This window comes from Crenobacter sp. CS_VA4 (genome assembly GCF_055597485.1).
This window is the reverse complement of the sequence record NZ_JBVMAE010000005.1, coordinates 113,624-228,123: the sequence shown is the minus strand read 5'-3', so window position 1 is coordinate 228,123 and position 114,500 is coordinate 113,624. Positions and strand designations below refer to the sequence as shown.

97 protein-coding genes, 1 tRNA gene, 2 other RNA genes and 9 pseudogenes (2 of these 109 running past the window's edge) are annotated in these 114,500 nt (G+C 62.2%); 46 read left to right on the top strand and 63 right to left on the bottom strand.

From position 1 onward, the window contains the following. The 10 genes from ACZ2IA_RS07070 to ACZ2IA_RS07025 form a co-directional block, all read right to left on the bottom strand. Positions 1-1,095, bottom strand: partial view of an acyl-CoA dehydrogenase gene (locus ACZ2IA_RS07070; RefSeq protein WP_470291863.1) — the 5' end (the start) only. Its footprint begins 1,359 nt before the window's first position; the window shows 1,095 of its 2,454 coding nt (coding positions 1-1,095); its start codon is at positions 1,093-1,095; its stop codon lies beyond the left edge, outside the window. A gap of 31 nt (positions 1,096-1,126) precedes the next feature. Beyond that, a complete protein-coding gene (locus ACZ2IA_RS07065) occupies positions 1,127-1,768 on the bottom strand; it encodes a TetR/AcrR family transcriptional regulator (protein ID WP_470291862.1) in 642 nt (213 codons plus the stop codon). Positions 1,769-1,955: 187 nt separating this feature from the next. Continuing rightward, positions 1,956-3,149: an O-succinylhomoserine sulfhydrylase gene (locus ACZ2IA_RS07060; RefSeq protein ID WP_470291861.1), complete on the bottom strand. Its 1,194-nt coding sequence runs from the start codon at positions 3,147-3,149 to the stop codon at positions 1,956-1,958. A 155-nt stretch (positions 3,150-3,304) separates the two neighbouring features. Next, positions 3,305-4,837 (bottom strand): amidophosphoribosyltransferase, encoded by a 1,533-nt coding sequence (gene purF, locus ACZ2IA_RS07055; protein WP_470291860.1) that lies wholly within the window; start codon positions 4,835-4,837, stop codon positions 3,305-3,307. Between the two features lie 81 nt (positions 4,838-4,918). Continuing rightward, positions 4,919-5,410, bottom strand: coding sequence for a CvpA family protein (locus tag ACZ2IA_RS07050; RefSeq protein WP_470291859.1), 492 nt, complete (start codon positions 5,408-5,410; stop codon positions 4,919-4,921). 3 nt (positions 5,411-5,413) lie between these two features. Next, the gene (locus ACZ2IA_RS07045) at positions 5,414-6,229 is read right to left on the bottom strand and encodes an SPOR domain-containing protein (RefSeq protein ID WP_470291858.1); all 816 of its coding nucleotides are present in this window, start codon (positions 6,227-6,229) and stop codon (positions 5,414-5,416) included. A gap of 7 nt (positions 6,230-6,236) precedes the next feature. Further along, positions 6,237-7,505 carry a bifunctional tetrahydrofolate synthase/dihydrofolate synthase gene (gene folC / locus ACZ2IA_RS07040; protein ID WP_470291857.1) on the bottom strand — a complete coding sequence of 423 codons (1,269 nt, stop codon included), beginning with the start codon at positions 7,503-7,505 and terminating at the stop codon, positions 6,237-6,239. 91 nt (positions 7,506-7,596) lie between these two features. Then, positions 7,597-7,773 (bottom strand): hypothetical protein, encoded by a 177-nt coding sequence (locus tag ACZ2IA_RS07035; RefSeq protein WP_470291856.1) that lies wholly within the window; start codon positions 7,771-7,773, stop codon positions 7,597-7,599. 8 nt (positions 7,774-7,781) lie between these two features. Next, positions 7,782-8,252 carry a protein YgfX gene (locus ACZ2IA_RS07030; protein WP_470291855.1) on the bottom strand — a complete coding sequence of 157 codons (471 nt, stop codon included), beginning with the start codon at positions 8,250-8,252 and terminating at the stop codon, positions 7,782-7,784. A 9-nt stretch (positions 8,253-8,261) separates the two neighbouring features. Continuing rightward, positions 8,262-8,618 (bottom strand): hypothetical protein, encoded by a 357-nt coding sequence (locus ACZ2IA_RS07025; RefSeq protein ID WP_470291854.1) that lies wholly within the window; start codon positions 8,616-8,618, stop codon positions 8,262-8,264. 132 nt (positions 8,619-8,750) lie between these two features. Between ACZ2IA_RS07025 and ACZ2IA_RS07020 the strand changes: the two genes are divergently transcribed. The 3 genes from ACZ2IA_RS07020 (at position 8,751) to ACZ2IA_RS07010 (ending at position 11,746) form a co-directional block, all read left to right on the top strand. Then, complete coding sequence (locus ACZ2IA_RS07020) at positions 8,751-10,664, top strand: ATP-binding cassette domain-containing protein (RefSeq protein WP_470291853.1); 1,914 nt, start codon at positions 8,751-8,753, stop codon at positions 10,662-10,664. Next, on the top strand, positions 10,661-11,176 hold the full coding sequence (locus ACZ2IA_RS07015; protein ID WP_470291852.1) for a C40 family peptidase: 516 nt from the start codon (positions 10,661-10,663) through the stop codon (positions 11,174-11,176). Before ACZ2IA_RS07020 ends, ACZ2IA_RS07015 begins: the two co-directional genes overlap by 4 nt. A 339-nt stretch (positions 11,177-11,515) precedes the next feature. Continuing rightward, positions 11,516-11,746 carry a hypothetical protein gene (locus ACZ2IA_RS07010; protein ID WP_470291851.1) on the top strand — a complete coding sequence of 77 codons (231 nt, stop codon included), beginning with the start codon at positions 11,516-11,518 and terminating at the stop codon, positions 11,744-11,746. A 47-nt stretch (positions 11,747-11,793) separates the two neighbouring features. Here the strand turns inward: ACZ2IA_RS07010 and ACZ2IA_RS07005 are convergent, their stop codons facing one another. The 4 genes from ACZ2IA_RS07005 to argE form a co-directional block, all read right to left on the bottom strand. Further along, positions 11,794-13,926, bottom strand: coding sequence for a methyl-accepting chemotaxis protein (locus ACZ2IA_RS07005; RefSeq protein ID WP_470291850.1), 2,133 nt, complete (start codon positions 13,924-13,926; stop codon positions 11,794-11,796). A gap of 242 nt (positions 13,927-14,168) precedes the next feature. After that, positions 14,169-15,377: an amino acid aminotransferase gene (locus ACZ2IA_RS07000; RefSeq protein ID WP_470291849.1), complete on the bottom strand. Its 1,209-nt coding sequence runs from the start codon at positions 15,375-15,377 to the stop codon at positions 14,169-14,171. Between the two features lie 210 nt (positions 15,378-15,587). Next, positions 15,588-16,961 (bottom strand): sodium-dependent transporter, encoded by a 1,374-nt coding sequence (locus tag ACZ2IA_RS06995; RefSeq protein ID WP_470291848.1) that lies wholly within the window; start codon positions 16,959-16,961, stop codon positions 15,588-15,590. Positions 16,962-17,219: 258 nt separating this feature from the next. Continuing rightward, positions 17,220-18,386, bottom strand: coding sequence for an acetylornithine deacetylase (argE, locus tag ACZ2IA_RS06990; protein ID WP_470291847.1), 1,167 nt, complete (start codon positions 18,384-18,386; stop codon positions 17,220-17,222). Between the two features lie 155 nt (positions 18,387-18,541). Here argE and ffs point away from each other — a divergent pair. Next, positions 18,542-18,640, top strand: an RNA gene (gene ffs, locus ACZ2IA_RS06985) — signal recognition particle sRNA small type. A 284-nt stretch (positions 18,641-18,924) separates the two neighbouring features. Next, positions 18,925-19,254 (top strand): helix-turn-helix domain-containing protein, encoded by a 330-nt coding sequence (locus tag ACZ2IA_RS06980; protein WP_470291846.1) that lies wholly within the window; start codon positions 18,925-18,927, stop codon positions 19,252-19,254. Positions 19,255-19,436: 182 nt separating this feature from the next. Here the strand turns inward: ACZ2IA_RS06980 and ACZ2IA_RS06975 are convergent, their stop codons facing one another. Next, positions 19,437-19,889, bottom strand: a complete 453-nt coding sequence (locus ACZ2IA_RS06975; protein ID WP_470291845.1) for a universal stress protein — start codon at positions 19,887-19,889, stop codon at positions 19,437-19,439. Between the two features lie 124 nt (positions 19,890-20,013). On the opposite strand from ACZ2IA_RS06975, the gene ACZ2IA_RS06970 reads away from it, so the two are divergent. The 4 genes from ACZ2IA_RS06970 (at position 20,014) to xerC (ending at position 22,737) form a co-directional block, all read left to right on the top strand. Next, positions 20,014-20,460: an acyl-CoA thioesterase gene (locus tag ACZ2IA_RS06970; protein WP_470291844.1), complete on the top strand. Its 447-nt coding sequence runs from the start codon at positions 20,014-20,016 to the stop codon at positions 20,458-20,460. Continuing rightward, on the top strand, positions 20,457-20,876 hold the full coding sequence (locus tag ACZ2IA_RS06965; RefSeq protein WP_470291843.1) for a hypothetical protein: 420 nt from the start codon (positions 20,457-20,459) through the stop codon (positions 20,874-20,876). Before ACZ2IA_RS06970 ends, ACZ2IA_RS06965 begins: the two co-directional genes overlap by 4 nt. A gap of 92 nt (positions 20,877-20,968) precedes the next feature. Continuing rightward, positions 20,969-21,817, top strand: a complete 849-nt coding sequence (locus ACZ2IA_RS06960; protein WP_470291842.1) for an AAA family ATPase — start codon at positions 20,969-20,971, stop codon at positions 21,815-21,817. Further along, complete coding sequence (gene xerC / locus ACZ2IA_RS06955) at positions 21,817-22,737, top strand: tyrosine recombinase XerC (protein ID WP_470291841.1); 921 nt, start codon at positions 21,817-21,819, stop codon at positions 22,735-22,737. The genes ACZ2IA_RS06960 and xerC overlap by 1 nt, the downstream gene beginning before the upstream one ends. A 61-nt stretch (positions 22,738-22,798) precedes the next feature. Here xerC and ACZ2IA_RS06950 read toward each other — a convergent pair whose 3' ends face one another. The 4 genes from ACZ2IA_RS06950 to orn form a co-directional block, all read right to left on the bottom strand. Next, on the bottom strand, positions 22,799-23,290 hold the full coding sequence (locus ACZ2IA_RS06950) for a CinA family protein (RefSeq protein WP_470291840.1): 492 nt from the start codon (positions 23,288-23,290) through the stop codon (positions 22,799-22,801). Further along, positions 23,274-24,935, bottom strand: a complete 1,662-nt coding sequence (pgi, locus tag ACZ2IA_RS06945; protein ID WP_470291839.1) for a glucose-6-phosphate isomerase — start codon at positions 24,933-24,935, stop codon at positions 23,274-23,276. The genes ACZ2IA_RS06950 and pgi overlap by 17 nt, the downstream gene beginning before the upstream one ends. Positions 24,936-25,039: 104 nt before the next feature. After that, positions 25,040-25,115: non-coding RNA, sX9 sRNA (locus tag ACZ2IA_RS06940), on the bottom strand. A gap of 92 nt (positions 25,116-25,207) precedes the next feature. Further along, the gene (gene orn / locus ACZ2IA_RS06935) at positions 25,208-25,753 is read right to left on the bottom strand and encodes an oligoribonuclease (protein ID WP_470291838.1); all 546 of its coding nucleotides are present in this window, start codon (positions 25,751-25,753) and stop codon (positions 25,208-25,210) included. Positions 25,754-25,834: 81 nt separating this feature from the next. On the opposite strand from orn, the gene ACZ2IA_RS06930 reads away from it, so the two are divergent. The 7 genes from ACZ2IA_RS06930 to ACZ2IA_RS06900 all read left to right on the top strand — a co-directional run bounded on the left by ACZ2IA_RS06930 (position 25,835) and on the right by ACZ2IA_RS06900 (position 31,778). After that, positions 25,835-27,082 carry a M48 family metallopeptidase gene (locus tag ACZ2IA_RS06930; RefSeq protein WP_470291837.1) on the top strand — a complete coding sequence of 416 codons (1,248 nt, stop codon included), beginning with the start codon at positions 25,835-25,837 and terminating at the stop codon, positions 27,080-27,082. Further along, complete coding sequence (locus ACZ2IA_RS06925) at positions 27,079-27,411, top strand: 4a-hydroxytetrahydrobiopterin dehydratase (protein WP_470291836.1); 333 nt, start codon at positions 27,079-27,081, stop codon at positions 27,409-27,411. The genes ACZ2IA_RS06930 and ACZ2IA_RS06925 overlap by 4 nt, the downstream gene beginning before the upstream one ends. After that, positions 27,408-28,271: a ribosome small subunit-dependent GTPase A gene (gene rsgA, locus ACZ2IA_RS06920; RefSeq protein ID WP_470291835.1), complete on the top strand. Its 864-nt coding sequence runs from the start codon at positions 27,408-27,410 to the stop codon at positions 28,269-28,271. The genes ACZ2IA_RS06925 and rsgA overlap by 4 nt, the downstream gene beginning before the upstream one ends. A 189-nt stretch (positions 28,272-28,460) precedes the next feature. Beyond that, positions 28,461-29,198, top strand: a complete 738-nt coding sequence (locus ACZ2IA_RS06915; protein WP_470291834.1) for a beta-ketoacyl-ACP reductase — start codon at positions 28,461-28,463, stop codon at positions 29,196-29,198. 140 nt (positions 29,199-29,338) lie between these two features. Continuing rightward, a complete protein-coding gene (gene hisC, locus ACZ2IA_RS06910; protein ID WP_470291833.1) occupies positions 29,339-30,400 on the top strand; it encodes a histidinol-phosphate transaminase in 1,062 nt (353 codons plus the stop codon). A 213-nt stretch (positions 30,401-30,613) separates the two neighbouring features. Beyond that, complete coding sequence (locus tag ACZ2IA_RS06905; protein WP_470291832.1) at positions 30,614-31,081, top strand: BON domain-containing protein; 468 nt, start codon at positions 30,614-30,616, stop codon at positions 31,079-31,081. A 202-nt stretch (positions 31,082-31,283) separates the two neighbouring features. Beyond that, entirely contained in the window at positions 31,284-31,778 is a 495-nt protein-coding gene (locus ACZ2IA_RS06900) for a GAF domain-containing protein (protein ID WP_470291831.1), read from the top strand. Here the strand turns inward: ACZ2IA_RS06900 and ACZ2IA_RS06895 are convergent. Next, positions 31,750-32,835 carry a DNA-binding protein gene (locus ACZ2IA_RS06895; RefSeq protein WP_470291830.1) on the bottom strand — a complete coding sequence of 362 codons (1,086 nt, stop codon included), beginning with the start codon at positions 32,833-32,835 and terminating at the stop codon, positions 31,750-31,752. The genes ACZ2IA_RS06900 and ACZ2IA_RS06895 overlap by 29 nt on opposite strands. A gap of 137 nt (positions 32,836-32,972) precedes the next feature. Between ACZ2IA_RS06895 and ACZ2IA_RS06890 the strand changes: the two genes are divergently transcribed. Beyond that, positions 32,973-33,197, top strand: a complete 225-nt coding sequence (locus tag ACZ2IA_RS06890; RefSeq protein ID WP_470291883.1) for a hypothetical protein — start codon at positions 32,973-32,975, stop codon at positions 33,195-33,197. Next, positions 33,152-33,682 (top strand): integrase core domain-containing protein, encoded by a 531-nt coding sequence (locus ACZ2IA_RS06885; RefSeq protein ID WP_470291829.1) that lies wholly within the window; start codon positions 33,152-33,154, stop codon positions 33,680-33,682. Before ACZ2IA_RS06890 ends, ACZ2IA_RS06885 begins: the two co-directional genes overlap by 46 nt. A 148-nt stretch (positions 33,683-33,830) precedes the next feature. Here ACZ2IA_RS06885 and ACZ2IA_RS06880 read toward each other — a convergent pair whose 3' ends face one another. After that, on the bottom strand, positions 33,831-34,847 hold the full coding sequence (locus ACZ2IA_RS06880; protein ID WP_470291828.1) for an AraC family transcriptional regulator: 1,017 nt from the start codon (positions 34,845-34,847) through the stop codon (positions 33,831-33,833). A 131-nt stretch (positions 34,848-34,978) separates the two neighbouring features. Here ACZ2IA_RS06880 and ACZ2IA_RS06875 point away from each other — a divergent pair, with 131 nt between their 5' ends. From ACZ2IA_RS06875 to ACZ2IA_RS06845, 7 genes and pseudogenes are all read left to right on the top strand, one after another. Beyond that, on the top strand, positions 34,979-36,481 hold the full coding sequence (locus tag ACZ2IA_RS06875; RefSeq protein WP_470291827.1) for a flavin-containing monooxygenase: 1,503 nt from the start codon (positions 34,979-34,981) through the stop codon (positions 36,479-36,481). A 42-nt stretch (positions 36,482-36,523) separates the two neighbouring features. After that, positions 36,524-37,431 (top strand): annotated as a pseudogene (locus ACZ2IA_RS06870) (alpha/beta hydrolase). 25 nt (positions 37,432-37,456) lie between these two features. Beyond that, positions 37,457-39,088 (top strand): cholesterol oxidase, encoded by a 1,632-nt coding sequence (choxAB, locus tag ACZ2IA_RS06865; RefSeq protein WP_470291826.1) that lies wholly within the window; start codon positions 37,457-37,459, stop codon positions 39,086-39,088. Further along, entirely contained in the window at positions 39,085-39,522 is a 438-nt protein-coding gene (locus ACZ2IA_RS06860) for an aldehyde dehydrogenase family protein (protein ID WP_470291825.1), read from the top strand. Before choxAB ends, ACZ2IA_RS06860 begins: the two co-directional genes overlap by 4 nt. 476 nt (positions 39,523-39,998) lie before the next feature. After that, positions 39,999-40,799: pseudogene (tnpC, locus tag ACZ2IA_RS06855) on the top strand (IS66 family transposase). Further along, complete coding sequence (locus ACZ2IA_RS06850) at positions 40,690-41,058, top strand: transposase domain-containing protein (protein ID WP_470291824.1); 369 nt, start codon at positions 40,690-40,692, stop codon at positions 41,056-41,058. The pseudogene tnpC and the gene ACZ2IA_RS06850 overlap by 110 nt, the downstream one beginning before the upstream one ends. 789 nt (positions 41,059-41,847) lie before the next feature. Next, the gene (locus tag ACZ2IA_RS06845) at positions 41,848-42,036 is read left to right on the top strand and encodes a hypothetical protein (RefSeq protein ID WP_470291882.1); all 189 of its coding nucleotides are present in this window, start codon (positions 41,848-41,850) and stop codon (positions 42,034-42,036) included. 172 nt (positions 42,037-42,208) lie between these two features. On the opposite strand, the gene ACZ2IA_RS06840 is transcribed toward ACZ2IA_RS06845, so the two are convergent. Beyond that, the gene (locus tag ACZ2IA_RS06840; protein ID WP_470291823.1) at positions 42,209-43,333 is read right to left on the bottom strand and encodes a substrate-binding domain-containing protein; all 1,125 of its coding nucleotides are present in this window, start codon (positions 43,331-43,333) and stop codon (positions 42,209-42,211) included. Positions 43,334-43,576: 243 nt separating this feature from the next. Between ACZ2IA_RS06840 and ACZ2IA_RS06835 the strand changes: the two genes are divergently transcribed. The 8 genes and pseudogenes from ACZ2IA_RS06835 (at position 43,577) to ACZ2IA_RS06800 (ending at position 51,356) form a co-directional block, all read left to right on the top strand. After that, entirely contained in the window at positions 43,577-44,119 is a 543-nt protein-coding gene (locus tag ACZ2IA_RS06835; protein ID WP_470291822.1) for a formate dehydrogenase subunit gamma, read from the top strand. Continuing rightward, positions 44,116-45,669: a formate dehydrogenase beta subunit gene (locus tag ACZ2IA_RS06830; protein ID WP_470291821.1), complete on the top strand. Its 1,554-nt coding sequence runs from the start codon at positions 44,116-44,118 to the stop codon at positions 45,667-45,669. The genes ACZ2IA_RS06835 and ACZ2IA_RS06830 overlap by 4 nt, the downstream gene beginning before the upstream one ends. Before the next feature lie 95 nt (positions 45,670-45,764). After that, the gene (gene fdhF, locus ACZ2IA_RS06825; RefSeq protein WP_470291820.1) at positions 45,765-48,623 is read left to right on the top strand and encodes a formate dehydrogenase subunit alpha; all 2,859 of its coding nucleotides are present in this window, start codon (positions 45,765-45,767) and stop codon (positions 48,621-48,623) included. A gap of 3 nt (positions 48,624-48,626) precedes the next feature. Continuing rightward, positions 48,627-49,475 (top strand): formate dehydrogenase accessory sulfurtransferase FdhD, encoded by an 849-nt coding sequence (gene fdhD / locus ACZ2IA_RS06820; RefSeq protein WP_470291819.1) that lies wholly within the window; start codon positions 48,627-48,629, stop codon positions 49,473-49,475. Continuing rightward, positions 49,472-49,705 (top strand): formate dehydrogenase subunit delta, encoded by a 234-nt coding sequence (locus ACZ2IA_RS06815; protein WP_470291818.1) that lies wholly within the window; start codon positions 49,472-49,474, stop codon positions 49,703-49,705. The genes fdhD (ACZ2IA_RS06820) and ACZ2IA_RS06815 overlap by 4 nt, the downstream gene beginning before the upstream one ends. A 184-nt stretch (positions 49,706-49,889) precedes the next feature. After that, positions 49,890-50,231: pseudogene (locus tag ACZ2IA_RS06810) on the top strand (DUF4147 domain-containing protein); the annotation flags it as partial. A 409-nt stretch (positions 50,232-50,640) separates the two neighbouring features. Then, complete coding sequence (locus ACZ2IA_RS06805) at positions 50,641-50,856, top strand: MOFRL family protein (RefSeq protein WP_470291881.1); 216 nt, start codon at positions 50,641-50,643, stop codon at positions 50,854-50,856. Between the two features lie 14 nt (positions 50,857-50,870). Then, positions 50,871-51,356 carry a pyruvate kinase gene (locus ACZ2IA_RS06800; RefSeq protein ID WP_470291880.1) on the top strand — a complete coding sequence of 162 codons (486 nt, stop codon included), beginning with the start codon at positions 50,871-50,873 and terminating at the stop codon, positions 51,354-51,356. Positions 51,357-51,520: 164 nt separating this feature from the next. On the opposite strand, the gene ACZ2IA_RS06795 is transcribed toward ACZ2IA_RS06800, so the two are convergent. From ACZ2IA_RS06795 to ACZ2IA_RS06785, 3 genes are all read right to left on the bottom strand, one after another. Continuing rightward, a complete protein-coding gene (locus ACZ2IA_RS06795) occupies positions 51,521-51,727 on the bottom strand; it encodes a DUF6494 family protein (RefSeq protein ID WP_470291817.1) in 207 nt (68 codons plus the stop codon). Between the two features lie 291 nt (positions 51,728-52,018). Further along, complete coding sequence (locus ACZ2IA_RS06790; RefSeq protein WP_470291816.1) at positions 52,019-52,564, bottom strand: IS6 family transposase; 546 nt, start codon at positions 52,562-52,564, stop codon at positions 52,019-52,021. A 153-nt stretch (positions 52,565-52,717) separates the two neighbouring features. Further along, positions 52,718-54,151 carry an IS1182 family transposase gene (locus ACZ2IA_RS06785; RefSeq protein WP_470291815.1) on the bottom strand — a complete coding sequence of 478 codons (1,434 nt, stop codon included), beginning with the start codon at positions 54,149-54,151 and terminating at the stop codon, positions 52,718-52,720. Positions 54,152-54,313: 162 nt separating this feature from the next. Between ACZ2IA_RS06785 and ACZ2IA_RS06780 the strand changes: the two are divergent. Next, a pseudogene (locus ACZ2IA_RS06780) lies at positions 54,314-55,067 on the top strand (transposase); the annotation flags it as partial. Here ACZ2IA_RS06780 and ACZ2IA_RS06775 read toward each other — a convergent pair. The 17 genes from ACZ2IA_RS06775 to ACZ2IA_RS06695 form a co-directional block, all read right to left on the bottom strand. Then, positions 55,064-55,540 (bottom strand): pyruvate kinase, encoded by a 477-nt coding sequence (locus ACZ2IA_RS06775; protein ID WP_470291814.1) that lies wholly within the window; start codon positions 55,538-55,540, stop codon positions 55,064-55,066. The pseudogene ACZ2IA_RS06780 and the gene ACZ2IA_RS06775 sit on opposite strands and share 4 nt — an antisense overlap. 102 nt (positions 55,541-55,642) lie before the next feature. Further along, positions 55,643-56,377, bottom strand: coding sequence for a triose-phosphate isomerase (gene tpiA / locus ACZ2IA_RS06770; RefSeq protein WP_470291813.1), 735 nt, complete (start codon positions 56,375-56,377; stop codon positions 55,643-55,645). Next, positions 56,374-57,138, bottom strand: coding sequence for a 2,3-diphosphoglycerate-dependent phosphoglycerate mutase (gene gpmA / locus ACZ2IA_RS06765; protein ID WP_470291812.1), 765 nt, complete (start codon positions 57,136-57,138; stop codon positions 56,374-56,376). Before gpmA ends, tpiA begins: the two co-directional genes overlap by 4 nt. A 68-nt stretch (positions 57,139-57,206) precedes the next feature. Continuing rightward, positions 57,207-57,905 (bottom strand): DUF3305 domain-containing protein, encoded by a 699-nt coding sequence (locus ACZ2IA_RS06760; RefSeq protein WP_470291811.1) that lies wholly within the window; start codon positions 57,903-57,905, stop codon positions 57,207-57,209. A gap of 5 nt (positions 57,906-57,910) precedes the next feature. Next, the gene (gene apbC, locus ACZ2IA_RS06755; protein WP_470291810.1) at positions 57,911-58,999 is read right to left on the bottom strand and encodes an iron-sulfur cluster carrier protein ApbC; all 1,089 of its coding nucleotides are present in this window, start codon (positions 58,997-58,999) and stop codon (positions 57,911-57,913) included. A gap of 243 nt (positions 59,000-59,242) precedes the next feature. Then, the gene (gene fba / locus ACZ2IA_RS06750; protein ID WP_470291809.1) at positions 59,243-60,280 is read right to left on the bottom strand and encodes a class II fructose-bisphosphate aldolase; all 1,038 of its coding nucleotides are present in this window, start codon (positions 60,278-60,280) and stop codon (positions 59,243-59,245) included. 41 nt (positions 60,281-60,321) lie between these two features. Continuing rightward, the gene (locus ACZ2IA_RS06745) at positions 60,322-61,557 is read right to left on the bottom strand and encodes a phosphoglycerate kinase (protein ID WP_470291808.1); all 1,236 of its coding nucleotides are present in this window, start codon (positions 61,555-61,557) and stop codon (positions 60,322-60,324) included. 9 nt (positions 61,558-61,566) lie between these two features. After that, on the bottom strand, positions 61,567-62,577 hold the full coding sequence (gap, locus tag ACZ2IA_RS06740) for a type I glyceraldehyde-3-phosphate dehydrogenase (protein ID WP_470291807.1): 1,011 nt from the start codon (positions 62,575-62,577) through the stop codon (positions 61,567-61,569). Between the two features lie 73 nt (positions 62,578-62,650). Continuing rightward, positions 62,651-63,346 carry a phosphoglycolate phosphatase gene (gph, locus tag ACZ2IA_RS06735; RefSeq protein ID WP_470291806.1) on the bottom strand — a complete coding sequence of 232 codons (696 nt, stop codon included), beginning with the start codon at positions 63,344-63,346 and terminating at the stop codon, positions 62,651-62,653. Further along, positions 63,346-65,358 (bottom strand): transketolase, encoded by a 2,013-nt coding sequence (gene tkt / locus ACZ2IA_RS06730; RefSeq protein WP_470291805.1) that lies wholly within the window; start codon positions 65,356-65,358, stop codon positions 63,346-63,348. The genes gph and tkt overlap by 1 nt, the downstream gene beginning before the upstream one ends. A gap of 41 nt (positions 65,359-65,399) precedes the next feature. Further along, positions 65,400-66,278, bottom strand: a complete 879-nt coding sequence (locus tag ACZ2IA_RS06725; RefSeq protein WP_470291804.1) for a phosphoribulokinase — start codon at positions 66,276-66,278, stop codon at positions 65,400-65,402. 11 nt (positions 66,279-66,289) lie between these two features. After that, positions 66,290-67,393, bottom strand: coding sequence for a class 1 fructose-bisphosphatase (locus tag ACZ2IA_RS06720; RefSeq protein WP_470291803.1), 1,104 nt, complete (start codon positions 67,391-67,393; stop codon positions 66,290-66,292). A gap of 267 nt (positions 67,394-67,660) precedes the next feature. Continuing rightward, the gene (rpe, locus tag ACZ2IA_RS06715; protein WP_470291802.1) at positions 67,661-68,383 is read right to left on the bottom strand and encodes a ribulose-phosphate 3-epimerase; all 723 of its coding nucleotides are present in this window, start codon (positions 68,381-68,383) and stop codon (positions 67,661-67,663) included. Between the two features lies 1 nt (position 68,384). Continuing rightward, entirely contained in the window at positions 68,385-69,149 is a 765-nt protein-coding gene (locus ACZ2IA_RS06710) for an HAD family hydrolase (protein ID WP_470291801.1), read from the bottom strand. A gap of 3 nt (positions 69,150-69,152) precedes the next feature. Further along, positions 69,153-70,073, bottom strand: coding sequence for a CbbX protein (gene cbbX, locus ACZ2IA_RS06705; protein ID WP_470291800.1), 921 nt, complete (start codon positions 70,071-70,073; stop codon positions 69,153-69,155). Between the two features lie 147 nt (positions 70,074-70,220). Further along, on the bottom strand, positions 70,221-70,652 hold the full coding sequence (locus tag ACZ2IA_RS06700; RefSeq protein WP_470291799.1) for a ribulose bisphosphate carboxylase small subunit: 432 nt from the start codon (positions 70,650-70,652) through the stop codon (positions 70,221-70,223). Between the two features lie 42 nt (positions 70,653-70,694). Beyond that, entirely contained in the window at positions 70,695-72,155 is a 1,461-nt protein-coding gene (locus ACZ2IA_RS06695) for a form I ribulose bisphosphate carboxylase large subunit (protein ID WP_470291798.1), read from the bottom strand. 151 nt (positions 72,156-72,306) lie between these two features. On the opposite strand from ACZ2IA_RS06695, the gene ACZ2IA_RS06690 reads away from it, so the two are divergent. Continuing rightward, positions 72,307-73,257, top strand: coding sequence for a LysR family transcriptional regulator (locus ACZ2IA_RS06690; RefSeq protein WP_470291797.1), 951 nt, complete (start codon positions 72,307-72,309; stop codon positions 73,255-73,257). 14 nt (positions 73,258-73,271) lie between these two features. Here ACZ2IA_RS06690 and ACZ2IA_RS06685 read toward each other — a convergent pair. The 9 genes from ACZ2IA_RS06685 to ACZ2IA_RS06645 all read right to left on the bottom strand — a co-directional run bounded on the left by ACZ2IA_RS06685 (position 73,272) and on the right by ACZ2IA_RS06645 (position 86,225). Beyond that, positions 73,272-73,367, bottom strand: a tRNA-Sec gene (locus tag ACZ2IA_RS06685). 27 nt (positions 73,368-73,394) lie between these two features. Continuing rightward, the gene (gene selB / locus ACZ2IA_RS06680) at positions 73,395-75,305 is read right to left on the bottom strand and encodes a selenocysteine-specific translation elongation factor (protein ID WP_470291796.1); all 1,911 of its coding nucleotides are present in this window, start codon (positions 75,303-75,305) and stop codon (positions 73,395-73,397) included. Next, positions 75,302-76,738 carry an L-seryl-tRNA(Sec) selenium transferase gene (selA, locus tag ACZ2IA_RS06675; protein ID WP_470291795.1) on the bottom strand — a complete coding sequence of 479 codons (1,437 nt, stop codon included), beginning with the start codon at positions 76,736-76,738 and terminating at the stop codon, positions 75,302-75,304. The genes selB and selA overlap by 4 nt, the downstream gene beginning before the upstream one ends. A gap of 13 nt (positions 76,739-76,751) precedes the next feature. Next, positions 76,752-77,813, bottom strand: a complete 1,062-nt coding sequence (gene fdhE, locus ACZ2IA_RS06670) for a formate dehydrogenase accessory protein FdhE (protein WP_470291794.1) — start codon at positions 77,811-77,813, stop codon at positions 76,752-76,754. Between the two features lie 23 nt (positions 77,814-77,836). Beyond that, positions 77,837-78,484, bottom strand: a complete 648-nt coding sequence (locus tag ACZ2IA_RS06665; protein WP_470291793.1) for a formate dehydrogenase subunit gamma — start codon at positions 78,482-78,484, stop codon at positions 77,837-77,839. Continuing rightward, positions 78,471-79,403: a formate dehydrogenase subunit beta gene (fdxH, locus tag ACZ2IA_RS06660; protein WP_470291792.1), complete on the bottom strand. Its 933-nt coding sequence runs from the start codon at positions 79,401-79,403 to the stop codon at positions 78,471-78,473. Before fdxH ends, ACZ2IA_RS06665 begins: the two co-directional genes overlap by 14 nt. A 9-nt stretch (positions 79,404-79,412) precedes the next feature. After that, positions 79,413-82,487, bottom strand: a complete 3,075-nt coding sequence (gene fdnG, locus ACZ2IA_RS06655) for a formate dehydrogenase-N subunit alpha (protein ID WP_470291791.1) — start codon at positions 82,485-82,487, stop codon at positions 79,413-79,415. Between the two features lie 298 nt (positions 82,488-82,785). Then, a complete protein-coding gene (locus tag ACZ2IA_RS06650) occupies positions 82,786-84,813 on the bottom strand; it encodes a sensor histidine kinase (RefSeq protein ID WP_470291790.1) in 2,028 nt (675 codons plus the stop codon). Positions 84,814-84,821: 8 nt separating this feature from the next. Continuing rightward, positions 84,822-86,225, bottom strand: coding sequence for a sigma-54-dependent transcriptional regulator (locus ACZ2IA_RS06645; RefSeq protein WP_470291789.1), 1,404 nt, complete (start codon positions 86,223-86,225; stop codon positions 84,822-84,824). A 495-nt stretch (positions 86,226-86,720) separates the two neighbouring features. On the opposite strand from ACZ2IA_RS06645, the gene ACZ2IA_RS06640 reads away from it, so the two are divergent. From ACZ2IA_RS06640 to cydB (ACZ2IA_RS06620), 5 genes and pseudogenes are all read left to right on the top strand, one after another. Further along, complete coding sequence (locus ACZ2IA_RS06640) at positions 86,721-88,022, top strand: L-lactate MFS transporter (protein WP_470291879.1); 1,302 nt, start codon at positions 86,721-86,723, stop codon at positions 88,020-88,022. A gap of 81 nt (positions 88,023-88,103) precedes the next feature. Then, positions 88,104-88,226, top strand: a complete 123-nt coding sequence (locus ACZ2IA_RS06635; RefSeq protein WP_470291788.1) for an MFS transporter small subunit — start codon at positions 88,104-88,106, stop codon at positions 88,224-88,226. A 273-nt stretch (positions 88,227-88,499) separates the two neighbouring features. Continuing rightward, on the top strand, positions 88,500-88,688 hold the full coding sequence (locus ACZ2IA_RS06630) for a cytochrome ubiquinol oxidase subunit I (protein WP_470291787.1): 189 nt from the start codon (positions 88,500-88,502) through the stop codon (positions 88,686-88,688). A gap of 61 nt (positions 88,689-88,749) precedes the next feature. Next, positions 88,750-89,927, top strand: a pseudogene (locus tag ACZ2IA_RS06625) (cytochrome ubiquinol oxidase subunit I). A gap of 13 nt (positions 89,928-89,940) precedes the next feature. Further along, on the top strand, positions 89,941-90,645 hold the full coding sequence (gene cydB, locus ACZ2IA_RS06620; protein WP_470291786.1) for a cytochrome d ubiquinol oxidase subunit II: 705 nt from the start codon (positions 89,941-89,943) through the stop codon (positions 90,643-90,645). 24 nt (positions 90,646-90,669) lie between these two features. On the opposite strand, the gene ACZ2IA_RS06615 is transcribed toward cydB (ACZ2IA_RS06620), so the two are convergent. Further along, the gene (locus ACZ2IA_RS06615; RefSeq protein ID WP_470291878.1) at positions 90,670-90,849 is read right to left on the bottom strand and encodes a helix-turn-helix domain-containing protein; all 180 of its coding nucleotides are present in this window, start codon (positions 90,847-90,849) and stop codon (positions 90,670-90,672) included. A gap of 90 nt (positions 90,850-90,939) precedes the next feature. Between ACZ2IA_RS06615 and ACZ2IA_RS06610 the strand changes: the two genes are divergently transcribed. The 3 genes from ACZ2IA_RS06610 (at position 90,940) to ACZ2IA_RS06600 (ending at position 96,603) form a co-directional block, all read left to right on the top strand. After that, the gene (locus ACZ2IA_RS06610; RefSeq protein WP_470291877.1) at positions 90,940-91,287 is read left to right on the top strand and encodes a family 1 encapsulin nanocompartment shell protein; all 348 of its coding nucleotides are present in this window, start codon (positions 90,940-90,942) and stop codon (positions 91,285-91,287) included. 137 nt (positions 91,288-91,424) lie between these two features. Then, positions 91,425-94,184, top strand: a complete 2,760-nt coding sequence (locus ACZ2IA_RS06605; protein ID WP_470291785.1) for an ATP-dependent Clp protease ATP-binding subunit — start codon at positions 91,425-91,427, stop codon at positions 94,182-94,184. 118 nt (positions 94,185-94,302) lie between these two features. After that, a complete protein-coding gene (locus ACZ2IA_RS06600; RefSeq protein ID WP_470291784.1) occupies positions 94,303-96,603 on the top strand; it encodes an FdhF/YdeP family oxidoreductase in 2,301 nt (766 codons plus the stop codon). A 120-nt stretch (positions 96,604-96,723) separates the two neighbouring features. Here ACZ2IA_RS06600 and ACZ2IA_RS06595 read toward each other — a convergent pair. From ACZ2IA_RS06595 to ACZ2IA_RS06580, 4 genes and pseudogenes are all read right to left on the bottom strand, one after another. Next, positions 96,724-97,870: pseudogene (locus ACZ2IA_RS06595) on the bottom strand (IS3 family transposase); the annotation flags it as partial. Positions 97,871-97,986: 116 nt separating this feature from the next. After that, positions 97,987-98,907, bottom strand: a complete 921-nt coding sequence (locus ACZ2IA_RS06590; RefSeq protein WP_470291783.1) for a bestrophin family protein — start codon at positions 98,905-98,907, stop codon at positions 97,987-97,989. Positions 98,908-98,982: 75 nt separating this feature from the next. Continuing rightward, a complete protein-coding gene (cydB, locus tag ACZ2IA_RS06585) occupies positions 98,983-99,993 on the bottom strand; it encodes a cytochrome d ubiquinol oxidase subunit II (RefSeq protein WP_470291782.1) in 1,011 nt (336 codons plus the stop codon). 4 nt (positions 99,994-99,997) lie between these two features. Further along, entirely contained in the window at positions 99,998-101,386 is a 1,389-nt protein-coding gene (locus tag ACZ2IA_RS06580; protein ID WP_470291781.1) for a cytochrome ubiquinol oxidase subunit I, read from the bottom strand. Positions 101,387-101,993: 607 nt separating this feature from the next. Between ACZ2IA_RS06580 and ACZ2IA_RS06575 the strand changes: the two are divergent. Together ACZ2IA_RS06575 and fdhD (ACZ2IA_RS06570) are read left to right on the top strand one after the other, a co-directional pair. Beyond that, positions 101,994-102,712 (top strand): annotated as a pseudogene (locus ACZ2IA_RS06575) (IS5 family transposase). A 403-nt stretch (positions 102,713-103,115) separates the two neighbouring features. After that, positions 103,116-103,982, top strand: coding sequence for a formate dehydrogenase accessory sulfurtransferase FdhD (gene fdhD / locus ACZ2IA_RS06570; RefSeq protein ID WP_470291780.1), 867 nt, complete (start codon positions 103,116-103,118; stop codon positions 103,980-103,982). A 122-nt stretch (positions 103,983-104,104) separates the two neighbouring features. Here fdhD (ACZ2IA_RS06570) and fdhD (ACZ2IA_RS06565) read toward each other — a convergent pair whose 3' ends face one another. After that, positions 104,105-104,917 carry a formate dehydrogenase accessory sulfurtransferase FdhD gene (gene fdhD, locus ACZ2IA_RS06565; protein ID WP_470291779.1) on the bottom strand — a complete coding sequence of 271 codons (813 nt, stop codon included), beginning with the start codon at positions 104,915-104,917 and terminating at the stop codon, positions 104,105-104,107. A 389-nt stretch (positions 104,918-105,306) separates the two neighbouring features. Between fdhD (ACZ2IA_RS06565) and ACZ2IA_RS06560 the strand changes: the two are divergent. Then, positions 105,307-106,239, top strand: a pseudogene (locus ACZ2IA_RS06560) (IS5 family transposase). A gap of 81 nt (positions 106,240-106,320) precedes the next feature. Here the strand turns inward: ACZ2IA_RS06560 and moaA are convergent. The 6 genes and pseudogenes from moaA to ACZ2IA_RS06530 all read right to left on the bottom strand — a co-directional run. Next, on the bottom strand, positions 106,321-107,394 hold the full coding sequence (gene moaA / locus ACZ2IA_RS06555; RefSeq protein ID WP_470291778.1) for a GTP 3',8-cyclase MoaA: 1,074 nt from the start codon (positions 107,392-107,394) through the stop codon (positions 106,321-106,323). 1,502 nt (positions 107,395-108,896) lie between these two features. Next, positions 108,897-110,046, bottom strand: a pseudogene (locus ACZ2IA_RS06550) (IS3 family transposase). Between the two features lie 301 nt (positions 110,047-110,347). Continuing rightward, positions 110,348-111,268, bottom strand: a complete 921-nt coding sequence (locus tag ACZ2IA_RS06545; RefSeq protein ID WP_470291777.1) for a bestrophin family protein — start codon at positions 111,266-111,268, stop codon at positions 110,348-110,350. Between the two features lie 28 nt (positions 111,269-111,296). Further along, positions 111,297-112,283 carry a cytochrome d ubiquinol oxidase subunit II gene (locus tag ACZ2IA_RS06540; protein WP_470291776.1) on the bottom strand — a complete coding sequence of 329 codons (987 nt, stop codon included), beginning with the start codon at positions 112,281-112,283 and terminating at the stop codon, positions 111,297-111,299. A 46-nt stretch (positions 112,284-112,329) separates the two neighbouring features. After that, positions 112,330-113,724: a cytochrome ubiquinol oxidase subunit I gene (locus ACZ2IA_RS06535; protein ID WP_470291775.1), complete on the bottom strand. Its 1,395-nt coding sequence runs from the start codon at positions 113,722-113,724 to the stop codon at positions 112,330-112,332. A gap of 69 nt (positions 113,725-113,793) precedes the next feature. Beyond that, positions 113,794-114,500, bottom strand: partial view of an FdhF/YdeP family oxidoreductase gene (locus ACZ2IA_RS06530; protein WP_470291774.1) — the 3' end only. 1,621 nt of this gene lie beyond the right edge of the window; the window shows 707 of its 2,328 coding nt (coding positions 1,622-2,328); its start codon lies off the right edge, out of view — the gene reads right to left on this strand; its stop codon occupies positions 113,794-113,796.

Sequence of the window (114,500 nt, the reverse complement as noted above, 5' to 3'; positions counted from 1 at the left end):
GTAGTCCTTGCCGCCGATGATCCACTCGAGCGGAATGAACACGTCCTTGCCCCAGGTCGGGCCGTTCATGAACGCGGCACCGCCCGGGAAGTGGCGGCGACCGATCTGCACGCCTTCGTGCTCGGTCGGCACCAGCGCGCAGGTGATACCGATGTCTTCCTTGTCGCCCAACAGGTGATCCGGGTCGTACATCTTGAACGCGAGGCCGAGGATGGTCGCGACCGGCGCCAGCGTGATCCAGCGCTTCTCCCAGCTGATGCGCACGCCGAGCACGTTCTCATGCCGCTCGCCGCTACGCGGGTCGGTGTACGAGCCGCGGCAGACGTAGCCGAAGTCCGGGATCGCACCGGCGTCGGAGCCGGCGTACGGGCTGGTCAGCGCAAAGCACGGGACTTCCAGGCCGCGGGCCAAGCGCGGCAGGTAGTAGTCTTTCTGCGCGTCGGTGCCGTAGTGCTGCAGCAGCTCGCCCGGGCCGAGCGAGTTCGGCACCATCACCGTCACGGCGGCCGAACCACCGCGGGTAGCGATCTTGGTCACCACCTTGGCGTGCGCGTAGTTGGAGAACTCCACGCCGCCGTACTGCTTCTTGATGATCATCCCCAGGAAGCCGTTGCCCTTGATGAAGTTCCAGACTTCTTCGGGCAGGTCCATCGTCTCGTGGGTGATCTTCCAATCGTCGATCAGCTTGCAAAGCTCTTCGGTCGGGCCGTCGAGGAAAGCCTGTTCTTCCGGCGTCAGCTTCGGGTCCGGGAAGGACAAGAGCTTGTTCCAGTCAGGTTTGCCCGAGAACAGGTCGCGGTCCCACCAGACGGTACCGGCGTTGATCGCCTCCTGCTCGGTCTGCGACATCGCCGGGGTGATTTTCTTGAACACGCCGAACACCGGGCCGGTGAACACCGCGCGGCGCAGCGGCGGCAGGTTCAGCACCACGGCGATCACGGCGAACACGCCCCAGACGATAGGCGAGACGCTGCCGCCGGCGCCGAACTGCAGCGCGGCCAGCCACGCGGCGATGCCGATGGTCCAGACCAGCACCGGTGCACGCCAGTAGGCGAGCGCGCCGATCAGGACGATGAGAAGGATGGCAAATAGCATTGTTGTAGTTCCTCGTGTTGACCCTTTGCTGCTACTCCTGGCTGGGCGAGGTCAGACCGGCAATGACGAAAGGCACCAGGTGCTTGACGATCATTTCCGGGTCGCGCGCGGTGACGATCTGGCTGCGCATGAAGATCTTCAGCACGTCGTTCCCCGCGAAGGCGTTGAACATCACGCTGAAGGCAAGATGCATGCGCCAGGACAGGGTCTCCAGCGACAGTTCCGGCAAGGCTTGGCGGAACGCCACGCTGTAGCGCTGCGCGAACTCGCTGTACTGCTGCGACAGCGATTCACGCAGCAGCCGGTGGTTTTCCACCAGCGTGCGCGACAGCAGCCGCACGAACAGCGCGCCACCGCGGGCCGGGTCCTTGGACAGCGACAGGCAGGGTCGGATAAAGGTCATCACCAGCCCCTCAGCGGTGGGCCCATCCTTTTCCCCTTCCAGCACGTCCAGCTCGGCCAGACAGGCCTCGATCAGCGGCCCGAGCCGACGGGTGAACACCGCCTCGAACAACGCATCCTTCGAACCGAAGTGATAGTTGACCGCGGCGAGGTTGACCTCGGCCTGCTGGGTGATCATGCGAAGCGAGGTCGCCTCGAAACCATGCTCGACGAAGAGTCGCTCGGAAACATCCAAAATGCGAGTGACTGTATCGGGACGGTTCGCTTCCATTGCTCCTGTACCTTTGATATTGCTGCCGGCGCTTCTGACCTGCCGACCGGAATCGAACAGGTGTTTGAAACTTACGTTTTAATTTGACTTATGTCAAGAAGGCGGCAGCGGGGTTACACACGAAATGAATAAATAAAAACGGCAGCCCTGATTCTAGACTGCCGTTCGAATGAAACGCACGTTCAACTTAGCGTAGCAAGCCGTTTTCCAGGTCGCGGATCAGATCGTCGACGTGTTCGAGGCCGACCGACACCCGCAGCAAGCCCTCGACGATGCCGGCGCGCTCGCGCGCCTCGGCCGTCACCCGCGCGTGCGTGGTCGAGGCCGGATGGGTGACGGTGCTCTTCACGTCGCCCAGGTTGGCGGTCTTCGAGATCACCTCGACGCCGTCGACCACTTTCCACGCCGCCTCGCGGCCGCCCTTCACCACGAAGGACAACACCGCGCCGCCGGCCTTCTGCTGACGCTGTGCGAGCTCGTATTGTGGATGGCTCGCCAACCCCGGAAAGTACACCCGTTCGACCTTCGGATGCTTTTCCAGCCATTCGGCCAACTTCAACGCGCTCTGGCACTGCTTTTCCATCCGGATGAACAGCGTCTCCAGACCGGACAGCAGCACCCAGGCGTTGAACGGCGATAGCGTCGGACCAGCGGTGCGCACGTGCAGGTAGACCTGCTCGACCAGCTCGTTCGAACCGACCACCGCGCCGCCGAGCACCCGGCCGTGGCCGTCGAGCGACTTGGTCGCCGAATGCACCACCAGGTCGGCCCCCAGCTTGAGCGGCTGCTGCAGCGCCGGCGAGCAGAAGCAGTTGTCGACCACCAGCAGCGCGCCGTGCGCATGCGCGATCTCGGCCAGGGCCGCGATGTCGGCCAGCTCGGTCAGCGGATTGGATGGGGTTTCGACGAACAGCAGCCGGGTTTCCGGACGGATCGCCGCCTGCCAGGCCGCCAGATCGGACGGCGCCACATAGGTGGTCTCGACACCGAACTTGGCCAACACGGTGTTGAACAGGCTGATCGTCGAACCGAACAGGCTTTGCGACGCGACGATATGGTCGCCGGCCTTCAACAGCGTCAGCATCGTCGCCTGGATCGCCGCCATGCCGCTGGCGGTGGCGATGCAGCGCTCGCCGCCCTCCAGTGCCGCGAGACGCTGCTGGAACGCGTTGACGGTCGGGTTGGTGAAGCGCGAATAGGTATAGCCCTCCTGCTGACCGAGGAACAGCGCGGCGGCTTCTTCGGCGGTCGAGTAGGTAAAGCTGGAAGTCAGGAACAGGCTCTGGCTGTGTTCGCCAAACTGGCTGGTTTCGCGGCCGGCACGAATCGCCAGCGTTTCCGGATGCAGCCCGAGGCTGCCTTCATGATTGTCGTTGCTCATTGTTTGCCTCTAATGTCCTGGTCGCCGCCAGCCATGCGAACGAGCGCTGCAAAACCGTTCGGCCAAGCTAGATCCGAGACGAGCGGCTTTGCCAGCGGCCGTTCGAGCCGGCCACAGCCAAAAAAAATGCGCCCCGCGGGGCGCATTCATTGTGCTCACATCAGATTCTGTTCGGCAACATTCAAGTTGAGATCGATCATCTGCGAGTCGCCGCCCTCGTCCTTGCCGCCGGGCTTGCCGCGGCGCTGCTCGACCTGCTGCAGATAGGCCTCGTCGATGTCACCGGTCAGGTAGACGCCGTTGAAACACGAGGTATCGAAACGCTCGAGCTGGCTGTTGGCACCCTGCACCGCCTCGATCAGCGCGTCGAGATCCTGATAGATCACCGCGTCGGCGCCGATCTCGGCCGCGATCTGCTGCTCGTCACGACCGGTTGCCAACAGTTCGGCCCGGGTCGGCATGTCGATGCCGTACACGTTCGGGAAGCGCACCGCCGGGGCGGCCGAGGCGAAATACACCTTGTTCGCACCGGCGTCGCGCGCCATCTGCACGATTTCTTTCGAAGTGGTGCCACGCACGATCGAGTCGTCGACCAACAGCACATTCTTGCCCTTGAACTCGCAGGCGACCGGGTTGAGCTTCTGGCGCACCGACTTCTTGCGCACTCCCTGCCCCGGCATGATGAAGGTGCGGCCGATGTAGCGGTTCTTGATGAAGCCCTCGCGGTACGGCAGGCCGAGGTGGTTGGCCAACTGCAAGGCGCTGGCGCGGCTGGTGTCCGGAATCGGCATCACCACGTCGATGTCGATGTGCTGCAGCGAGCGGCGCACCTTTTCGGCCAAAGTCACGCCCATGTTCAGGCGTGCCTGGTAGACCGAGGCGCCGTCGATTACCGAGTCGGGACGGGCGAAGTAGACGAACTCGAACAGGCACGGCGCCAGACGCGGATGCTCGGCGCACTGGCGCGACTCGAAATCGCCACCGAGCGAGACGAACGCGCATTCGCCAGGGGCGACGTCGCGCAGCAGGCTGAAGCCGGAACAGTCGAGCGCCACCGATTCGGACGAGAACATATACTCGGTCTTGCCGCCCACTTCGGCGGTGCCGATCACCAGCGGGCGGATGCCGTTCGGATCACGGAACGCCACCAGACCGTAGCCGGCGATCAGCGCGACCACGGCGTAGGCGCCGCGGACCCGGCGATGTACCGCCTCGACCGCGCCGAACACCGCGTCGACGTTGAGTTCATAACCCTTCACCCGGCTAGCCAGCTCGTGTGCGAACACATTGAGCAGCACCTCCGAGTCGGAGTTGGTGTTGATATGCCGACGATCGTGCCGGAACATGTCGTCCTTCAGCTCGTCGGCGTTGGTGAGATTGCCGTTGTGCGCCAGCACGATGCCAAACGGCGAGTTGACGTAGAACGGTTGCGCCTCCGCCAGGTTCGATGCCGAACCGGCGGTCGGGTAGCGCACGTGCGCAATCCCTGCGTTTCCGACCAGCGAACGCATATTGCGGGTGCGGAACACGTCCCGCACCATGCCACTACCCTTATGCATGTGGAAGCTATCGCCATTGGCGGTGACAATGCCAGCGGCGTCTTGTCCCCGGTGCTGTAGGAGCTGCAAGCCATCATAGAGTAGCTGGTTGACCGGCGAATTGCTGACCACACCCAAAATACCGCACATCTCTATTTACCCCATTACCTGGTTACAAAAAAACAAAGCGGTTCGCTCGTGGAAACTGAGGCGAACCGCTTGGTGGATTCTTCATGAATAGTGCAAATTGTTGGCAAGCATTGCCGGCAACCACGGCCTGAGCGACAACGCCACCTGCTCGAACGGCCGCGACAGCAAGGCGTTCTGCCACATCGGCTGCTTGGGCATGTCGGAAAAACCGCCGACCAGCACCAGCGCCGTCACCAGCACCAGCCCGCGCGCCAGCCCGAAGATCGCACCAAAAAAACGGTTGAAGCCGCCGAGTCCCGCGGTATCCATCAGGCTGGTCAGTACCACGCGCAACAAGGCCGTCGCGAGCCAGGTCAGGAAGAACAGCAGCACGAAGGCCGCTACCAGGCGGAAGTTCTCGCCGGACAGCTCGCCGGGCATGAAGCTCGACATCGCCGGCGCGAATTCCTTGGCGCACCAGAACGCGATCACCCACGAGGTGAGCGACAGCACTTCGGCCAACAGGCCGCGCACCAGCGCCACCACGATCGAGCCGGCGACGATGGCAAAGGCGAGGTAGTCGAATACTGTCATCGGTCAGTGGCTCACGACGATGCCGGACACACCGGCCTTGGCCAACTTGGACAAGGTGGCCTGCGCCTCGGCCGCGCTGGCGAACGGGCCGACCCGCACCCGGGTCACTTCACCCTTGCTGGTCTGCACCTTGCTGAAACTGTAGTGTGCCGACAGCCCGCTGATGCCGTCGAGCTTGTTACGAAGCGCGTCGACCTTGTCCGGGTCGGACAGCGCCGCGAGCTGGATCATCATCTTGCCCGGCTTGGCCGAATCGTCGGCCGTCTTCTCGGCCCTCGGTTTGCTCGGCGCGTCTTCCGGGTCCATTCGACCCTCCAGAATAGCGGCCGGGTCGGTCTTCTTCGGCTTAGGTCTCTCTTCGGCCTTCGGCTTTTCTTCCGCCTTCGGTTTCGGCTTCGGTGCTTCGGCCTGCTTGATCGGCTCCGGCTTCTTCTCTTCTACCTTGGCCGGCGGCGGCGCCACCGGCTCGGGCTTGGCGGCCGCTACCGGTGCAACCGGAGCGGCGGCGTGGGTCGACTCTTCAGGCAACGTAGCCGGCAGATCGGTCTGCGCCGGACTGGTCGCATCGGCGACGACGCTGCCGGCGACGGCTGCCGCCTGTGAGGCCGACTTGCCGGGCTGCTCGCTGGCAGCGGCGGACGCATTGAGTTCGACGACATTGATCGACTGCGGTTTGAGCTTCTGGTCGGGAACGTGGCCCACCACGTTCCACAGCACCACGGTGGCAACCAAGACCAGCGCGATCGCGCCGACCAGGCGGCGCCGGGCGCGCTTGCGCAACTGGATCAACTGTTCTTGGGAGGAAAGACCTGGGGGCATGGGCGCCTCAAGCGTTGTGCTGACGCGCCTCGAGCACGGCAGCCACGGTGTGGAAGGATCCGAAGACCGCGATTCTATCATTCTCGCCGGCGCTCGATAAGGCAGCCTGCCAGGCGGCGCCGACGCTGTCGAACACCTTGACGTTGGCGACCTGGTGTTCGGCCAACTTCGCCGCGAGCGCCTCGCCGCTCTGGCCGCGCGGCATGGCGAGGCCGCCGACGTACCAGGTGTCGAACGCGCCCTTGGCGAGCTCGATCACCGAGTCGACATCCTTGTCGGCTAGCATCGAGAACACCGCGATGCGGTTTTCGGCAAACGGCAGCACGGTCAGGCTAGCGACCATCGCCTTCACAGCGTGCGGGTTGTGACCGACGTCGAGCACCACCAGCGGCCGGCCAGGCAGCACCTGGAAGCGGCCCGGCCACTCGACCTCGACCAGGCCCTGCTTGATCGCGCCGATGCCTACCGGCAGGCGCTCGCGCAGGCACTCGAGCACCGCCAGCGCCGCCGAGGCGTTGACCATCTGGTAGCCGCCGCGCAGCGCCGGGATCGGCAGCGCGTGACGGCGCGCCTCGCCCATCTGGAACGACCACTGATTGTCGAGCCTAGTGAAGCCGAAGTCAGGGCCATAGCAGAGCAGCTTGGCGCCGATCGCCTCAGCGTGCTCGACCAAGCTGGCCGGCGGGTTCGGATCGGCGCAGATCGCCGGCCTGCCGGCACGGAAAATCCCGGCTTTCTCGAAGCCGACCTGCTCGCGGGTGTCGCCGAGGTATTCCTGATGATCGAGGTCGACGCTAACCACCACCGACACGTCGGCGTCGAAGATGTTGACCGCGTCGAGCCGGCCGCCAAGCCCCACCTCCAGCACCGCCACATCGACCTTCTGTTCGATGAAGGTATGCATCGCGGCCAGCGTGCCGAATTCGAAATAGCTCAACGAGGTGTCGCCGCGCGCCGCCTCGATCGCGGCGAAACTGCTGACGATCTGCGCGTCGCTGGCCGGCCGCATATTGAGCGCGATGCGTTCGTTGTAGTGCAGCAGGTGCGGCGAGGTATAGGTGCCGACCTTGAAGCCGGCGCGCGCCAGCATGGTCGACAGCATCGCGCTGACCGAGCCCTTGCCGTTGGTGCCGCCGACGATGACCACCGGGAAGTCGGGCGCAAGGCCCATCGCATCGCGCACCGCGCCGACCCGCGCGAGCCCCATGTCGATGGTCGAGACATGCAGTTGTTCGAGGTAGGCCAGCCAGTCGGCCAGAGAATCAGAAGCAAACACGGTAGCTAGAGCCTGTTATGAAGCTGCTCTCGAGCCGCGCCAAGTGTCCAGGGCGCTGGATGCAAGGCGCGGTCGCGCAGGTCAATGTCATTCATTGACCAAGCGCCGCAACGCCGCAGACGGCGCCCTGGACGCTTGGCCCTTTAGGGTTGGGGGCAAAAAAGCCGCATGGCGGCGTTACTCCCCGCTTGCTGTGCTCGCACAGCGGCGCGACTCGTGCCTTGCCATGCGGCTTTTTTGCCGCCAACGCGGCCGGGATCAGCTTCATAACAGGCTCTAAACATCCAGAACGGCGGCCGGCTTGTCGGCCGCCTGAAACCACAAGAGATAGACGCGCAGGGCGCGGCGGAATGCGGGCGGCGCCGAGTCGGGCCACAGCATCACGCTATACCGGCGCCCATCGCGGCGAAGATTGAGCACGATCAACCAGGTAGAGACAAAGCTGTCGTCGAGAGGTTCGGCCTGGCTGTCCGCCATGGCGGACCCGCGCGACGATGGTGCGAAGCCCACCAGCAGCCGGCCGCGCGGATCGACCGTCAGCCGCGTCACCCGGCTGCGCCCCGGCAACCAACCGTCCGGCGCCAATGCCAGCCATAGGGTCAGCGGCGCGGCAAGGAGCAGCCCGGACCAGCCCGGCAGGTAGACCAACAGCACCGCGGCCAGCGCGCCGTGCGTCAGCAGCACCAACGCCAGCCAGTACCGCGAGCGCTCAAGCTTGGCCGCAAACGGCGTCAGCGTCGCCGCCATCCCGGCCGCTTACTGCAGCGACGCCGGGCTATTGGTCAGGTCGTCGTCGACGCTGTCGATCACGGTCGAGTGGATTTCCACGTCGAACCATTCCCAGAAGGTCTTCAGCGACAGGTCGGTCGGCCACAGTTCGTCGTCTTCGTACCAGCTGGCCAGTTCCATCTTGAACAGCTGTTCGTAGATCTCGTCGATGTACGCCACGCCTTCTTCCGGTTCGGTGAACTCCGGCATCAGGATCACCGTGCAGTCGGCGCGCAACGCCTCCAGACTCAGGTCGACCATATCGTTGTCGGGCACCTTGTTCAGCCAGTCGAGGAACGGGGCTTTGGGCTTGATCACGGCGACGGAACGATCAACAAAGTACATGGCGCTTCCTTTCAGGTCGTGGAACCGGAGGAGCCGGCCCCTGACGGGCATTTGGCCGGCATTGTATACCAGGCCAGAACGTGGCGCATGCTAGAATCCGCTACATTTCCAGCCTGCTTGCGAGTCTTTTTCATGGCATTGATTACCGTCGACAACGCTTCCCTCGCCTTCGGCCACTGGCCGCTTCTGGATCGGGTCAACTTCGTGCTCGATCCGGGCGAGGTGGTGGGGCTGATCGGCCGCAACGGCGCCGGCAAGTCTTCGCTCTTGAAAGCGATCGCCGGCACCACCCGACTCGACGATGGCCGCATCACCGCGCGCAGCGATATCAAGATAGCCTATGTACCGCAGGAACCGGCGTTCGACCTCGACCACACCGTATTCGACGCGGTAGCCGAGGGCCTGGGCGACCTCAAGGCACTGCTGTCCGATTACCACAAGGCCACCGCCCAGCTGGCCGACCCTTCGGCCGACCACGAGCAGGCGCTCGAAGCGATGCAGACCATCCAGCACGAACTGGAAGCCCGCGACGGCTGGCAGTTCGATGCGCTGATCTCGACCACGCTGTCGCACCTGAACCTGAACCCCGACACCCGCATCGGCGACCTGTCCGGTGGCTGGAAAAAGCGCGTGGCGCTCGCCCGCGCCCTGGCCGCCAAGCCCGACGTGCTGCTGCTCGACGAGCCGACCAACCACCTCGACGTCGCCGCGATCGAATGGCTGGAAGGCCTGCTGAAAAATTTTGCCGGCAGCGTGCTCTTGATCACCCACGATAGACGCTTTCTCGACAATGTGGCCAGCCGCATCATCGAGCTCGACCGCGGCATCCTGCGCAGCTACCCGGGCAGCTTTACCGCCTACCAGACCAAGAAGGTCGAGGAACTGGCGGTGGAAGAAGAGCAGCAGCGCCTGTTCGACAAGTTCCACGCGCAGGAAGAAGTGTGGATCCGCAAGGGCATCGAGGCGCGGCGCACCCGCAACGAGGGCCGGGTGCGCCGCCTCGAGCAGATCCGCCGCGAACGCGCCGCGCGCCGCGAACGGGTCGGCCAGGTCAACTTCCAGCTCGACGCCGGCGAGCGCTCCGGCAAGCTGGTAGCGGAGCTCGAGCACGTCAGCAAGGGCTTCGAAGGGCGCACGCTGATTCGTGACTTCACCAGCCGCATCCTGCGCGGCGACAAGATCGGCCTGATCGGCCCGAACGGCGCCGGCAAGACCACGCTGCTGAAGCTGATCCTCGGCGAGCTCGAGCCCGACAGCGGCAGTATCAAGCGCGGCACCAAGCTGGAAATCGCCTACTTCGACCAGTTCCGCGAACAGCTCGACGAGGAGATGAGCGTCGCCGACGTGATCAGCCAGGGCAATGACTTCGTCGATATCGGCGGTCAGAAGAAGCACGTGATGAGCTATCTGGAGGACTTCCTGTTCTCGCCGGAACGCGCGCGCAGCCCGGTGCGCTCGCTGTCCGGCGGCGAACGCAACCGCCTGCTACTGGCACGGCTGTTCACCCGCCCGGCCAACGTGCTGGTGCTCGACGAGCCGACCAACGACCTCGATATCGACACGCTGGAACTGCTCGAGGACGTGATCGATCAGTACACCGGTACCGTGTTCCTGGTCAGCCACGACCGCGCCTTCCTCGACAACGTCGTCACCCAGGTGGTGGTGTTCGAGGGCAATGGCACGCTCAACGAGTACCCGGGCGGCTACCAGGACTGGATCGACACCCGCGCACGGATGGCGGCGATGAAGCCGGCCGAGAAGAAGAAGGACGCCGCGCCGTCGGCCGAAGCCGCCAAGCCGGCGCGCGAGAAAGCGCGCAGCAACAAGCTGTCGTTCAACGAGAAGCGCGAGCTGGAGCGGCTACCAGACGACATCGCCGCGCTGGAGGCCGAGCAGGCCGAGTTGAACGAGAAGCTGCTCGACCCGAACGTCTACCGCGACGCCCCGCGCGAGGTGCACGGCTGGCAGACCCGGATCGAGGAGATCGAGCTGCTGTTGCTGGAAAAACTGTCCCGATGGGAAGAACTCGAGGCCAAGAACGCATGAACCGTCGCCGCGCGCTGTCTGCCCTCGCCTTACTGGCGCTCGCCGCCTGCTCGAGCAGCCCGCCACGCAAGACGGCCTCGATCAAGCCGCGCCCGCCGCGCAAGCCGATCGAGCTGTCCGGCCTGCAGGCCGACGGTGCCGGCAGCGAGATCCTGATGTACACGATGGGCCTCTTGGACGTGGACTACCAGTTCGGCGGCAGCAACCCGGAAGCCGGCCTCGACTGCAGCGGCATGGTCGCCTACATCTACCAGAACGCGGTCGGCATCAAGTTGCCGCACAACGCCGCGGCGATCGCCGAGCTGGCGCGGCCGGTGTCGGACAGCGAGCTACGCGTCGGCGATCTGGTGTTCTTCAACACGCTGGGGCGCTCGTTCTCGCACATGGGCCTCTACATCGGCGAGGGCAAGTTCGTGCACGCGCCGCGTACCAATAGCGCGATCCGCACCGACCTGCTGTCCAACAGCTACTTCGCCGCCCGCTACGAGGGCGGCCGCACACTGTTCGCCTGACGGTGGCAACGACGGACGCTTGGCAGCAAAGCTTGGCCGAACGCTAGCACCGGCTTTCGGCCAAGCTTCCCGTCCCGCACCGCGACGGGGTCTCGCTGCCGCCGGCACTGCTGTTATCCACACTGCAAAACACCTCGACCCCGACCTTGCCCGCTGCGAATCGTTGACCATCGACAACGACCAGCTTCGGCTGCAGCTGACCGTCTCCAGCCCGCTGCACGCCACCCTTCTGCTGACAGTGCGCCCCGCACACATCGACTGGCCGACGCGCACGCTTACCCTCGACTACCGGCTACAGGGCAGGGCAGATCGACCTCGCCGTCGCGACTGCGCCGCGTCGTGAACGGCACCCTGCTCGGCCGCCTCGACAGCCGGGTCGGACGGCAGCTGCTACGACAACTCCTGAAAGACCTGCCGTGGCTGCGACTGGACGGCGAGCAGCTGCTCGTCGCACTCGACCGGATCGACGCGCTACAGCGCTGGCTGGAGCGCGTCGATCCGGTCGAGCGCTGGCCGAACGCTTCGCCCTGGCCGACCTGCGCCTCGAAGACGGGGCACTGCGGCTGGTAGTGCGGCGGCTGAGCAGCAACTAAGGTTGGCCGAACCGCGCTCAGCACCTAGGCGGGCGCTTCGCTGCTGACCCGGAACTTGCCGGCCAGCACGCCCAGGCGACCGATGGTGTGACGCGTCTGATCGACGCTCTGCGACAGGCTCTGCTGTGCGAGTTGCATCGACTGCGCCACCACCCCGATCACACCGGTCTCGTCGGCCTGCGCCCGACCGGCGTCGGCCAGCTGTTCGATGGTGGCGATCAGGCTCTGCACGATGCGCTGCACCTCGACGTTCTCGCCCACGGACGCTTCGGCCAAGCGCAGCCCCTCCTCCAGATGCCGCATGCCCGCCTGCATGGTACGGACCGCGTCACCCGCCTGACCCTGCACCCGCTGGATCATCGCGTCGATTTCCTGCGTGGACAGCCGGGTCCGCTCGGCAAGCTTTCTCACTTCGTCCGCCACGACGGCGAAACCCCGCCCCGACTCACCGGCGCGCGCCGCCTCGATCGCCGCGTTGAGCGCCAGCAGATTGGTCTGCTTGGCGACCTCCTGGATCAGGCCCACCACCAGCCCGATTTCCTGAGTGCTCTCCCCAAGCATTTCGATGGTGTGCGCCGCCGTGCCCACCGTTTCCCGGATGGTCAGCGTCCGCGCGCTGACCTCTTCGAACTGCCGCTTGGCGCCCCGTTGCTGCTCGTCCATCGCGCCCTGCATGCTGCCCGCGTTGTTGCTGGCCTCGTCAAGCGTGCCCTGCTGCCGTTCGAGTCCGGCCCGGGTACGCTCCACCGTACTGAGAACCTGACCGCCGGCCACGGTGGTCGAGGCATTGTGTTCGGCCATCGCCTGGTTGTGCCGCGCCAGCACCTGGCTGACGTGAATCACCTGCCCCAGGGTGGTATCGAGGTGGTCGATTAGGCTGTTGACCCACTGCGCCATCACCCCGGTTTCGTCCGACGTCAGCCGGGAGCGGTCGATGCGCAGCGTCAGGTTGCCGTCGCCTTCGGCGATGTTGCGCACCATTCCCGACACGCCGCGCAGGCGCAGCGCCAGCGGCCGGGTGAACAGCTGGCGAAACCCCAATGCGCCGGCGCCCAGCAAGCCCAGCTGTACCAAGGCCATCTGCCATGCTTCCGGCTGCAGTAGCGCTTGCGTCGCCCAGCCGATGCCGCCCAACAGCACCTGCACTGCGGCAAAGCCCCCCATCAAGCGGTAGCTGATCGAGCGATAGCGGTACACCTCCTCAAGGTCGGCTTCGCACATCATACCCCAGGTATCGGGCGAGCCGAGCAACCGGAAGGTCATTCCCTTACCGACTACCGGGATGTGCCGGTAGTCGGCATAGCCTGGGTAGGCGACGAACAGATTCTCGCCGTGACGGATCGTCTCGCGCACCCCCGGATGCAACTGGCCGGTCGCCGGGTCGTTGAACTGCAGTTCGAATTCGGTATGCTCGCGCACCCGCACCGTGCCGAAGGCGGTGCGCACGCCGTCCTTCAGGTTGTCGCCACCGCTGAAGGTGCGGTCCTCGAAGCGCGAGCGTGACAGTGCGGTACCTGGTGCTATACCCGGGTCGAAGCGCGACTCCACCATAAACAGGTAGTTGTCACCCGACTCATGGAAAATATGCCCGGCCTCGCGCTGGATCAGGTCGCCCAACACGTCGTTGGGCACCCGGGCGCACAGGCAGCCCAGCTTGACCGAACCGTGGTGCAGCGGCTGGAAGAACAGCAAGGTAACCGCATCGTGAAAGCGCGAGCTGCGCGGACCGAGCGCCAGCGTGTCGGGATCGCGGTACGGGCCGAAGAGAAAAGGCTGCTCCAGCCCGCGCCCGAGCGCGTTCTTGCTCGACCCAGGTTGCCCCACCCGCCGTGCAGCGCTTGAAGCGAGCACGCCGTTATCCGCCGCCAGCACGAACAGCTCGGTCACGTCCGGCAGTTCGGCCAACTGCGCGGCCAGCGCCTGCGGGTACTGCTCGGGCGGCAACGCCGCCAAGCGCTCGGCGGCGCCGGCCACCCCCTGCCAGAGCTGCTCGGCCCACCGGTTGAGGATAGCGACACGGGTACGGGCAAAGCTGTCGAAGGTACTCTCCAGCGCGGGATAGCGATCGCGATTCAGCCAGCAGGCGCGGCGCATCGCCAACTTGCCGGTTTTCCCCCGCCACGGCAGCCAGCGCCGCTCGGCAGGACTCAACGCCATTCGCTGACTCTGCAGCATTCCTTCCCCCTTAGATCTGAACTGTTTGGCAAGGCACCATGCAGGAAGCATGCCAGCCACCATCCGATCAAAGAGCCATGACGAGGGGACTGTACCGCCGGGCGAACGCACCGTTTCCGTGCAACAGCGACACGCGGTCCCGAAATGGTGCACCGACACGCCGTTCCGGCAACAAAAAACCCCGCCGAAGCGGGGCTTTTACTAGGCGGAGCCGAGAGTCGGACTTAGGCCTTCACGACCTGAGCGATCGACTCGGCCACGTAGCCGATGTTGCCGCTGTTGAGTGCAGCCAGGCAGATACGGCCGGTCGACACGGCGTAGATGCCGAACTCGTTCTTCAGCACCTCGACCTGGGCGGCAGACAGCCCGGTGTACGAGAACATGCCGCGCTGCGCCACCACGAACGAGAAGTCCTGCGCGACACCCTTGGCCTTCAGCTGCTCCACGAGACCGGTGCGCATCGCGCGGATGCGGTCGCGCATGCCGGCCAGCTCGTCTTCCCACAGCTGACGCAGTTCCGGGCTCGACAGCACGGCGGCGACCACGGCGGCGCCGTGGATCGGCGGGTTGGAGTAGTTGGTGCGAATCACGCGCTTCAGTTGCGACAGCACGCGGGCCGACTCTTCCTTCGAGGCGGTCACCACCGACAGCGCGCCAACGCGCTCGCCGTACAGCGAGAAGCTCTTCGAGAACGAGCTCGACACGAAGAACTGCAAGCCCGAGGCCGCGAACTGGCGCACCGCCACCGCGTCGGCTTCGATGCCGTCGGCAAAGCCCTGGTAGGCCATGTCGAGGAACGGCACCAGGCCCTTCTCACGGCATACCTCGACCACTTCGGCCCACTGCGCGTCGGACAGGTCGGCGCCGGTCGGGTTGTGGCAGCAGGCGTGCAGCACGATCACCGAGCCGGCCGCCAGGCCCTGCAGGAACGACTTCATGCCGGCAAAGTTCACGCCGCGGGTTGCCGCGTCGTAGTACGGGTAGTTTTCCACCTCGAAACCGGCCGACTCGAACAGCGCGCGGTGGTTTTCCCAGCTCGGGTCGCTGATGTAGACCTTGGCGGTCGGGTTCAGGCGTTTCAGGAAGTCGGCGCCGATCTTCAGCGCACCGGTACCGCCCAGGGCCTGCGCGGTCACCACGCGGCCGGCGGCCAAGAGTTCACTGTCGGCGCCGAGCAGCAGCTGCTGTACCGCCTGGTCGTAGGCGGCCGGGCCTTCGATCGGCTGATAGCCGCGCGGCGGCATGGTTTCCAGACGGGTTCTCTCGGCGGTCTTCACGGCAGCCAAGAGCGGGATCTTGCCGTTGTCGTCGTAGTAGACGCCCACGCCCAGGTTCACCTTGGTAGCACGGGTGTCGGCGTTGAACGCCTCGTTCAGGCCAAGAATCGGGTCGCGCGGCGCCATTTCCACGGCGGCGAAGATCGAAGAAGTCATGCGGGGCTCCATTTGCTTTGCAGAACAGGCGGCGTCTCGGGACACCCTGGCCCGGTCACCGCCCAACGATGAATAGTGTGCCCACAGTCTATCATGAGCACCGCACGACGCGCGGCTCGGCACGGGCGCAAAACCATGCCGACGCCCATAAAACAACAGGCGCCGTCGCGACGGCGCCTGTTGCGGCCAAGCCATATAACCGGCGGAAATTTAGAAGACACCAAGCCCCTTCAGCATCACCACCAGGATCAGCAGCGGCGACACCCAGCGCGTCACCTGGAACAATGCCCCCAGCAGCCGCTGGTTGGCGAGCGTGCCGCCGTTCGACAACGCATCGCGAAAGCGCTTCGGCCCCCACACCCACCCGGTGAACAGGCACAGCATGATGCCGCCGACCGGCATCAACACGTTCGAGGTCAGATAGTCGAACAGGTCGAACATCGTCATCCCGAACAGCTTGAAGCCGGCCAGCACGCTGCCCGACAGTGCGGCCGCGGCGCCGATCACCACCAGCGCCAGCAGTGTCCACACGGTTGCCTTGGTGCGGCTCCAGCCGAAGCGCTCGCTCAGCACCGACACCGGCACCTCCAGGATCGACAGCATCGCACCGGTGGCCGCGATAGCGGTCAGCACGAAGAACACCACCATGAACAGATGGCCGAACGGCATGTTGGCAAACACTGCCGGGATGGTGATGAACAGCAGCGACGGACCGGCTTCCGGCTTGAAGCCGAACGCGAACACCGCCGGGAAGATCGCGATGCCGGCCAGCATCGACACGAACAGGTCGGCAGTCATCACCCGCAGCGCGGTGGCCGGCACGTTCTGATCATCGCGGAAGTAGCTGCCGTAGGTCAGCATGGTGCCCATCCCGATCGACAGCTTGAAGAACGCCAGCCCCATCGCGGTCAACACCACGCCGGCGGTGATCTTGGAGAAATCCGGCTGGAACAGGAAACGCAGACCTTCGCTGGCGCCCGGCAGCAGTAGGCTGCGCACGCCGACCACCACCAGCAGGATGAACAGCAGCGGCATCAGCCTCTTGGTCACCGCCTCGATGCCCTTCGATACGCCCATCAGCAGGATGCCGCCGATCAGCACCAGCACCGCCCACTGCCACAATAGCGACTGGATCGGGTCGTGAATCAGTTGGCCGAACGCGGCCGAGGTGTGCGCCGGGTCGCTCGACAGCGCACTGCCGGCAATCGACTTGAACACATAGGCCAGCACCCAGGCGGCCACTTCCGAATAGAACGCCATGATCAGAAACGCCGCCAGCACGCCGAAGCCGCCGATCAGCCACCACGGCGTGCCCGGCGCCAGCTGCTTGAAGGTGCCGACGGTGTCGGTCTTGGCTTTGCGACCGAGCATGATCTCCGCGATCATCACCGGCAGGCCGACCAGCAGGGTCGCCAGCACGTAGACCAGCAGGAAGCCGGCACCGCCGTTGGCACCGGTCAGGTAGGGAAACTTCCAGATATTGCCGAGGCCGACCGCGGAACCGAGCGTGGCCGCGAGTACGCCGAAGCTGGAGGAAAAGCCGTCGCGCTTGGCAACGGCCACTGAAGAATCGAGCTTGCTCATGAAGAGTGTCCTAAGCAGCGCAGCGCTACCGGCCACGATCAGCGACCCGGCGACTGCCCCAAGACCCGCCGGTGCGGGCCAGAAGGGCGGGGATTCTGCGGCCATTTGCGCGCCGCGCCAAGCACTTTTTGCAGCCGATTTGTGCCCTCGCTACTCGCCCCTCCGCACCCTCACCCGGCCCCTCGGCCAATTTTCATGACAAACAATCTTTACTTGCCAAGTGCATTAAAAAATGCGGCACTTACCCGTTTTGGCAATTCATTGTTTTGGCTGGCTCAACCTATCCAGCAGCCGCTGCATCCACGCCGAGCACGCTTGCAGCTGCGCGATCTCGACGTACTCGTCCGGACGGTGCGCCTCGCGGACCGAGCCGGGCCCGCACACTACCGCCGGGATGCCGGCCTGCTGGAACACCCCGGCCTCGGTCGCGTACGCCACCCCGCTGCCCGCCGCGTGATTGCACAGCTCGGCCACGTGCCGATACACCTCACTGCCCGCGTCCACCTCGAACGCCGGACAGTGGACGACGTTCTCGATGGTGATCGACACTTCCGCTGCCACCTTGCGCATCTCCTCCAGCAGCCGTTCGGCCTCACCTTCCAGCGCCTCGATGAACCGTTCGTGCCGCTCGCCCGGCAACCAGCGGCACTCGACCAGGAACTCGCAATCGCGCGGCACGATGTTGCCGGCGATGCCGCCCTGCACCAGCCCGGTCTGCAGCGTGGTATACGGCACATCGTAGAGCGCCACCTGCCGGCCGGCGCTCGCCTCGCGATCGGCCAGCTCGCGCACGAAGGTGATCAGCCGCGCCGCATACTCGATCGCGTTCACCCCGAGCGGCGTCAGCGACGAATGCGCCTCGCGCCCGCGCACGCGTACCTTATAGTGGGCGATGCCCTTGTGGGCGATCACCGGCTGCATCGAGGTAAACTCGCCGATGATACAGCCGGCGATCTTTTCGCCGCGCCGTTTTAGATCGGCCACCAGCGTGTGCACGCCCAGACAACCGACTTCTTCGTCATAGCTCAAGGCCAGCGCCAGCGGCACCGCCAGTTCGCCGCGCGCTGCCCGCGCCACCGCCTCGGGCAACAGCGCCAGCGCGCAGGCGATGAAGCCTTTCATGTCCGCCGTGCCGCGGCCGTACAGACGGCCGCCGTGCTCCACCACCTGGAACGGTTCGCTGCTCCACGCCTGACCGTCCACCGGCACCACGTCGGTGTGGCCCGACAACACGATCGCCGGCACGTCGGCCGGGCCGACCCGCGCGAACAGGTTGGCCTTCTGGCCATCCTCGCTGAAACTCAACTGCGCCGGGACACCCAGCTCAGCCAGGTAATCGACCACCCAGTCGATCAGCGCACGGTTGGAGTACCGACTGGTGGTATCGAAAGCCACCAGGCGGCTGAGCAGTTGGCGAATTTCCATGTTCGGCACCTTGCAACCCCTTAGTTACTGGCAAAAATCCAGTCTACCACCCTTGCCCGGCAGCGCCTCGCCCCTCCATACTCAAGAAAACCCGAGCAAAAGTCGGCGGCTCGCTTGGCAAAGCGAGTCGAATCCGTTAGTATGCCGCTCTCTATGGCGGGTCTCCCCGCATTGCGACGCGGTCAACCTGGTCAGGTCCGGAAGGAAGCAGCCACAGCCGTTCAGCGCAAGTGCCGGGGGTCGGGCTCGCCACCCCAATTCAGAACAAAGCCGCCTTGGCCTCCGACAAGGCGGCTTTGTTTTATGATTTTTCGACCCATTTGTGATATTTTGCGACGACCTACGAAATATTCTCTTGTCTTTATCCATTAGGATAAGCTAATATCTATTCAGACGGAGATCGACATGGGAACTTTCGGTGCAGTCATGCACTCTAGGTAATCCCAAATGGATTACTTGCTATATTTAGAACGTCAATACGACGCATAAAAACGACACATAAAATCAATTAACGCCTTTAATAGATCGAGAGGAAATTATGAAGCTCTTTGAAAAGATCACGAACCCGCGCGAAATCCGCCGCAAACTCGGCCTGAACCAGCAGGAATTCTGGAGCCGCATCGGCGTGACCCAATCGGGCGGCTCCCGCTATGAAAGCGGCCGCAACATGCCCAAACCGGTGCGTGAACTGCTGCGCCTGGTGCATGTCGAGCAGATCGATCTGAGCAAAGTCAAACGCGAGGACTTCGAAATCGTCGAGTACCTGAAAGAGACCCATCCGGACTTGTACAAGAGTCTGCGCAAGGCGGTTCGCGCCAAGCTGGAAACCGAAGAAGGCAGCATGGGCGAAACAGCCGGCAATCTGTAAGCAGCCGTCTCCGCCAAGGGCGTTGTTCACGGGCGACCGGCCAAGCTGGCCTCAGTGAGCAACGCCCTTCTTGCGTCTGTTGTACCGCCCAAAATCATGACGGCCAGTTCCCACGGGTGAACTAGCCGCTCCCTCTCGCTGGCCGCACAGCTCATCCACGCCGGCCGACAATACCACTCCCATCAGCTCTCTTCCGGATTACGGATCAGCAATACCGGCACGGTCGCCTTCTTGAGCAAGCCTTCGGCCACGCTACCCATCAACAGATGCATCAAGCCGCTCCAGCCGTGCGTCCCCATCACCACCAGGTCCGCCTTCCAGTCCCGTGCATCGTCGAGCAACACCGAGGCGATCTTGTCACCCCAGCTTTCCAGTATCTTGGTTTCCGGCGACAAGCCCTGCGCCTTAGCCTGCTCTTCGGCCTGGCCGAGCACCTGTTCGCCCGCATGCTTGATCGACTTCTGCAACTCGGAGGCATCGAGAAACTCGGTACCGCCCCAGCCAAACTGAGCCAAGTCCACCACATGGACCAGCCGCACCGATGCGCCCACTTCCTTGGCCAGCTTGCAAGCCTCGGTCAACGCCAGGTTCGAGGTTTCGCTATCGTCTACCGGAACAAAAATTCGCTGGTACATATTCGACCTCTCCTTCGTATGGACTCGGACTCGACGATTTCAGTCTATCAAATGCCCCGCCTCACGTGGTTGATGCAGATTAAGACTGTGATTAGACTGCATGACATTCATGAACGGAGGCGCCATGGCCCGCGTCGAAATCACGCTACCGGAACACTGGCTGTTCCACACCGAACTGTCGGTGCGAGTCGGCGATCTGAACTACGGCGGCCACCTCGGCAACGACGCCCTGCTGCGCCTGGCGCACGAGGCGCGGTTGCGCTTCTTGCAGTCTTACGGCTACAGCGAGCTCGACGTGGAAGGCCGCGGCCTGATCATGGCCGACGCCGCGGTGGTGTACCGTGCCGAGGCGTTCCAGGGAGAGCGCTTGCGCTTTGCACTGGCACTGGGTGAAATCGGCCGCTCCAGCTTCGAATTGCTTTACCATGTGACTCGAACAGCCGACGACCGCGAGGTCGCCCGCCTCAAGACCGGTATGGTGTTTTTTGATTACGCCGCACGACAGATCAGCCGCACTCCGTCGGCCTTTGTCGCGCGCCTGGCGCCAGCTCACGAAGGAATGCCAACATGAAGAATTACCCATCCAACAGCCCCGAGGCCCTGGCCCGCCTGCTCGCCATGTTCATGATCGCCGACGGCAATATGGACCCACGAGAAATCGATAGCCTGGACCTCTTGCACGCCTACGACGTCCTCGGCATCAGTCGCAAGAAATTCATGCAGGTGCTGGTCGACTACTGCAATGACCTCACCGACGAGGCCGACCCGGAAAGCGGCGCCATCCACCTGATCAACCGCGAGCGCATCGACACCCTGCTTGAGGACATCACCGACCGCCACAAGCGCGTGCTGGTCTGTGCCCTGGCGATTGACCTGTGCAAATCGGACGACACCATCAGCGAACAGGAAATGGCCGTGCTGCGCTACATGATGGAGAGCTGGTCGATCTCGCTCGACGATCTGGAAAACGAATTCGTCAAACCGTAAGCTTTCTGCTTGCGATGACAGCCGTCCGCGCACCGCGCCCGGGCGGCTTTTTGCTGTTGATAACCCACAAAACAACAATTAGGGCTGACACGATGACCACCCGCTTTCACGGCACCGACCGTTACGTCGCCAGCGACGACCTGATGCTGGCCGTCAACGCCGCCATCACGCTGGAGCGCCCGCTGCTCGTCAAGGGCGAGCCGGGCACCGGCAAGACCATGTTGGCCGAAGAGATCGCCCGCTCACTCGGCCGCGAGCTGATCGTCTGGCCGATCAAGTCGACCACCAAGGCGCAGCACGGCCTGTACGACTACGACGCGGTGTCGCGGCTGCGCGACTCGCAACTGGGCGACGCGCGGGTGCACGACATCCGCAACTACATCGTCAAGGGCAAGCTGTGGCAGGCGTTCGAGATGGACGTGGCGCCGGTGCTGTTGATCGACGAGATCGACAAGGCCGACATCGAGTTCCCCAACGACCTCTTGCGCGAGCTCGACCAGATGGAGTTCTTCGTGCATGAGACGCAGGAATTCGTGCGCGCCCGGGTGCGGCCGATCATCCTGACCACCTCGAACAACGAGAAGGAACTGCCGGACGCTTTCCTGCGCCGCTGCTTCTTCCACTACATCCGCTTCCCGGATCGCGACACCCTGCAGGACATCGTCGACCTGCACTATCCGAGGCTGGAGAGCGCGCTGGCGCGCGAGGCGCTCGAAGTGTTCCTCGGCCTGCGCGAGCTGACCGGCCTGAAGAAGCGCCCGACCACCTCGGAGCTGCTCGACTGGCTCAAGCTGCTGACCCGCGAGGCGATCAGCCCGGCAACGTTGGCCGAAGGCCGCAGCAAGGGCGAATTGCCGCCGCTGGCCGGCGCGCTGCTGAAAAACGAGCAGGACATCCAGCTATTCGAGCGGCTGATGCAGATGGCGCGAGGCCGGCGCTAATGAACTGGGACGCGGCGCTCGCCACCTTCGATAACGCCTTGGCGCTGTCCGGGCGCAGCGACGCCACCCGCGCCGCCTACCGGCGCGACATCCAGCGACTGGCCGAGCTGGCCGGCGCACGTATACCAACCCAGCTCGTCAATCGCGACATCCGCCACGCGCTGGCGCGTTTGCATGGCGGCGGCCTCGACGGGCGCAGTCTGTCGCGAATGCTGTCGGCCTGGCGTGGCCTGTACGATTGCCTGATCGACCGTGAGCTGGCGTCGGCCAACCCCTGCACCGGCGTTCGCCCACCGAAGAGCGGCCACCGCCTGCCCAAAGCGCTGCCGGTCGACGCCGCGCAACAGCTGCTCGACGCCGAGTTGGCCGAAGAGACCTCGCTGACCTGTCGCGATCGGGCGATGTTCGAGCTGCTCTACTCATCCGGCCTGCGCCTGACCGAACTGGTACGGCTCGACGTCGGCGACGTCGACTTGGCCGAACGGCTGGTGCGGGTCAGCGGCAAGGGCAACAAGGAACGGCTGGTGCCGATCGGCCAACAGGCCGACGATGCGCTGCGCGGCTGGCTGACACAACGCAACGCCAGCGACGGCGAAACCGCGCTGTTCACCGGCCGGAGCGGCACACGACTAGGCGGCCGGCAGATCGAGAAACGGCTGGCGCGCTGGGCGATCCAGACTGGTAGCGACCGACACGTCTCGCCGCACATGCTGCGCCACAGCTTCGCCAGCCACCTGCTGCAGTCGTCGAGCGACCTGCGCGCGGTGCAGGAGCTGCTCGGCCACGCCAACCTGTCGACCACGCAGATCTATACCAGCCTGGACTTCCAGCACCTGGCCCAGGTGTATGACACCGCACATCCGCGCGCGCGCAAGTCGGAGCCCCGGCAGGACGCATCGGCCGACGACGGTACCCCGTAGCGACATCCAACCATGAAAAAAGGGCGACCCGCGGGCCGCCCTTTTCATTTTCCCGACACGATCAGGCCGTCAACGGCGTCGCGTCGATTTCCACCAGCAGCGCCGCCAGCGCCGCATCGACAGTCTGGCGCCGTACCGCGGCTCGGTCGCCGTCGAAGCGGCGCACGAAGGCACGACTCAGCCCGGCCGGGCCAGCCAGGGCAAACCAGACCAGCCCGACCGGCTTCTCGGCACTTCCGCCGCCCGGCCCGGCCACACCGGACACCGCCACCGCCCAGTCGACCCCGGCCGCGCGCTGCGCACCGGCCGCCATCTCGCGCACCGTCGCCTCGCTGACCGCGCCGTGTTCGGCCAACGTCGTGGCCGCCACACCGAGCAGTTGCTGCTTGGCGGCGTTGCTATAGGTGACAAAGCCCATGTCGAACCAGTTGGAGCTGCCGGCCACATCGGTAATCGCCCCGGCGATCAGCCCGCCGGTGCAGGATTCGGCCGCGGTGACGCGCTCGCCGCGCGTCAACAGTTTCTCGCCCAGTTGTTCAGCCAAGCTTTTCATGACGGCTCCGGAAGTGGGCGATCAGCCCGTTAGTCGACGCGTCGTGCGACAGCGTTTCCGCATCGCTCAGCTGCGGCAGGATCTTCGCAGCCAGCTGCTTGCCGTACTCGACACCCCACTGGTCGAAGGAATTGATCCCCCAGATCACACCCTGCACGAACACCTTATGCTCGTACAGAGCCAGCAGCATGCCGAGCGTCGTCGGCGTCAGCTTGTCGATCGCCAGCATGTTCGACGGCTGGTTGCCCGGGAACAGCTTCTGCGGCAGCAGCATGTCGATCTCTTCGCCGGTCAAATCCAGCTTCGCCAGCTCGGCCAGCGCCTCGGCCTCGTTCTTGCCGCGCATCAGCGCCTCGGTCTGGGCAAAACCGTTGGCGACCAGCACCGCGTGCTGCTGGTCGACCGGGTAATGGCTGTTCATCGGAATGATGAAATCGCTCGGCACCAGCCGAGTGCCCTGGTGCAAGAGCTGGAAGAACGCGTGCTGGCTGTTCACCCCCTCCTCGCCCCAGATCACCGGGCCGGTGTCGAAGTCGAGCTTTTCGCCGAAACGGCCGACCTGCTTGCCGTTCGACTCCATGTCGAGCTGCTGGATATGCGCCGGCAGGCGGCGCAGGCCGTGGTCGTACGGCATGATCGCGTGAGTGTGCGCGCCGTAGAAGGTGTTGTACCAGACGCCGATCAGCGCCATCAGCACCGGCATATTGGCCGCAAACGGCGCGCTGAAGAAATGCTCGTCCATCGCGTGGCCGCCGGCCAGGAATTCGGCGAAACGCTCGGGGCCGATCGCCAGCATCACCGGCAGACCGATCGCCGACCAGGTCGAGTAACGGCCACCGACCCAGTCCCAGAACGGGAACATATTGGCCGGATCGATGCCGAACGCCACCACCGCCTGACGGTTAGTCGACACCGCGACGAAATGCTTGGCGATGTCGGCCTCGCCGGCGCTCTGCAGGAACCAGTTCCGCGCCGCCTCGGCGTTGAGCCGGGTCTCGGGCGTGGTGAACGACTTCGACGCGACGATGAACAGCGTGGTTGCCGGGTCGAGCTGCTGCAGCGTACGGGCGATATGCGCACCGTCGACGTTGGAGACGAAGTGAACCTTCAGCGTCGGGTGCAGATACGGAGCCAGCGCCTCGTGCACCATCAACGGCCCCAGGTCCGAGCCGCCGATGCCGAGATTGACCACGTCGGTGATACGCCGGCCAGTGTAGCCTAGCCAGCGGCCGGCGCGCACCGCCTCGGCAAAGGCATAGGCGCGGTCGAGCACTTCGTGCACCTGCGGCACCACATCGATACCATCAACGACAAGGCTGGCCGAACGCGGCAGGCGCAACGCGGCGTGCAGCACCGCCCTATCCTCGCTGACGTTGATCCGCTCGCCGCCGCGCATCCGCTGCATCCAGCCGGCCAAGTCGGCTGTTTCGGCCAACTCGATCAACAGGCCCAGCGTGCGCTCGGTGAGGCGGTTCTTCGAGTAGTCGAGCAGCAGACCATCGAACTCGAGGCTCATCCGGGCGAAGCGGTCCGGCTCCTGCGCGAACAGGTCGCGCATGTGCAGGTGCCGGGTGGCGCGCTGGTGCTGGTGCAGCTTGCCCCAGACCGGGGTGGTATTGATGTCGTTGTAGCGGATCGCGGCCATCGGGGCGTGACAGTGTCCTGAAAAAAATCGGCAATGATAGTCTGGCTGCACCGCGTCGTCATGACCCTGCGCGGTACTAGCGGGCCTCAGAAGTTGCCATCTGTTGCCATCTAAAGCGTAGCGAGCGGGCGTCAGCGAGGGGCGGACGGAGCGCAGGAACCGGAATGTACTGGAGTACATGAGGATTCCTGATCGCTGAGCAAATCAATAGATTCGCACGCCGACCGCCCAACCCGAGATCACGCCCGCGCAGTAGCGTTGAGGGCAACTTCTTACAGCTTGAGGAAGTTCTCGCGGTAGTACTTCATCTCCTCGATCGACTCGATGATGTCGGCCAGAGCCTCGTGCTTGCCCTTCTTCACCACGCCCTTGGCCACTTCCGGCTTCCAGCGCTTGGCCAACTCCTTCAGCGTCGACACGTCGATGTTGCGATAGTGGAAGTAGGCTTCCAGCTTCGGCATCCAGCGCGCCATGAAGCGGCGATCCTGATGGATGGTGTTGCCGCACATCGGCGTGGTGCGCGACGGTACGTACTGTTCCATGAATGCCAACAGCTGCGCCTCGGCGTCGGTCTCGTTGAGCGTCGACGCCTTTACCTTGTCGATCAGGCCGGTCTTGCCGTGGGTGTTCTTGTTCCAGTCGTCCATCGCGTCGAGCACCGCGTCCGCTTGGTGAACCACCAGCACCGGCGACTCGGCCACGATGTTGAGCTGACTATCGGTGACGATCATCGCCACTTCGATGATGCGGTCGGTGTCCGGGTTCAGCCCGGTCATTTCCATGTCGAGCCAGATGAGGTTGTTTTGATCTTGTGCCATACTTGCCGTTCTCTACTAAATGCCGCTATTTTCCGTGAATGAAGGTCTGGCGGCAAACGCTCTGCCCACTTCCCCCCGCATATGGCCACTACCCTGACCCTGTTGTTCCTGATTGCGCTGGCCGTCACTCTGGTGCTGCGCCTGTGGCTCGCCAGCCGCCAGATCACCCATGTCCGCGCCCACCGCCACACGGTGCCTGCCGAGTTTGCCGGTGAAATCCCCCTGTCCGACCACCAAAAGGCCGCCGACTATACTGTCGCCAAGACCCGGCTCGGCATGAGCCATGCGGTGGTCGACACCGTGCTGATCCTGCTCTTGACGCTGGGCGGCGGGCTGGAATGGCTATGGCAGCTTTCGGCCAAGCTATTCAGCGGCGACATCGCCCATGGCCTGGCGCTGGTCGCCAGTGTCACGGTGGTCAGCGGTCTGGTGTCGTTGCCGTTCACCATCGTCACCACCTTCGGCATCGAGGCGCGCTACGGTTTCAACAAGATCACCCCGAAGCTGTTCATCACCGATCTGCTGCGCGGCGTGCTGCTGTCGGCGGCGCTCGGCCTGCCGATCCTGGCGCTGGTGCTATGGCTGATGGCCAAGATGGGCAGCGCCTGGTGGCTGTGGGTATGGCTGGCCTGGACCGGCATCAGCCTGTTGATGCTACTGCTCTACCCGACGGTGATCGCGCCGCTATTCAACAAGTTCAGCCCGCTCGACGACGCGTCGCTGAAGCAGCGCATCGAGGCGCTATTGACCCGCACCGGCTTCACCTCGCGCGGCGTGTTCGTGATGGACGGCTCGAAACGCTCCAGTCACGGCAATGCCTACTTCACCGGCTTCGGCGCCGCCAAGCGCATCGTGTTCTTCGACACCTTGCTGAAACAGCTGACCCCGGCCGAGATCGAGGCGGTGCTGGCGCACGAGCTCGGTCACTTCAAGCTCAAGCACATCACCCAACGGATGGTGCTGACCTTCGCGCTGTCGCTCGGCTTCCTGTTCGTGCTCGGCCTGTTGATCGACGCGCCGTGGTTCTACCAGGGCCTCGGCGTCGCCACGCCGTCGACCGCGATGGCACTGGTGCTGTTCTTCATGGCGGTGCCGGCGTTCACCTTCCCGCTGACACCGCTGTCCAGCCTGATGTCGCGCCGCCACGAATACCAGGCGGACGAGTTTGCCGCCCAGGAAACCGACGCCGGCGAACTGATCCACGCGCTGACCAAGCTGTACCGCGACAACGCCTCGACGCTGACGCCCGACCCCTTGCATTCGGCGTTCTACGATTCGCACCCGCCGGCCGCGCTGCGGATCGCCCACCTGAAAGGAGCCCGACCATGAATCTGACTTCGCTGCGCTGTTCCACCGAACATATGCGCTCCCCGCTAGCCGACGCCACCCGCCAGCAGCTGCTCGCCACCCTGCCCGAGTGGCAGGCCGAAGGCATCGAGCTGGTAAAGACCTTCAAGTTCACCAATTACCATGAAGTAATGGCGTTCGTGAACGCACTGGCCTGGATCGCCCACCAAGAAGACCACCACCCTGATCTGTCGGTGCACTACAACCGCGTGGTGGTGCGCTTCTCCAGCCATGACGCCGGCGCATTGACGCTGAACGACTTCATCTGTGCCGCCAAGGCCGAAGCGCTGACCCAGCGGCCGGCTGCATGAAAAAACACGGCCAGATCGTCAAGAGCTACGGCCGCCGCTTCATCGTCGAAGCGGACGGCGATACCTACGACTGCACCACCCGCGGCAAACGAGTCGATTACGCCTGCGGCGACTTCGTCGACATCCTGGTGCAGAACCGCGAACAGGCGGTGATCGAGAACTACCACGACCGCCACAGCCTGCTTTATCGTCAGGACGAGTGGCGCACCAAGCTGATCGCGGCCAACGTCAGCCGCATCCTGTTCGTCACCGCCGCGGTGCCGACACCGAGCGAAGAGCTGCTCAATCGCGGCCTGGTGGCGGCCGAAGCGGCCGACATCGACCCGGTGATCGTCGTCAACAAGACCGACCTACCGGAAACAGCAATCTGGCTCGACCGGCTCGAAGCGTATCGCTCGCTCGGTTACACGGTGATCCTGCTATCGGCCAAACAAGACATCACGCCGCTGCTCCCGCTGCTGGACGGTCAGACTAGCGTGTTTGTCGGCCAATCGGGCATGGGCAAGTCGACGCTGACCAACGCACTGCTACCCGACGCCAACGCCCGCGTCGCCGACATCTCCGAAGCGCTCGACTCCGGCCGGCACACCACCACCCACGCCGCGCTCTACCATCTGGATGACAGCAGTCACCTGATCGACTCGCCCGGCCTGCAGGAATTCGGCCTGAAGCACCTGAAGGCGACCGACCTGGTGCACTACCTGCCGGACATGCGCCCCTACATCGGCCAGTGCCGTTTCCACAATTGCAGCCACCGCCAGGAGCCCGGCTGCGCGATCAAGGCAGCGGCCGAAAGCGGCGAAATCCGGCCAGCCCGACTGGCGTTTCTACAACGGCTGACCAACGAGTTGTCCAGCTGAATCTACGCAAAACGGCCGCTCAGCAAGCGGTCGTTTTTTATAAAAATTCTTGGCATTAAACCAACTGTTTAAATTAATTCCTTTGGAATATTTACAAAGTCACAGCACGGACATATTCTTGTAAGAAAACCATAACGGGCTAACGCTACGCTGTACCACGCTGACTACAAGAAACCAAGGAGACACAGTATGATCAAACGCATCGCTCTGGTTACCGGCGGAATGGGCGGCATCGGCACCGCCATTTGCCGTGCACTGGCTGAAACCGGCCACACCGTCGTCACCACCTACAGCAAGCCCGGCAAGGATCAAGCATGGCTGTCCGACATGAAGGGCCTCGACCTTGACGTTCATGCCTATCAGCTGGATGTCACCGACTACGACGCCTGCCAGACTGTCATCGCCCAGATCCAGCAGGAAGTCGGCCCGATCGACGTTTTGGTCAACAACGCCGGCATCACCCGCGACGCCAGCTTCAAGAAGCTCGACAAGGCTGCCTGGGATGCCGTGATCAACACCAACCTCAACTCGGTGTTCAACGTCACCAAGCCGGTGGTAGACAGCATGCTCGAGCGCGGCTTCGGCCGGGTGGTCAACATCTCGTCGATCAACGGCCAGAAGGGCCAGTTCGGCCAGACCAACTACTCCGCCGCCAAGGCCGGTATGCACGGCTTCACCATGGCGCTGGCGCAGGAAGTGGCGAAGAAAGGCGTTACCGTCAACACCATCTCGCCGGGCTACATCGGCACCGAAATGGTGATGGCCGTACCGGAAGACGTCCGCAACAAGATCGTCGCGCAGATCCCGGTCGGCCGCCTCGGCAAGCCGGAAGAGATCGCCGGCCTGGTCAACTACCTGGCCTCGGACATCGCCGGTTTTGTCACCGGCGCCGACTTCGCGATCAACGGTGGTCAGCACATGATGTAACAAGGCTCGCGAGTCTCTCGCAGCCAGAACACGCCCGGCCAAGCGCCGGGCTTTTTCTTGACCTTGCGCCGTCTATCAACCACGGTCGGTTCAAAGACCGTAAAATAGCGCCATCTGCCAACCCCACCCGACCGACCGCCATGAGCCGCTTCTGGAGCCCCGTCGTCCACGACCTGACCCCGTACGTCCCCGGCGAGCAACCCAAGCTCACCAAACTGATCAAACTCAACACCAACGAAAACCCCTACGGCCCGTCGCCAAAGGTGCTGGCCGCGCTCGAGGGCGAGATCGCCGACACACTGCGCCTCTACCCGGACCCGAATGCCGAACGACTGAAGACGACGATCGCCGCCTACCATAAGGTCAGCCCGGACGAGGTATTTGTCGGCAACGGTTCGGACGAGGTACTGGCGCACGCCTTCCAGGCACTACTGAAGCACTACGCCCCGCTGCTGTTCCCGGACATCACCTACAGCTTCTACCCGGTGTACTGCGGGCTCTACGGCATCGACTACCGCACCGTCGCGCTGACCGACGCACTGGAAATCCGCACCGAGGATTACCGCCAAGCCTGCGGCGCGATCATTTTCCCGAACCCGAACGCCCCAACCGGCCGCCAGCTGGCGCGCGAAGCGATCGAAGCGCTGCTGAACGAACACCCTGACCAAGTGGTGGTGATCGACGAGGCCTATATCGATTTCGGCGGCGACAGCGCGATCCCGCTGGTCAAACGCTATCCGAACCTGCTGGTGGTGCAGACGCTGTCCAAGTCGCGCTCGCTCGCCGGGCTGCGCGTCGGCTTTGCCATCGGCCACCCGGCGCTGATTGAGGCGCTGGAGCGGGTGAAGAACAGCTTCAACTCCTACCCGCTCGACCGGCTCGCCATCGCCGGCGCCGCAGCCTCTTTCGACGACGAGGCGTACTTCCAGCAGACCTGCCAGGCGGTGATCGCCAGCCGCGAGACGCTGGTCGGCGAATTGACCGGCCTCGGCTTCGAGGTGCTGCCGTCGGCGGCCAACTTCGTGTTTGCCCGACACCCCGAGCACGATGCCGCGACGCTGGCCAGTGCACTGCGTGAGCGCGCCATCATCGTGCGCCACTTCCGCCTACCTCGGATCGAGCAGTACTTGCGCATCAGCGTCGGCACCGATGCCGAGTGCGCCGCGCTGGTAAGCGCACTGAAGGCGCTGCTCGCCGCCTGAACTCGCCACGCGCCCGTTACGCCGTCTGCAACCAGAACCACCAATGCCAACGGCCCGCAAATTGCGGGCCGTTTTTCTTGCTCGGTCAAGGTGACGAGAAATGTTATTGGCCGTTGCGCCGGCTTTCGCGAGCCCGGGCGCCTTGCCACTCGGTAGCCACTATAACGCTAGCAAGTCGCGGCCATCGGGGTCGGGCACCGTCGAGGATTCGCCATGCCACGCCACTGCTGGCCGCTGTTGGCAACCGGATTGCTACTCGCCATCGCCTGCGGGCCGACAGAGCCGGCCGAGCGGCATAACTGGTTCAACGAGCCGATCGTGCAGCTGTCATCCGACCTGCCCGACTGCCCCGCCCCCGACGGCCCGCTGTTGACCGAGGACCAGATGCGCGCGCAGGCGCACGACCGCATCGAGCGCGGCACCAGCTGCTATCTCTCCCACGAATGCCGCTACGCCAGTGCCTATGCCTACGACCCAGAGATCGCCGAGGCGGCACGACAGCGGCTGCAGGACAAACCGAAACTGCGCGGCAGCACGTTGTGGCTGACCTCGCAGCGCCGCTTCGTCCGGCTCGAAGGCTGCGCCGCCTCACGGCGGCAACTCGACTACGTGACCCGCACTCTACAGGCGCTGCCGGACGTGCAGCAGGTCGAGGTCTACACCCGGGTCCGCCGCCGCTAAGAGCCACTAACAAACTCTCCCAGCGTTGTTGCTCTGCCTTATGGTGCTCCTTGTACTGTCTGCGGCAGAGCGCCCAGCCGGGATCACTACGCTGGGTTTTGTTAGCGGCTCTAAGTCCAAATGTCCGGCCGATAAACGCTCTGGTTGACTCCGGCTGCCAGCTTGCTAGGCTGTGCGCTTTGTCGAACCAGGAAGCACACCCATGGCTGAATCGTTGATCATTGAAGGTAGCAGCAAAGACGAACGCTACCAGACGCTACTGCCACAAGCAGAGGCGCTGATCGCCGGCGAGACCGACCTGATCGCCGCCCTCGCCAACCTGTCGGCCGCACTGGCGTCGACCTTCGACTGGCTGTGGACCGGCTTCTACCTGGTCAAGGGCGAGCAGCTGGTGCTCGGGCCGTTCCAGGGGCCGATCGCCTGCACCCGCATCCCGCACGGCCGCGGCGTCTGCGGCAGCGCCTGGGCGGAAAACCGCACGCTAGTGGTGCCGGACGTCGACGCCTTCCCCGGCCACATCGCCTGCTCGTCGGCGGCGCGCTCCGAAATCGTCGTACCGATTCACGACGCGGCCGGCCGCGTCGTGGCCGTGCTCGACGTCGACTCGACCCGGCTCGACAGCTTCGACGCGGTCGACGCCCAGTATCTGGAGGCGCTCGTCGCCCGGCTCAGTCCCTTGTTTCCGGTAGCTGGCTGAGCGCTTCGTCGAGCAGCACCCCGAGGTGGTGCGAACGCTCGCCCTCGTCCGCCCCGTCGAACGCGGCAAGGTTGGCCGAAAGCGTCGTAGCGAGCACCGTGCGCAGCCGCTCGGCCAAGCCCTGCCGGCCGGCTCGCAGCGCGCCCAGCTGCTCACTGGCTTGCAGCAAGCGGTCACCGGCCCGCTCGGCATCCTGACGGGCCACCTCGAGCGCCGCCTGCAGCTCGAGCACTCGCCCATCGAGCGCCTCGACCTTGGCGCCGAGCCGGCCGTTTTCACGCTCGCGCTCAACCAGCCGTTCGCGCCATACCGTGTCGATCTTGGCGCTGTCGCGGCGTTGCTGCGCGAGCTCGTCCTCCAGCTTTTTGACCGACTGCTTCATCGCCTGGCGCTCGTCTTCGATCTGCTCGTAGAGCCGCACGCGCAGACCCTCCAGACGCTCGTAGGCGAGCGCCTCGCGCTTGTCCGCCGCCTGTTTTTCCGCCTGCACCCGCTCCTCGGTGCGCGCCTCGATCTCGCCGACCCGCGCATCGGCCTCTCGCTGCACGTCGCCCAGCTGCTTGCGCGACGCCTCGAGACTGGCCGCCAAGGCCGCCAGATTGTCGTCCTGGGCAGCGCGGCGCGCCTCTTCGGCCGCCAGCCGCTGCTCGAGCTCGGCGACGCGGCCGGTTTTCAGCTCCAGTTCGCGTCCGAGCGAAACCAGTGTCGCATCGCTTTCGGCCAACCTCTGCCCTAAGGCCACGGCCTCTTCACGCAGCGTCGCCACCTCGGCCTGCGCCTCGTTGCGCACCGTCGCCAGCTCCGCGTCGGCCGCATCGCACGCCTTCTGCCAGATTTCTTCGAACGCTTCGGCCAGGCCGCTTGGCCAGTCCGGCCGGCGCGACGACAGCGCCATCCGCGACAGGAAATCCTGACGCCAACCCTTCAGGGTGTTGTTGATCGTGGTGTTCGAACCGGTGCCCAAACGGTTGCGCACCTCGACCACCGTCGGCCAGACGCCCTCGCCGACCAGTTCGTACGCCACCTGGCGAATCCGTGTGTAGATATCCGTCGTCATCCGTTTGCCGTCCATAAGGGCGCAGGCGCGCCACTGTTGCCAACCCACTGAAAACCGCCGCTTCCGGCCGCCTCCCTGTAGCGCGGCAGCATACCACAAGCCGCCAACTCCATATAATACATATATTATGTATTACATTGTTTATTTACAAATTAGAGCAATATTTTTCCGATAACTATACTTATCGGAAGTTTTTCAGCGAAACTGCACAAAACACATGCATTGCCCTGCACATAAATAGCACTTTGCGCGTCGTGCTGCCATTGACCGACGGGCTGGATCAACGCTGGGTGATGGACTTTGTGGCGGATAGCTTATGGAACGGTCGCCGGATTCGCTTGCTGGCCATCACCGACACATGAAATCGGGAAGCGGCCTGGATCGAGGCGAACCATCCCTGTCAGGCAAGCGAGTTGCACGCGTTCTGGAGAATTTGCGCTGCCGTGGACGTCACCCGAGATTGATTCAGATGGACAATGGCCCGGGGCTCACCAGCCGAGCATTGGATGAGTGGGCCCATCGCCACGGGGTCACCTTGCAGTTCATTCGCCCTGGCCAACCGGTTGAGAATGCATTCATCGAGAGCTTTAACGGCCGGCTGCGCGAGGAGGACTTGAACCAGTCGGTGTTTCACAGCTTGCACGATGCCAGAGCAACGATTGAACACTGGCGACAGGACTCTAACCACGCCCGACCGCACAGTGCGTTGAATTACCTGACCCGGCCACGTATCGGAAGCAACACCGCCCCCAACAACGCCAGAAAGCTAACTTATTGGTGGTGTACTGAATGGGGGAAGGTCACCTGGACTGATGCACAGCAGGATAAGGACAACAGGCCTATCTGAATGCATATAAGGAATGGGGCGCAAGAAACTGGCCGGAAGGCGGAAAAGTCGTTTTGCGCTACACGAGATTCTTTTGAGTAGCCCTAACGGTAACGGTCACTGGGTTCGATTAGGTCAGATCGCTCGCACCATACCCCCATAATTGCCATCATGTACCTCTGGACAGGCGGAACGCATGTGGCGTGCGACCACGCCATCGCTTGAAGGCATTAATGAAGCTCGTGGCTTCAGCATAACCGAGCCGCTCGGCGATCTGTTCTACTGACAGCCAGGGTCCTGACAGGAATTCTTCGGCCAACGTAAGCCGTACTTCATCACGTAGTTCGGTAAAGGTGGTGCCTTCATCAAGTAGCCGCCGTCGAAGGGTACGCGTCGTTATGTTCAGATCGGCGGCGACCACTTCCATGCTAGGCATCAACGGCGTATGAGCAATCAGTCGGTTACGGACACAGGCGGCTAGCCTGCTTCGGACTTTTCGGATGTCCAGTAGCTTGCGGCACTGTTCTTCCGCCGCGTGTAGCGCCAGTTCGTTGGCCTGAAGCAGCGGGAGCTGCAAACTAGCCCGATCTATCACCGCAAGGTTTTTGCTGGCACTAAAGACAGATCGCACGCCGAAGAACTTCTCATACAAATCAGCATAAGGGGGCGTGGCAAAGCGGAAGCTCAGGCTTTTTAGCGCAGGCACCGAGGAGAACAGGTCGCGTTGTACGGCGATCAGGGCGGCGATATCTCGCTCGACAATAAAACGACGCAACGGCTCGGGGATCTCTGAATCGTCCACCGTGATATGCGTTTCGGTGTCTGTATCCATCACCAGAAAGCGTGTGAAGGCGAATGTCAGGTGAAAGTATCGCAAGGCCACATCCAGCGCACCGCGTGCGGTGGGGCTACTGACCATCGCGAAACCGAGAGCGCCGAACGCGGTGAAGTGATAGCGCTTGCCCGCCTCGATCCCCAGAGCGGGGACTTCGCCCAGGTATTCGATCAAATTGCCGATCAAACGTAGCTCCTGCTGACCACTGACCACGACAGCGGAATCGGCGAGTTGGTTCTCATGCAGGCCAGTACCAGCGAGGCTGGCCCGTAGGGGCATACCATGATCGGCGGCGAGTTCCGCCATGATGCGCATGCTGGTTACGCTGCGCTCGAAGTTCCATTGCGTCATACGCGCCCCCCCCCTCTTGTTATTTGTCCTTAATTATCGATATTTTGTCCCGTTCCGTCACTACCAGATGTCCTCTGCCGCCATAGGCTTGCATCACATAAGTCTCATAAGGCGCGAGCCAAGGAGGAGTCATGGAAACGAAACTGAATGGCGAAGAGTCATCACCGAGCATCGTGATCATCGGCACTGGCTTTGGTGGCCTGTGCATGGCGATTCAACTGAAAAAGGCCGGCATCGAATCCTTCACGATGCTGGAGAAGGCGGGAAGTGTCGGCGGCACCTGGCGCGACAACACTTACCCAGGAGCCGCCTGCGACGTGCAGTCGCATCTGTATTCGTTCTCGTTCGAGCCAAAGAGCGACTGGACCCGAAAGTTCGGCCTGCAGCCGGAAATCCGCTCCTACATGGAGAGCTGCGTCAGCAAATACGAACTTAGGTCCCATATTCAGTTCAATAAGGAAGTCGTCTCCGCCGAGTTCGACAAGGTCGCGGGCAGGTGGATCATTACCACGAAGGACGGCGCGGTGCTGCATGCCAATATCGTGGTGACCGCCTGCGGTCAGCTCAACCGCCCTGCCTTTCCGAAAATCAAGGGCATCGAGAGTTTCAAGGGTAAAGCTTTTCACTCGGCACGCTGGGACCACGATTACGACCTGACTGGCAAATCCGTTGCCGTGGTTGGTACTGGCGCGAGCGCGATCCAGTTCGTGCCGCAAATCGTATCGAAAGTAAAGCAGGTCAAATTGTTCCAGCGCTCTGGCGCTTGGGTCATCGCCAAACCGGACCGGCCGTTTACCGGCTTCGAGCAATGGATGTTTGAGGCCTTTCCCATTGTCGACCGTTTGTACCGTTCGCTGATTTACTGGAAAAACGAAAGCCGCGCTCTCGCGTTCACACGCTTCGGCTGGTTGCTCGGAGCTTTAGCCTTGCAAGCACGCTGGATGGCATGGCGCCAGGTGAAGAGCAAGAGCAAGCGCCGCAAACTCATCCCGGATTACAAGATCGGCTGTAAGCGCGTGCTGATCTCTAATGACTGGTATCGGGCAATGAACCATGACCACGTGGATATCGTTACCGAGGACATCGACCACGTGGAATCCGACGCGATAGTCACCAAGAACGGTCGGCGTCACCCGGTGGACGCGATCATCTACGGCACGGGCTTCCAGGCAACCGATTTCCTAGCCCCGATGACGATCAAGGGCCTCAATGGACTCGATCTGAACGAGGCCTGGCGCGATGGTGCGGACGCCTACAAGGGCATCTGCGTATCGGGCTTCCCCAACCTCTTCATGCTTTACGGGCCAAATACCAATCTGGCGCACAGTTCCATCGTGTTCATGTTGGAGTCGCAGGTGCACTACGTCATGCAGTGCGTGCGGATGCTGCTCGACCCTGGCCTGCACTTCATGGACGTGAAGGCCAACCGACAAAGCGAATACGCCGCAAGTATTCAGAAACAGCTCAAGAGCAGTGTCTGGGAGTCTGGTTGCTCCTCCTGGTACAAGACCGCCTCGGGCAAGAACACGAACAACTGGCCGGGCTTCACCTTCAGCTACCGCCTGATGACCAGGATGCTCGACTTGCAGGACTACGAGCTGCACCCGACACCATCATGTGTGGCCACGGCGTAACCCGCGACGGGAGTGACGCCGAGATTACCCCAAGGAATCTTGATGATGAAAACACTGCTGTTCTGGTTCGTGCGTCTGTTAGTCAAACCGGTGCTGGCAGACTGGGTCCCAGTGTCCATCCAGCGGCGCTGGGGCGCGTGGGTCGGCCTGCTATTAGTCGGTCCGCGCGGCTTCAAGGCCCAGCAGGAGAACATCGCCGGCGTTTCGACGCTACGGATCGATCCGGCGGGTGCACCGCCGAGCCTCGGTGTGCTCTATCTGCACGGTGGCGGCTATGTGATGGGCGGCGCCGGCAGCCATGCGAAGCTCGCTGCCCACATCGGGCATGCCGCAGCGGCTCGTGTGTGGCTGCCGGACTATCGGCTCGCACCGGAGCATACCTATCCCGCCGCGCTTAAGGATGCTCTGGCGGTGTACGCCGCATTGATCAGTGCCGGGCAGGACCCGGCACAGCTGACACTGGCGGGAGACTCGGCCGGTGGAGGTCTGGCACTGGCGACGGCGCTGGCGATTCGCGATAGCGGTCTGCCTCTGCCAGCATCACTGGTGCTGCTCTCGCCCTGGGTGGACCTGACTCTTGGCGGTGAGAGCATCGTGACGCGCGCCAAATTCGATCCGATGCTAAGCCGTTCATGGCTTTCCTGGTGTGCCGATAGGTATCGCGGCGACGCGAGAGCCTGCGACGAGGGCCTCTCGCCGCTGTTCGCGAATTTGCACGGACTCCCCCCCTACTGATCCAGGTGGGTTCGGAGGAGATCCTTTTGTCGGATGCGGAGCGCCTAGCTCAGCGGGCGCGGGATGCTGGCGTTCAGGTCAGCCTACACCGCTACGAGGGCCTCTGGCATGTCTTTCAGCTCCATGCCGGCATGCTGTGCGAAGCGGATGCCTCGGTTGCGGAGATTGGGCGATTCGTGAACAGCCACTGCTTATCCAAAACTGCCGTTGCATAGACAGACACTGAAGGCGAGAAAAGTGATGAAGAGCTCAAGAGGCAGTTTCGACTACGACTACATCGTAATAGGGTCCGGCTTCGGCGGCAGCGTTTCAGCCTGCCGCCTGGCCGAGAAGGGGTACTCAGTCGCTGTCATGGAAATGGGGCGGCGCTGGAAGCCGGAGGATCTTCCCAAGAGCAGTTGGGACGCGCGGCGATGGCTATGGCGACCGGGGCTCAAACTGTTCGGCTTCTTCAATATGCGTCTGTTCCGGCACGTCACGATCATCTGCGGCAATGCGGTGGGCGGTGGGTCCATCACCTACGCCAACACCCTGCTGGTGCCCCCCGACAGCATCTGGGACGAGGGTTCCTGGGCTGGGGCAACCGACTGGAAGAGCGAGATGCCGGAGCATTTCGAGCGCGCCAAGAGCATGCTTGGTGTCACCGAAAACAAGCTGTTCGGCCCGGCCGATCACTTGCTGAAGGAGATGAGCGAAGCGGCCGGCGTCGGCCACACCTTCAAGCCTACGCAGGTTGCGACATTCTTTCCTCCTGAAGGCGAAGCCGGCGGGAAGACCTATCCGGACCCCTACTTCGGCGGTGACGGGCCGCCGCGCAGCAGCTGTGTTGGCTGTGGCGGCTGCATGATGGGGTGCAAGCACAACGCGAAGAACACCCTCGACAAGAACTACCTCTATTTCGCAGAGAAGCACGGCGCGCAAGTGTTCGAGGAAACCCGGGTGGTGGACGTGCGGCCACTTCACGGCAGGGCCGACGGTAGCGACGGCTACGAGATCACGACCGAACGCTCCACCGCGTGGTTTAACAAGCAGCGCAGCCGCTTCACCGCGCGCAATGTGGTCATTGCGGGGTCCTCACTGGGCACACAGGAACTGCTGTTTCGCCTCAAACAAGGCGGCTCCTTGCCCAACGTCTCGAATGAGCTGGGCAATGGTGTACGCACCAATGCCGAGTCCATCGTCGGAGTGCGTTTCCCTAGGCAGCAGGTGGACATGACCCCAGGAGTCGCGATCGGCTCTAGCATCTACCTCGACGAGCATACGCACATAGAGGCGACGCGCTACCCATCGGGCTCGGACGCCATGGGTTTGTTGACCACGCTGATGATCGGCGGCAAGGCGGGATGGACGCGGATCTTCACCTGGCTTTGGGCGGCGCTACGCCATCCGCTTGTGTTTCTACGCATGAGCACCCCCTTCGGTTTTGCGCGGCAGACGCTGATCTTCCTGGTGATGCAGACAGTGGATGCATCTCTGCGCATGCGGCTCAAGCGACCCTGGTACTGGCCATTCAGCAAACTGCTGTGCAGCGAAGGCAACCGTATTCCGACCTATATCCCGCAGGCCAACGCCTTTACAGAAAAGATGGCAAAGATGTTCGGAGGAACCCCAATGACAACCCTCACCGAAATCCTTTTCAACGTTCCGTTTTCCGCGCATTGCATGGGCGGCTGTGCCATCGCAACAAGCCCAGAGTGCGGCGTCATTGGCCCGCAGAACCGGGTCTTTAACTACAAAAACCTCTATGTGGTGGACGGCTCCATGCTGGGAGCGAACCTCGGCGTGAACCCCAGCTTAACGATAACCGCGTTGGCCGAGCGCGCGATGTCCTTCATTCCACCGCGCTCACCTATTACTGGAGAAGGTGCATGAACCGCTCAATTCTCACCACAACCGAAGCAGTAGAAACGGCTGACTATAACCCCGCTCCCTCCGAGCGGCTCGGGTCATCTCCCAACTCGTTGATTGAGTGCATGCCAGAGATTTTCTCTCGCGCCCGCGCCGCGCAACGTCTGTGGCAGGCCAAGCCATTCCGCGAACGCCGCCGACACATGCAGCTCATGCGCGACTACATCGTTTCGCACGCAGAGGACCTGGCGCACATCGTCAGCCTGAACAACGGCAAGACGCGCATGGATGCACTAATCACCGAGGTGCTGCCCTGTACGTTGTCCTGCGAGTGGTATGGCAAGAATGCGCAGAAAGTACTGAGGCCGCAGCGCCGCGAGGCAGCCCGGAGCGCTGCATTAACCACAAGGACAGCAACGAGTTCACCACCAAACCACCGGCAAATGCGTCCACACTGAAGAGCAGCGCAAGACGGGTCACGATCCGGCGCGATGGACCGAGCGGTGCACTTGGAGCCCGGGTGTGCACGGAAGGCTCGGGCAGCCGTCGATAGAGGAGCCAGAGGATGATGCCCGTCAACGCGTAGACGATGAACATGGCGCGCAGGGCCGCGAGCAGCGACACGCCGGTATGCAGCGTCAGCCATTGGGGTAGTGCCGCGGACAACGCGCCGACGGCTGCGGAGAATGCCCCGACCAAGCTGTATCGCACGAACAGTGCGGTGCGGACATCGGCAGCCGCCGACTCGGCCAGGCCGGCCTGCTCGAGCGGCAGGAACAGGCTCATATCGCCCGAACTCGGGTTGAGTGCGCCAACGAACGCAACGATCAACAGCGGCCACAGTGACGAGAAGCCGGCAACCCCCAGACCGGAGGCAGCCATCAGACCGGCCGCGAAGGTCAGCATGCGGCGCTGGGGATAACGATTGCCAAGCATGCCGACAGCGATCGTCGCCAGCGCAGGGCTGCTCGCCAGCATCCAGGTCGACACCTTCGTGGACCACCTGCCGATCAACCGGCAGGAGTTGCGCTACGCGCGCCTGGGCGTTCACCTGCCAAGGGCTACCCTGTGCGAATGGAAGCTGGCATCGGCCGAGCTGCTGGCGACGCTGCTGCCGTCCTTGCGCAACCACGTCCTGCAGGCGCCGCGCCTGCATCTGGACGACACCACGCTGCCATTGCTCGAGCGCGGGCGCACAACCACGCGGCAAGCCCACCTGTGGGGCTACCTCGGGGCCGGCCAGCGGCAGGAGAACGGGTTGTGGGTGGATCATCCGCCGGCGGTGCTGTTCGAGTTCGCCGAATCCCGCGCCGGCGCCCATCCCCTGTACTTCCTGCGCGACTATCATGGCTACCTGCAGGCCGATGCCTACAGCGGCCATGATGCGCTCTACCGCACCGGCCGGATCATCGAGGTCGGGTGCTGGGCGCATTGCCGCAGACGCTTCTTCGAGATTGCCAAGGCACAGAAGACGCCGGGGCTGGCCGCGCAGGCGCTGGAGTAGATCGCCCGGCTGTATGCCATCGAGGCCGGCATCAAGGACAAGTCACCGGATCACCAGCTGGCGGTGCGCCAGGCCGAGGCCGTGCCGCTGCTGGCGCAGTTCCATCAGTGGCTGCAGGGCAATGCCCATGGCCTGCTGGCCAGGCAGCCGCTGGCGCAGGCCTTCGGCTATGCGCTGCGACACTGGCAGGCGCTGGCGCGCTACACAGAGAGCGGCATCCTGGATGCCTGACAACAACCGGCTGGAGCGCGCGATCCGCCCGATTGCCCTCGGAAGGGCGAGCTGGCTGTTCGCGGGCTCACCGCGCGGCGGGCGCGCCGCGGCCACCATGTATTCGCTGCTCGGCACCTGCCGCCTGAACGGCATCGAGCCCTATGCCTGGCTCAAGGACACGCTGCAGCGACTGCCCGCTCACCCTGTGTCAGCCAGGTTCACGAACTGCTGCCGCTGGCGCGCTAGCCGGTACACTGCGCGTCATGGACATCCTTGACGCTCTGCGCCTGGCCCCGAGTGCCGACCTGTACCGCCTGTATCTGACCATCGGGCGGATGATCAACGATCCCAAGCGTATCCTGGAGTGCCGTCGGCATCTGCATATCGGCGACCGTCGACTACGTTGCCGACGACCTTACCCAGCCGCTGCGCCAAGTACGCATCCTCGAGTTGCGTCAGACCCAGGCTGTGGTCCAGGACATCACCAGCGGCCGACACTGGATCCTGCCCTACGCAGCCGTGCTCGCCGATCCCTCCCCCCGGCGCCACAACCTGCGCACACCCCGCCGCCGACTTGAGCACAGCGGGCGGACTTCCTGGTCGGCGACACAGTCGCCTTCACCGATCAGCACCTGCGCGAGCGCATCGGCATCATCGTACGGCTGAACCAGAAGACCGCCTCCATTCAATGTGACCCGAACGAAGGTCACTGGCGCGTCTCCTTCGCGCTCCTGCGCAAGGTCGTCGACCTGTAACCACCCATCTCTCCAAACGGCCGCTTCCAGCTCACTCCACATGGATTCCGCTGACGGTTACTTCTTAAGCGGCAGCCACCGGCGGTTGTCGTGAATTTCGTCCCTCCCAGCGATCTAATCGATCTTGTGCTTCCGAATGATCCCTTCTTACGAAGTGTTGGCGCTTTTGCTTCGTTCTACGACCGGTGCGACAGGCCACACGCCCACTTCAGGCGAAGCACTTCCTTGATCTTGCGCATGGTCATCCGGTTGGCCGGCATCAGCTTGCTTCCTTGCAAAAAGGAAACAGCGTATCGCCGGCGATTTAGCCCATGCGCAGTACCACCCCCATCCCTTGCCCGGTGCCATTTCGGCGCATGATCACCCGTTTCGGCTGCTTGATCACCTATTTCAGCAACGTGATCACTCGTTTCGGGACCGTGATCAGCCATTTCGGCGTCACCGCCAAAGTGATCACGTTCAGCCGAAACCGGCGATCACCTTCCGGCCGAAACAGGTGATCACGTTGCGCCGAAATCGCTGATCACGTGCCCCGAAATACGCATCCCGTGTATTTTGCCTCGGCCATGACTCATCTCCAGTGGTGGTGGTGGGTGTGGGTCGCGTCGCGAGCATGTCAGTCTGAGCGCCGCCACCAGCTTTGTCCAGCCCGCGCCCGTCCCGGCGCGCCGGCTAACGCAAGGTGCCAGGTTCCGTACCGTAGCCGCGAAATTCCGGGAATCCCGGGAAGGCCTCTTCCAGCGTCTGCACGGCGCCCGTCATGCTGCCATCGTAGCCGGGCAGCGCATCCACCATCTGGCGGAAGCTGCCGCTCTTGAGCGCGGCCACCGCGCCCGCCAGCGCCGGGCTTTGCAGCATCTTCTGCTCGATCGCGAAGAAATAGCGCTCCTGCAGCACCGGAATGAACTCCAGCCCGAAGCGCCGGGCCGCGGTCTCCACCCCGAAACCCGCGTCCGCCATGCCGCTGCCGATATAGGCGGCGACCGCGGCATGGGTGAACTCCCCGTTGCTGTAACCCTCGATGCGGTTGCTGTCGATGCCGCGCGCGCGCAGGATCAGGTCCAGCAGCAGGCGCGTGCCCGAGCCGGTCTGGCGATTAACGAAGCGCACGTCTGGCCGCGCAAGGTCCTGCAGCGAGTGGATGCCGCGCGGATTGCCGGGGCTGACGAACAGGCCCTGCGAGCGCACCGCCAGGTGGATCAGGCAATGTGTCTGCGGGCGGATCCAGGCGGTGAAGCGCGCCAGCGTCTCGCGCTCGAATTCGCCGATCGGCACATGGAAGCCGGCAATGTCACAGCCGCCCTCGGCCAGCGCCGCCACCGCTTCCAGGCTGCCGCAGTACTTCAGGTCGTGGCGCACCTTGTGCTCGTCGAGGAAGTCGCGCAGGGCCGCCACCGCGAAGCCGTGGCTGGCGTGCAGGCGCACCGGCGCCGCACCCTGGTCCACCAGCTTCTTCAACTCGACTTCCAGCTCCGAGGCCAGGCTGTCCAGCGTCGGCGAGAGCCGCGCGGCGATCCGCTTGCTGGCCCATACCAGTTGCTGCGCCAGCGGCGTGAGCGTGCTGCCGCGCCCGCGCGTCTTGGCGATCAGGGCGCCGTCGAATAGCGACTCGGCATCGCGCAGGATGCCCCAGGCATAGCGGTAGGACAGCCCGGTCAGCTCCGCGGCCTGGCTGATGCCGCCCGCGCTTTCGATATGGCCGAGCAAGGTCACCAGGCGCGAGACATCGAGCGCCTCCTGGTCCGCGCGCGCATCATCGCGCACTTGCAGATGTGGGTGGATTGAGATACGAATCATATGAAAAAAATAGCATATTGATTGGTGCTATCGCCTTATCTATATTCCCTTCCAAGGGCGATATCCTGCTGACAAGACGTCGCCATGATATGAAAAAAATAGCATATAAAGGCCAGCAGTGCGCCGGAATTGCAGGCACGCGGCACCGCTTGCGCACCGCACGCTTCGCCGCCGCGGCCCTTGCTTTCCTTGCGCCGGCACCCGCGACGGGCGCCGGCAGATCTGGCCAATACAGGAGACACCATGCCTAGCCAAGCCGCTGACAGCGCGCGCGAGCAGGTTGCGCGCATCGTGGCGTCGCGCCGGAACATGCCCGGCGCGCTGCTGCCCATCCTGCACGAGATCCAGGACACGGTGGGCTTCGTGCCGCCGGAAGCGGTGCCCGACATCGCCCGCGCCCTCAATCTCTCGCGTGCCGAAGTGCACGGGGTGATCACCTACTACCACCACTTCCGCGACAGCAAGCCGGGGCGCCGCGTGGTGCAGGTGTGCCGTGCCGAGGCTTGCCAGGCGGTTGGCGCCGAGGCGCTGGCCGAGCATGCCAAGCGCACGCTGGCCTGTGGTTTCCACCACACCACCGACGACCAGGCCTTCACGCTGGAGCCGGTCTATTGCCTGGGCCAGTGCGCCTGCGGGCCGGCCGTGATGATCGGCGAGCAGGTGCACGGGCGGGTGAGCCCGCAGCGCTTCGATGCCCTGATCGCCGTGCAGCGCCAGGAGCAGGCAAGGGAAGCCGCAAGCGATCGGCCCGGGCTGCCGGGGAACCTGCCAGGAGAAGCATCATGACCATCACCGTTTATGTTCCGCGCGATTCCAGCGCGCTGGCGCTGGGCGCCGACGAGGTGGCGCGCGCCATCGCGCATGAGGCCCAGGCCCGCGGCGAAGCGCTGCGCCTGGTGCGCAACGGCTCGCGCGGCATGTTCTGGCTCGAACCGCTGGTGGAAGTGCAGACCGATGCCGGGCGCGTGGCCTACGGCCCGGTCGCGGCCGAAGACGTGGCGGGCCTGTTCGACGCGGGCTTCCTGCAAGGCGGCGCGCATGCGCTGGCCCTGGGCCCGACCGAGGAGATCCCCTTCCTCAAGCGGCAGGAACGCCTGACCTTCGCACGCGTGGGCATCACCGATCCGCTCTCGCTGGAAGACTTCATCGCCCACGAAGGCTATGCGGGCCTGACGCGTGCGCTGGCCATGCGCCCCGAGGAGATCGTGCAGCAGGTCACGGACTCCGGCCTGCGCGGCCGAGGCGGCGCGGCGTTTCCCACCGGTATCAAGTGGAAGACCGTGCTGGGCGCGCAGTCGCCGGTGAAGTACATCGTGTGCAACGCCGACGAGGGCGACTCCGGCACCTTTTCCGACCGCATGGTGATGGAGGACGATCCTTTCGTGCTGATCGAAGGCATGACCATCGCCGGGCTCGCGGTGGGGGCAGAGCAGGGCTATATCTACACCCGTTCCGAGTACCCGCATGCGGTGGCCGTGATGGAAGCCGCCATCGGCATCGCGCAGGCGGCCGGCTGGCTGGGCGACGACATCCGCGGCAGCGGCCGGCGCTTCCACCTGGAAGTGCGCAAGGGCGCGGGCGCCTACGTGTGCGGCGAGGAAACCGCGCTGCTCGAAAGCCTGGAGGGCAAGCGCGGCGTGGTGCGCGCCAAGCCGCCGCTGCCCGCGCTCGAGGGCCTGTTCGGCAAGCCCACCGTCATCAACAACGTGATCTCGCTGGCCACGGTGCCGGTGATCCTGGCGCGCGGCGCCGAGCACTATCGCAACTTCGGCATGGGCCGCTCGCGCGGCACGCTGCCCTTCCAACTCGCCGGCAATATCCGCCAGGGCGGCCTGGTGGAAAAGGCCTTTGGCGTGACCTTGCGCGAGCTGCTGGAAGATTACGGCCAGGGCACCCGCAGCGGCCGTCCCATCCGTGCGGTGCAGGTGGGCGGGCCGCTGGGCGCCTACCTGCCCGAGTCCCGCTTCGACACGCCGCTGGACTACGAGGCCTTTGCCGCCTTCGGGGCGGTGGTGGGCCACGGCGGCATCGTGGTGTTCGACGACACCGTGGACATGGCAAAGCAGGCGCGCTACGCGATGGAGTTCTGCGCGCTCGAGTCCTGCGGCAAGTGCACGCCCTGCCGGATCGGCTCCACGCGCGGCGTGGAGGTGATCGACAAGATCATCGCCGGCAACCAGCCCGCCAAGCACGTGAAGCTGGTGCGCGATCTGTGCGACACCATGCTCAATGGCTCGCTATGCGCCATGGGCGGCATGACGCCGTACCCGGTGCTGTCCGCGCTGGACGAATTCCCCGAAGACTTCGGCATGGCCCAGCCCGTCAAGGCTGCCTGAGGGGCAACCTTGACGTAAGGCCGGCAACGCGCGATCGCGTGCCGGTACCGCAGATCATGAATCGCGCCGCCCGAGCGCTGCAATGGGAGCTTCCCTTGAACACCCTGAACGAAATCGACTACGGCACGCCGCCAAGCGCATCGGAACAACTGGTCAAGCTGGAGATCGACGGCGTCGACGTGACCGTGCCGGCCGGCACCTCGGTGATGCGCGCGGCGGTGGAAGCCGGCGTCAACGTGCCCAAGCTGTGCGCCACCGACAGCCTCAAGTCCTTCGGCTCCTGCCGCCTGTGCCTGGTGGAGATCGAAGGCCGGCGTGGCTACCCGGCCTCGTGCACCACACCGGTGGAAGCCGGCATGAAGGTGAAGACGCAGACCGGCAAGCTGGCCGATATCCGCCGCGGCGTGATGGAGCTGTACATCTCCGACCACCCGCTGGATTGCCTGACCTGCCCCACCAACGGCAACTGCGAGCTGCAGGACATGGCCGGCGTGGTGGGCCTGCGCGAGGTGCGCTACGGCTACGACGGCGCGAGCCATACCGCGCTGGCCAAGGACGAGTCCAATCCCTACTTCACCTACGACCCGTCCAAGTGCATCGTCTGCAACCGCTGCGTGCGCGCCTGCGAGGAAACCCAGGGCACCTTCGCGCTCACCATCAGCGGGCGCGGCTTCGATTCGCGCGTCTCGGCCGGCACCAGCCAGAGCTTCATGGAATCGGACTGCGTGTCCTGCGGCGCCTGCGTGCAGGCCTGCCCGACCGCGACCCTGACTGAGACCTCGGTGATCCGCATGGGCCAGGCCGAGCACAGCACCGTCACCACCTGCGCGTACTGCGGCGTGGGCTGTTCCTTCAAGGCGGAAATGAAGGGCAACGAAGTGGTGCGCATGGTGCCGTACAAGGACGGCCAGGCCAATGAAGGCCACGCCTGCGTCAAGGGCCGCTTCGCCTGGGGCTATGCCACCCACAAGGACCGCATCCTCAAGCCCATGGTGCGCGCCAAAATCACCGATCCCTGGCGTGAGGTCAGCTGGGAAGAGGCCATCGCCTACGCCGCCTCCGAGTTCAAGCGCATCCAGGCCAAGCACGGCCGCGAATCCATCGGCGGCATCGTTTCCTCCCGCTGCACCAACGAGGAAGGCTACCTGGTGCAGAAGCTGGTGCGCGCCGCCTTCGGCAACAACAACGTCGATACCTGCGCGCGCGTCTGCCACTCTCCCACCGGCTACGGCCTCAAGCAGACCCTGGGCGAATCGGCCGGCACCCAGACCTTCCGCTCAGTGGAGAAGGCCGATGTGATCATGGTGATGGGCGCCAACCCCACCGACGGCCACCCGGTGTTCGCCTCGCGCATGAAGAAGCGCCTGCGCGCCGGCGCCAGGCTGATCGTGATCGATCCGCGCCGCATCGACCTGGTCGAGTCGCCGCATATCCGCGCCGACTATCACCTGCAACTGCGCCCGGGCACCAATGTGGCGGTCGTGACCTCCATGGCCCACGTCATCGCGACCGAGGGCCTGCTCGACAAAGCCTTCATCGCCGAGCGCTGCGAGGATCGCGCCTTCCAGCAATGGCGCGACTTCGTCTCCCAGCCGGAGAACTCGCCCGAGGCCATGGCCGAGGTCACCGGCATTCCCGCCGAGCATCTGCGCGGCGCCGCCCGCCTGTATGCCACCGGCGGCAATGCGGCCATCTACTACGGCCTGGGCGTGACCGAGCATGCCCAGGGCTCCACCACCGTGATGGGCATCGCCAACCTCGCCATGGCCACCGGCAACGTCGGGCGCGAAGGCGTGGGCGTGAATCCCCTGCGCGGACAGAACAATGTGCAGGGCTCCTGCGACATGGGTTCCTTCCCGCATGAGCTGCCGGGCTACCGCCACGTGTCGGACTCCACCACGCGCGGCCTGTTCGAGTCCGCCTGGAATGTGGAGATCAGCCCCGAGCCCGGCCTGCGCATCCCGAACATGTTCGAGGCCGCGCTGGCGGGCAGCTTCAAGGGCCTGTACTGCCAGGGCGAGGACATCGTGCAGTCCGACCCGAACACCCAGCACGTGGCGGAGGCGCTGTCCTCGATGGAATGCATCGTGGTGCAGGACATCTTCCTCAACGAGACCGCCAAGTACGCCCACGTCTTCCTGCCGGGTTCCTCCTTCCTGGAGAAGGACGGTACCTTCACCAACGCCGAGCGCCGCATCTCGCGCGTGCGCAAGGTCATGCCGCCCAAGGCGCGCTACGCCGACTGGGAAGCCACCCAGCTGCTGGCCAACGCCCTGGGCTACCCCATGCAGTACAGCCACCCGTCCGAGATCATGGACGAGATCGCGCGGCTCACGCCCACCTTCAGCGGCGTCAGTTACCGCCGCCTGGACGAGCTGGGCAGCATCCAGTGGCCCTGCAACGCGCTGGCGCCCGAGGGCACGCCCACCATGCACATCGACGAATTCGTGCGCGGCAAGGGCAAGTTCATCATCACCAAGTACGTGCCCACCAGCGAGCGCGTGAACCGCGCCTTCCCGCTGATTCTGACCACCGGGCGCATCCTGTCGCAGTACAACGTGGGCGCGCAGACGCGGCGCACCGACAATGTCTACTGGCACGACGAGGACCGCCTGGAGATCCATCCACATGACGCCGAGGAGCGCGGCATCAAGGATGGCGACTGGGTCGGCGTGCAGAGCCGCGCGGGCGAGACCGTGCTGCGCGCCAATGTCAGCGAGCGCATGCAGCCGGGCGTGGTCTACACCACCTTCCACTTCCCGGAGTCCGGCGCCAACGTCATCACCACCGACAATTCCGACTGGGCCACCAACTGCCCGGAATACAAGGTGACGGCGGTGCAGGTGATGCCGGTGGCCCAGCCTTCGGCCTGGCAGCGCCAGTACCAGGACTTCAACGCGCAGCAGCTCCAACTGCTGCAGGCCGCCAGCGCGGACCCGGCCACGGAGGGCTGAGCCATGGACGCTTGCACCAAGCGGATGGACGGCACGGCCGAGCCACCTACCCACAGTACCTTTGCCGTCGGCCAGTGGCGGCAGGGCGAAGTCGCGCTGCGCGAGGACGAGATCGCCGAGGAAGTACCGGTGGCGCTGGAGTACAACGGCATCTCCCACGCGGTGATGCTGGCCTCGCCGGCCGACCTGGAAGACTTCGCCGTGGGCTTCAGCCTGAGCGAAGGGCTGGTGGCCGGCGTGCGCGACATCTATGAGATCGACACCGAGGCCCGCTGCGAGGGCATCGCCGTGCGCCTGCGCATCGCCGCCGAGGCCTTTGCGCATCTCAAGGCGCGGCGCCGCACGCTGGCCGGCCGCACCGGCTGCGGCCTGTGCGGCACCGAATCGCTGGAGCAGGTCATGCGCACGCCGGCGCCGGTCGACAGCGACGCCCGCTTTTCCGCCGCCGCCATCCAGGCCGCCTTCGCCCAGCTCGAGCTGCGCCAGCGGTTGCTGCAGCACACCGGCGCCACCCATGCCGCCGCCTGGCTGCGTGCCGACGGGCAGGTCCCCCTGGTGCGCGAGGACGTGGGCCGGCACAATGCACTGGACAAGCTGGTCGGCGCGCTCGCGCGCAGCGGCGAGGACCGCTCGCGCGGCGCCGTGCTGGTGACCAGCCGCGCCAGCTACGAGATGGTGCTCAAGACCGCCAGCGCCGGCATCGGCCTGCTGGCCGCAGTGTCCGGCCCCACCGCTCTGGCCGTGCGCCTGGCCGAACAGGCCGGCGTCACCCTGGCCGGCTTCGTGCGTGCCGGCCGCTACAGCCTCTACACCCATCCACAGCGTCTGCAGGACGCATCGAGCCAGTCATGAAGATCGACAACCTCGTCAAGATGGCGAACCAGATCGGCGGCTTCTTCGAAGCCATGCCGGACCGCGACGAAGCCATCGCGGACATCGCCAGCCATATCAAGCGCTTCTGGGAGCCGCGCATGCGGCGCAGCCTGCTGGAGCATGTCGACGGCAGCGCCGGCGACGGCCTGGATGACATCGTGCAGCAGGCGGTGGCGCGGCACCGGGACTTGTTGCAGGTGGCAGATTGAGGTGGTGCCTCTGATCGCCTGACGATGTTGCTGCCTGCGGGGCTTGGTTTGTTTGTGTGGTGCTGGTCCGCGTGGCAAAAGCAGGTTTCGCATCCCCTTCGGGGCTTGTTTTTGCGATGTTGGTCCGCAAGGCAAAGGCCTGTTTCGCCTCGCCCTGCGGGGGCGGCGACCTCTGCACATTGGAGTGGCCGCGCAATGGACAGATGCCAGCGCCAAGTTTAGGGGTATTCGTACTTCCCGTGCGAAATCTGGTGGTGAGCGCTCGCGAAGCCTTGCCCTGAGCGGCTTTCATGAGTGCCGTCGACTAGGCTTGCGAGCAGAACAACAATCACTTAAAAATCAACGTCTTGCAAAGACAAGGCACCAGATTTCGCACGGAGAGTACGAATACCCCATCAAGGGGGGCCGCCTGGCGGCAGCGTGCCACCCGGCGCGCGTCTGCTACCTGCTGCTGTCCGACGCCCCAGGCGACGATCCCGACATCGCGTCCGGCCCAACAGTCCCCGATCCCACGACGCGTGCCGACGCGCTCGACATCGTCCAACGCTATCGCATCGACGTCCCGCCGCACCTGCTCGAGGCACTGGCCTCGGAAGCGGCCGAGATGATAAAGCCTGGCGACCTGCGACTGCCACGCATCAAGACCTCGCTCATTGCCGCACCGCGGATGCTGGCGGCCGCCCGCGTCGCCAGGGACGCCGGCCTGCCGGCGTACATGCTCGGCGACGCCATCGAAGGCGAGGCGCGCGACGTCGGCAAGGTGATGGGCGGCATCGCGCACGAAGTAGCCAGCCACGACCAGCCGTTCCCGGCGCCTTGCGTCCTGCTGTTCCGCGGGGAGACGACGGTCACGGTGCAGGCCAAGGGCCGGGGCGGGCTCAATGTCGAGTACCTGCTGTCGCTGGCGCTCACGCTGCGCGGCAGGGCGGGCGTCTATGCCATCCGCCGGCGACACCGACGGTGTGGATGGGCAGGAAGAGATCGTCGCCCCCGACACGCTGCAGCGCGCCTGGCGGCTCGGCATCCGTCCGCAGGACGCGCTGGCGGCCAACGACGGCCACGGCGTCTTCGAGGCGTTGGACGACGCCGTCATCACCGGCCCGACGCTGACCAATGTGAACGATTTCCGCGCGACTCTCGTCGCGCGCTGACCTGGAGTAACTGCATGAGACGCCTTCGCAACGCCAAGATCGTGGCCACGCTCGGTCCGGCGAGTAGCGCCCTCGACGTCATCGACGCGCTGTTCGAAGCCGGCGCCGATGTCTTCCGGCTCAACTTCAGTCATGGCACCCACGACGACCACAGGCAACGGCTCGAAGCAATCCGCGCCGTGGAGCGTGAACGAGACCGCCCTATCGGTGTGCTGCTCGATCTGCAGGGGCCGAAGCTGCGCATCGGCACCTTCGCCGACGGCCCGGTACAACTGGCCGGAGGGGCCGGCTTCCGGCTGGACCTGAACAGCGCGGCCCCCGGCTCGGCCAGCCGGGTCTGCCTTCCACACCCGGAGATCAGCGAGGAGGATGCGCGGCACCAGGCGACGCAGGAGCGGCACCGGATTGAGTGGGCCAGAACAAGTGACGCACGCCTGCGCTGGCTCGCCCCGTGCGCGTGTACCCACAGTGCTCGCCTATTCCGACACTTTTTCTCCTGAACAGCTTTCCGTCGTTGGCCAAGCTGCCAACTTTTTCCTGCACAGTTTTGCTTCGCAGGACGCCAAGCTCTGGCGTGTCTGGGAGTAATTCAGTGCAGGAATTCCCAGACACCGCAGCGACAAGGCATTCTTGTGGTTCAATTTCTGAACAGAATTGTGCTGAATCACTCCAGCTGAATTTCCCCGTCAAACTGAATCCTCAGCTTCAAGCCAGGCATTTCTAGCGTCATCGCTACAGGCAAATGCTCATTGCCGGTGAGGCTGCCAGCGGCCATGGCCAGCGAGACCGCCTCCTCGATTTCGTGCTGGGACTTCACACCGACGGTCTTGAGAAACTTGCGGATACTGAGGTTAAAGGTTTCGTCATTCATTGCGCTCTCCTGGGTTGCCCCACATTGGAAAGACTAGACGATCCGCAAACTCCGTGCTGCTCCGTAGCGATCCAGCGTGGCTTGGGACGCGGCTGGGGCTGCGTCCTCGAATGACCTGTTAGGCATGCACCTGTAGTCGTTGTCAACTTGGCGAACAGGGAACGAGCTGTCGGCAGCAGGCGCCGACGTTCAGAAAGCCGTCGACGGATTTTGGGTGACTTCGGTGAACTCGTGCCACGCAGCGAACCGAGCTGCAAGATGTTTGCGGTAGAGACAGGCGCGCAGCAGATATCATTTCAGAGCGAAGTGCTGGCGGATCGGTCCGAAGCTCGAGAGGAACTGCCGGGTGCGCTCCTGATCGCGAAACCCGCGCATGCGGCGCTCACGATCTCGGGTGGGCCGGAGGCTGTTCTCCGCACGGTTGTTGACGCGGGCGGCAGCCTTGACGAATACGTGCTTCACGTTGGTCAGAGCCGGTATGTCGGCCCTCGCGGCCGGGTAGCTGCGTAATTGATCGGTGACGATCTTTCGCGGCATGGGATAGGAACGAAGCACTCGTAAGAAGAAGCGCTTGGCTGCAGCCTTGTCGCGCCGCTTCTGCAGCAGGATGCCGAGTTCGGCGCCATGCTCATCGACCGCCCGCCATAGCAGATACGGCTCGCCGCTCAGCGTCACGAACACCTCATCGAGGAGCCAGGTGGAGCCCGGTTCGCGGCGTGCCGCTTTGACACGATGGGCAAAGCCCGCGCCAAACTTGTCGCACCAGCGTCGAATCGTCTCATAGCTGACAACAATCCCATGTTCGAGCGGATAGCCGCTCCTCGGCCGAGTCGACATCGGACTCACCGGCCACAAATGACTGGAATGGCCGGAGGCCGTGTGGAAACGTGGTGAACTGATGCAGCCAAGATGGTTACGACGCTCTCTTGCTGGTCACCGATATCAGTTTCTGCACAAACCAGGCTGCTTTTGAAGGGTAATAAGGCCCTTTCAGGCCACTACTGCCTCCATCAACCCTGCAAACCCGATGATCTTCATGACTCGCTTCATGTTGTAGGCGAGTACATGCAAGCTCATCTCGGTGCTGACGCGTTCCAAGGTTCGCGTCAGGAAATGGATAGCCCCCATCCAGTCTTTCAGAGTGCCAAACGGGTGCTCCACCGTTTGCCGCCGTAGCTTCATCATGCCTGGTTGGGTGTCCAGACGCTTCTGCATCTCCTCCAAAGTGGCTTCGTGCTCCGTACGGCTGATCCGTCGATATTGGTTGGGCGTGCACTTCTCTTTGATGGGGCAGCGTGGGCAATCCGAACTCCAGTAGCGGTTGATCAACTGCCCGGATTCGACCCGGGCAAAGCGCCATATCAGTCGACTACCTGCCGGGCAGACGTATTCACCAGCTACTGGATCAAATACAAAGCCTTCTTTGTCGAAACGACCTTCAGCTTTTGCAGCAGAGGTCATCGGCTTCGAAACCAACGGCACAATACCGGCTTCAGCGCAGGCCCAGATTTCCTCCCCATTGAAGTAGCCCCGGTCTGCAATGACTTGAAGATCGCTGGCGTGCATCGCTTCTTTGGCTTGTTTCGCCATCTTTGCCAATTGGCGACGATCACTGCCATTGTTGGTGACTTCATGGGCAACAATGAGGTGATGCTGGGTATCGACCGCTGTTTGAACGTTGTAGCCGACCAGCCCGCGACTGGTGCTGGTTGCCATGGCTCTGGCATCCGGATCTGTCAGCGAAATTTGCCCTGCGGGCTCTTTTTCCAGTTGCACCTGGATGTGCTTGAGCTTTTCGAGCCGGGCCTTCAGCGTGGCCATTTTCTGCTTTAGCCGTGCGGTTCTTGCTTCTGCGATCTCAGAAGGTTGGCGGTCTGCCGTTTCCATCGCGGAGAGATAGCGTCCGATGCAGTGATCGATTTCCTGCATGCGCTTCTCCAGCTTGCCACGCGTAAAGTTACGGTCATGGGCATTGACCGCCTTGAACTTGCTGCCATCAATGGCAACGACAGCTTGCTCGAACAGATTCAATTCCCGACACAGCACGACAAACTGACGGCATACATTGCGTATGCACGGACCGTTGTCGCGCCGAAAGTCGGCAATCGTCTTGAAGTCGGGAGAGAGGCGCCCGAGCAGCCACATCAGCTCGATGTTGCGCTGCGTTTCTCGTTCGAGGCGGCGGCTTGATTGGATGCGGCTGAGGTAGCCGTAGATGTATAGCTTGAGCAGAACAGCCGGGTGGTAAGCAGGACGGCCCGTTGCTTCAGGATCAACCCCAGTGAAGCCAAGCCCGTGAAGATCGAGCTGATCAACAAAGGCGTCAACAATTCGAACCGGGTTGTCTTCGCCGACATAGTCATCAAGCAGCGCAGGCAGAAGTACGACCTGTGCTCTGTTATCCCCTTGAACAAACCGTGTCATTGATCAGTCCTCGGCTAGGCACCCGGGAAACATACCCTTGGGGACGTTTTCACACAACCTAGCCGAGGAGCGGGCATCCAGTCCCAATCTCCTGAATGTCCGCGAAAGCGGCAGATTCTGTTGAAAAACTCGGCATCGACGGTCGCCGGCAACTATCCTTGCGATCATCGCTTTGATCTTGGCGATCTGCGCCAGCATCTCACTCCTTACTACAGCCACACCGGACGTACTCGGTCGATCCCGAGTTGATGGTTCGCATGCTCATCGTCGGCTACTGCTTTGGCATTCGATCCGAGCGCCGCCTCTGCGAAGAGATTCATCCAAACCTGGCTTATCGCTGGTTCTGCCGGCTCGGTCTAGAAGACCTCATTCCCGATCATTCGACATTCTCCAAGAATCGCCACGGCCGCTTCCGAGAAAGCGGTGCGCTGCGTCACGTGTTCGAGACAGTCCTTCGCCGCTGTATGACGGAGGGGCTAGTTCAAGGCGAAGGCTTTGCTGTCGATGCGAGCATCATCAAGGCTGACGCCAATCGCTCCCTAGGCGTGGCGGGGACGGAGACCATCGATTGGAACCAGGGGGACGGTCCTAGCCGCGCCGTCCGCGAATACCTTGCTGCGCTGGATGAGGTCAATCAAACAAAGGACGACGCATTGTCCGAAGCAGAGCCTACGACCCCGCCGAAGAGCATCTCGTTGACTGATCCGGCCCGCGCTGGACCGCGGCACCCGGTGGCCCAGCCTTCTTTGCTTACTCGACGAACTACCTGATCGACCTGCACGCGGGAATCCTCTTGGACGTCGAGGCCACGCCCGCGCATCGAACCGCAGAGGTGGAGTCAACGAAGACGATGATCAACAGAGTCGAAGAACGCTTTGCTCTTAAACCTCAGCGCCTTGCCGGCGATACTGCCTACCGGCCGGAAGCCAACTCGGCCGACAGCATCACCGCGTCGGCACCGTCGTAGACGGCTGTCGCCACGTCTGACGCTTCCGCGCGGGTGGGCACGGGGGCGGTGATCATCGATTCGAGCATTTGCGTGGCAACGATGACCGGCTTGCCGGCCTTTCGGCACGCCCGGACGATCTGCTTCTGCAGCGACGGCACCTGCTCGGTGGGCATCTCCACGCCCAGGTCGCCGCGCGCGACCATGATGGCGTCGGCCTCGGCGACGATGACGTCCAGGCTCTGGATGGCGGCAGGCTTCTCCAGCTTGGCCACGATGCCGGCGCGGCCGCTGACAATCTCCTTGATCTCCCGGATGTCTTCCGGCCGCTGCACGAAGGACAGCGCGATCCAGTCCACGCCCAGCGTCAGTCCGAAGTCGAGGTCGCGCCGGTCCTTCTCGGTCATGGTCGACAGCGGCAGCACCGCGCCCGGTACGTTCACCCCCTTCCGGTCCGAGAGCGGACCGCCGTTGACGACCGTCGTCCAGCAGCAGCGCGCCGCTTGCTCGCATCGTAATCGAGCCTGCGCGGGCGCAAACCTACCCTACGCCGCCCGATAGATCGCCAGCAGGCCGTCGACTTCGAGCGACGCGCCGCCGATCAGCCCGCCGTCGATATCGGCCATCGCGAACAGCTCGGCGGCGTTGTCCGGCTTGACGCTGCCGCCGTACAGCAACGGCAACTGCTCGGCGGCAACCGGGTCGACCTGGGCGAACTCGGCACGGATGAACGCGTGCGCTGCTTGCGCCATTTCCGGCGTGGCGGCGAGGCCGGTGCCGATCGCCCACACCGGCTCGTACGCGATCACCGCGGCGCGCCAGCCCGGCGTCGCGAGCAAGGCGGCCAGCTGACGCGCGAGCACCGCTTCGGTCTCGCCGGCTTGGCGCTCGGCGCCTGTTTCTCCGACGCAGACGATAGCCGTGATGCCGGCGTCGGCGCAGGCCTGCGCCTTGGCCGCGACCAGCGCATCGCTTTCGCCGTGGTATTGGCGCCGTTCCGAATGGCCGACGATGGCAAAGCGACAGCCGAGCTCGGCCAGCATCGGCGCCGACCATTCGCCGGTGCGCGCGCCGCTTGGCAGCGCCGACACGTCCTGCGCGCCGTAGCCAAGGCCGCTGCCCTGAGCGAGCGCGGCGACTTCGCCGAGGTACGGCGCCGGCGGGCATAGCGCGAGGCCGGCTTCGGGACGCAGCGCGGCGGCGAGCCGCGGCACGCTGGCGCGGCACAGCGCGAGGCTGCCGTGCATCTTCCAGTTGCCGACGATCAGCTTGCGTCTCATGGCGCGACCTTTTCCTGCCTGGCGCGCCCCTGGCTCGCCACCGCGGCCATCGCCTGTTCGACCGCCTCAGCATCCCCTAAATAGTAGTGGCGCAGCGGCTTGAGGTTTTCATCGAGCTCGTACACCAGCGGCACGCCGTTCGGGATGTTGAGGTTGACGATGTCGGCGTCCGACACGCCGTCGAGGTGCTTGATCAGCGCGCGCAGGCTGTTGCCGTGCGCCGCGATGATCACGCGCCGGCCAGAGAGAATCTTCGGCGCGATGCTGCCGTGCCAGTACGGCAGGAAGCGTTCGACCGTGTCCTTCAGGCATTCGGCGCGCGGCACGCTGGCGGCGTCGAGCTCGGCGTAGCGCGGGTCGGCCAGGATCGCGAGCGCTGCATCGTCGCTGAGCAAGGGCGGCGACTCGTCGTACGAGCGGCGCAAGGCGAGCACCTGCGCGTCGCCGTACTTGGCGGCGGTCTCGGCCTTGTCGAGCCCCTGCAGCGCGCCGTAGTGGCGCTCGTTGAGGCGCCAGCTGCGCTCGACCGGCAGCCACAGCCGGTCCATTTCCTCGAACGCGACCCACAGCGTGCGGATCGCGCGGTTGAGTACCGAGGTGTAGGCGAGGTCGAACTCGAAGCCGGCGTCTTTGAGCAGGCGGCCGGCCTGGCGCGCCTCGGCGACGCCCTGTTCGGTCAGGTCGACGTCGTTCCAGCCGGTGAAGCGGTTTTCGCGGTTCCACACCGATTCGCCGTGGCGAAGGAGGACGAGTTTGTACATGGGTTGTACTCCTGTTCGCATTGTTTCCGGCGGTGCCGGAGACTTTGGTTGATGCTGGCCCCCGTGTCTCACCGGGCTGCAGCGTTGGCGGGCAGGCCATGAACGCGGCGATAGCGCGCCAGTTCGGCGATCAGTTCGTCAGTGGCCGGCACCAGCCGGGTCTTGTCGCCTTTCCCGGTCACCACCAGCCACCAGCGCTCAATGCCCTGAGCGCCACGCCGGCAGAAGAAAGCCCCCATGGGCGTCGCCGTGACCTCCGCCGCGCGCAGGCCGCATAGATAGAGCACCGTGCACAGCCAGCGGCAGCGTGCCGCGTGCAGGCGCTCGCGCTCGGTGGTAGTCGGCATGGCCTCGATGGCCTCCTTGACTGCCTCCTCCGTTTCGCCGGCATCCAGCCAGCGGCCAGCCTCGTTGTACGACAGCGTGACGGTGACGGGCACCGGCCGCACACCGGCTTCGGTGCCGTCATCGTCGGGCATGCGCCAGTGCACAAACCAGCAAGGAGTGGTCGAGGTGAGGTTGAGGTAATAGCCCTCGCCCTGGTCGCGGAACAGCACCACCTCGAATCCGGGATACAGCCAGCGCGCACCGTGCTCGTCCTGCTCCAGGCATATCGGCGCGGTGCCGAATTCGCCGAGGTCGGGCAGCACCGCGTCCAGTTCCCACTTCCACGGCTGCCAGCGGCTGGCCAGCGCGACCTTGCGCATGACCACCGCCATGATGACGGCGGGACGGGCCTGCGGCACCAATACGGCTGGCGTTTCCATGATGGTCAGGTGTTCTGCACCACGATGCTGGGGAACTTGCTGGTCATGTCGCGCGCCTTGTCGGCCACCTTGATGGCCACCTTGCGCGCGATGCCGCGGTAGAGCTCCGCCACCGGGCTGTCGGGATCGGACACGACCGTCGGGTGGCCGGAGTCGGCCTGCTCGCGGATCGAGAGGTTGAGCGGCAGGCTGCCGAGCAGATCCACGCCATAGTCGGCGCACATCTTTTCGCCGCCGCCCCGCCCGAAGATATGCTCGACGTGGCCGCAGTTCGGGCAGCAGTAGACCGCCATGTTCTCGACGATGCCCAGGATGGGAATGCCCACCTTCTCGAACATCTTCAGGCCCTTCTTGGCATCGAGCAGCGCGATGTCCTGCGGCGTGGTGACGATCACGGCACCGGTCACGGGCACTTTCTGCGACAGCGTGAGCTGGATGTCGCCGGTACCCGGCGGCATGTCGACGATCAGGTAGTCCAGGTCATGCCAGTTGGTCTGGCGCAGCAGCTGTTCCAGCGCCGAAGTCACCATCGGGCCGCGCCACACCATCGGGTTGTCCGGTTCGATCAGGAAGCCGATCGAATTGGCCTGCACGCCATGCCCTTCCAGCGGCTCCATGGTCTGGCCATCGGCGGATTCCGGGCGGCCGTCGATGCCCAGCATCATCGGCAGGCTCGGGCCATAGATGTCCGCATCGAGCATGCCGACGCGCGCACCTTCGGCTGCCAGCGCCAGCGCCAGGTTCACCGCGGTGGTCGACTTGCCGACCCCGCCCTTGCCCGACGCTACCGCGATCACGTTCTTCACGCCTGGCAGCAGCTTGACGCCACGCTGCACCGCGTGCGCCACGATCTTCATGTTGACGCTGACACTGACATTGGTCACGCCCGGCAATTGCCGCACCGCAGCAACGACCAGCTTGCGGATCGGATCGAGCTGGCTCTTGCCGGGGTAGCCCAGCTCCACCTCCAGCGAGACGTCGCCGCCGTCGACCCGGATATTCCTGGCCGAGTGGGTGGACACCAGATCCTTGCCCGCATTGGGATCGATGACGTTGCGCAGAACTTCCGTGACCTGCTCGGTACTGAGGCTCAAGACAAACTCCGCTGTTCGTGAATTTAGGGACGGGCTAATGTGCACCAGCAGTCGACGATGAATGAACCAATCGACTCCTTCGCCACCACCTCGACGAAACGCCGACGTTCCGGGAAGCCCAGGACAAGACCGATTCGCCGCTCACCGAAATCTGGCGCGACTACCCGCGCCAGACCGCTGCGAGCTTCTCGATGGTGCCCCCCTGGCCTGAGCGTGCCCCGGGCGGGCGAAGCGCATCGCCCGTCAGCGGTAAAGCTCGGCCAGCTTCTCCAGCGCCACCGGCTTGATCCGCGATGCCTGGCCGGCGCAGCCGAAGGCCTCAAAGCGCAGCCGCACCACGCTCTTGGCGGCCTTCTTGGCCGCCAGAAGCGCCTTGCGCGGATCGAACTCGCTGCGGTCCTCGGACAGGGTCTTGCGGATGGCGCCGGTCATGGCCAGGCGGATGTCGGTGTCGATATTCACCTTGCGCACCCCGGTCTTGATGCCGCGCAGGATCTCCTCGACCGGCACGCCGTAGGTCTCCTTGATGTCGCCGCCGTACTGACGGATGATCTCCAGCCACTCCTGCGGCACCGAGCTGGAGCCGTGCATCACCAGGTGGGTGTCGGGGATCTGCTCGTGGATCTCGCGGATGCGCTCCATCGCCAGGATGTCGCCGGTGGGCTTGCGCGAGAACTTGTAGGCGCCGTGGCTGGTGCCGATGGCGATGGCCAGCGCGTCGACGCCGGTACGGGCGACGAAGTCGCGCGCCTGCGCCGGGTCGGTCAACATCATGTCGTGCGACAGTGTGCCCGCCGCGCCCACGCCGTCCTCTTCGCCAGCCTGGCCGGTTTCGAGCGAGCCCAGGCAGCCCAGTTCGCCCTCAACCGATACGCCGACCGCATGCGCCATCTCGCACACGCGCCGGGTCACGTCGACGTTGTAGTCGTAGTCGGACGGCGTCTTCATGTCCTCGCGCAGCGAGCCGTCCATCATCACGCTGGTAAAGCCTGAGCGGATCGAGGCCTGGCACACCGCCGGGCTGGAGCCGTGGTCCTGGTGCAGCACGATGGGAATGTCCGGATGGGTTTCGGCGGCGGCCAGCACCATATGCCGCAGGTAAGCCTCGCCGGCATACTTGCGGGCGCCGGCCGAGGCCTGCAGGATGACCGGGCTGTCGGTTTCTTGGGCGGCCTCCATGATGGCGTGGATCTGCTCCAAGTTATTAACGTTGAAGGCCGGCACGCCGTAGCCAAACTCCCCTGCGTGGTCCAGCAACTGTCGCAACGATACGAGTGACATGGTGAAGCTCCTTTATTCGAGGTGGATTCTGTGAGGCAGGTTCAGGTGGAGGCGCGCTGCTCCAGCACTGCTAGTGCGGGCAGCTTCTTGCCTTCGAGAAACTCCAGGAAGGCGCCGCCGCCCGTGGAGATGTAGCCCACGCGGTCGGCAATGCCGTACTTCGCGATGGCCGCGAGCGTGTCGCCGCCGCCGGCAATCGAAAAGGCCTTCGATCCGGCGATGGCGTCCGCCAGCACCTTGGTGCCGTTGCCGAACTGGTCGAATTCGAACACGCCCACCGGGCCGTTCCAGACGATCGTGTCGGCGGCCTTGAGCTGCTCTGCCAGTTGCGCGGCGGTCTTCGGGCCGATGTCCAGGATCATGTCGTCGTCGGCCACGTCCTTGACGTCCTTGACAGTGGCGGCGGCGCTGGCGCTGAATTCCTTGGCGCAGACCACGTCCACGGGGATGGGTACCGAGGCGCCGCGCGCGGCCATGATGTCGATGATCGCCTTGGCGTCGGACACGAGGTCGGCCTCGGCCAGCGACTTGCCGATCTTCAGGCCCGCCGCCAGCATGAAGGTGTTGGCGATGCCGCCGCCGACGATCAGCTGGTCGACCTTGTCGGCCAGCGACTTCAGGATGGTCAGCTTGGTCGACACCTTGGAGCCCGCCACAATCGCCACCAGCGGGCGCGCCGGCTGGCCCAGCGCACGGCCGAGCGCGTCGATCTCGGCCGCCAGCAGCGGGCCGGCGCAGGCCACCGGTGCGTACTTGGCGATGCCGTGGGTGGTCGCTTCGGCGCGGTGGGCAGTGCCGAAGGCGTCATTGACGTAGACATCGCACAGCGCGGCCATCTTCTGGGCCAGCTCGTCGCAGTTCTGCTTCTCGCCGCAGTTCATGCGGCAGTTTTCCAGCAGCACCACCTGGCCGGGCGCGACTTCCACGCCGTCCACCCAGTTCTGCACCAACTGGACCGGCCAGCCGAGCAGCTCCGACAGGCGGGTGGCGATCGGCGCCAGCGAGTCCGCCGGCTTGATCTCTCCCTCGGTCGGGCGGCCCAGGTGCGACGTCACCATCACTGCGGCGCCGGCGCCCAGGCAGGCCTCGATGGCCGGCACCGAGGCGCGGATGCGGGTATCGTCGGTGATATGGCCGGCGGCATCCTGCGGCACGTTGAGGTCGGCGCGGATGAAGACGCGCTGGCCGGCCAGAGCGCCGCCGGCCAGCAATGCGGCCAGCGTGCGCGGTCCCGCGATGGCCGATGCCAGGGTCGATGCATTCGATGTGCTTGTCATGGCAGCCTCCTAGCGGGCATGGGCCAGCGCCACCGCGGTATCCAGCATGCGGTTGGAGAAGCCCCATTCGTTGTCGTACCAGCTCGACACCTTGACCAGGTTGCCGGAAACCTTGGTCAGGGTGGCATCGAAGGTGGACGAGGCCGGGCTGTGGTTGAAGTCCACCGACACCAGCGGCGCCGTGCTGTAGTCCAGGATGCCCCTGAGCTCGCCCTCGGCGGCCGCTTTCAGAATGCCGTTCACCTCCTCCACGGTGGTGGGCCGCGCCGCCACGAAGGACAGGTCGACCAGCGACACATTGATGGTCGGCACGCGCACGGCAAAGCCGTCCAGCCGGCCGTCCAGCTCAGGCAGCACCAGCCCGACCGCGGCAGCGGCGCCGGTCTTGGTCGGGATCATCGACATGGTGGCCGAACGCGCACGGCGCAGGTCCTCGTGGTAGACGTCGATCAGCACCTGGTCGTTGGTATAGGAGTGCACCGTGGTCATCAGGCCGTTCACCACGCCCAGCGTTTCATGCAGCGGCTTGACCAGCGGCGCCAGGCAATTCGTGGTGCACGAGGCGTTGGAGACCACCGTGTCGCCTGCCTTCAGCACGCCGTGGTTCACGCCGTAGACGATGGTGGCGTCCACGTCCTTGCCCCCGGGAGCGGAGATGATCACCTTCTTCGCACCGGCCCTCAGGTGGGCCGATGCCTTGTCCTTGCTAGTGAAAAACCCGGTGCACTCCATCACCACATCCACGCCCAGTTCGCCCCACGGCAGTTCAGCCGGGTGGCGTTGGGCGAGCACGCGGATCCGGTCGCCGTTGACGCGCAGGGCATCGCCCTCGACCGAGACCTCGCCCGGGAACCGGCCGTGGGCGGTGTCGTATTGCGTCAGGTGCGCGTTGGTCTGGGCGTTGCCGAGGTCGTTGATGGCGACGATCTCGATATCGTGCTTCTTACCGCCTTCGTAATGGGCGCGCAGCACATTGCGGCCGATGCGGCCGTAGCCGTTGATGGCAACCTTGATAGTCATGTTGTCTCCGTATGCTTTTGTTTGGATTCATCGGTACCCCGGCACGCCGATCCGGCGCCGACCCGGGCCAAGCTCAGGCGGCCGGCATCAGCCGCGCAGGTGTAAGCAACGCCGGCAACGCCTTTAGGGAATCGACCAGTGCGTCGGCGCCCAGCGCCGCGGCCCCTGCCGGGCCGGCATAGCCATAGCGCACCAGGCAAACCGCGATGCCGGCCGCGCGCGCCGCCGCCACGTCGACGGGCGAATCTCCCACCAGCACGCTCTGCGCCGGATCGACATCGAGCAGGCGGCAGGCATGGCGCAGCGGTTCGGGGTCCGGTTTCATCTGCGCGATCGAATCGCCCGCCACCAGCACTTCCAGGTACGCCGCCAGTCCGGTCAGCGCCAGCAGCGGCTCCGCCAGCGCGCGCGGCTTGTTGGTCACGCAGGCAAGCCGGTAGCCCTGGCGCTTGAGCGCGGCCAGGCCCGCCTCCACACCCGGGAACACCGACCCGAGGCGGCCGTTGACGTCGGCATAGTGGCGATGGAACAGCGCCTCGGCGTCGGCGGCGTCCACCCGCCACGCGAGCTGCGCGGTCTCCAGCACGCGTCGCACCAGGTTGGGCACGCCGCGGCCGATGAAGCCGGCCACGGTATCGAACGGCAGCTCCGGGCTGCCGAGCTCGGCCAGCATGCGGTTGGCGGCCGCGACAATGTCAGGCGCGGTATCGACCAGCGTGCCGTCCAGGTCGATCAGCACCGCAGCGCAAGGCATGGATACGGTAGCCATCACTCGCCCTCCAGCAGGGCGCGCGCGGCATCCGCGACATGCGCCGGGGTCAGGCCGAAGTGCTGGTACAGCGCCTCGGCTGGCGCGGATTCGCCGAAGCTGTCGATGCCCAGCGCCACGCCCCGCTCACCCACCACGGCGCGCCAGAACCAGGTGGCGCCAGCCTCGACGCTGACGCGCGGCAGTCCCGCCGGCAGCACGGTGTCCCGATACGCCGCGTCCTGCGCGTAGAACAGCTCCACACAGGGCATGGACACTACGCGCGCGGCGATGCCTGCACCGGCCAGCTGCTCCGCCGCGCGCACGGCGATCTCCACCTCGGAGCCGGTGGCGACCAGCACGACGCGCGGCGCCACGGCATCGCGCAGCACATAGCCGCCGCGCGCGATGCCTGCGCGCTGGGCCGCATCGCGCTCGAACGGCGTCAGCGCTTGCCGCGACAGGACCAGGCAGGTCGGGCCGTGCTCGCGCCGCAGCGCAGCCAGCCAGGCGTACGCGGTCTCGGCGCCGTCGCAGGGGCGCCAGACCTGGTTGTTGGGGATCAGCCGCAGGCTGGCGGCGTGCTCCACCGGCTGGTGCGTGGGGCCGTCCTCGCCGAGCCCGATGGAATCGTGGGTCAGCACGTGCACCACGCGCAGGCGCATCAGCGCGGCCATGCGGATGGCATTGCGCGAATAGTCCGAGAAGGTCATGAAGGTGCCGCCATAGGGAATCAGCCCGCCATGCAGCGCGATGCCGTTCATGACCGCGGCCATGCCGAACTCGCGCACGCCGTAGCTTACGTAGTTGCCGTGCCCGGCATGGTTGACCCAGACCGAAGCCTTGACATCGGTCAGGTTGGAGCCGGTCAGGTCGGCCGAACCGCCGAGCAGTTCCGGCAAGGCGGGCGTCAGCGCCTCCAGGCAGAGCTGCGATGCCTTGCGCGTGGCGATCTTGCCTTGCAGTGGCGATGGCGCGTCCAGCAGCGCCGTCAGCCCGTCCTCGAACCCTTCGGGCAAGCGACCCTGGACACGGCGCAGGAATTCCTCGGCCAGCTCGGGATGCGCCGCGCGATAGTCGGCGAAGCGCGCCTCCCATTCAGCCTCGCGCGCAGCGCCCTGCGCCCGCGCGTCCCAAGCTTCGGCCACGTCCGCCGGCACGGTGAAGGGCTCGGCCTCCCAGCCCAGCGCCTCGCGCATGGCGGCGATCTCCTGCGCGCCCAGCGGCGCGCCATGCACCTCGTGCCCGCCCGCCTTGGCGGGCGCGCCCTTGCCGATCACCGTCCGGCAGCAGATCAGGGTGGGACGCTCGCGCTCGCCCTTGGCTGCGCGGAGGGCGGCGTCGATGGCCTGGGCGTCGTGCCCGTCGACGCCCGCGATCACATGCCAGCCGTAGGCGGCAAAACGCTTCGGGGTGTCGTCGGCAAACCAGCCGGCGACGTCGCCGTCGATGGAAATGCCGTTGTCGTCGTACAGGCAAATCAGCTTGCCCAGCTTGAGCGTACCCGCGAGCGAGCAGGCCTCGTGGCTGAGTCCCTCCATCAGGCAGCCGTCGCCGAGAAACACATAGGTATGGTGATCGACGATGTCGAAGCCGGGGCGGTTGAAGGTGGCGGCCAGCAGCTTTTCCGACAGCGCCATGCCGACAGCATTGGCCAGGCCCTGCCCCAGCGGCCCGGTGGTGGTTTCCACGCCCGGCGTCACGCCGACCTCCGGATGCCCGGGCGTGATCGCGTCCAACTGGCGGAACTGGCGCAGCTGCGACATCGGCAAGGCGTAGCCGGAAAGGTGCAGCAGCGCGTACAGCAGCATGGAAGCATGGCCGTTGGACAGCACGAAGCGGTCACGGTCGGGCCAGGCCGGGTTGGCCGGGTTGTGGCGCAGGTGGCGCCGCCACAGGACCTCGGCCATCTCGGCCATGCCCATGGGCGCACCAGGATGGCCGGACCTGGCCTGCTCCACCGCGTCGGCGGCCAGGAAGCGCAGCGCGTTGGCGCAGCGCGCTGCAGAATCGATGCGTTCGGGGGCGTTCATCTAGGGGATCCTCGCAAGACGACATTTCACAAGACGGGTCCTTACAGGGCGGCGCGCTTGCGGCGCTCCATCATGCGCAGCACGAAGGGGGTGAAGATGAGCTGCATGGCCAGTTCCATCTTGCCGCCGGGCACCACGATGGTATTGGCGCGCGACATGAAGGAGTCGTGGATCATGCTCAGCAGGTACTGGAAGTCGATCCCCTTCGGGTTGGCAAAGCGGATCACCACCATGCTTTCATCGGGTGCGGGAATCTCGCGCGCGATGAAGGGGTTGGACGTGTCCACGCACGGCACCCGCTGGAAGTTCACATGCGTGCGCGAGAACTGGGGGCAGATGTAGTTCACGTAATCCGGCATGCGGCGCAGGATGGTGTCGGTCACCGCCTCAGTCGAATAGCCGCGCTGCTTCTTGTCACGCCACAGTTTCTGGATCCACTCCAGGTTGATGACAGGCACCACGCCGATCAGCAGGTTGGGATACTGGGCGACGTTGACCTCGTCGGTGACCACGCCGCCATGCAAACCTTCATAGAACAACAGGTCGGTATCGTCCGACAACGGCTCCCACTCGGTGAAGGTGCCGGGCTCCTGCCCGAAGGGGGCCGCCTCCTCCACGCTGTGCAGGTAGCGCCGGCGCAGGCCGGTGCCGGATTCGGCATAGGAGCGAAACAGGTTCTCCAGGTCGCCGAACAGGTTGTTCTCTGGGCCGAAGTGGCTGAAGTTCATATTGCCGGTGCGCTCGGCCTCGGCCATCTTGACCTTCATTTCGGCGCGATCGTAGCGGTGGAAGCTGTCGCCCTCGATCACCACCGACTTCACGCCTTCACGGCGGAAGATGTTCTCGAAGGTGCGGGTCACCGACGTGGTACCGGCGCCCGAGGAGCCGGTGATGGCGATAATGGGATAACGTTCTGACATAGCCATGCACCTCAGGCGGACGCGCGAAACAGGCTGCGCTCGTTGAACAGGGGATTCGGCAGATCGGGATCAGACTGATCGGTGTGATAGCGCTCGATCCGCTCGACTTCATTGCGCGAGCCAAAGATCACACCAATGCGCTGGTGCAGCGCGCTCGGTGCCACCGACATCAGCGGCTGCCGGCCGGTACTGGCACGCCCGCCGGCCTGCTCCATCAGGAAGGCGATCGGGTTGGCTTCATAAAGCAGGCGCAGGCGCCCCGGCTTAGCGGGATCCCTGGTGTCGCGCGGGTACATGAAGACGCCGCCGCGCATCAGGATGCGGTGCGCCTCGGCCACCATCGAGGCGATCCAGCGCATGTTGAAATCCTTGCCGCGCGGCCCGCTCTGCCCGGCCAGGCACTCGGCGATGTATTGCTTGATCGGCGCCTCCCAGAAGCGGCTGTTAGACGCGTTGATGGCGAACTCCTGCGTATCCGCCGGCACGCACAGGTTCGGATGCGTGAGGAAGAACTCCCCGAGGTTCGGGTCGAGCGTGAAGCCGTTGACCCCGTTGCCGACGGTCAGCACCAGCATGGTGGTGGGGCCGTAGAGCGCATAGCCGGCCGCCACCTGGGCCGTGCCGGGCTGCAGGAAGTCCTGTTCGGTCACGGCGGCTGCGCCATCGGGCGCGCGCAGCACCGAGAAGATGCTGCCCACCGAGACATTGACGTCAATGTTGGAAGAGCCGTCGAGCGGGTCGAACACCAGCAGGTACTTGCCGCGCGGGTAGCGCTCGGGAATCTGGTACGGCTCGGCCATTTCCTCCGAGGCCATGCCGGCCAGGTACCCGCCCCACTCGTTGACGCGCAGGAAGGCGGCATTGCTCAGCACGTCGAGCTTCTGCTGGATCTCGCCCTGCACGTTGACGGCGACGCCTTCTTCCCCTTTCGCACCCTGGGCGGAGGCGCGGCCGTGCAAGCCGCCCAGCGCGCCGAAGGCAACCGCGCGCGCGATCTCCTTGCAGGCCATAGCGACGTTGAGTATCAGGCCGTTGAAGCCGCCGCTGGCTTGCGGATAGCGGCGGCGTTCCTCGATCAGGAACTGCGTCAGGGTCATCCTCTGGACTTCGGGCATGGCAGGTCTCCTCTTACTTTGCTGTGTATTCTTGTATGGCGCGATGGGGCTGGAGCACGTCCACGAGCAAGAGCCATGCCCATGACGGATTCCTTTTCCAGTCAGGCGCTTGCAGCGCGCTGCTCGCGCTGCGGGCCGCCGCAATGGACAAAATGTCCAGGCGGAAGCCCGGCCCGCGGGTCAAACTGTCCATCCCGCCGCAGCATCGGTTGCTGGCTCGGTGTCTTGGTCGTTTGCTATGTGTTCTTTTGTGGCGCAGGTGCGGGGCTACGTGATCGCGGCCTCGCGCAAGCGGCGCAGGATGCCCCGGTAGCCGCCGTCCGCATCGGGCGCGCCGAACACGGCGCTGCCCGCGACGAAGGTGTCGGCGCCCGCGCCGGCGATCTCGGCAATGTTGTCGGCCTTGACGCCGCCGTCTATCTGCAGCCAGACCGGACGCCCGCCCGCTTCGCGCTGCCGGTCGATGCGCACGCGTGCCTGGCGCAACTTGTCGAGCACACCTGGAATGAACGCCTGGCCGCCGAAGCCAGGGTTCACGCTCATCAGCAGGACCAGGTCGAGCTTGTCCAGGGTATGGTCCAGCCAGCCCAGGGGCGTGGCCGGGTTGAGCACCAGGCCGACCTTGCAGCCGTGTTCGCGGATCAGGCCGATGGTGCGGTCCACATGGCGGCTCGCCTCCGGGTGGAAGCTGATGATGCCGGCGCCGGCCTTGGCAAACAGCGGGATCAGCGCATCCACGGGCTCCACCATCAGGTGCACGTCGATGGGGATGGAGACATGCGGCCGGATCGCCTCGCACACCAGCGGGCCGATGGTCAGGTTGGGCACGTAGTGGTTGTCCATCACGTCGAAGTGCACAAGGTCTGCGCCGGCTGCCTCGATCGCGCGCACCTCCTCTCCCAGCCGCGCGAAGTCGGCCGACAGGATGGATGGCGCCAGACGGATTCCGCGCGCGCTATGGTGGTCGATGTCTTCGTCTATGGCATGCATGTCAGGGCGCCTCGAACAGGGTGCCACGATGCCAGCAGCGCAGCGCGGCCAGGTCGGCCCAGCGGTGGTCCGCGCCGGGCCGGTGCTGGGGCATGGGTTCGCCAGGGTCGCCCAGGTGCGGCAACACCAGCAGCGCCCCATCGAAGCAGTCCTGCGCGCTATAGGCGGTGGGCGTGACCAAGGTGGGGATGCCGGCCGCCCGGGCGGCGCGCAGCCCGTTTTCCGAATCCTCGATGGCCAGGCAATCGCCGGCATCCAGGCCGAGCCGGTCCAGCACGGCCAGGTAGACATCGGGCGCCGGCTTCTTGAGCGCGGTGGTGCCGGCGTCGCAGATGGCGGCAAAGCGCCGGCGCCAGTCCGCGCCAAGCGGCGCCTGCAGCAGTGCGTCGAGATTGGCCGGCGTGGTGGTGGTGGCAATGGCGAGCGGCATGCCGGCCTCGCCGGCCTCGGCAATCAGGCGAGCTATGCCCGGCCGCAGCGGCAGGCCGCCCGCCCCCACGCGCTCAGCATAGTGGCGGGTCTTGATGGCGTGCACGGCCTCGATGGTTTCCTTCACCTTGCTGCCGCGGGCTTCTTCCGGATCGACCATGCGCCAGTAGTGCAGCAGGCGCTCCTTGCCGCCGGCCACCTTGAGCAGGCGCGTGTAGAGCGGCTCGTCCCAGTACCAGTCCAGACCGACCTCGGCGAAGGCGGCATTGAAGGCCTGCAGGTGGGCGGTCTCGGTATCGGCAAGCGTGCCGTCGACATCGAAGATCAGGGCTTGCATGGCTTACTCCCCGGTCGGGGCCGGCGCGGCCGGCGCGAACACGCGGCTGGCAAGCAGGTCGGCGGCCGTGATGGTGGTCAGGGCACGGTCATCCACAACCGTGCCGGCATCGTCCAGCAGGCGCGAGGCATGGCGCAGCCGCGCGCGGTCGAGCGCATTGCGCACGCTGCGGGCATTGGCGAAATGCGGCTGCGCCATGCGCCGGGCCAGGTAGTCGGCAAAGACGGCCCGGCTCTCGTCGTCGAAGCGGTACTGCATCTCGCCTAGCATCAGCTCGGCGATCTGGCGCAGCTCCTCGAGCTGGTAGTCAGGGAAATCGATATGGTGGGCGACGCGCGAGGACATGCCCGGGTTGGATTCGAAGAAGCGATCCATGCGGTCCTTGTAGCCGGCCAGGATCACCACCAGGTCTTCGCGGTTGTTCTCCATCACCTGCAGCAGGATCTCGATGGCCTCCTGGCCGTAGTCGCGCTCGTTCTCCGGGCGGTAGAGGTAGTAGGCCTCGTCGATGAAGAGCACCCCGCCCATGGCCTTCTTCAGGATCTCCTTGGTCTTGGGCGCGGTATGGCCGATGTACTGGCCGACCAGGTCGTCGCGCGTCACCGCCACCAGGTGGCCGCGCCGTACGTAGCCGAGCTGGTGCAGGATCTGCGCCATGCGCATGGCCACCGTGGTTTTTCCGGTGCCGGGATTGCCGGTGAAGCACATATGCAGGCTGGGCGCACCGGCGCTGAAGCCGCGCGCGTCGCGCAGCTTGTCCACCAGCAGCAACGCGGCGATATCGCGGATGCGCGACTTCACCGGCGCCAGCCCGATCAGCTCTCGGTCGAGCTGGGCCAGCAGCTCGGCAATGCCCGAGCTGGCCAGCGATTCGGCCAGGCTTCCGGGCGGCTGCAGCGGTGCGGTCGTTTCGGGCGCGAACATGGCAGGCTCCGTGATGGTCAATGGGGTCGATGAAAGGCCCGATCGGGGCGCAGCTTCCCCCGGCGCGCGGCCTTCAGGCGGCGCAGCCGTGGGATTGCAGGGTCGGGAATCGCCGGCGGCAGCGCCGTGGCAGCGCTGCGCGGCGGCTCAGTCGATGCTGCGGTAGCGGCTACCTTCAGGCCGCGCCTGGACGGCGTAGCTCTCGATTGAGTAGCGCATCGTGCGGCCCGGTTCCTCCTGCCGCACCAGGCGAAAGCCCGGCTCGTCAGCGGGACGGTTGACGATGAACGACATCACCACCGATTCCACCGTATGCGTCGCGTCGAAGGCCATCACGCGGATGTAGTGGTTGGGGAAGGTCTTGCGCGCGTTGTTGATCTCCAGCAGGATGCCGGCGGCATCGCGCAGGTCGAACATCGGCAGGCCAAACATCTCCCAGTAGGTGTTGCGCGGATGCGGGTCGTCGGTGTATTCGATGCCGACCGCCCAGCCCTTGTTCAGGCAGTACTCGAGCTGGCTGGTGATCTGCGCGTCGGTGAGTTCGGGCAGGAAGGAGAAAGTGCCTTGTGTAATGCGCATGATGTCCTCTTCTCTCGTTCGTTGATCTAGGGTGCGGCGCGCTCAGGCCACGGATGCGGTGGGCACGAAATCCGAGGTATCGGTCGGCGTGTAGTTGAAGCTGATGTCGCCCCAGGTATCGAGCGCGGCCCGCAGCGGCGAGCACCACTTGGCGGCGTCGCGCAGGATGTCCGGCCCTTCGTTGATGATGTCGCGCCCTTCGTTGCGGGCCAGCACCATCGCTTCCAGGGCCACGCGGTTGGCCGTGGCGCCGGCCTGGATGCCCTGCGGGTGGCCGATGGTGCCGCCGCCGAACTGCAGCACCACGTCGTCGCCGAACAGGTCGAGCAACTGGTGCATCTGGCCGGCGTGGATGCCGCCGGAAGCCACCGGCATCACCTTGCGCAGCGAGGCCCAGTCCTGGTCGAAGAACAGGCCGCGCGTCAGGTCTGCATGGGTGTAGGCGTCGCGGCAGACGTTGTAGTAGCCCTGCACGGTAAGCGGATCGCCTTCGAGCTTGCCCACCGCCGTACCGGTATGCATGTGGTCGACCCCGGCCAGGCGCAGCCATTTGGCAATCACGCGGAACGACACGCCGTGGTTCTTCTGGCGGGTGTAGGTGCCATGGCCGGCGCGGTGCAGGTGCAGCACCATGTCATTCTGGCGGCACCAGTTGCTCATGGACTGGATGCAGGTCCAGCCGACGATCAGGTCGACCATGATGATGACCGAGCCCAGCGACTTGGCGAACTCGGCGCGCCGGTACATCTCCTCCATGGTGCCGGCGGTCACGTTGAGGTAGCTGCCCTTGACCTCGCCGGTGGCGGCCGAGGCCTTGTTGACCGCGTCCATCACGAACAGGAAGCGGTCGCGCCAGTGCATGAAGGGCTGCGAGTTGATGTTCTCGTCGTCCTTCATGAAGTCCAGCCCGCCCTTCAGGCCCTCGTACACCACGCGACCGTAGTTGCGCCCCGACAGGCCGAGCTTGGGCTTGGTGGTGGCGCCCAGCAGCGGACGGCCGAATTTGTCCAGCCGCTCGCGCTCGACGATGATGCCGGTGGACGGGCCGGCGAAGGTCTTCACATAGGCGACTGGGAAACGCATGTCTTCCAGGCGGGCGGCCTTGATCGGCTTGAAGCTGAACACGTTGCCGATGATGGAGGCGGTCAGGTTGGCGATCGAGCCTTCCTCGAACAGCGACAGGTCGTAGGCCACGTAGCAGAAGAACTGCTCGGGATTGTTCGGCACCGGATCGACCCGGTAGGCCTTGGCGCGATACATGTCGCAGGCGGTCAGGCGGTCGGTCCACACCACGGTCCAGGTGGCGGTGGACGATTCGCCGGCCACCGCGGCAGCGGCCTCGATCGGATCGACGCCGTCCTGCGGCGTGATGCGGAACAGCGCCAGCACGTCGGTGTCCTTGGGTTCGTAGTCCGCGTCCCAGTACCCCATTTCCTTGTACTTCATGACGCCGGCGTCGTAGCGCTTGCGCGGCGTGCCCTGGATCGTCTTAGGTGCGTTCATGCTTGTCTCCCTTTCCGTGGTTTGGCAGCGTGACTGCGTTGTTAGAAAGATATCCGCCTACCAACATAAGGTAAATTCAGATATTCTTAGTGTTCATATAAGCAATCCTTTAATAACCTGCCAAACCGCATGTCATGGGGAATTTCCGCCAATGTCCTTCCTGCGTGCCCTCACCCTTCGCCAGTTGCAGATCTTCGTCACAGTAGCCAGGCACGCCAGCTTCGTGCGCGCGTCCGAGGAACTGCACCTGACCCAGCCGGCGGTCTCGATGCAGATCAAGCAGCTCGAATCCGTGGTCGGCCTGTCGCTGTTCGAGCGGGTCGGCCGCCAGCTCACCCTGACCGAGCCCGGCGACCGCCTGCTGCACCACGCCTCGCGCATCCTCGGCGAGGTCAAGGACGCCGAGGAAGGATTGCAGGCCGTCAAGGACATCGAGCAGGGTTCGATCACGATCGGGCTGATCAGCACCGCAAAGTATTTCGCGCCCAAGCTGCTCGCCGCCTTCACGGCGCTGTACCCGGGCGTGGACCTGCGCATTGCCGAAGGCAACCGCGAAACGCTGCTGCGGCTGCTGCAGGACAATGCGATCGACCTCGCGCTGATGGGCCGTCCGCCGCGCGAGCTCGACGCGGTGTCCGAGCCCATCGCCGCGCATCCGTACGTGCTGGTGGCCTCCCCGCGGCACCCCCTGCACGACGCCAAGGGCTTCGATCTGCAAGAGCTTCGTCACGAGACCTTCCTGCTGCGCGAACCGGGCTCGGGCACCCGTACTGTGGCGGAGTCCATGTTCCGCGACCACCTGTTCGCACCGGCCAAGGTGGTCACGATGGGCAGCAATGAGACCATCAAGCAGGCGGTGATGGCCGGCATGGGCATCAGCCTGTTGTCGCTGCACACGCTGTCACTGGAGCTGCGCACGCATGAGATCGCGCTGCTCGACGTGGCGGGCACGCCGATCGAGCGCGTCTGGCATGTTGCGCATATGGCAAGCAAGCGCTTGTCGCCGGCCAGCGAGCGATGCCGCGCCTACCTGCTGGAGCAAACGGCGGAGTTTCTGGGGAAGGAATATGCCGGACTGCTGCCCGGGCGGCGCGTGGCGTGAGGGTGCGAGAGCGATGGCGGAAGGCAGCAGGAGTCGAACCTACCTGAGAGCGGCTGACGCCCTCAACTGGGTTTGAAGCCCAGCCGTACCACCGGATACGGATGCCTTCCTACGGTGATCAAATCAGTCGTCGCGCATCAGAGCAAATCGAGCCAACGACTGTCCGTGCGCATCAGATGCAGGCCACGGTGAAAGCGGGTGTACCCAACCCGGTCGAAAAATTCTAAAAGCTGAATCGCGCGCTTTCGCCCAAGTCCAGTGACATCGCGAAACGCGGCGGTGACCACCATCCCGGCGTTCTTGCGGGTTTCGGCGGCTGCGATCGCAGCCAGTTCGCGAATCGCATCCGGATGGTAAAAGAGGTCGTGTACGACCTGAAACGTTTCGCCCTGACGCGCGAGCTTGCGCATCAACTGCCGCACCCGGTCCTCGGAGACACCATGCCCGTTCGCAAGATCGCGCACCCACGGCGGATCGAAGCGCCCCGCCTTGATCGCCGGCAGCAGCGTTGCAACCAGCGCGCGATCGGCGTCGTCCAATGTCACGGCGTGATCTGGCAGATGCAGCCAGGGGCCGTGTCTGACGATCTCACCGCGCGCACTGGCATCATCGACGAGTGCGCGCCACAGCGCGTCTTCCACGAGCGGTGCGGCAATCCGCCGCAGGCGCGATACATCCGGCCCCAGTTCGTCTGGCAAGCGTTCGTGGAATTGCTTGAGTGCCGCAGTCAATCGTGCCGCCAGCGCTTGCCATGCCGCGTTGGCGACGAGCAAGGCGTCGGCGTTGGGAAGCTCAACCACGCGGGTGTCGAGCGGTAGTTCGATCGCAGCGGCCGACATTCCGGTCAGCCGTTCCAGCAACGCGCGTGACAACCCGTTCGGTGCCCGCTCGAGCAACGCGCCAATCGTACCGGTATCGAGCATGGTCTGCGCCGCATCGAGCCACGCCAGCCGCTCAACCGAACGGCGTTTGCGCGCGGGCGCGAACGGATCGAGTACCTCGCCACCACCGATGGTGCGACTGGCCTGCGCATTCCTGACGACAAAGCGATCGCCAGGAAGCGCGCACACCGGCCGCTCGAACACGAGTTGCACGCGCGCGCGCTGACCGGCGGCAAGCGTTATGCCGTCGAGCAACGCGACACGCGCGACCTGATGCTGCGTGCCCAGATGAACGTGCAATGACGTCCAGTGCTTCAGCGTAAGCGCGTCGGCCAGCAGCGTCAGCATCACGTCGATGCGTTCCGACGCTTGCGACAACCGCGGATCCACGACCCAGTCACCACGATCGATCGCGCTCTTGTCGATGCCCGCGAGATTCAACGCACAGCGCTCCCCTGCACGCCCGGTCGCGGCCGGACGATTCTGCGCATGGATGCTACGCACGCGCACGGACTGGTTCTTCGGCGCGAGCAACATCGTATCGCCAACATTGACACGGCCCGATACGACGGTCCCCGTCACGATCGTGCCCTGCCCTGCGAGCGTGAAGACCCGGTCGACCGCAAGGCGGAACAGGCCATCGTCGCGCTTCATCCTCCACTGCGCCGCCGCTGCGTGCAGATGCACCTTCAACGCCGTCACACCAGGATCATCGGCACGCGTCGCACACGTCTCGAAAACAGGCGCACCCTGCAGCACGCTGCCGCTCAGAAACGATGCAATTTCCTCGCGCACTTGTTGCAACCGCTCTTCGTCCACGCGGTCGATTTTTGTCAGCGCGATCGCGCCACGCTTGATGCCGAGCAATTGCACGATGGCCAGATGCTCGCGCGTTTGCGGCATCACGCCGTCATCGGCGGCGATCACGAGCAGCGCGAAATCGATTCCGCTCGCGCCCGCGGCCATGGTGTGGACGAGCTTTTCGTGGCCCGGCACATCGATCAGGCCAAGCACTTCGCCGTTCTCGAGCGGCACATACGCATAACCCAGCTCGATCGAAATGCCACGCGCCTTCTCTTCCTTCAGGCGGTCGGTATCCACGCCCGACAGCGCTCTTACCAGACTCGTCTTGCCGTGATCGATATGCCCCGCTGTACCGACGATCATGCGTGCGCGCCCGTCAGTTGTTTGAGAAGCTGCGCCTCATCAGCGGCTTCGAGACAACGCAAATCGAGGCGCAACGCGTCGTCCGCAATGCGGCCGATGACGGGTCTGGCCATGTCACGCAACGCATTTTCGAGCGCTAGCAACTGACGGCCGCCGCGCTTGCCATCGGCCATCCTGACGACGAGGCCGTAGCTTGCCAATACATCGGCGGGCAACGCGCCGCTGCCGATCTGGCTGAACATCGGCTCCGCCGTCACCGCGTAGCGTGCACCGATTGCACGCTGGAGCGCAGGCTGCACGCGTTCGGCCGCAAGCCGGATATCCTCGGCGGGACGGGTAAGCAAACGCAGCGTGGTCAGTCGTTCTGCGAGCAACTCCGGCGCGCGATAGAGTTGCAGTACTGGCTCCAGGGCCGCAAGCGTCAGTTTGCCGACACGCAGCGCGCGCTTGAGCGGGTGCTTCTTGATCCGCGCAATCAGGTCGCACTGGCCGACGATCAAACCGGCTTGCGGGCCGCCAAGCAGCTTGTCGCCACTGAACGTGACGAGGTCGGCCCCCGCTTCAATGGTTTCCCGTACAGTGGTCTCGCGCGGCAAACCCCATTGCGCAAGATCGACTAGCGTGCCGCTGCCGAGATCCACGGCGACGGCAAGACCTCGCGATCGCGCGAGCGGCGCGAGTTCGGCGATGCCGACCTCCTTGGTGAATCCGTTGATCGCGTAGTTACTCGTGTGGACCTTCATCAGCAGCGCGGTTCGCGCGCCGATGGCCTCGTCATAGTCCCTCAGATGGGTGCGATTGGTGGTGCCAACTTCGCGCAGCTTCGCGCCCGCGCGGTTCATGATGTCGGGAATGCGAAACGCACCGCCGATTTCAACCAGCTCGCCACGCGACACGATCACTTCTTTCTTCGACGCCAGCGCCGACAGCGTAAGCAATACCGCTGCAGCATTGTTATTGACCACTGTCGCCGCTTCCGCGCCGGTCAGTTCGCAGATGAGTTCGTCGATCAGATCGTCGCGATCGCCCCGCTTCCCCGTGCTGAGATCGAATTCGAGGTTGACAGGCTGCGTGAGCGCCTTCACAACGGCCTGCACGGCTTCGTCAGGCAACAATGCACGGCCGAGGTTGGTATGAAGCACGGTGCCGGTCAAATTGAATACGCTGCGCAAGCGGGCCCGGTTAAGCTTCCGAAGCCCCGCGCCAACCGTTACGGTCAATGACTCCACGTCGAGCGCTTGCAGGCTCGCACGGCGGTCGCCCGACTGCACTTGCGCACGCCAGCTGTCGAGGGCGCGACGCAGCGCGGCCAGCACTTGTGTGCGTCCGAACTCCGCCGCAAGCGCCACGAATGGCACCGATGCCATCACTTTTTCCACCGATGGCACGCGTCCCATTAGCGCCCGCAATTCAGCGCTCGTCACATCGCTCACGAGACAATCCTTCTCAATCGGACGCGTTGGAAGAATCCGCTGCGGCACCGGGCTGCTCAGGCCAGAGCCACGGATGCGGCGACGCTCGCCTGTAGCCCGCATCTCCCATCAGCAGATCCAGCGTAAGGCTGGCGAGATCGTCCGCGAACGGATCGAAATCGTAGTTCTTGGACTGGTAGCCGATTTTCCGATAGGTATGGCATTCGTCGCACGATTCCGCTTTCAATGCCGCATTCTTCGATTCCGCTTCTTTCGTGGCGGCGTCGGCATCCGGCGAGCCCAGCGCGTGATAAGCAATGCCCTTGGTCGACTCGCAATTCGAACATTTCGAGCGGACCATATACCATTCGGTGGCGCACAAGCCGCACTGCAGATAGCGGTAGTTGTCATACGCGCCGCCGATGCGCACCGTACTCGCCACCGGATGCGACCCGCATACGGGACACAGGCCGGCAGTTTCTAGGTATGGGACGTCGCGCTTGTCGATATCGGCGGCGAGGTCGGTCCAGACCACTTGTAGCGCGGCCATGATGAACGGCGCGCTCGCCGGATCGACCTCGGCGAAGCGCTGCGCGAAGATTGCACCGGCCTGCGCTTCGAGCGCGGCCGCATCGAGCGCCCTGAGTTTTTCGACCAGCGCCGCGAGCGGCGGCGTGAGCGGGCCGGCGGCTTCCAGCTTGTCGAGCAATTGAAGCAGCACGTCATGCCAAGCCGGATCGCGCGCGCCGGAAAGCGCGGGTATCAGTGGCATCGAATGCTGTTGCGCATTCGCGATTGACTCGGCGCTGGGCGGCTTCGCCTTGAAGCGCTCCAGCACGGCTTGCTGCGCGTCGGCGAGCGCGGCCATCAGGCGCAAGTAACCAGCAATCGGATTGCTGAGCGCCGCCAGTTGCCGCAGCCGCGCGGCGCGCGCTGAAAACACCACCGCGCGCTCGGGCGTACGAATACGGGGAATCGCAGAATGATCAAGCGACTCCATATCGCCGGCTTCAAGAATGCGTTGTACCAAAATGTCGACCTCTAAAAACTGAAGAGTCGCCACCGTCCATGGAACAAAGGCGGCGGCTAGGGGCATAGTGCGCTAAAAGCAGCGCGGTGCTACTTGCCGATCATCTCCTTGAACCAGTTCGGATGATGCTTTCTCGCCCAGCCGTACGTCACGGTGCCACGTGTCATCGCGCCGACCGATCCCTTGATCCACAAGGCCGCATAAATATGCACGATGATGCCGACGATCAGCACGAACGCTGCCGCGGCATGAACGACCGCCGCGAGGCGGATAATTTCGATTGGGAAATAGATTGAGAAATACCGCCGCCAGATCACAATGCCGCTTGCCAGCAACAGCAGCAGGCAGATCACCATCGTGAAAAACAGCAGTTTTTGGCCGGCATTGTACTTTCCGATCGCGGGCAGTTTTTCTTCGCGATTATTGAGCACGTCGCCGATCTGCTTCATCCACTGGATGTCCGCCTTGTCGAGATAATTGTGATGCCAGAAACGCAGCGCAAGTATCAGGAACGACAGGAACATCACGCAGCCAACAAACGGATGCAGGATGCGCGTCCATTGACCGCCGCCGAGGATCGCATAGAACCAGGACATCGCCGGATGAAACATCGCGAGCCCGGATAGCGTCAGCAAAATGAACGTGATCGCGGTGATCCAGTGATTCGTACGTTCATTCGGCGTGTAGCGCACGATCAGGCTGTTGCCCTTCACGTCCTTCAGATCAGCGTGCTTCATCGGATGCCTCCCGGGACCGACGCGCTGCATCGGCTTCGTGCTGTGCCTCGGCCTCTTCCGCCTCTGTCACCTCGTTCGGGCCCACGCGCGTGTAGTGGAAGAAACCTGCCAAGGCCGTAAACGCCATGCCCGCCAGCGCCAGCGGTTTCGCAACCCCCTTCCACAGCGAAACCATCGGACTGATCTTCGGATTCTGCGGCAGGCCGTGATAGAGGTTGGGCTGATCGGCGTGATGCAGTACGTACATCACGTGTGTGCCGCCCACGCCGGCAGGGTCGTACAAGCCGGCATTCTCGAAGCCCCGTTCCTTCAGATCGACAACCCGGTCCTCCGCCTGCTGCTTCATGTCCTCCTTGGTACCGAACATGATGGCGCCCGTCGGGCAGGTCTTCACGCAAGCCGGTTCCTGGCCGACAGCCACGCGGTCCGAACACAGCGTGCACTTGTACGCGCGGTTATCTTTCTTCGAAATGCGCGGCACGTCGAACGGGCAACCGGTCACGCAATAGCCGCAGCCGATGCACTTTTCCTGGTGAAAATCCACGATGCCGTTGGTGTACTGCACGATCGCGCCCGGCGAAGGACACGCCTTCAGACAGCCCGGATCCTCGCAGTGCATGCAGCCGTCCTTACGGATCAACCATTCAAGGTTGCCTTCCGGGTTCTCGTACTCCGAGTAGCGCATGACGGTCCACGAATGCTCGCTCAGGTCTCGCGGGTTGTCGTAAACGCCCGTCGTCTCCCCGACTTCATCACGCAGATCGTTCCATTCCATACAGGCCGTCTGACACGCCTTGCAGCCGATGCATTTCGACACATCGATGAGCTTGGCGACCGTCCCCGTGACCGGCTCGCGAATCTGCGGCTCCGGCAAGGTGGTGGCGGAGAGGCGTTTGATATCCAGTGATTGCAGTGCCATCTCCGCTCCTTATGCCTTTTCGACCTTGACGAGAAACGACTTGAATTCCGGCGTCTGCGTATTCCCGTCGCCCACGGAAGGCGTCAGCGTATTGACAAGATAGCCGGGCTGCGTGAGTCCCTTGAAGCCCCAGTGCAAGGGCAACCCGACCGTCTGGACTTTCTTCCCTTCGATCAGCAACGGCTTGATGCGCTTGGTCACGAGCGCGACAGCGATGATGTGCCCGCGCTTGGACGAAACCTTGACGCGATCCCCTGCGACCACGCCCACTTCCCTGGCCAGGTCCTCGCCGATCTCGACGAACTGCTGCGGCTGCACGATCGCGTTAAGGCGCGCGTGCTTGGTCCAGTAGTGGAAATGCTCGGTCAGGCGATAGGTCGTTGCCGTATGCGGGAACTCCTCGTGGGTGCCGAACGCGGCCCGATCGCCCGGGAACACGCGCGCCGCCGGATTGCTGACGACGGCCTTGTTGTCCGGATGCAGCGGGTTGTAGCCGAGCGGCGTCTCAAACGGCTCGTAATGCTCAGGGAACGGCCCTTCCGCCATGAGATCCCGCGAGAAGAAGCGCGCGACGCCCTCCGGATTCATGATGAACGGATTCATGCCGTTTTCCGGCGGTTCATCGACCTTGAAGTCGGGAATGTCCGCGCCACTCCACGTCTTGCCGTTCCAGGCAATGATCTTGCGGGTCGGATCGAACGGCTTGCCACTGACGTCGCACGACGCACGGTTGTACAGGATCCGCCGGTTCGCCGGCCAGGCCCACGCCCAGTTCGGCGTATTGCCGATGCCTGTCGGGTCGGAGTTGTCGCGACGGCCCATCTGGTTGCCCGCCTGGGTCCAGGAACCGCAGAAAATCCAGCACCCGCTCGCGGTGCTGCCATCATCCCGCAGTTGCGCGAAGCCCGATAGCTGCTCGCCCTTCTTCGCGAGCACTTTGGTTTTATCGGCTGGATCGGTCACGTCGGCCAGTGCCTTGCCGTTGTACTCCATGGCGAGTTCCTCAGGCGTCGGGCTTTCCGGATCGGCATACGGCCAGCTCATGTTGACGATCGGATCGGGGTACTTGCCGCCATGCTCCTTATAAGCCTTGCGGATGCGCAGCCAGAGCCCCGACATGATCTCCAGATCGCTGCGTGCTTCTCCAGGCGGCGCAGCGCCCTGCCAGTGCCATTGCAGCACGCGGCTGGAGCTGACCACCGAGCCGCGTTCTTCTGCGAAACACGTAGTCGGCAGACGGAAAACCTCCGTTTGAATCTTCGACGGATCGACGTCGTTGAACTCGCCGAAATTCTTCCAGAACTCCGACGTTTCGGTGGCGAGCGGATCCATGATGACGAGCCACTTCAGCTTGGCCAGACTCGCGCCGGTCTTCGCCTTGTTCGGCGCCGCGGCGAGCGGGTTGAAGCCCTGCGCGATGTAGCCGTTCATCTTGCCTTGGTTCATCAGCTCGAAGACCTGCAACAGGTCATACGGCTTGTCGAGTTTCGGCAGATAGTCGAAGCCGAAGTTGTTCTCGGCAGTCGCGTTATCGCCCCACCATGACTTCATGAAGCTGACATGGAACGCGCGATAGTTGCGCCAGTAGCTGAACTGATTCGGCCGCAGCGGCTGAGCCGCGCGTTTCTTGATGAAGCCTTCGAAATCCTGCTCGGCCTCGAGCGGCAAGGTCAGGTAGCCGGGCAGCATATTCGAGAGCAAACCGAGGTCGGTCAAACCCTGGATATTCGAGTGGCCGCGCAGCGCATTCATGCCACCGCCCGCAATGCCGATATTGCCGAGCAGCAGTTGCACCATCGCGCCGGTACGGATGATCTGCGCGCCCACCGAGTGATGCGTCCAGCCGAGCGCGTACAAGATCGTGCCAGCGCGCCCCGGGACCGCCGTCGATGCAAGCATCTCGCAGACCTTCAGGAATTTCTCCTTCGGCGTGCCGCAGATTTTTTCGACCTGCTCGGGCGTATAGCGGGCATAGTGCTGCTTCATCAGGTTATAGACACAGCGCGGGTGCTGCAGCGTCGGATCGACCTTCACAAAGCCGTCGTGACCGCGCTCGTAGTCCCACGAGCTCTTGTCGTACTTGCGCGTGTCCGCGTTGTAGCCCGAATAGAGCCCGTCCTTGAACGCGAAGTCTTCGCGAACGATGAATGGCATGTCCGTGTAATTCCTGACGTACTCGTGCTGGATCTTGTCGTGGGTAAGAAGATAGTTGATCACCCCGCCCAGGAACACGATGTCCGAACCGGTCCGGATCGGCGCGTAATAGTCCGCGACCGATGCCGTGCGCGTAAAGCGCGGATCGACCACGATCAACCTTGCCTTGCGATGCGCCTTTGCTTCCGTGACCCACTTGAAACCGCACGGGTGCGCCTCGGCCGCATTGCCGCCCATCACCAGAATCACATCCGCGTTCTTGATGTCGACCCAATGGTTCGTCATCGCTCCACGGCCAAACGTCGGGGCAAGACCTGCCACCGTCGGGCCGTGTCAGACACGTGCTTGATTATCGAACGCGAGCATGCCAAGACTGCGGACAGTCTTGTGCGTCAAGTATCCAACCTCATTGCTACCGGCCGATGCAGCAAGCATGCCGGTGGTCAGCCAACGGTTGACCCTCTTGCCGTCCGCCGTCGTCTCGACAAAATTGGCGTCGCGGTCTTCCTTCATCAGCTTGGCGATGCGGTCGAGCGCGTCTTCCCACGAAATCTGTTTCCATTCACTCGAGCCCGCCGCGCGATACTCCGGATACTTCAGGCGGCCCGGGCTGTGAATGAAGTCGATCAGGCTCGCGCCCTTGGGGCACAAGGTGCCGCGATTCACCGGATGATCCGGGTCTCCTTCAATGTGGATGATGCTGGACTTCGCGTTTTTGGCGTTGTCGCCCAGTCCGTACATCAGGATGCCGCAACCCACCGAACAGTACGTGCAGGTATTGCGGGTTTCCGTCGTGCGCGACAGCTTGTACTGACGAACTTCCGCCAACGCAGGGGTCGGCGAGAAGCCCATCAGGGCAAGACTCGATCCCGTGAGCGTGGTGGCGGAAACCTTCAAAAACTGTCGCCGGGATATCTTTGTCGTGGTCATGAATGGCCTCGGCTGTTTTTCTGGATAACTGACAAGGATTACTGGGGCTAGGTAATCGTCACGGAGGTCCATGCAGTCACCGCAAGACCGACACCTTGTGAGAAAAGATATCCAGCGGCGAACTTAAGGTAAATTCAGGAATTCTTTTCCTGGCTATAAGCAATCCCTTAAGTCGATGAGGCCGGGCGATCGGCAGGGCGCCTGCAGGTCAGATGCAGATTGCCCCGTACAAGGCACGCGTGGCACGACAGGTAGACGGAATGCGGTACCGGCCGCGCGAGCTGCCGCGCGATGGCGCTCAGGCCTGGGCCGCAACGGGCGGCGGCAAACCGTCCTCGCGCAGCCACACCACGAACTCGGCCCCCCGGCCGGGCACGCTTTCCACGGTGATGTGGCCCCCGTAGCGCTCCACCAGCGCATAGCTTATGGACAGGCCAAGGCCGGTTCCCATCTGCTTCTTGGTGGTGAAGAACGGATTGAAGACGTTGGGCAGGTCATCCTCGCAGATGCCGTGGCCGGTGTCGCGCACATGCAGCGTTACGCCGTGGCCCTCCCAGTCCCGCGTGGAGATCGTGAGCGTTCCGCCCTCCGGCATGGCGTGGATGGCATTGGTCAGCAGGTTGACGACCACCTGCTGCAGTTCGCTGCGGCTGATGCGCACGCGGCGCGTGGCCAGGCAGTCCAGCTTGATCCGGATCTCCGGCCCCTTCATCAAGTGTCGGATCAGATCCAGGCAACTGGCCGCGACTTCGCCCACCTCCAGCCTCTCCATATTTCCGGCGAACTCCTCTGGCCGGACGAACTGCAGCAGTCGGTTGGTCAGCAGGTAGATGCGCCGCACCTGTTCGTCGATCAGCCGCAGCTCGTGCCGGACCGGCCCTGCGGCCGGGCCCAGGATTTCGCGGGCCACGTCCAGGTTGCCCTGGATCACCGCGATCGGGTTGTTGATCTCATGGGCCACGCCGGCCATGAGCTGCCCCGCAACCGCCAGCTTCTCCGAGGTGATCAGCTGCTGCCGGGTCGCGCGCAGCTCGGCGTTTGCATCCTCCAGCTCACGCGTGCGCTCGGCGACCTTATGATCGAGCGAATCCGCCCATTGCTTCAGTTGGTCATTGCGCGCCTGCAACGCCGACAGCAACTCGTCAAACTGGCCGGCGAGCTGGCCCAGCTCGTCATGACTGTGCACCGGGCCTACCCGCGCATCGGGGTTGCCGGCCTTAAGCGCGTGCATGGTGCCAACCATCCCCGTCATCGGCTCGAACACGCGCCTGGCCCAAAGCAGGGCAAACAATGACCCCGACACGCCCAGCAGCAGGAACAGCCCCACCAGCACGCCAAAAGCCAGGTCCTTCATCTGACCGATGGGCTTGGCCAGATAGCCCACATACAGCATGCCGATGCGCTGGCCGCGGCTGTCCGCGATCGGCTCATAGGCGCTCATGTACCAGTCGTTGACCACGAAGGCCAGATCCAGCCATTTCTCGCCACGCAGCAGCACCTTGTCGCGCACCTCGCGGGAGACCCGCGTCCCCAGAGCGCGTTCGCCATGGAACAGCCGCACATTGGTGGCGATGCGCGTGTCGTCCAGGAACAGGGTCGCCGTGCCGCGGCTTCCACGAGGCAGGGATTCCGGCTGGTAGACCAGCGCGTTGATCGTGTCGATGAAGTCGAGGTTGTTGTTGAGCAGGGTGCCGCCGTGCAGGATCGCCACCAGCGCTCCCGTTTCATCGAATACCGGTGCCGCCGCGTGCACCACCATGCCGCGGCTTTCCAGCGTCCTGCCGGCAGGCGCCGCATTGGCGGTGGGGCGCAGCGCCACCTGCGCACGCCGGCCCAGTTCGCCGGAGATGCCGGCCAGTTGCGTGGCGGACCACGCGTCGGTAGAGGCATCGGCGCGGCCGGCCGCGGCGCTGGCGACCACGCGCCAGGTGGCGTAGTCCGTGCCTGCAGCATCGGCGGCGACGGGTGGTACAACGGCAACCAGCCGCCCCTGCGGGTCGAGAAGATGCAGGAAATCGAGCCCATGCCTACGCCTGGCTTCGAGCAGGATCGCCGGCATGGCGCCGCGGCGGGCCAGCCCGTCCACCAGCGCATGCGACCTGGCCTCCTGCAGGACATGGTCGCCCACGCCGCCGACCATATGCTCGAAGTACTCGTGGGCGACCAGCAGGTCGCTGTTGACCTTGTAGGCAAGCAAAGCCTGGAACGCGCGATTGCCCCATAGCGCCATCATCAGCAACAGCGCCAGCAGCGCCACCAGCAAGGGCGCGACCACGATGGACACAAGCTTGGCCCGCAGCGAGGCGCGATAGCGGCGCAGCAGCACTGCTGGGCTCAAGGACGCAGGCCCCACTGCAGGCACTTCCGGTCCAGCGTGCGGCGCGAGATGCCGAGCCGGCGCGCCGCTTCCGCGCGGTTGCCGCGCTCAGCCGCCAACACCTGCAGGATATGCCGCCGTTCGATCGTTTCCAGCAGCGTAGTTTCGTCAGCGTGCGTGGCCGCGCCCGGGCGGTCGTCATCGGGCAAGGCCGTGTCGGCCGGCGGCGCCGACTGCGCCAGGAACTCGACCGGGTATTCGCCAAGGATCAGGGCCCGCTCCACCAGGTTGCGCAATTCCCGCGCATTGCCCGGCCAGTCGTAGCCCCTGAGCAGACGGGCCAGCGAAGGCGACAGCGGCACCGTGGGCAGTCCGAGCTGGGCGGACAACTGCTCCGAGAAATGCTCGGCCAGCGGCACAATGTCTTCCGGCCGCGCACGCAACGGCGGAATCTCGATCGACACCACGTCGAGCCGGTAGAACAGGTCCTGGCGGAAGCGGCCGGCGGCGACCTCGTTGGCCAGGCTGCGGTTGCCGGCCGCGACGATGCGCACATCCACGGGGATCTCGCGCTCGGAACCGAGCGGCCGGATGCGCCGGTCCTCGATGACCCGCAGCAGCTTGGCCTGCATCGGCATCGGCAGCTCCGAGATTTCGTCCAGGAAGAGCGTGCCGCCGTCAGCATAGAGGAACAGGCCGTGGCGCGCCCCCGCTGCGCCGGTGAAGGCGCCCTTGGCGTGGCCGAACAGTTCGCTTTCGATGATCTCGGGTGCGATGGCGGCACAGTTCAGCGGCACGAACTGCCCCTGCCGCCCGCTGAGCCGATGCAGCTCACGCGCCACGACTTCCTTGCCGGTGCCGGACTCGCCCGTCACCAGCACGGTCGAAGGCATCGGTGCAACCCGTGCCACCAGCGCCATCACCTTCTTCATGGCTTCCGACTCGCCGATGAAGTGTTTGTGGACGGTGTACTTGTCCAGTTCCCGGCGCAGGATGTAGTTCTCGCGCGCCAGCCGGGTCCGGTCGAAGCAGCGCCGGATGGCGTTGAGCATCTGGTCCACGCGGAATGGCTTGACGATAAAGTCCGCTGCGCCCGAGCGCAGCGCCGCGATGGCCGTATCCATATCGGCGAAGGCGGTCATCAGGATGACATCGACGGGATTCCCGGCCGCGCGCAGCGCCTTGAGCCACTCCACCCCGCTGGTGCCGGGCAGCGCCACGTCGAGCAGGATCAGGTCGAAATGGCGCTGCTCCAGCAGCGCGGCGCCCGCTTCGGCGCTGTCGGCGGTCATCACGCTGTCCACCTTGCCTTCCAGCGCCCTGGACAGAAACGAGCGCATGCCTGCCTCGTCGTCCACCACCAGGATCGTACGGCGCTGCCAGTTGTCGGCATCGGTTGCGGCAGTTTGTCGTTCGGTCATCACTTTGGTTCTCCGGCCCGCTGCATGCGGGCCGGGCGCTCGCGATCGGCGCCCGCATGCCTGACCCGCCGCTCACGCAAGGATACAGGCCGGTCGGGGCAAAAGAAAAGTCTAGCGACAGTGCACTCGCCGGCTGATTGGGAGTAAACCGAGCCGGGCGACCGTTGCTGCTGCCGGAGATGGACAGTTTGTCCAGCAGCCGGGCCGCCGCCTGGACATTTTGTTCATCACCTGGCCCCACAGCGCCAGCAAAGCGTCGCAAGCGATTGAATGGAAACGGAATCCACCATGGGCACGGCTCTTGCTTATTCACGCGCACCAGTCCATCACGCCGGACAAGGGCTGCCACATAAAGATAGGAGACACGTCATGCCATATTCCGCGCAAGCGCAAGAGTCTTCGCAAAAGTCGCAAGCGTCGCTGCACACGCAATCTCGACCACCGTCGCCCTTTACCAAGGAGGCCATCACCGCCGGCCCGGGCTTCAACCGCTGGATGGTGCCGCCCGCCGCACTCGCGGTGCACCTGTGCATCGGCCAGGCCTATGCCTTCTCGGTCTTCAACGAGCCGCTGACCCGGATCCTCGGCGTCACCCGTTCCGCACCGGGCGACTGGCAACTGACCACGCTCGGCTGGGTGTTCTCGCTGGCGATCTTCTTTCTCGGCATCTCGGCCGCCTTTGCCGGCAAGTGGCTTGAGAAGGTCGGGCCCCGGCGCACCATGTTCACCGCTGCCTGCTGCTTCGGCGGCGGATTCCTGGTCTCGGCGCTGGGCATCTGGCTGCACCAGATCTGGCTGCTGTACCTGGGATACGGCGTGCTGGGTGGCATCGGGCTGGGCCTGGGCTACGTCTCGCCGGTCTCGACGCTGATCCGCTGGTTCCCGGACCGGCGCGGCATGGCCACCGGTCTAGCGATCATGGGCTTCGGCGGCGGCGCGATGATCGGCGCACCGCTGTCGGTCGCGCTGATGAACCACTTCAAAAGCGCGACCAGCGCAGGCGTCGCCGAGAGCTTCCTGGTCATGGGCGTGGTCTACTTCATCTCGATGTCGATCGGCGCGCTGGCCATCCGCATTCCCGCCCCGGGCTGGGTGCCCGCGGGCTACGTTCCCACCGCCAAGGCCAGCAAGATGGTCACGCAGGCCAACGTGCATATCGACCAGGCGCTGAAGACGCCGCAGTTCTATCTGCTCTGGCTGATCCTGTTCCTGAACATCACCGCCGGCATCGGCGTGCTGGGCCAGGCGGCCGTGATGATCCAAGAAACCTTCAAAGGCAGCATCACCGCCGCTGCAGCGGCCGGCTTTGTCGGGCTGCTCAGCATCGGCAACATGACCGGGCGCTTCCTGTGGAGTTCCGCCAGCGACTACTTCGGCCGCAAGGCGACCTACGCCATCTTCTTCGTCTTCGGTGCCGCGCTCTACCTTGCCGTGCCCGCCATCGGCGCATCCGGCAACGTGGCCCTGTTCGTGGCCTGCTACTTCCTGATCCTGACCATGTATGGCGGCGGCTTCAGCACCATTCCGGCCTACCTGGCGGACATGTTCGGCACCGCCTTCGTCGGTGGCATCCATGGCCGCCTGCTGACCGCCTGGGCGGCTGCCGGCATCGCAGGCCCGGCGCTGGTGAATTACATCCGGGAGTACAAGCTGGCGATGGGCGTGCCCAGGTCCGAGGTCTACGTCGATACCCTGCACATCATGGCAGGCCTGCTGGTGGCGGGTTTCGTCTGCAACCTGCTGATCCGGCCGGTGCATGCGCGGCACCATCTGCGCGAAGTGACCAGCGCAGCCTGAACGCCGGCCGGATGACAGGCGGCCACCGCCCACCAGCGTCCGGCATCCGTTCCCTCCCGCCAACACACAGGAAACCTAACCATGCACAACGACCGCACTTTCGGCAAGACCATGCTGCTGCTCGCGTTCTGGGCCTACGTGCTCATCCCGCTGGGAGCGGGCATCTGGTCTACCCTCGGAAAGGCCATGAAACTGTTCGCCTGAGCGTGCGCCTTGGTCGTCCGCTGCATCCCGCTGGCTCGGTCCCCGAAGCGGGTTCCGGATCGTCGATGCAGCGGGATCCATCCATGACTGGGATCCTGCGCCATCTGTATTGGTTCAAGGCACCTGGCAAGCGCTTCTTCCGGCTCCGCAAACTGAGCTTTAGCGGCTCAGCAAGAACTGTATCCTTCGCGGGCAGGCTGTAATCCCTACGCTTGTCCGTAGTGTCGCGCGACACGCCGTCGTGCCGGCGGCAACCCCACGGAGAGCACATCGATGCACGGACTCACAGCGCCGGAACTCGCTCGAATCCAGTTCGGATTCACGGTTTCCTTTCACATCCTCTTTCCTGCCATCATGATCGGGCTGGCATGTTTCCTGGCCTTCCTGGAAGCGCGCTGGCTGCGGACCAAGACACTGGGTACAGGACCCTGTACCAGTTCTGGGTCAAGATCTTCGCCCTGAACTTCGATATGAGGGTCGTTTCCGACCTGGTCATGGCCTATGAGTCCGCACCAACTGGTCAATCTTCTCCCAGTTTGCCGGCGGCATTACGGGCCCGCTGCTGACCTACGAGGTGCTGACCGCCTTCTTCCTGGAAGCGGGTTTCCTCGGCGTCATGCTGTTCGGCTGGAACCGCATCGGGCCTAGGCTGCACTTCTTCGCCACGGTGATGGTGGCGCTCGGCACCATCATTTCCTCCACCTGGATCCTGGCTTCCAATAGCTGGATGCATACGCCAGCGGGCTACGCCATCGTTGCCGGCAAAGTGGTGCCGACCGACTGGCTTGCTGTGATCTTCAACCCCTCGTTCCCCTACCGCCTCACGCACATGGTCATCGCCGCGCTGCTGTCCACGGCACTGTTCGTGGCTGCATCCTCGGCCGGGCAGTACCCGCTGCCAAGAAGATGCTGTCGATGGCCCTGTGGATGGCGCTGGTCACGGCGCCGCTGCAAGCGGTGGTGGGTGACGCCCACGGCCTGAACACGCTCGAGCACCAGCCCGCCAAGATCGCGGCGCTGGAGGGGCACTGGAACACCACCGCCGAGGACGGCAAGGGCGGGTTCCCGTTGATCGTCTTCGGCATCCCGGATATGGAACGCGAGGAAACGCGCTACGCCATCAAGATCCCGCGCCTGGGCAGCCTGATCCTCACGCACAGCCTTGACGGCCAGATCCGCGGCCTGAAGGACTTCCCCAAAGAGGACCGCCCCAATGCCACTGTGCTGTTTTTCACCTTCCGCACGATGGTTGGCCTGGGCGTGCTGATGATCCTGTTCGGCGTGCTGGAATGGGTGCTGCGCCGCAATGGCGCCGTGTACCGGTCCCGGGCATTCCTGCGGCTTGCCGTCCTGATGGGCCCCACCGGCCTGATCGCGCTACTTGCCGGCTGGATGACCACCGAGATCGGCCGCCAGCCCTGGATCGTCTACGGCCTGCTGCGCACCCGTGATGCCGTTTCCGCACATGAGGCGGGACCGGTCGCGCTGTCGCTGGCCCTGCTCGTGGTGGTCTATTTCATCTTCATCGTCTTCGGCGTGGGCATCCGCTACATGCTCAAGCTGGCGAGCGCCGGCCCCACCGTCGACGCGCACGAAGAGCCGCAGCCCTACGGGCCGGGCAGTGTCGGCGCCGTTCCTGCCGCCATCACCGCGGCTTTCGCATCCAACGCCATGGCCCCGCACGGCCAGCACAAATCCTGAACAGGTGATCACCATGGGCATCAATCTTCCTGTTATCTGGGCTGGCCTGATCTTCTTCGGCGTGATGATGTACGTCATCATGGACGGCTTCGACCTCGGCATCGGCATCCTTTTCCCCTTCGTCGGCGACCGCTATGACCGCGACGTCATGATGAATACCGATGCACCGGTCTGGGATGGCAACGAGACCTGGCTGGTGCTCGGCGGGGCAGCGCTGCTCGGCGCCTTCCCGCTGGCCTACTCGGTCCTGCTCAGCGCGTTCTACCTGCCGCTGATGCTGATGCTGCTCGGCCTGATCTTCCGCGGCGTGGCCTTCGAGTTCCGCTTCAAAGCTAGCGACCGCAGCCGCCCCTACTGGGACAAGGCCTTCACGTGGGGCTCGGTGGCCGCCGCCTTCTTCCAGGGCGTGACGCTGGGCACTTATATCGACGGCATTGCCATGCAAGGCACCACCTATGCCGGCGGCGCCCTCGACTGGCTGGCGCCGTTCCCGATCTTCACGGGCGTGGGCGTGGTGATCACCTACCAGGCCGTTGAAATAGTCGCTTATTTCTTCCCAAACCCACTTCGTTTTGAACAAAGTTGGTTGAATCAAGCGGCCAGAAGCCAGATTGGGCGGCTATTTTCCCGGGTTATTGTGTTTCCCGCCGAGTTTCCGGCGGTTTTGGACGCAATTCGCCCTATACATGCGATCCGCCCCAGCAGCCGGATAGGCTGATCGTTGGCACCGGAGCAATGGTCTTCAGCCAGTTCTCCCCAGCGCTCGTACAATGCTGATCAATGACTTCAGTGTCGAGCCGTGGCCACCTTCCAAGTTCTTGACTGCACGCAAGCTGATACCAGCCCTTTCAGCCAGAGTTTTCTGATCTACGTTTTGAAGAAGTCGCAATGATCGTATTCGTTCACCTAAGGCCGCTTCCATCTCAGCTAATATTTGAAAGCTGCTCATCAGACACAAGCTCCTCTGTCTAGCCAAGGTAATTAGCTACAAAAGCCCTATTTAGGGCTGTAAATCGCGTTACCTGCCGACATCGGCAACTATCCAGATGCAATAAGCAACGCGCTTGAGATGTTGCGATTCGCAGGCGTCGACGGCCCCTATTCCGTGCTGCTTGGCGCTGACGCGTACACCGCGCTCGGCGAAGCGCGCGACTACGGTTATCCGGTCATCGAACATATTAAAAAAATCATCAACGGCGAGATAATTTGGGCCCCGGCAATTGATGGGGGTAGCGTACTGTCGATGCGTGGCGGAGACTTCGAGTTGCACCTTGGAGATGACCTATCGATCGGCTATGTTAGCCATACGGACAAGGTCGTGCGGCTCTATCTGCGAGAAACACTTACATTCTTGATGTAAACGAGCGAAGCATCTGTTTCAGTGGCAATGTCATAAAAACAGACGATCAATAAGTGCATTAGCATTATCAAGCCACGAGCGTTCCAACTCCTAACTCTTGGAAATGCGAGCGCCTTAACTGATGGAGTTACTCCGCCATGTCCACCCTCTGCGATATTTGCAATGCCCGTCCCGCTGTCGCACGCGTAACAGTGATGCAAGGCGGCCAGCGCAAGTCGATCTCAATCTGCGACTACCACTACCGCCAATTAATGCGGCATCAAAACATGCTCAATCCATTCGACTCCCTGCTGAGCGGTGGAAGCGGCCTGTCGCGCTTCTTGAGCGGCTTCGGCGACGAAGAGACGGGTTTCTCCGCCGAGGTGCCGCGCGAATCCGTCGATGCGACCGACGCATTCAGCGAGCAGACGCTCGAATTGCTGCAGCGTGCGGCGGAAAAAGCACACGAGTTGCGGCGCAGCGAACTGGATACCGAGCATCTGTTGTATGTGCTCGCCGACACCGACGTGTGCGCGGCGCTCCTGAAGGAGCTGAAACTCTCGCCGCAGGACATCAAGGGCTATATCGACGCGCACGCGCAAATCGGCACCGCCGACCCGAGCGCGCAGATCGATAAGATGACCATCTCACCACGCCTGAAGAAGGCCTTTCAGTTTGCATTCCAAGCGTCACACGATCTCGGTCACTCGTATGTTGGGCCTGAGCATCTGCTGATCGGCCTCGCGGCGGTGCCGGAAAGCATCGCAGGCACGCTCCTGAAGAAGTACGGCGCGACACCCGAGGCACTACGCCAGAAGGTCGTAAAGGTGGTCGGCAAGGGCGCGGAGGACGGTCGCGTCGAGGCCTCGACCGGCACCCCCAACCTCGACAAGTTCGGCAGAGATCTCACCGCGATGGCGCGCCAGGGCAAGCTCGACCCAGTTCTCGGTCGCGCGCAGGAAATCGAGAGCACGATCGAGGTGCTCGCCCGACGCAAGAAGAACAACCCTGTGCTGATCGGTGAACCCGGCGTCGGCAAGACGGCGATCGTCGAGGGACTCGCACAACGCATCGTCAACGGCGACGTGCCGGAAGTGTTGCGCGGCAAGCGACTCGTTGAAGTGAACATCAATTCGATGATCGCGGGTGCGAAATATCGCGGCGAATTCGAGGAGCGAGCAAAGCAGCTGATCGACGAGGTCACAGCGAAGCAAGACGAACTGATCCTGTTCATTGACGAGCTGCATACGATCGTTGGCGCGGGACAGGGCGGCGGTGAGGGTGGCCTCGACATCGCAAACGTACTTAAGCCCGCACTCGCTCGCGGCGAGCTGAGTCTGATCGGCGCTACAACGCTCAACGAGTATCAGAAATACATCGAAAAAGACGCTGCACTCGAGCGACGCTTCCAGCCAGTGCTCGTGCCCGAGCCGACGGTCGAACAGACCATTGTTATTTTGCGCGGTCTACGCGACAAGCTCGAGGCGCACCATCAAGTGACCTTTACCGACGAAGCGTTCGTTGCGGCCGCTGAATTCGCAGATCGTTACATCACATCGCGCTTTCTGCCCGACAAGGCCATCGATCTTATCGACCAGGCAGCGGCGCGGGTTCGGATTAGTTCGACATTGCGGCCTGCCGATATCCAGGAGTTGGAGGCGGAAATCGCGCAGCTTAAGCGTGAGCAGGACTATGCATCGTCGCGTAAGCGTTTCGATGAAGCGAAAAACTTCGAGGAACGCATCAGTGAGAAGCAAAAGCACCTAGATGAGCTGACTGAGGCTTGGCAACGCAAGACCGGATCGGAAACGCTCGAAGTGACAGTGGCGTCGGTGGCGGAAGTCGTATCGCGCCTCACCGGCATTCCGGTCGCAGAACTCACGCAGGAGGAACGCCAGAAGCTACTCAAGATGGAGGAGCAGCTGCGCGAGCGCGTGGTCGGCCAGAACGATGCCGTGGTCGCGGTGAGCGATGCCGTGCGGCTCTCGCGAGCGGGGCTCGGCGAGGAGCATAGGCCGATCGCAACATTCCTGTTCCTCGGGCCCACCGGGGTCGGCAAGACCGAACTCGCGAAGGCCCTCGCCGAAACCGTTTTCGGCGATGAGCAGGCGATTATCCGCATCGACATGTCCGAATACATGGAGCGGCACGCAGTCGCGCGCTTGATCGGCGCACCACCCGGCTACGTCGGTTATGAGGAGGGCGGTCAGTTGACCGAACGTGTGAGGCGCCGCCCCTATAGCGTGATCCTGCTCGACGAAATCGAGAAGGCTCACCCGGACGTGTACAACGTGCTGCTGCAGGTGTTTGACGACGGGCGGCTCACCGACGGGAAAGGACGCGTGGTCGACTTCAGCAACACGATTCTGATCGCGACCAGTAACCTCGGCGCCGCCATCATCATGGACAACCTCACGCAGCCCGAGGCTGAGCGCAAGACCGACAAGGCGATCCGCGAGGAACTGATGCAGGTGCTCAAAGGGCACTTCCGTCCCGAGTTTCTAAACCGGATCGACGAGATCATCGTGTTCAACGCGCTCTCGAAGGAGAACATTCGCGCAATCGTGCAGATCCAGCTCGATCGCGTGATACGCACCGCGGCGGCACAGGACATCACCCTCACAATCGGCGATTCGCTCGCCGAGCACCTAGTCGAGGCCGGCTATCAACCCGAGTTCGGCGCGCGCGAATTGAAACGCCAGATACGCCAAGAAGTCGAAACGCGGCTCGCGAAAGAGATTCTCAGCGATGCCCTGAAACCGGGCGATAGTGTTGAGATTGACTACGATAAGGAAAGCGGCGAAGTAAAGTTCAACAAAGTGTCGGACCCTCCTGAGGAGGTGAAGGACGGCAAAGCCACGTTGGGCATGCCGTCTGAGGAGAAGGATTCCGAGCGCTCTAGTGGATCCGAGTCTTGAGGCAACGGAGTGCGCAAGATCCTGAAGAAAGCTCTGAATAGTCGAAGTTGTCCGTAAATTTAAGCCGCCATGCGGCGTAACCCAAGCAAGCCAGCACCCAGGGCTCCTGGGGCGGTTCATGGAGATCAACATGGCTACTCGACGCGAAGTGCCCGGTATCAGGCCGTATGACGCACCTGCAGGGGGCTGGGGAGCGCTTCGAGCGACAGCTCAAGCGGTCCATGAACAAATGGACAGCTTCAAGGCCCCTATCACGCTGCTTCGGACCAACCAGCCTGACGGCTTCGATTGCCCTGGGTGCGCTTGGCCAGACAAGGAACACAGGTCGACATTCCAGTTCTGCGAAAACGGTGCTAAGGCGGTCACCTGGGAAGCGACAAACAAACGGGTGACTCCAGAGTTTTTCGCGAACAACACCGTATCGTCACTGCTCAAGCTGTCTGATTATGAACTGGAGGATATGGGCCGGCTTACCCATCCGCTTGTCTACGACCGTGCCACTGACACGTTCCGAGCGGTGGAGTGGGACGCGGCATTCGCTCGGATTGGGCAGATCCTTCGCGGACTGTCACCCGACCAAGCCGAGTTCTATACGTCCGGCAGGGCGTCGAACGAGGCCGCCTACCTCTACCAGTTGTTCGCACGGGAATACGGCACGAACAATTTCCCGGATTGTTCGAACATGTGCCACGAGCCGACCAGTGTCGGCTTGCCGCAGTCGATCGGTATTGGCAAGGGCACGGTGTCACTGGATGACTTCGACAGCTGTGAACTCATCATCGCAATCGGCCACAACCCCGGGACAAATCACCCTCGGATGATGGGAACGCTCCATGAAGCAGCACGACGTGGCGTCCAGATCTTTGTGTTCAATCCGCTTCGCGAGCGCGCACTCGAACGATTTGCGGACCCGCAAAACTGGCTTGAGATGGCCACTTACGGCTCGACCAAAATCGCCTCAACTTATTATCAGGTCGACGGTGGAGGAGACGCGGCCGCCCTCATAGGCATAATGAAGGCGCTCTTGGCTATGGATGCCGAACAGGGTGGTAACGTTCTAGATCATCAGTTTATCAAAACGCATACTGAAGGTTTCGACGCATTTGCTGCGGGTGTGGAATCAACGACGTGGGAGGATATTGAAAAAGCAAGCGGGCTCAGTCAAGCAGATCTGGAGCAAGTCGCAATTGCCTATGCAAAATCGAATGCGACCATTATCTCTTATGGCATGGGCATCACCCAGCATAACAAAGGTACAGCAAATGTCCGCCTGATTGCTGATTTGTTGTTATTGCGCGGCAACTTTGGCAAGCCCGGCGCTGGCATCTGTCCATTGCGCGGCCATTCCAATGTGCAGGGGAATAGGACGGTCGGCATCACCGAAAAACCGTCGGACAGCTTCCTCAAGCAGATTGAGGATGTATTCGGGTTCAAGCCACCCCAGAATCACGGCCACGATTCTGTCCAGGCCATGCAGGCGATGATCGACGGCTCGGCCAAAGCCTTGTTTTGCCTGGGCGGGAACTTCGCGGTGGCGCTACCGGATCCCGAGCAGTCCTTCCCCGCGATGGCGAAGCTCGATCTGAGCGTCCACATCGGCACCAAGCTCAATCGTACGCACCTGCTGGTGGCGAAAGAAACGTACGTGTTCCCTTGTCTGGGGCGCACGGAGCTTGATATGCAAGCGAGCGGACCGCAATCCATAACAGTCGAGGACTCGATGTCGATGGTCCACGCATCGGCAGGAAAAATGACGCCAGCATCAGAGCAGTTGCGTTCCGAGCCGGCAATCGTCGCCGGTATCGCGAATGCGACATTGCCGAACAGTAAGGTGGCATGGTTAGACTTGATTTCTGACTATGACAAGATCCGCGACCTGATCGATAAGACCATCCCAGGATTCGAAGCCTTCAATGAACGCATCAGAACGCCAGGGGGATTCCGCCTCCCGCTTCCGCCGACAGAACGCAAGTGGCCAACGGCCACAGGAAAAGCGATGTTCTCAGTGTACGGAGGAGTAAAAGAAGATGCAGACGTCCTCGGTGGTGAAAATGTTCTGCGCCTCATAACGCTTCGCAGCCACGATCAATACAACACCACTATCTATGCACTGGATGATCGTTATCGGGGCGTATTTGGACGACGTGACATTCTATTCATGAACGAAGCAGATCTTGCCGCACGTGGACTCGAACATGGAGATCTGGTCGACATCGAGACGGTCGAGACGATCGTATCGGGAAGACAACTTCGCCTAGAGAAGATCACTGCGATTGCCTACAATATCGCACAAGGTTCGGTGGGGGCGTACTATCCGGAAGCGAACGTTCTGATACCACTCGATTATATTGACAAGGAGAGTGGCACACCTTCTTACAAGTCTGTTCCTGTTCGTGTGGAGCGCTCTAAAGGTAGCTAGAGCTTTGTAGCTAATTTGGCCGAAGTATGAGCACTCGGGCTGCGAGGGGGGGAGCTCCCTCGCAGTACCTGTTGAACACGCCTGCACCAATTCCCTACCTGAATCGCCCCGGGCTTTCCAGACACCCGCGAGCGGTTGGTAATATTGCTTTTCAAACTCGACCGGCGATAGCCCATTGGCGGAGCCATGCCGGCGTCTCGGGTTATAAACAGCTCGATGTAATCGAAGATGTCCCGTCGAGCCGCTTCCCGGTCAATATAGGTTTTGCGCTTGATACGCTCCCGTTTCAGCAGCTGAAAGAAGCTCTCCGCCACCGCATTGTCATGGCAGTTGCCCCGTCGGCTCATGCTGGGCACCAACCGGTGTGCTTTCAGGAAGTCCTGCCAGTCGTAGCTACTAAATTGACTACCTTGGTCCGAATGCACCAAGACCTCCCGTTTCGGCTGTCGTCGCTATACCGCCATCAACAGCGCGTTCAGCACCAGTTCCCGATCAATACGCGATTGCATTGACCAGCCAATCACTTGACGCGAGAACAGATCGAGTACCACTGCTAGGTACAGCCAGCCTTCATGCGTCCGGATATAAGTGATGTCCGTCACCCAGGCCCGGTTCGGCTCATTCACCACAAACTGGCGCTGCAGCCGATTAGGCGCCACCACAGCGGGTCGACCACGACTATGGCCGGGGCGGCGTCGGTAGCCCGTTTGTGAGCGAAGTCCTTCCTGTTGCATCAGCCGAGCCACACGGTGTTTGCCACACAGCGCCCCTAACGCCATTAGGTCAGCGTGAATCTTGCGGTAGCCATAGACCCCGCCGCTTTCCAGCCAGGATTGCTTGATGTGCCCCAGTAGCCGTTGGTCCTCACGGACCCGGTTTGAGAGCGGCGCCTTTCGCCATGCGTAGTAGCCGCTCGGATGAACGGTCATCACGCGGCACAGGCGCCGGATGGGGTGTTGATGTTCGTGAGCCTTGATGAAGGCATACCTTACCCGGACTCCTTGGCAAAGTATGCGGCGGCCTTTTTTAGGATGTCGCGCTCTTCCGTGACACGCTTGAGTTCGGCCTTCAGGCGCCGTATCTCGGCCTGTGGGTCAACCTGGAGCGAATGGACCTTGGCGGGCTCTCCACCGTAACGCTTTAGCCATTGATACAAGCTGTGGGTCAAAACGCCCAGCCGAGTGGCAACTTCAGTTACCGGATGACCGCGCTCGGTGACCTGCTTGACGGCTTCCGTCTTGAATTCTTCGGGGAAACGCTTGCTCATGGCACCTCCTGTTGGGCCTCAGTGTGAGGCTCACGAGGTGTCTAGGAAAGTGAGGGCGATTCAGAGCGAATAGCGGGACTGCCGACGGCACCATAGCAGATTCCAGCGCACACCATCTACGTCAATTGATAGGGACGCTCTGGTACAGTTTCCTCCGGAATTTCTCGATCACACAGCTCAAGGATTGAGCGCTCAATGGTACGAGCCATGGCATCGAGCGCTAGTGCGTTGGGGGCGAGACCAAAGGGCTCGGCGACTTCGTTTGCAATCGCCTCCAGCGCAATCAGCGTATAGGCGATGAAAACACACAAAAGTGGCGTGAAAAATTCTGTCGAATCAACAAGACCAAACGGGAGCAATACGCAATAAGCATAAGCCGTTCGATGAAGTAACACGCTATAAGCAAAAGGGATTGGCGTAGAGACGATCCGTTCGCACCCTCCGACTGTCTTACCCAATTCGTTGATCTGAGCATCAAACATCCAGCGAGTGGTATCCGAAATCTGCCCGCAAGCTTGTAAGTCCACAAGACTACTGCGGATATCATTGAGAATAGCTATTGGCTTGTAGCACTTGTGACGTAATATTTCCGCCCGCTCTGCCCCTAGAAAACGAATAAGATCCTGAGTTGGGTCAGTCTTGCGCAATTGATGCTTTAATGCGTAGGAAAATGCAATAAGGGTATTGGTCAAGTAGATTCGTTCTGACTTATCAACATTCGCAGGGATATAACACAAGAACTGCGAAGTCAGCGCACGCGAAGAAATAAGCAAGCTACCCCATAGTTGTCTCGCTTCTGTAAATCGGGCATAGCTAGCATTATTTCGGAACGCAAGAAAGATCGCAAGAGCCAAGCCAAATAACGTAAAAGGAGCCGTACTGAGCGGAATCTTCTCACCAAAAATTCGACCATGAGTCAGCACAGCCAAGATACTGACAGCTGTAATAAATGTCAACTGAGGAATAATTGATTGTAAAACCGAACCATTCCACACAAAAAGCATCCAGAACCAGTTTTGCCGCGGCCTTACAATCATGACAATCTCATAATTGGCATACGTAGAGCTTTCAGCATTTCGCCTGCATGCAAGCTAGTTCCACAAAAATAATTACTAATGATGATAACCTGCATCACCTTCCCGTACCTTACCTCGAAACACACGATATTGCATCACGTTATATACAAAAATAATCGGCAGAATGATAACTGTCCCAACAAGCGCAAAGAGCTGGCTTGAATGACTCGACGATGCCTCCCAAATCGTCAAAGACGGAGGAACGATATTCGGCCAGATGCTGATAATCAAGCCACTATATCCCAGAAAGCACAATGCAAGCGTCAGGAGAAAAGGGGTCGCATGGTGCTGCAGCCGAACCGTCCGGAAAATGCCCCATACACAGGCAAGCACCAGAATCGGCACAGGCAGGAACCACCCGAGATTGCCGCTTCCGAACCAGCGCTGCGCAACGGCTGGCAAACCGATCACCGTCCAGAGGCTGACAATAGCAATGACCCCTAGCAGAACGATTGCCATTGGCTTCATCAGCAGGTACATATTGCGCTGCAATTCACCGTCCGTTTTCATAATGAGCCAACCACATCCGAGCGTAGCATAGGTTACGAGCACGCCAAGCCCACAGAAAACGCTAAACGGAGATAGCCAGTCGAATGCACCGCCTACGAAATGACCGTCGACAATCTTAATGCCTTGCAGTAGCGACCCAAGAACGACTCCCTGGCAGAACGAAGCGAGCGCGGAACCACCGATAAAGGCGAGATCCCAGAGATGTTGGGTTCGCTTAGCCTTCGCACGCAACTCGAAAGCCGCACCGCGAAAAATCAGCCCAATAACCATCAGGATCAACGGCAGATAATTCGCTGGCAAAAGCGTCGAGTAGACCACGGGGAACGCTCCGTAAAGCCCAGCCCCCCCGAGCACAAGAAACGTTTCATTACCGTCCCAGAACGGCGCGACGGTATTGAGCATCACTTGTCGATCGCTTTTATCCTCTAAAAACAGGAACAGCAAGCCGATGCCGAGATCGAAACCATCCAGTACCACGTAGATGAATACGCCGAGTCCGATAATCACGGCCCACACGACAGGAAGATCGATTTGCATGGCATCACTCTCTATCCAGCGCGTCCAACGCGCGATTGTGCAACCCTGGGTGCTCGAGCGACTCGCCGCTATCATCGTGCGCCACCGGCCCCCGCCTCATCAGCTTCATCATGTAGTAGACACCCACCCCGAACACCAAGAAATACACTACGACGAAGATCAACAAGGAAACGCCGACTTGCTGGGAGCTGATCGGCGATACGGAGTCTACGGTTCGTAACACGCCATACACCGTCCATGGCTGTCGGCCAACCTCGGTCGTGATCCACCCAGCCAGCAGCGCCACCAGCCCCGATGGGCCCATACACAGTACGAGACGCTGATACCAGCGGGTCTCGTAAAGGCGGCCTCCCTTTCTGAGCAGCAGACCCAGCAGCGCGGTCAACAGCATCAGCATGCCGAGACCAGCCATGATACGAAACGTCCAGAACACGATCGGCGAGTAGGGACGGTCCTTCGCGGGGAACTCCTTCAGGCCGCGAATCTCACCTTCCCAGCTGTGCGTTAGAATCAAGCTACCCAGATGCGGTACCTGCAACGCGTAACGCGTCACTTCAGCATCCATGTCGGGCAGACCGACTAGGTTAAGCGCCGTACCGCCTTTTTCGGTTTCCCACAGGCCCTCAATCGCCGCAATCTTTGCCGGCTGGTATTCACGCGTGTTCAGACCGTGCGCATCGCCAATGAAAATCTGTATCGGCGTCAGCAACAGCATTAGCCACAGCGCCATCGAGAAGCTACGCTTGACCGGTTCGTCACGCCGGCCACGCAGCAGATGCCAGGCTCCGCACGCGGCGATCATGAAGCCTGCCAGAATGAATGCGGCGATCGTCATATGCGCGAGGCGATACGGAAACGACGGGTTGAAAACCACTTTCAGCCAGTCGACCGGTACGATAAGACCATTCTCGATGGCGAATCCCTGCGGCGTCTGCATGAAGCTATTCGATGCGAGGATCCAAAACGTGGAAATCAGCGTGCCCACCGCGACCATCAGGGTCGCCAAGAAGTGTGCGCGGGGGCTTACGCGATGCCAACCGAACAGCATGACGCCGAGAAATCCGGCCTCAAGAAAGAACGCCGTCAGCACTTCATAGGTTAAGAGCGGCCCCGTGATGTTCCCGGCAATTCGGGAAAATCCACTCCAGTTGGTGCCGAACTCGTAGGCCATCACCACACCAGAAACCACCCCCATGCCGAAGCCGATAGCGAAGATCTTCGACCAAAATTGGTACATGTCCTTGTAGGCACTGTCACCGGTCAACAACCAGCGCCATTCCAACACGGCCAGAAAACTGGCCATGCCTATGCTGATCGCAGGAAAAACAATATGAAAAGAAACCGTGAACGCAAACTGCAACCTGGCAAGGTGAAATGCATCAAAGATTTCCATAATCATTTCTCTTCGTGGTGAACAAATTTGCAAAACACGAATGTCATCAAATGGTCGATGATTACATTCCAACCAAGTAAAGCGAAACAATTAAACGCAGAAAAGCTGTGCTTAAAGGTGTGGGACCACATGTAGATAGTTATCTACACTTTCGTGAAATTAGCGCAAGAGAGATGTTGTTTGCTATCCAATTTTTCAGAATTCGCACTGTACTCTGACCTTTCTAACCAATCTGTACTTGAAAGCGTGTTGATACGCCAACAAGCTTAGTAAAGTACATAACCCTCAAGATAGCCATGCCGATAGGCCTTCTAGAGTTCTGGTACGCAAATCTGCATTCGTCAACTCCCCCCATTTCCGGGCTATCTTCATGCCTACTTGCCCCAAATTCGAAGGGATTTTCAGCTAATTGTCTACACAACTCGTGTACGACTTAAGGAGATCATTCCCCCTAATCAATGGGCACTTGTAACACTTACCCCAACACTCACGCCCAGGAAAAAAGATTCTCTTAAATATGGCAACGCACGCTAGACTGTCCTACCAACTCGGCGTTGTTGCATAAGTCCTGCCGGGCTGTCGCACAACATGCCGGGTAGACTTGCCCATGAATCCTCACAAGCCCCGCCACCGCACCACCAACTGGCCCGAGTACATCCGTAGCCTGCAGAACCGAACCAACCTGACGGTCTGGATGTCGCCAGACATCCCTTGGATGGACAAGGGGCATACTGGTGCCAATGGCCGCCCGAAGCTCTATACCGATGCGCCCATTCAGGCCGTGCTAATGGAAGGTCAAGAAACATGGCACCGAGTACCGTCGTACCTGGCGTAAAGTCCATTTGGCCATAGATGCTGAGACGCTAGATATCCGAGCGGTGGAGATGACCGACAATCGGCAGGGGGGATGCGATCCAGGGGGAAGAACTGCTGTCGCAATTGGGCCAGGTTGAGCCACTGGGGAGTGTCAGTGGTGATGGGGCTTACGATACCCAAAGCGTCTATCGGGCCGTGCATTCGCGGGGCGGTGAGGTCGTTGTGCCACCTCGGCGCAACGGCAAGCCATGGAAAGACTGCGCTGATTTCGCACAAACTCGCAATGCCACCCTGGCTGCAGCCAGACATCTGGGCTGGCGGCTATGGAAGAAGCGGAGTGGTTACCACTGGCGCAGTCTGGTCGAGATAACCATGCTGCGCTTCCAGTTGCTGGGTAAACGACTGGCATCCCGCCAACCGGAGCGTCAGGTCGCGGAGGTGCATGTTTGTTGCGCGATTCTGAATACGTTCAACCGGCTGGGCATGCCGGTGACGGTCGCTTACGTCTGAAATTTGTCGGGGGTGGGGCTACTTGGCCTGAACCAAAGTTATGCAACAACGCCTACCAACTCGCATCGTTCTAAAGCCCCAAGGATCATCGCCTAAGGATTAGTCGACCTGAAGCAAAATTTGACAACTTTGACACTTGGCTGGCGCTAGTCGACACTATATTGAACAAGCTAAACAAGAGGACCTAACTGCGGCTGCTGAGCTCTCGTCACCAGATTCGTCCTTAATAAGCTGGTCACCACTCACGCGGATCTTGCTCGATGGAATCATGAGCATGTCTCTTCTGGTTGTCACACCTTGCGGATGACTTAACTCCCATCTGTCACTGCGAAGAATCAACACTGCAAGAAAACTGAAGTCATCCATACTTTCAAATTACATGAGTTCATCGAGAGGAAACTTCATGTCTCAATCCCACTCCTCCTCTGATCATTCCGGCAGCATCACCTGTGCTGTAATGCGTCATCAGCACGGCAACGACGAACGGACCTCTGATCGCATTGTCGAGGAACTCCCCGTTGCACTTGTTTTCAATGGAATTTCACATGCAGTGATGATGGCGACACCAATCGACCTCGAAGTATTCGCATTGGGCTTCGCTCTCAGCGAGGGCATAGTCGAACGCGCTTCAGACGTATTCGATATCGAAGTTTTCTACTCATCCACAAGCGCCGAAGTGCAGCTTACTGTCTCTCAACACGCATTCATGGAGCTAAAAGACAAGCGGCGTACACTCGCCGGGCGCACTGGCTGCGGCGTTTGTGGAATCGAGAGTATTGAGCTACTGGATCTGAAGCCTACCCGTATTGACCATGCAGGCGTTGCTGCCAACATATGTGCCAACGCTATAGAGCGCGCAGCACGTGAACTGCCTTCATATCAGGTGCTTATGAGCGCAACCGGGGGCATCCACGCCGCGGCGTGGTGCAGCCGCGACGGAGAAGTTATCGACGTGTTTGAGGACGTTGGCCGACATAACGCTCTTGACAAGCTGATCGGACAACTCGCACGTCGGAAGACTGATACACGCTCGGGTTTCGTATTCCTTTCTAGCCGTGCAAGTTATGAGCTTGTACGCAAAGCAGCACGAATGCATATCCCCATGGTGGCGACGATCTCAGCCCCTACCTCTCTCGCAATAGATATAGCGCATCAGGCAGGGATACGATTGCTGGGCTTCTGCCGCGGCGACGGTTTTGTCGAGTACGTTTCACCTGACGACGGGCAAACCTCTCATCTCTCGCTGAAAGCAGCCAATAAAACTTATTGATCTGCTTTGATTTTCTAGATGGGGTTCAGCGTTAGTCTTCGGCGCAATCCTGCCCATCGACCTGCTTCCGATCTCGTAATTTAATATTGAAAACTTTATCAAATTAAAAGGAAGCTAATCCACTATGTGATCGAGTACTCAACAAAGCCATTTTTACGACAAAAACTAACCAGTATCACACCTGCTCTTTTGGCAATGTCTATTGCCAGTGAAGTGGGCGCCGAAATAGTTGCAAGCATCGGAACGTTCATTCGTGCAACCTTTCTGACCAGCTCATAGCTAGCCCTACTCGACAAGAATACAAAACCACTTCGCATCTCTACTTTTTGAATCGCAAGGTATCCAATTAGCTTATCAAGGCCATTATGCCTACCAACATCTTCAAAAACTTTAACTATTTCTCCTTCTGGCGTACACCAAGCTGCTGCATGCACTCCACCAGTCACGTGCATAAGCGATTGAGACAAGGGCAGCTCACTAGTCACACGTTCAATAACCTCTGGCGAAGGAATGACTGGCACCAACGGGGCCTGTATCTTCTCAGGGAATAAATCCAATAGCTCGATACTTTCTATACCACACACGCCACAACCAGTCCTTCCAGCCAATGCCCTCCTTTTAGACTTCAAATCCAAAAAAGCTCTCTGCGCAATAGTAATCTGCACCTCCGTACTACCTTTCCGCGCAATAACTTCAATATCAAAAATTTCTGAGACGCACTGAATAATACCCTCTGTCAGGGAAAAACCAATCGCAAACTCCACTAAATCTTTTGGGGTAGCCATCATTACAGCATGCGAAATACCATTAAAAACCAACGCAATAGGACACTCTTCCGCAACATAGTCCAAATCCAGATCCTGCACTTCTCCTCTGTGGCGAATGATCTGTTGGCTCACAAAGCCAAACCCATCTTGCTGAGATTTATGATACATAATTAGATACTCCAATGCCCTACAAGATTATCCAGTAACTGATAGCAAGCTATCGATAGATATTGCATATTCTTCACCACAATATGGCTCGAAAGAAGGCACAATTCATCCACCATCAGAAGAGCACAGTTCAAACCTCACATTGTTGCATGCTAAGCTAAACGAAACAGCAAAAACTGAGACGCCATTTCACACAAATGCAACCATACACAAACTAAAAACTATAACTATGGCCGTGGAAAATATTGCAGTACCCGACCCAAGTAGAACCGATTACCATGCCCCTCCGAACATCAGCACACTAAGAAACAAATAACTCTTGCCAACAAAGGGCCTTGTTGCATAAGTCCTGTCGAGCTACCGCGCGCAGTGTCGGATAGACCCGTCAGATGAACCCGCACAAGCTCCGCTACCGCACCACCAACTGGCCCGAGTACAACCGCAGCCTGCAGAACTGGGGCAACCTGACGGTGTGGATGTCACCTGACCTTCCCTGGTTGGGCAATGGACGTACCGGCGCCAACAGGCGCCCGAAAGTCTATGCAGATGCGGCCATTCAGACGGTGCTGACTCTGAAGGTCTTGTTCAAGCTTGGCCTCCGGCAGGTACGGGGATTGGTCAGGAGCTTGTTGCCGCTATTGCAGCTGGACTGGCCGGTGTCCTGCTTCAGCACCGTCAGCCGCCGGCAGGCCACGCTGACCGTCAGAATCCCCATTCATTATCGGACCGAGCCTTTACACCTGCGGGTCGACAGCACCGGGGTCAAAATCGGTGGCGAGGGCGAATGGAAGGTCAGAAAGCATGGTGCCGAGTACCGTCGTACCTGGCGTAAGGTCCATTTGGCCATTGATGCCGCGGCGCTGGATGTCCGGGCGGTGGAGATGACCGACCACCGTCAGGGTGATGCCGCCCAGATGGAAGAGCGGCTGTCGCAACTGGGCCGAGCCGAGCCTCTGGGGAGTGTCAGTGGCGACGGGGCTTACGAGACCCGAGGCATCTATCGGGCGGTTCGCTCGCGTGGCGCTGAGGTCATTGTGCCGCCGAGGCGGAACGGGAAGCCGTGGAAGGATCGCACCGATTTCGCTAGTGCCCGTCATGCCGCGCTGGCTGCGGCTAGGCATCTGGGCTGGCGGCTCTGGAAAAAGTGGAGTGGCTACCATCGGCGTAGCTTGGTCGAGACGACCATGTGGCGCTTCAAATGACTGGGTGAACGACTGGCGGCTCGCCAGCCAGAGCGTCAGGTCGCCGAGGTGCATGTTCGCTGCGCTATTTTGAATCGGTTCAACCGGCTGGGGCTGCCGGTGACGATTGCACTCGCCTGAATTCTGCCTGGGGTTGGGGCCGCTTGGCCCGCGCCAAAGTAATGCAACAACGCCCATGCAAGATCAGATAGATTAACAATACTACCCACCAACCAAAGACATTCTCACGGTTGGGTAGGTTTTTTTTCTGTTATTCGCATATCGCTCATCGCGAAGTTCAGAGTATCTATCACTTCTCCTTTCCCAGGCAGAGCGAATTACCGCCTCAAGTTCTTCTAATGATGACTCCTCACCCAGGTACGGCCTAAGGTTCACTGAATCAGTAGCAAACAGGCATAAGTACATTTTTCCATCAACTGATATACGAGCACGTGAGCAAGCACCACAAAATGGTTCTGAGACACTTGATATAAAGCCAACCTCACCCGCTCCATCAGCGTAAAGAAAGCGTTGTGCTGTCTCACTCCCCCTATCACCTGGAGCAGGTATCAGATCATGTACCTGTTCAATAGTTTGGCGAATAGCTGCAGAACTCAGCACGCCTGCCCCGCTCCAATGAGTAGCCCCACCAACATCCATGTACTCGATAAATCGAACAATTACCCCGGTATTTCGAAAATGATTCACAATAGGTAAGATCTGGCTATCATTAACACCTTTTTGCACTACCGTATTGACTTTGACCGGAGATAACCCAACTTTCTGTGCCGCCTCTATTGCGTCCAGGGCCGTATTAACTGACACGCCTACATCATTCATCCTCATAAATACTTCGTTATCAAGACCATCGAGACTGACCGTTACTCGCTGTAATCCTGCATCTTTCAATGCACGTGCTTTCGATGCCAGCAAGGTCCCATTTGTAGTCAGTGAAATGGAAACCTCTTTGCCGCCCGGTGTTGTCAGTTTGGCCAGCGACTCAATTAATTTCTCGATGTTCTTTCTCAATAACGGCTCACCGCCAGTTATGCGGATTTTTTCTACCCCAAGCTGGACAAACCCCTTAGCCAACTTGACCATTTCTGCAAATGACATTTGTTGAGAGGATTGGAGAAACTGATAATCCTTCGTAAAAACGTCCTTTGGCATACAGTACGGACACCGAAAGTTACACTTATCTATTACTGAAAGCCGCAGGTCTTTGAGTGGGCGTTGCATTGCGTCAAGGGTTACTGGAGGAAGCACATCTCTTGATTCGGGATCTAAGAGCCACATTGACCTCTCCTTGTTATTTCTGATAGCAGCTAGCACATTTGGCAAGTTCAACTTTTTCCCTTCATATCTCACATCCAATGCAACCCCATTATTCACTTAACTGTAAACCAGTTCTCATCGTTATGAACTATAGTCGGGTCTCATGGCAAAGACGATTACAATGAGCCAAAATCTCTAAGAGCACAGTTAGCTCTGATTCGGCTAGGCAGACAATAAGCATCTTGAACTAGCGCCCCCCTTTTTTGTACTCTTCTTACCAAGAGGGACCTTAGGCTTAAAGAGCCTTAGAAAACCAAACCAATCACTAAACCAATTAAAATAGTCAAAAGGCATAATTTATGCCAACCATTAAAATTACGATACCAACGGTCAGCCCTTTCAGCGGAATTACAAAATCAAAGACACTTGATTCTGATTATTAAAACAAAACTGACTCGCATCAATCTACCAGTTCAATCTGAAGACGAATCAAATAATTTCTCACACACCTCACAACCGTGCTCAGTTAAAAGAGCATAGCCAGTTCCATCCTCTCTAATATTAACCAAAACAAACCCCGAACTCTCTAATGTAGTTAGATACCGTCTGAGAGTACTCATTCTGACTTCCGATTGCTTACACAACTTAGGAAGGGACCAAGGATGTTCAGGGCTGGTTTTCGCGGCCGTCCAAAGCTGAAATAGAATCGAAACAAAAAATGGATTAAAATCGTCTATCAACTCTTCTTGGTTTTGATAAAGCATATTCATTTGGGCCCAAAACATGTCTGTCAATAAAAATCAAAGTATTAATATATTCTGTTAGGCATTTTTCCAATAGCGACTGGGGTGCAGATTGCTATACCATCTAGCTGTTTAATCCCGTTCCAAATCAATAATTCATAAACTCATTAATATTTTATCAAACAAAGAAATCAAGCCATTAAATCATCTCAACTTACAGTTGACATCTCATTTTCACCATCACTCTCACGAACCCATACACCCATATATGATTCGGATGTCCCCATTCTAAAATTAACCATGTCTTACATTTAGCGACATACACATAACATATGGCAAGACATATAATTTCGACACTAGGCCGAAAAATTTTTCTCTTAAAAAAAAGACGGCACAAAGCCGCCGGAGGTGATAATTATGGGTATTCACCAATAAAGAGAAATGACATACAGGAACCGAGAGGGGGGTACGGACTCCTGGAAAAAATCAGCTAATAGGCTATCCTTTCAAAAAGGTGTGGAACAACAATTACCTTAAGGAGTTCATATGCATGCATGGTCATTGTAGCAACTGGTCGCATAAAAAGAGAGTACAGTTCTTGAATATCCTACACAGCACAGTATGTTTTGCTTAAGACAAGCTCTGCCTCCCAATACAGCCAAAAAGTCTTGATTGATTGGACTGAATCACTCCCACTTCCCTAGATACCTCATGAGCCTCATTGGACTGACCCGACAACAGTAGACATTTCCGACTTATGATTGAATCGCCCCAGGTTCACTAGACACTCTGTAGCCTTTGGAAATACTGCTTTTCAAACTCTACCGACGATAGCCCGCTAGCGGCACCATGCCGGCGTTTCGGGTTGTAGAACATCTCGATGTAGTCAAAGATGTCCTGGCGGGCTTCTTCCCGATCGAGATACGTTTTTCGCTTGATACGCTCCCGCTTCAGTAACTGAAAGAAGCTTTCTGCTACTGCGTTGTCGTGGCAGCTCCCGCGTCGGCTCATGCTCGGCACCAGCCGGTGTGCTGTCAGAAAGTTTTGCCAGTCATAGCTACTGAACTGGCTTCCCTGGTCCGAATGCACCATCACTTCCTGCTTGGGGCGGCGGCGCCATACCGCCATCAGCAAGGCATTCAGCACCAATTCCCGGTCAATACGGAACTGCATCGACCAGCCAATCACCTGCCGTGAGAATAGGTCGAGCACCACTGCCAGATAGAGCCCTCCCCTCGTGGGTGCGGATATGGGTGATGTCAGTCACCCAGGCTTTATTCGGCTCGTCTACCTTGAATTGGCGCTGCAAATGGTTGGGGACGATGACCGCCGGCGCCCCCGGGAATGGCCAAGTCGTCGGTGGTAGCCCGTCTGCGAACGCAGGCCTTCTTGCTTCATCAGCCGGGCAACACGATGTTTGCCACAGCATTCGCCTAGCGCCTTCAAGTCGTCACGCACTTTGCGATAGCCATAGACTCCATCGCTTTCAAACCAGGACTGCTTGATGTGTCCAAGCAACCGTTGGTCTTCTCATGCTCGGGATGACAGTGGAGCAGTTCGCCAGGCGTAGTAGCCACTGGGATGCACCGCCATCATGTGGCACAGGCGTCGTATGGAGAACTGCTGTTCGTGGGCCCGGATAAAGGCATACCTTACCCGGACTCCTTGGCAAAGTATGCGGCGGCCTTTTGTAGGATATCGCGCTCCTCAGTAACCCGTTTCAGCTCGGCTTTGAGACGGTGGATTTCGGCTTGTTGGTCTGCTACGGCAGGCTGCTCAGTCCGTGCAGGGTCATAGCGCTTCAGCCATTGATACAGGCTGTGGGTTGAGATACCCAGACGAGCGGCCACCTCGGCAACGGGATAACCACGCTCGGTGACCTGTTTAACGGCTTCAATCTGAATTCTTCGGGAAAATGCTGCCTGCTCATGACACCTCCTGTTAGGGCCTAGTGTGAGGCTCACGAGGGCCTAGGAAAGTGAGGGCGATTCAACGAACAATTCGACGTCGGAGGGAGCAGAGGACGCAAGCGGAGAAAATTCTGCAAGCCTGCGCGCCTTCTCCTGCGATGAGTGAAGAAGACAAAAGCATTCTTCGCATGGCCCGTAATACTGGTAAGGATGGTGTGAGAGGCAAAAAGTCACCTGCATCAGGATGCGCCGCGCATGATCGCCGGGCTGCTCTATCTGCAGCACACGTCTAGACTGTCGGACGAAGACGTGGTCTGGGGGTCAAGTGAATTGATAGAGGTGCTCCGGCGTCGTCTCCACGGGCAATTCGAGTTCACAAAGCTCCAATAGCGAGCGCTCGATGTTTCGAGTCATCGTGTTGAGCGCGAGCGCATTCGGCGCGCTGCTGAAGGGTTCGGATACCTCGCTGGCAATCGCTTCCAGCGCAATGAACGTGTACGCGACGAACACACTGATGAGCGGCGTGAAGAGCCCGGTCGAATCGACCAGCCCGAACGGAAGCAGAATGCAGTACGCGTAGACGGTGCGGTGAAGCAACACGCTATATGCGAACGGAATGGGCGTGGACGCAATCCGCTCGCATCCTCCGACCATCATTTCCATTTCATTGATCTGGGCGTCGAACATCCAGAGCTGGGTGTCGGACACGAGTGCGCGGCGTTCCAGGCGGGCGAGGGTGTGTCTGATCTGATTGAGGATCGCTACCGGCTGATAGCACTTGCGCCGCATTTCCTCCGTGCGTTCGGCACCCAGAAAGCGCGCGAGATCCTGGGTCGGGTCCGTCTTGCGAAGCTGATGCTTCATGGCGTAGACAAACGCGATCAGCGTGTGAACCAGTTCGCTGCGATCCAGATCGTCCTTACCCGGCGGAATGTAGGAGAGCATCTGGGATGTCAGCGTACGCGAGGCGATAAGCACACCACCCCAGAGCCGACGGGCCTCCGAAAAGCGCTCGTAGCTCGCGGTATTGCGAAACGCAAGGAAGATGGTCAGTGCGACACCGCATAAGGTGAATGGGGTGGTGTTCAGTGGAATCTTCTCGCCCCAGATGCGCCCGTGGGTGAAGACCGCCAGACCGCTGACGGCGCTCATGAAAATGAGCTGCGGAATGATGGATTGCAGCACCGAACCGTTCCATACGAACAGCATGCGAATCCAGTTCGGCTGTGGTCTGACGATCATGATGTACTCCGCGTGGCAACGTGAAAACTTAGTGCTTGATAGGGACGACCTTGCCCCGGAACAGATGGTACTGATACAGGTTGTAGCCAATCATGATGGGAAACACGATACCGATCCCAAAGAGCATGAACGTCAGCGTGGAGCTATCGGACGCGGCGGCCGCCACCGTCAACTGACCCGGAACGATCCATGGGAACAAGCTGATAGCAAGGCCCGCAAAAGACGCCATGAACAGGATTGTTGAGCCGACGAAGGGGCCATGCTCGCCACGCATATGAATCGAATACAGCACGTAGGCGAACGCCAACGCCGCGACCACGGCAAGCGCGATCAGCAGGTGGAAGATACCGTTATCCTGCCACCGCGTTATCCCGACCGGGCTGAATCGCAGCGTGCCGAGCGAGACCACGATGGCCGCGATCACCGTCGTGCAGACAGCGATCACCGCATAACGGCGCGCGGCGCTTTCGATACGTCCGGTGGTCTTCTTCACGAGCCAGGTAGCGCCGAGCAGGCAATAGCCGGATACCACGCCGATTGCGGTCACCGTGACGAAACTGAGGCTGGTGCCCCCGGGAGTGAAGCCGGTGAGGATCTTACCGAGCACGATTCCTTGGGAAATTGCGGCGAGCAGGCTGCCTAGGCCGAACACACGGTCCCAAAGCGTCTTACTCGTGTGGGCCGCGTGTCGAAACTCAATGGCCGCCCCGCGCATGATGAAGCTGGCGATTAGCACCATGACGGGAACGTACAGATCCGAAAGAATCATCGCGTAGGCGGACGGGAAGGCGCCGAAGAGCGCGCCGCCGAGCGCAACCAGCCAGGTTTCGTTTGCATCCCAGACATGGCCGATAGATTGGATCATCAGGTCACGGTCGTGTTCGCGTGAGCGAAAGAGCGTGAGAATACCGACGCCAAGGTCGAAGCCGTCGGTGACGACATAGAGCAGGAGCATGAGGCCGATCAGGCCGAACCATGCGTGGCTTAAAAGGTCCTGGGTTGAGGTAGGGGTCATTTTGGGTTGCCTGAACGTGAGGAACGTTGTGATAAGAACGCAGGAATCAGTAGTCGACAGCGTGTGCATCAATCACGCGGGCGGGTTCAGTGGGCGGCATCAATGTCAGATCCGGGCCTTTCTTCAGCCAGCGACGCGCGAAGATGAAGAAGGATGAGATCAGGATGGCGAAGAAGCCTGCGAACATCACCATGCTGCCGGTAATCGCGGTCGACGAGATCGCAGATGCAGCGTGTTCGGTACGAAGCAGCCCATAGACAACCCACGGCTGACGACCGACTTCCCGCACAATCCAGCCGCATTCCACCGCGATGTAGGGCAACGGAATGGCGAGCACCCAGGCGAGCAGAAGTTTGCGTTGTGCAACGAGCGCATCGACGCGGCCCCGCGCCTTGCGAACGGCGTAGATCGTCCAGAAGGCAAGCACCATGAACAGGAAGCCGATGCCTGCCATCACACGAAACGCGTAGTAAAGCATCGGGATCATGGGCGGCTGGTCCGCGACCGGAATGTCCCTGAGGCCCTTAATCTGACCGTGAAGCGTGTGCGTACCCAGAATACTGAGCATGCCCGGAATCTCCAACGACCAGTCGTTGCCCTGCTTGGCCGCGTCGGGCCATGCAATCAGCGACCAGCTTGCCCCCGTTCCCGGTGCGTTCGTTTCCCAGTGGCCTTCGATTGCCGCACCCTTGGCAGGTTGGGTCGCAAAGACATCGACACCGCTGGAGTCGCCCAGCCAGATCTGTACAGGTGCAACGAATGCAAGGATCAGCAGTGCCAGTTTGAACGAACGCACGAAGAACTCGGGGTTACGACGCTTGAGCAGGTAGTACGCCGAGATGCCGGCCACGACGACCAGGCCCGTTTCAAGCGCAGCGAACCACATGTGCGAGACACCCCAGGCCATGTCGGGGTTGAAGATAGCCTTGACGTAGTCGGTGACGATCAGCTTGCCATCGACGACGGCGACCCCCGTCGGGGTCTGCAGCCACGAATTCGCGACCATGATCCAGAAAGCGGAGAGGGACGAACCCAGCGCGACCATGGCCGTGGCGAACAGGTGAACGCCCTTGGGCACGCGGCCCCAGCCGAGCATCATGATGCCGACGAAACCGGCTTCGAGCATGAATGCCATCGCACCTTCAAAGCCCAGGATGTTGCCGAAGAACTGCCCTGTGTACTGCGAAAACGGGCCCCAGTTGGTGCCGAACTGAAACTCCATCGGGATACCGCTGACCACACCCACGGCAAAGTTCAGTATCAGAAGCTTGCTCCAGAACCGCGCGTGGCGATACCAGACAACGTCGCTCGTTCTGACCCAAAGAATTTCGACGACCAGCAGGAAGGCGGACAGGCTGATCGTCAGGATCGGCCAGAGTATGTGGAAGATGGCGGTCAATGCAAACTGGCCGCGGGCTAGATTAAGGGCTTCGACGGGCATATCAATCACCAGATAAAGGACAGTAAGCGGCCCCCGGGAAGGGCGCCGCCGCGCGGGAAGGAATGCGTTCTAGAACGCCGGCATGGCGACCGGCTGCGAGGAACGGTGCAGGAGGACCGGAATCGACTTCGAGGTGGGCGTGTTGCAGACATCCCCCACGCTACCGAGCGGCACCAGTGGGTTCGTCTCGGGGTAGTAGGCGCCGATGCAGCCGCGCGGGATGTCGTATTCGACCAGTCGGAAGTAGTTGGCGCGCCGTTCGACGCCGTCATCCCAGACAGTCGACATGTCGATCCAGTCACCATTCCTGAAGCCAAGCATTTCGATGTCGGCGGGGTTGATGAAGACCACCCGGCGTTGACCGAACACGCCGCGATAGCGGTCGTCCAGCGCGTAGACCGTGGTGTTGTACTGGTCGTGCGAGCGAGTCGTCATCAGGGTCATGAGGCGCTCACCGTGGAGCTTCTTCGCGCGCGCGATGGGGGTGTCCTGCTGGACCGCATGAACGACGAAATTGGCCTTGCCGGTTTCGGTCTCCCAGTCGCGTTCCCGCGAGGCGACGCGCAAGTGGAAGCCACCCGGTTTCTTGATGCGTTCGTTGTATTGCTCGAAGCCGGGGAGCACCTGTTCGATTGCGTCGCGAATCTTCGAATAGTCGTTCGCATAGTCGAGCCAGCGAACCTTGCCGTCGCCGAGCGTTGCTTGCGCAATGTTGGCGATGATCGCCGTTTCGGACATCAGGTTCTTCGATGCCGGTCTGTTCATCCCATAGGAGA

What these genes read in the sequence shown, in the direction of transcription:
- ACZ2IA_RS07065 (WP_470291862.1), bottom strand. Translation starts at nt 1,768, where the DNA reads ATGGAAGCGAACCGTCCCGATACAGTCACTCGCATTTTGGATGTTTCC.
- ACZ2IA_RS07060 (WP_470291861.1), bottom strand. Translation starts at nt 3,149, where the DNA reads ATGAGCAACGACAATCATGAAGGCAGCCTCGGGCTGCATCCGGAAACG.
- purF (WP_470291860.1), bottom strand. Translation starts at nt 4,837, where the DNA reads ATGTGCGGTATTTTGGGTGTGGTCAGCAATTCGCCGGTCAACCAGCTA.
- ACZ2IA_RS07050 (WP_470291859.1), bottom strand. Translation starts at nt 5,410, where the DNA reads ATGACAGTATTCGACTACCTCGCCTTTGCCATCGTCGCCGGCTCGATC.
- ACZ2IA_RS07045 (WP_470291858.1), bottom strand. Translation starts at nt 6,229, where the DNA reads ATGCCCCCAGGTCTTTCCTCCCAAGAACAGTTGATCCAGTTGCGCAAG.
- ACZ2IA_RS07035 (WP_470291856.1), bottom strand. Translation starts at nt 7,773, where the DNA reads ATGAAGCTGATCCCGGCCGCGTTGGCGGCAAAAAAGCCGCATGGCAAG.
- ACZ2IA_RS07030 (WP_470291855.1), bottom strand. Translation starts at nt 8,252, where the DNA reads ATGGCGGCGACGCTGACGCCGTTTGCGGCCAAGCTTGAGCGCTCGCGG.
- ACZ2IA_RS07025 (WP_470291854.1), bottom strand. Translation starts at nt 8,618, where the DNA reads ATGTACTTTGTTGATCGTTCCGTCGCCGTGATCAAGCCCAAAGCCCCG.
- ACZ2IA_RS07020 (WP_470291853.1), top strand. Translation starts at nt 8,751, where the DNA reads ATGGCATTGATTACCGTCGACAACGCTTCCCTCGCCTTCGGCCACTGG.
- ACZ2IA_RS07015 (WP_470291852.1), top strand. Translation starts at nt 10,661, where the DNA reads ATGAACCGTCGCCGCGCGCTGTCTGCCCTCGCCTTACTGGCGCTCGCC.
- ACZ2IA_RS07005 (WP_470291850.1), bottom strand. Translation starts at nt 13,926, where the DNA reads ATGGCGTTGAGTCCTGCCGAGCGGCGCTGGCTGCCGTGGCGGGGGAAA.
- ACZ2IA_RS07000 (WP_470291849.1), bottom strand. Translation starts at nt 15,377, where the DNA reads ATGACTTCTTCGATCTTCGCCGCCGTGGAAATGGCGCCGCGCGACCCG.
- ACZ2IA_RS06995 (WP_470291848.1), bottom strand. Translation starts at nt 16,961, where the DNA reads ATGAGCAAGCTCGATTCTTCAGTGGCCGTTGCCAAGCGCGACGGCTTT.
- argE (WP_470291847.1), bottom strand. Translation starts at nt 18,386, where the DNA reads ATGGAAATTCGCCAACTGCTCAGCCGCCTGGTGGCTTTCGATACCACC.
- ACZ2IA_RS06980 (WP_470291846.1), top strand. Translation starts at nt 18,925, where the DNA reads ATGAAGCTCTTTGAAAAGATCACGAACCCGCGCGAAATCCGCCGCAAA.
- ACZ2IA_RS06975 (WP_470291845.1), bottom strand. Translation starts at nt 19,889, where the DNA reads ATGTACCAGCGAATTTTTGTTCCGGTAGACGATAGCGAAACCTCGAAC.
- ACZ2IA_RS06970 (WP_470291844.1), top strand. Translation starts at nt 20,014, where the DNA reads ATGGCCCGCGTCGAAATCACGCTACCGGAACACTGGCTGTTCCACACC.
- ACZ2IA_RS06965 (WP_470291843.1), top strand. Translation starts at nt 20,457, where the DNA reads ATGAAGAATTACCCATCCAACAGCCCCGAGGCCCTGGCCCGCCTGCTC.
- ACZ2IA_RS06960 (WP_470291842.1), top strand. Translation starts at nt 20,969, where the DNA reads ATGACCACCCGCTTTCACGGCACCGACCGTTACGTCGCCAGCGACGAC.
- xerC (WP_470291841.1), top strand. Translation starts at nt 21,817, where the DNA reads ATGAACTGGGACGCGGCGCTCGCCACCTTCGATAACGCCTTGGCGCTG.
- ACZ2IA_RS06950 (WP_470291840.1), bottom strand. Translation starts at nt 23,290, where the DNA reads ATGAAAAGCTTGGCTGAACAACTGGGCGAGAAACTGTTGACGCGCGGC.
- pgi (WP_470291839.1), bottom strand. Translation starts at nt 24,935, where the DNA reads ATGGCCGCGATCCGCTACAACGACATCAATACCACCCCGGTCTGGGGC.
- orn (WP_470291838.1), bottom strand. Translation starts at nt 25,753, where the DNA reads ATGGCACAAGATCAAAACAACCTCATCTGGCTCGACATGGAAATGACC.
- ACZ2IA_RS06930 (WP_470291837.1), top strand. Translation starts at nt 25,835, where the DNA reads ATGGCCACTACCCTGACCCTGTTGTTCCTGATTGCGCTGGCCGTCACT.
- ACZ2IA_RS06925 (WP_470291836.1), top strand. Translation starts at nt 27,079, where the DNA reads ATGAATCTGACTTCGCTGCGCTGTTCCACCGAACATATGCGCTCCCCG.
- rsgA (WP_470291835.1), top strand. Translation starts at nt 27,408, where the DNA reads ATGAAAAAACACGGCCAGATCGTCAAGAGCTACGGCCGCCGCTTCATC.
- ACZ2IA_RS06915 (WP_470291834.1), top strand. Translation starts at nt 28,461, where the DNA reads ATGATCAAACGCATCGCTCTGGTTACCGGCGGAATGGGCGGCATCGGC.
- hisC (WP_470291833.1), top strand. Translation starts at nt 29,339, where the DNA reads ATGAGCCGCTTCTGGAGCCCCGTCGTCCACGACCTGACCCCGTACGTC.
- ACZ2IA_RS06905 (WP_470291832.1), top strand. Translation starts at nt 30,614, where the DNA reads ATGCCACGCCACTGCTGGCCGCTGTTGGCAACCGGATTGCTACTCGCC.
- ACZ2IA_RS06900 (WP_470291831.1), top strand. Translation starts at nt 31,284, where the DNA reads ATGGCTGAATCGTTGATCATTGAAGGTAGCAGCAAAGACGAACGCTAC.
- ACZ2IA_RS06895 (WP_470291830.1), bottom strand. Translation starts at nt 32,835, where the DNA reads ATGACGACGGATATCTACACACGGATTCGCCAGGTGGCGTACGAACTG.
- ACZ2IA_RS06885 (WP_470291829.1), top strand. Translation starts at nt 33,152, where the DNA reads ATGGAACGGTCGCCGGATTCGCTTGCTGGCCATCACCGACACATGAAA.
- ACZ2IA_RS06880 (WP_470291828.1), bottom strand. Translation starts at nt 34,847, where the DNA reads ATGACGCAATGGAACTTCGAGCGCAGCGTAACCAGCATGCGCATCATG.
- ACZ2IA_RS06875 (WP_470291827.1), top strand. Translation starts at nt 34,979, where the DNA reads ATGGAAACGAAACTGAATGGCGAAGAGTCATCACCGAGCATCGTGATC.
- choxAB (WP_470291826.1), top strand. Translation starts at nt 37,457, where the DNA reads ATGAAGAGCTCAAGAGGCAGTTTCGACTACGACTACATCGTAATAGGG.
- ACZ2IA_RS06860 (WP_470291825.1), top strand. Translation starts at nt 39,085, where the DNA reads ATGAACCGCTCAATTCTCACCACAACCGAAGCAGTAGAAACGGCTGAC.
- ACZ2IA_RS06850 (WP_470291824.1), top strand. Translation starts at nt 40,690, where the DNA reads ATGCCCATGGCCTGCTGGCCAGGCAGCCGCTGGCGCAGGCCTTCGGCT.
- ACZ2IA_RS06845 (WP_470291882.1), top strand. Translation starts at nt 41,848, where the DNA reads ATGCGCAGTACCACCCCCATCCCTTGCCCGGTGCCATTTCGGCGCATG.
- ACZ2IA_RS06840 (WP_470291823.1), bottom strand. Translation starts at nt 43,333, where the DNA reads ATGATTCGTATCTCAATCCACCCACATCTGCAAGTGCGCGATGATGCG.
- ACZ2IA_RS06835 (WP_470291822.1), top strand. Translation starts at nt 43,577, where the DNA reads ATGCCTAGCCAAGCCGCTGACAGCGCGCGCGAGCAGGTTGCGCGCATC.
- ACZ2IA_RS06830 (WP_470291821.1), top strand. Translation starts at nt 44,116, where the DNA reads ATGACCATCACCGTTTATGTTCCGCGCGATTCCAGCGCGCTGGCGCTG.
- fdhD (WP_470291819.1), top strand. Translation starts at nt 48,627, where the DNA reads ATGGACGCTTGCACCAAGCGGATGGACGGCACGGCCGAGCCACCTACC.
- ACZ2IA_RS06815 (WP_470291818.1), top strand. Translation starts at nt 49,472, where the DNA reads ATGAAGATCGACAACCTCGTCAAGATGGCGAACCAGATCGGCGGCTTC.
- ACZ2IA_RS06805 (WP_470291881.1), top strand. Translation starts at nt 50,641, where the DNA reads ATGCCATCCGCCGGCGACACCGACGGTGTGGATGGGCAGGAAGAGATC.
- ACZ2IA_RS06800 (WP_470291880.1), top strand. Translation starts at nt 50,871, where the DNA reads ATGAGACGCCTTCGCAACGCCAAGATCGTGGCCACGCTCGGTCCGGCG.
- ACZ2IA_RS06795 (WP_470291817.1), bottom strand. Translation starts at nt 51,727, where the DNA reads ATGAATGACGAAACCTTTAACCTCAGTATCCGCAAGTTTCTCAAGACC.
- ACZ2IA_RS06790 (WP_470291816.1), bottom strand. Translation starts at nt 52,564, where the DNA reads ATGTCGACTCGGCCGAGGAGCGGCTATCCGCTCGAACATGGGATTGTT.
- ACZ2IA_RS06785 (WP_470291815.1), bottom strand. Translation starts at nt 54,151, where the DNA reads ATGACACGGTTTGTTCAAGGGGATAACAGAGCACAGGTCGTACTTCTG.
- tpiA (WP_470291813.1), bottom strand. Translation starts at nt 56,377, where the DNA reads ATGAGACGCAAGCTGATCGTCGGCAACTGGAAGATGCACGGCAGCCTC.
- gpmA (WP_470291812.1), bottom strand. Translation starts at nt 57,138, where the DNA reads ATGTACAAACTCGTCCTCCTTCGCCACGGCGAATCGGTGTGGAACCGC.
- ACZ2IA_RS06760 (WP_470291811.1), bottom strand. Translation starts at nt 57,905, where the DNA reads ATGGAAACGCCAGCCGTATTGGTGCCGCAGGCCCGTCCCGCCGTCATC.
- fba (WP_470291809.1), bottom strand. Translation starts at nt 60,280, where the DNA reads ATGTCACTCGTATCGTTGCGACAGTTGCTGGACCACGCAGGGGAGTTT.
- ACZ2IA_RS06745 (WP_470291808.1), bottom strand. Translation starts at nt 61,557, where the DNA reads ATGACAAGCACATCGAATGCATCGACCCTGGCATCGGCCATCGCGGGA.
- gap (WP_470291807.1), bottom strand. Translation starts at nt 62,577, where the DNA reads ATGACTATCAAGGTTGCCATCAACGGCTACGGCCGCATCGGCCGCAAT.
- gph (WP_470291806.1), bottom strand. Translation starts at nt 63,346, where the DNA reads ATGGCTACCGTATCCATGCCTTGCGCTGCGGTGCTGATCGACCTGGAC.
- tkt (WP_470291805.1), bottom strand. Translation starts at nt 65,358, where the DNA reads ATGAACGCCCCCGAACGCATCGATTCTGCAGCGCGCTGCGCCAACGCG.
- ACZ2IA_RS06725 (WP_470291804.1), bottom strand. Translation starts at nt 66,278, where the DNA reads ATGTCAGAACGTTATCCCATTATCGCCATCACCGGCTCCTCGGGCGCC.
- ACZ2IA_RS06720 (WP_470291803.1), bottom strand. Translation starts at nt 67,393, where the DNA reads ATGCCCGAAGTCCAGAGGATGACCCTGACGCAGTTCCTGATCGAGGAA.
- rpe (WP_470291802.1), bottom strand. Translation starts at nt 68,383, where the DNA reads ATGCATGCCATAGACGAAGACATCGACCACCATAGCGCGCGCGGAATC.
- ACZ2IA_RS06710 (WP_470291801.1), bottom strand. Translation starts at nt 69,149, where the DNA reads ATGCAAGCCCTGATCTTCGATGTCGACGGCACGCTTGCCGATACCGAG.
- cbbX (WP_470291800.1), bottom strand. Translation starts at nt 70,073, where the DNA reads ATGTTCGCGCCCGAAACGACCGCACCGCTGCAGCCGCCCGGAAGCCTG.
- ACZ2IA_RS06700 (WP_470291799.1), bottom strand. Translation starts at nt 70,652, where the DNA reads ATGCGCATTACACAAGGCACTTTCTCCTTCCTGCCCGAACTCACCGAC.
- ACZ2IA_RS06695 (WP_470291798.1), bottom strand. Translation starts at nt 72,155, where the DNA reads ATGAACGCACCTAAGACGATCCAGGGCACGCCGCGCAAGCGCTACGAC.
- ACZ2IA_RS06690 (WP_470291797.1), top strand. Translation starts at nt 72,307, where the DNA reads ATGTCCTTCCTGCGTGCCCTCACCCTTCGCCAGTTGCAGATCTTCGTC.
- selB (WP_470291796.1), bottom strand. Translation starts at nt 75,305, where the DNA reads ATGATCGTCGGTACAGCGGGGCATATCGATCACGGCAAGACGAGTCTG.
- fdhE (WP_470291794.1), bottom strand. Translation starts at nt 77,813, where the DNA reads ATGCCCCTAGCCGCCGCCTTTGTTCCATGGACGGTGGCGACTCTTCAG.
- ACZ2IA_RS06665 (WP_470291793.1), bottom strand. Translation starts at nt 78,484, where the DNA reads ATGAAGCACGCTGATCTGAAGGACGTGAAGGGCAACAGCCTGATCGTG.
- fdxH (WP_470291792.1), bottom strand. Translation starts at nt 79,403, where the DNA reads ATGGCACTGCAATCACTGGATATCAAACGCCTCTCCGCCACCACCTTG.
- ACZ2IA_RS06645 (WP_470291789.1), bottom strand. Translation starts at nt 86,225, where the DNA reads ATGACCGAACGACAAACTGCCGCAACCGATGCCGACAACTGGCAGCGC.
- ACZ2IA_RS06640 (WP_470291879.1), top strand. Translation starts at nt 86,721, where the DNA reads ATGGTGCCGCCCGCCGCACTCGCGGTGCACCTGTGCATCGGCCAGGCC.
- ACZ2IA_RS06635 (WP_470291788.1), top strand. Translation starts at nt 88,104, where the DNA reads ATGCACAACGACCGCACTTTCGGCAAGACCATGCTGCTGCTCGCGTTC.
- ACZ2IA_RS06630 (WP_470291787.1), top strand. Translation starts at nt 88,500, where the DNA reads ATGCACGGACTCACAGCGCCGGAACTCGCTCGAATCCAGTTCGGATTC.
- cydB (WP_470291786.1), top strand. Translation starts at nt 89,941, where the DNA reads ATGGGCATCAATCTTCCTGTTATCTGGGCTGGCCTGATCTTCTTCGGC.
- ACZ2IA_RS06615 (WP_470291878.1), bottom strand. Translation starts at nt 90,849, where the DNA reads ATGGAAGCGGCCTTAGGTGAACGAATACGATCATTGCGACTTCTTCAA.
- ACZ2IA_RS06605 (WP_470291785.1), top strand. Translation starts at nt 91,425, where the DNA reads ATGTCCACCCTCTGCGATATTTGCAATGCCCGTCCCGCTGTCGCACGC.
- ACZ2IA_RS06600 (WP_470291784.1), top strand. Translation starts at nt 94,303, where the DNA reads ATGGAGATCAACATGGCTACTCGACGCGAAGTGCCCGGTATCAGGCCG.
- ACZ2IA_RS06590 (WP_470291783.1), bottom strand. Translation starts at nt 98,907, where the DNA reads ATGATTGTAAGGCCGCGGCAAAACTGGTTCTGGATGCTTTTTGTGTGG.
- cydB (WP_470291782.1), bottom strand. Translation starts at nt 99,993, where the DNA reads ATGCAAATCGATCTTCCTGTCGTGTGGGCCGTGATTATCGGACTCGGC.
- ACZ2IA_RS06580 (WP_470291781.1), bottom strand. Translation starts at nt 101,386, where the DNA reads ATGGAAATCTTTGATGCATTTCACCTTGCCAGGTTGCAGTTTGCGTTC.
- fdhD (WP_470291780.1), top strand. Translation starts at nt 103,116, where the DNA reads ATGTCTCAATCCCACTCCTCCTCTGATCATTCCGGCAGCATCACCTGT.
- fdhD (WP_470291779.1), bottom strand. Translation starts at nt 104,917, where the DNA reads ATGTATCATAAATCTCAGCAAGATGGGTTTGGCTTTGTGAGCCAACAG.
- moaA (WP_470291778.1), bottom strand. Translation starts at nt 107,394, where the DNA reads ATGTGGCTCTTAGATCCCGAATCAAGAGATGTGCTTCCTCCAGTAACC.
- ACZ2IA_RS06545 (WP_470291777.1), bottom strand. Translation starts at nt 111,268, where the DNA reads ATGATCGTCAGACCACAGCCGAACTGGATTCGCATGCTGTTCGTATGG.
- ACZ2IA_RS06540 (WP_470291776.1), bottom strand. Translation starts at nt 112,283, where the DNA reads ATGACCCCTACCTCAACCCAGGACCTTTTAAGCCACGCATGGTTCGGC.
- ACZ2IA_RS06535 (WP_470291775.1), bottom strand. Translation starts at nt 113,724, where the DNA reads ATGCCCGTCGAAGCCCTTAATCTAGCCCGCGGCCAGTTTGCATTGACC.